General features: G+C 63.7%; 107 protein-coding genes and 1 other RNA gene (2 of these 108 running past the window's edge). 85 read left to right on the forward strand and 23 right to left on the reverse strand.

Annotated features, from left to right (window positions below; translation table 11 throughout):
* Positions 1 to 765 carry the 3' portion of a hypothetical protein gene (locus tag DWB85_RS00635; RefSeq protein WP_117952175.1) on the forward strand. The gene continues 120 nt to the left of window position 1, outside the view, so only the last 765 of its 885 coding nucleotides appear in the window; the start codon falls outside the window, past its left edge; it ends in the stop codon at positions 763 to 765.
* Here the strand turns inward: DWB85_RS00635 and DWB85_RS00640 are convergent.
* On the reverse strand, positions 756 to 1,070 hold the full coding sequence (locus tag DWB85_RS00640) for an MGMT family protein (protein ID WP_117952178.1): 315 nt from the start codon (positions 1,068 to 1,070) through the stop codon (positions 756 to 758). The genes DWB85_RS00635 and DWB85_RS00640 overlap by 10 nt on opposite strands.
* Before the next feature lie 29 nt (positions 1,071 to 1,099).
* Between DWB85_RS00640 and DWB85_RS00645 the strand changes: the two genes are divergently transcribed.
* From DWB85_RS00645 to rnhB, 20 genes are all read left to right on the forward strand, one after another.
* A complete protein-coding gene (locus DWB85_RS00645; RefSeq protein WP_162845953.1) occupies positions 1,100 to 2,146 on the forward strand; it encodes a DUF481 domain-containing protein in 1,047 nt (348 codons plus the stop codon).
* 55 nt (positions 2,147 to 2,201) lie between these two features.
* On the forward strand, positions 2,202 to 2,627 hold the full coding sequence (locus DWB85_RS00650; protein WP_117952186.1) for an FxsA family protein: 426 nt from the start codon (positions 2,202 to 2,204) through the stop codon (positions 2,625 to 2,627).
* 204 nt (positions 2,628 to 2,831) lie between these two features.
* On the forward strand, positions 2,832 to 3,122 hold the full coding sequence (locus tag DWB85_RS00655; protein WP_117952189.1) for a co-chaperone GroES: 291 nt from the start codon (positions 2,832 to 2,834) through the stop codon (positions 3,120 to 3,122).
* 48 nt (positions 3,123 to 3,170) lie between these two features.
* Positions 3,171 to 4,817: a chaperonin GroEL gene (gene groL / locus DWB85_RS00660; RefSeq protein ID WP_117952191.1), complete on the forward strand. Its 1,647-nt coding sequence runs from the start codon at positions 3,171 to 3,173 to the stop codon at positions 4,815 to 4,817.
* A gap of 263 nt (positions 4,818 to 5,080) precedes the next feature.
* Positions 5,081 to 6,130 carry a GSU2403 family nucleotidyltransferase fold protein gene (locus DWB85_RS00665; RefSeq protein WP_117952194.1) on the forward strand — a complete coding sequence of 350 codons (1,050 nt, stop codon included), beginning with the start codon at positions 5,081 to 5,083 and terminating at the stop codon, positions 6,128 to 6,130.
* 111 nt (positions 6,131 to 6,241) lie between these two features.
* Complete coding sequence (locus tag DWB85_RS00670; RefSeq protein ID WP_117952197.1) at positions 6,242 to 6,937, forward strand: crotonase/enoyl-CoA hydratase family protein; 696 nt, start codon at positions 6,242 to 6,244, stop codon at positions 6,935 to 6,937.
* A gap of 58 nt (positions 6,938 to 6,995) precedes the next feature.
* Positions 6,996 to 7,622, forward strand: coding sequence for a urate hydroxylase PuuD (locus tag DWB85_RS00675; protein ID WP_117952200.1), 627 nt, complete (start codon positions 6,996 to 6,998; stop codon positions 7,620 to 7,622).
* A gap of 147 nt (positions 7,623 to 7,769) precedes the next feature.
* Positions 7,770 to 8,495, forward strand: a complete 726-nt coding sequence (pyrH, locus tag DWB85_RS00680; RefSeq protein ID WP_117952203.1) for a UMP kinase — start codon at positions 7,770 to 7,772, stop codon at positions 8,493 to 8,495.
* A 28-nt stretch (positions 8,496 to 8,523) separates the two neighbouring features.
* Entirely contained in the window at positions 8,524 to 9,081 is a 558-nt protein-coding gene (gene frr / locus DWB85_RS00685) for a ribosome recycling factor (RefSeq protein ID WP_117952206.1), read from the forward strand.
* Between the two features lie 29 nt (positions 9,082 to 9,110).
* Positions 9,111 to 9,893, forward strand: coding sequence for a polyprenyl diphosphate synthase (gene uppS, locus DWB85_RS00690; protein WP_117952209.1), 783 nt, complete (start codon positions 9,111 to 9,113; stop codon positions 9,891 to 9,893).
* Complete coding sequence (locus DWB85_RS00695) at positions 9,886 to 10,722, forward strand: phosphatidate cytidylyltransferase (RefSeq protein WP_117952212.1); 837 nt, start codon at positions 9,886 to 9,888, stop codon at positions 10,720 to 10,722. Before uppS ends, DWB85_RS00695 begins: the two co-directional genes overlap by 8 nt.
* 1 nt (position 10,723) lies before the next feature.
* Positions 10,724 to 11,938 (forward strand): 1-deoxy-D-xylulose-5-phosphate reductoisomerase, encoded by a 1,215-nt coding sequence (ispC, locus tag DWB85_RS00700; protein WP_117952214.1) that lies wholly within the window; start codon positions 10,724 to 10,726, stop codon positions 11,936 to 11,938.
* Positions 11,938 to 13,293 (forward strand): RIP metalloprotease RseP, encoded by a 1,356-nt coding sequence (rseP, locus tag DWB85_RS00705; protein WP_117952216.1) that lies wholly within the window; start codon positions 11,938 to 11,940, stop codon positions 13,291 to 13,293. Before ispC ends, rseP begins: the two co-directional genes overlap by 1 nt.
* Positions 13,294 to 13,353: 60 nt before the next feature.
* Positions 13,354 to 15,939, forward strand: coding sequence for an outer membrane protein assembly factor BamA (gene bamA, locus DWB85_RS00710; protein WP_117952218.1), 2,586 nt, complete (start codon positions 13,354 to 13,356; stop codon positions 15,937 to 15,939).
* A 29-nt stretch (positions 15,940 to 15,968) separates the two neighbouring features.
* On the forward strand, positions 15,969 to 16,487 hold the full coding sequence (locus tag DWB85_RS00715; RefSeq protein ID WP_239017179.1) for an OmpH/Skp family outer membrane protein: 519 nt from the start codon (positions 15,969 to 15,971) through the stop codon (positions 16,485 to 16,487).
* Between the two features lie 7 nt (positions 16,488 to 16,494).
* Positions 16,495 to 17,508 (forward strand): UDP-3-O-(3-hydroxymyristoyl)glucosamine N-acyltransferase, encoded by a 1,014-nt coding sequence (lpxD, locus tag DWB85_RS00720; protein ID WP_338055612.1) that lies wholly within the window; start codon positions 16,495 to 16,497, stop codon positions 17,506 to 17,508.
* A 49-nt stretch (positions 17,509 to 17,557) separates the two neighbouring features.
* Positions 17,558 to 17,989 (forward strand): 3-hydroxyacyl-ACP dehydratase FabZ, encoded by a 432-nt coding sequence (fabZ, locus tag DWB85_RS00725; RefSeq protein ID WP_117952222.1) that lies wholly within the window; start codon positions 17,558 to 17,560, stop codon positions 17,987 to 17,989.
* Complete coding sequence (gene lpxA, locus DWB85_RS00730; RefSeq protein ID WP_117952224.1) at positions 17,986 to 18,756, forward strand: acyl-ACP--UDP-N-acetylglucosamine O-acyltransferase; 771 nt, start codon at positions 17,986 to 17,988, stop codon at positions 18,754 to 18,756. Before fabZ ends, lpxA begins: the two co-directional genes overlap by 4 nt.
* Before the next feature lie 23 nt (positions 18,757 to 18,779).
* Positions 18,780 to 19,910, forward strand: a complete 1,131-nt coding sequence (lpxB, locus tag DWB85_RS00735) for a lipid-A-disaccharide synthase (protein ID WP_476707468.1) — start codon at positions 18,780 to 18,782, stop codon at positions 19,908 to 19,910.
* The gene (gene rnhB / locus DWB85_RS00740; RefSeq protein WP_117952228.1) at positions 19,903 to 20,505 is read left to right on the forward strand and encodes a ribonuclease HII; all 603 of its coding nucleotides are present in this window, start codon (positions 19,903 to 19,905) and stop codon (positions 20,503 to 20,505) included. Before lpxB ends, rnhB begins: the two co-directional genes overlap by 8 nt.
* 9 nt (positions 20,506 to 20,514) lie before the next feature.
* On the opposite strand, the gene DWB85_RS00745 is transcribed toward rnhB, so the two are convergent.
* From DWB85_RS00745 to DWB85_RS00760, 4 genes are all read right to left on the reverse strand, one after another.
* Positions 20,515 to 21,090 (reverse strand): BON domain-containing protein, encoded by a 576-nt coding sequence (locus DWB85_RS00745; RefSeq protein WP_117952230.1) that lies wholly within the window; start codon positions 21,088 to 21,090, stop codon positions 20,515 to 20,517.
* 6 nt (positions 21,091 to 21,096) lie between these two features.
* Entirely contained in the window at positions 21,097 to 21,639 is a 543-nt protein-coding gene (locus DWB85_RS00750; RefSeq protein ID WP_162845954.1) for an SIS domain-containing protein, read from the reverse strand.
* 61 nt (positions 21,640 to 21,700) lie between these two features.
* Complete coding sequence (locus DWB85_RS00755; RefSeq protein ID WP_117952234.1) at positions 21,701 to 22,054, reverse strand: YraN family protein; 354 nt, start codon at positions 22,052 to 22,054, stop codon at positions 21,701 to 21,703.
* Positions 22,055 to 22,091: 37 nt separating this feature from the next.
* Complete coding sequence (locus DWB85_RS00760) at positions 22,092 to 23,888, reverse strand: penicillin-binding protein activator (protein WP_117952237.1); 1,797 nt, start codon at positions 23,886 to 23,888, stop codon at positions 22,092 to 22,094.
* Between the two features lie 89 nt (positions 23,889 to 23,977).
* Between DWB85_RS00760 and rsmI the strand changes: the two genes are divergently transcribed.
* The 24 genes from rsmI (at position 23,978) to mutT (ending at position 49,375) form a co-directional block, all read left to right on the forward strand.
* The gene (gene rsmI, locus DWB85_RS00765; protein ID WP_275399553.1) at positions 23,978 to 24,793 is read left to right on the forward strand and encodes a 16S rRNA (cytidine(1402)-2'-O)-methyltransferase; all 816 of its coding nucleotides are present in this window, start codon (positions 23,978 to 23,980) and stop codon (positions 24,791 to 24,793) included.
* Positions 24,794 to 24,824: 31 nt separating this feature from the next.
* Positions 24,825 to 25,176: RNase P RNA component class A (gene rnpB / locus DWB85_RS00770), an RNA gene on the forward strand.
* Between the two features lie 357 nt (positions 25,177 to 25,533).
* Positions 25,534 to 25,989 carry a division/cell wall cluster transcriptional repressor MraZ gene (gene mraZ / locus DWB85_RS00775; protein ID WP_117952241.1) on the forward strand — a complete coding sequence of 152 codons (456 nt, stop codon included), beginning with the start codon at positions 25,534 to 25,536 and terminating at the stop codon, positions 25,987 to 25,989.
* A 9-nt stretch (positions 25,990 to 25,998) separates the two neighbouring features.
* Positions 25,999 to 26,916 carry a 16S rRNA (cytosine(1402)-N(4))-methyltransferase RsmH gene (rsmH, locus tag DWB85_RS00780; RefSeq protein ID WP_205422632.1) on the forward strand — a complete coding sequence of 306 codons (918 nt, stop codon included), beginning with the start codon at positions 25,999 to 26,001 and terminating at the stop codon, positions 26,914 to 26,916.
* Complete coding sequence (ftsL, locus tag DWB85_RS00785; RefSeq protein WP_117952245.1) at positions 26,913 to 27,248, forward strand: cell division protein FtsL; 336 nt, start codon at positions 26,913 to 26,915, stop codon at positions 27,246 to 27,248. Before rsmH ends, ftsL begins: the two co-directional genes overlap by 4 nt.
* Complete coding sequence (locus tag DWB85_RS00790; RefSeq protein ID WP_117952247.1) at positions 27,245 to 28,987, forward strand: peptidoglycan D,D-transpeptidase FtsI family protein; 1,743 nt, start codon at positions 27,245 to 27,247, stop codon at positions 28,985 to 28,987. Before ftsL ends, DWB85_RS00790 begins: the two co-directional genes overlap by 4 nt.
* On the forward strand, positions 28,987 to 30,453 hold the full coding sequence (locus DWB85_RS00795; RefSeq protein WP_117952249.1) for a UDP-N-acetylmuramoyl-L-alanyl-D-glutamate--2,6-diaminopimelate ligase: 1,467 nt from the start codon (positions 28,987 to 28,989) through the stop codon (positions 30,451 to 30,453). Before DWB85_RS00790 ends, DWB85_RS00795 begins: the two co-directional genes overlap by 1 nt.
* On the forward strand, positions 30,450 to 31,823 hold the full coding sequence (locus DWB85_RS00800; RefSeq protein WP_205422633.1) for a UDP-N-acetylmuramoyl-tripeptide--D-alanyl-D-alanine ligase: 1,374 nt from the start codon (positions 30,450 to 30,452) through the stop codon (positions 31,821 to 31,823). The genes DWB85_RS00795 and DWB85_RS00800 overlap by 4 nt, the downstream gene beginning before the upstream one ends.
* Positions 31,823 to 32,905 (forward strand): phospho-N-acetylmuramoyl-pentapeptide-transferase, encoded by a 1,083-nt coding sequence (gene mraY / locus DWB85_RS00805; RefSeq protein WP_117952251.1) that lies wholly within the window; start codon positions 31,823 to 31,825, stop codon positions 32,903 to 32,905. Before DWB85_RS00800 ends, mraY begins: the two co-directional genes overlap by 1 nt.
* Positions 32,906 to 32,928: 23 nt before the next feature.
* On the forward strand, positions 32,929 to 34,272 hold the full coding sequence (gene murD / locus DWB85_RS00810) for a UDP-N-acetylmuramoyl-L-alanine--D-glutamate ligase (RefSeq protein WP_338055613.1): 1,344 nt from the start codon (positions 32,929 to 32,931) through the stop codon (positions 34,270 to 34,272).
* Positions 34,269 to 35,417: a putative lipid II flippase FtsW gene (gene ftsW / locus DWB85_RS00815; protein ID WP_162845955.1), complete on the forward strand. Its 1,149-nt coding sequence runs from the start codon at positions 34,269 to 34,271 to the stop codon at positions 35,415 to 35,417. The genes murD and ftsW overlap by 4 nt, the downstream gene beginning before the upstream one ends.
* Positions 35,407 to 36,513: an undecaprenyldiphospho-muramoylpentapeptide beta-N-acetylglucosaminyltransferase gene (gene murG / locus DWB85_RS00820; protein WP_239017181.1), complete on the forward strand. Its 1,107-nt coding sequence runs from the start codon at positions 35,407 to 35,409 to the stop codon at positions 36,511 to 36,513. The genes ftsW and murG overlap by 11 nt, the downstream gene beginning before the upstream one ends.
* A complete protein-coding gene (gene murC, locus DWB85_RS00825) occupies positions 36,503 to 37,939 on the forward strand; it encodes a UDP-N-acetylmuramate--L-alanine ligase (protein ID WP_117952256.1) in 1,437 nt (478 codons plus the stop codon). Before murG ends, murC begins: the two co-directional genes overlap by 11 nt.
* Positions 37,936 to 38,859: a D-alanine--D-alanine ligase gene (locus tag DWB85_RS00830; protein WP_117952258.1), complete on the forward strand. Its 924-nt coding sequence runs from the start codon at positions 37,936 to 37,938 to the stop codon at positions 38,857 to 38,859. The genes murC and DWB85_RS00830 overlap by 4 nt, the downstream gene beginning before the upstream one ends.
* Before the next feature lie 5 nt (positions 38,860 to 38,864).
* Complete coding sequence (locus DWB85_RS00835) at positions 38,865 to 39,776, forward strand: cell division protein FtsQ/DivIB (RefSeq protein WP_162845956.1); 912 nt, start codon at positions 38,865 to 38,867, stop codon at positions 39,774 to 39,776.
* A gap of 13 nt (positions 39,777 to 39,789) precedes the next feature.
* Positions 39,790 to 41,028 (forward strand): cell division protein FtsA, encoded by a 1,239-nt coding sequence (ftsA, locus tag DWB85_RS00840; protein WP_117952262.1) that lies wholly within the window; start codon positions 39,790 to 39,792, stop codon positions 41,026 to 41,028.
* Positions 41,029 to 41,080: 52 nt separating this feature from the next.
* Positions 41,081 to 42,250 (forward strand): cell division protein FtsZ, encoded by a 1,170-nt coding sequence (gene ftsZ, locus DWB85_RS00845; protein WP_117952264.1) that lies wholly within the window; start codon positions 41,081 to 41,083, stop codon positions 42,248 to 42,250.
* A 74-nt stretch (positions 42,251 to 42,324) separates the two neighbouring features.
* Positions 42,325 to 43,239 carry a UDP-3-O-acyl-N-acetylglucosamine deacetylase gene (lpxC, locus tag DWB85_RS00850; protein ID WP_117952266.1) on the forward strand — a complete coding sequence of 305 codons (915 nt, stop codon included), beginning with the start codon at positions 42,325 to 42,327 and terminating at the stop codon, positions 43,237 to 43,239.
* 112 nt (positions 43,240 to 43,351) lie between these two features.
* Positions 43,352 to 43,540 (forward strand): hypothetical protein, encoded by a 189-nt coding sequence (locus DWB85_RS00855; protein ID WP_117952268.1) that lies wholly within the window; start codon positions 43,352 to 43,354, stop codon positions 43,538 to 43,540.
* Positions 43,525 to 43,842, forward strand: coding sequence for a type II toxin-antitoxin system RelE/ParE family toxin (locus DWB85_RS00860; RefSeq protein WP_117952270.1), 318 nt, complete (start codon positions 43,525 to 43,527; stop codon positions 43,840 to 43,842). Before DWB85_RS00855 ends, DWB85_RS00860 begins: the two co-directional genes overlap by 16 nt.
* Before the next feature lie 157 nt (positions 43,843 to 43,999).
* On the forward strand, positions 44,000 to 44,929 hold the full coding sequence (locus tag DWB85_RS00865; protein WP_117952272.1) for a M23 family metallopeptidase: 930 nt from the start codon (positions 44,000 to 44,002) through the stop codon (positions 44,927 to 44,929).
* A gap of 86 nt (positions 44,930 to 45,015) precedes the next feature.
* On the forward strand, positions 45,016 to 47,736 hold the full coding sequence (gene secA / locus DWB85_RS00870; RefSeq protein ID WP_117952274.1) for a preprotein translocase subunit SecA: 2,721 nt from the start codon (positions 45,016 to 45,018) through the stop codon (positions 47,734 to 47,736).
* Between the two features lie 15 nt (positions 47,737 to 47,751).
* The gene (gene argJ / locus DWB85_RS00875) at positions 47,752 to 48,978 is read left to right on the forward strand and encodes a bifunctional glutamate N-acetyltransferase/amino-acid acetyltransferase ArgJ (protein ID WP_117952276.1); all 1,227 of its coding nucleotides are present in this window, start codon (positions 47,752 to 47,754) and stop codon (positions 48,976 to 48,978) included.
* A complete protein-coding gene (gene mutT / locus DWB85_RS00880; RefSeq protein WP_239017182.1) occupies positions 48,941 to 49,375 on the forward strand; it encodes an 8-oxo-dGTP diphosphatase MutT in 435 nt (144 codons plus the stop codon). Before argJ ends, mutT begins: the two co-directional genes overlap by 38 nt.
* Before the next feature lie 348 nt (positions 49,376 to 49,723).
* Here the strand turns inward: mutT and coaE are convergent, their stop codons facing one another.
* From coaE to pilB, 4 genes are read right to left on the reverse strand one after another with little or no spacing between them, the layout of a single operon-like run.
* On the reverse strand, positions 49,724 to 50,332 hold the full coding sequence (coaE, locus tag DWB85_RS00885; RefSeq protein ID WP_117952280.1) for a dephospho-CoA kinase: 609 nt from the start codon (positions 50,330 to 50,332) through the stop codon (positions 49,724 to 49,726).
* A gap of 1 nt (position 50,333) precedes the next feature.
* Positions 50,334 to 51,197: a prepilin peptidase gene (locus DWB85_RS00890; RefSeq protein WP_117952282.1), complete on the reverse strand. Its 864-nt coding sequence runs from the start codon at positions 51,195 to 51,197 to the stop codon at positions 50,334 to 50,336.
* Positions 51,198 to 51,205: 8 nt separating this feature from the next.
* A complete protein-coding gene (locus DWB85_RS00895) occupies positions 51,206 to 52,426 on the reverse strand; it encodes a type II secretion system F family protein (protein ID WP_117952284.1) in 1,221 nt (406 codons plus the stop codon).
* Positions 52,427 to 52,468: 42 nt separating this feature from the next.
* Positions 52,469 to 54,184, reverse strand: coding sequence for a type IV-A pilus assembly ATPase PilB (pilB, locus tag DWB85_RS00900; protein WP_117952286.1), 1,716 nt, complete (start codon positions 54,182 to 54,184; stop codon positions 52,469 to 52,471).
* A 535-nt stretch (positions 54,185 to 54,719) separates the two neighbouring features.
* Here pilB and DWB85_RS00905 point away from each other — a divergent pair.
* The 4 genes from DWB85_RS00905 (at position 54,720) to DWB85_RS00920 (ending at position 60,068) form a co-directional block, all read left to right on the forward strand.
* Entirely contained in the window at positions 54,720 to 55,208 is a 489-nt protein-coding gene (locus tag DWB85_RS00905; RefSeq protein ID WP_117952289.1) for a pilin, read from the forward strand.
* A 299-nt stretch (positions 55,209 to 55,507) separates the two neighbouring features.
* Positions 55,508 to 57,274, forward strand: a complete 1,767-nt coding sequence (locus DWB85_RS00910) for a hypothetical protein (RefSeq protein ID WP_117952291.1) — start codon at positions 55,508 to 55,510, stop codon at positions 57,272 to 57,274.
* Positions 57,267 to 59,189: a hypothetical protein gene (locus DWB85_RS00915; protein WP_117952293.1), complete on the forward strand. Its 1,923-nt coding sequence runs from the start codon at positions 57,267 to 57,269 to the stop codon at positions 59,187 to 59,189. The genes DWB85_RS00910 and DWB85_RS00915 overlap by 8 nt, the downstream gene beginning before the upstream one ends.
* Positions 59,190 to 59,192: 3 nt before the next feature.
* A complete protein-coding gene (locus DWB85_RS00920) occupies positions 59,193 to 60,068 on the forward strand; it encodes a glycosyltransferase family 2 protein (RefSeq protein ID WP_117952295.1) in 876 nt (291 codons plus the stop codon).
* A 30-nt stretch (positions 60,069 to 60,098) separates the two neighbouring features.
* On the opposite strand, the gene DWB85_RS00925 is transcribed toward DWB85_RS00920, so the two are convergent.
* From DWB85_RS00925 to DWB85_RS00935, 3 genes are all read right to left on the reverse strand, one after another.
* The gene (locus DWB85_RS00925; protein ID WP_162845957.1) at positions 60,099 to 62,087 is read right to left on the reverse strand and encodes an acyltransferase family protein; all 1,989 of its coding nucleotides are present in this window, start codon (positions 62,085 to 62,087) and stop codon (positions 60,099 to 60,101) included.
* Positions 62,088 to 62,432: 345 nt separating this feature from the next.
* Complete coding sequence (locus DWB85_RS00930) at positions 62,433 to 64,616, reverse strand: malate synthase G (RefSeq protein WP_117952299.1); 2,184 nt, start codon at positions 64,614 to 64,616, stop codon at positions 62,433 to 62,435.
* 121 nt (positions 64,617 to 64,737) lie between these two features.
* Positions 64,738 to 65,694 (reverse strand): LysR family transcriptional regulator, encoded by a 957-nt coding sequence (locus DWB85_RS00935; protein ID WP_117952301.1) that lies wholly within the window; start codon positions 65,692 to 65,694, stop codon positions 64,738 to 64,740.
* Between the two features lie 164 nt (positions 65,695 to 65,858).
* On the opposite strand from DWB85_RS00935, the gene DWB85_RS00940 reads away from it, so the two are divergent.
* Together DWB85_RS00940 and rraA are read left to right on the forward strand one after the other, a co-directional pair.
* Positions 65,859 to 67,628: an acyl-CoA dehydrogenase gene (locus tag DWB85_RS00940; RefSeq protein ID WP_117952303.1), complete on the forward strand. Its 1,770-nt coding sequence runs from the start codon at positions 65,859 to 65,861 to the stop codon at positions 67,626 to 67,628.
* A 1-nt stretch (position 67,629) separates the two neighbouring features.
* A complete protein-coding gene (gene rraA / locus DWB85_RS00945) occupies positions 67,630 to 68,109 on the forward strand; it encodes a ribonuclease E activity regulator RraA (RefSeq protein WP_117952305.1) in 480 nt (159 codons plus the stop codon).
* Positions 68,110 to 68,117: 8 nt separating this feature from the next.
* Here the strand turns inward: rraA and nadC are convergent, their stop codons facing one another.
* Positions 68,118 to 68,966, reverse strand: a complete 849-nt coding sequence (gene nadC / locus DWB85_RS00950) for a carboxylating nicotinate-nucleotide diphosphorylase (RefSeq protein ID WP_117952307.1) — start codon at positions 68,964 to 68,966, stop codon at positions 68,118 to 68,120.
* Positions 68,967 to 69,069: 103 nt separating this feature from the next.
* On the opposite strand from nadC, the gene ampD reads away from it, so the two are divergent.
* From ampD to DWB85_RS00970, 4 genes are all read left to right on the forward strand, one after another.
* Entirely contained in the window at positions 69,070 to 69,654 is a 585-nt protein-coding gene (ampD, locus tag DWB85_RS00955) for a 1,6-anhydro-N-acetylmuramyl-L-alanine amidase AmpD (protein ID WP_117952309.1), read from the forward strand.
* Positions 69,654 to 70,493 carry a regulatory signaling modulator protein AmpE gene (ampE, locus tag DWB85_RS00960; protein WP_117952311.1) on the forward strand — a complete coding sequence of 280 codons (840 nt, stop codon included), beginning with the start codon at positions 69,654 to 69,656 and terminating at the stop codon, positions 70,491 to 70,493. The genes ampD and ampE overlap by 1 nt, the downstream gene beginning before the upstream one ends.
* A gap of 78 nt (positions 70,494 to 70,571) precedes the next feature.
* Positions 70,572 to 72,140, forward strand: coding sequence for a sigma 54-interacting transcriptional regulator (locus DWB85_RS00965; protein ID WP_117952313.1), 1,569 nt, complete (start codon positions 70,572 to 70,574; stop codon positions 72,138 to 72,140).
* A 7-nt stretch (positions 72,141 to 72,147) separates the two neighbouring features.
* The gene (locus DWB85_RS00970) at positions 72,148 to 73,551 is read left to right on the forward strand and encodes a serine/threonine-protein kinase (RefSeq protein ID WP_162845958.1); all 1,404 of its coding nucleotides are present in this window, start codon (positions 72,148 to 72,150) and stop codon (positions 73,549 to 73,551) included.
* Here DWB85_RS00970 and DWB85_RS00975 read toward each other — a convergent pair.
* The 4 genes from DWB85_RS00975 to DWB85_RS00990 are packed head-to-tail and all read right to left on the reverse strand — an operon-like array spanning position 73,548 to position 76,248.
* Positions 73,548 to 74,210: a lysoplasmalogenase gene (locus tag DWB85_RS00975; protein ID WP_117952316.1), complete on the reverse strand. Its 663-nt coding sequence runs from the start codon at positions 74,208 to 74,210 to the stop codon at positions 73,548 to 73,550. The genes DWB85_RS00970 and DWB85_RS00975 overlap by 4 nt on opposite strands.
* Positions 74,200 to 75,093 (reverse strand): ketopantoate reductase family protein, encoded by an 894-nt coding sequence (locus tag DWB85_RS00980; protein ID WP_133300534.1) that lies wholly within the window; start codon positions 75,091 to 75,093, stop codon positions 74,200 to 74,202. The genes DWB85_RS00975 and DWB85_RS00980 overlap by 11 nt, the downstream gene beginning before the upstream one ends.
* Positions 75,090 to 76,010, reverse strand: coding sequence for a phosphotransferase (locus tag DWB85_RS00985; RefSeq protein WP_162845959.1), 921 nt, complete (start codon positions 76,008 to 76,010; stop codon positions 75,090 to 75,092). Before DWB85_RS00985 ends, DWB85_RS00980 begins: the two co-directional genes overlap by 4 nt.
* Entirely contained in the window at positions 75,994 to 76,248 is a 255-nt protein-coding gene (locus DWB85_RS00990) for a YkoF family thiamine/hydroxymethylpyrimidine-binding protein (RefSeq protein ID WP_117952448.1), read from the reverse strand. Before DWB85_RS00990 ends, DWB85_RS00985 begins: the two co-directional genes overlap by 17 nt.
* 143 nt (positions 76,249 to 76,391) lie before the next feature.
* Between DWB85_RS00990 and DWB85_RS00995 the strand changes: the two genes are divergently transcribed.
* The 19 genes from DWB85_RS00995 (at position 76,392) to DWB85_RS01085 (ending at position 94,212) form a co-directional block, all read left to right on the forward strand.
* The gene (locus tag DWB85_RS00995; RefSeq protein ID WP_117952319.1) at positions 76,392 to 77,534 is read left to right on the forward strand and encodes a GGDEF domain-containing protein; all 1,143 of its coding nucleotides are present in this window, start codon (positions 76,392 to 76,394) and stop codon (positions 77,532 to 77,534) included.
* 3 nt (positions 77,535 to 77,537) lie between these two features.
* Complete coding sequence (gene can / locus DWB85_RS01000) at positions 77,538 to 78,179, forward strand: carbonate dehydratase (RefSeq protein WP_117952320.1); 642 nt, start codon at positions 77,538 to 77,540, stop codon at positions 78,177 to 78,179.
* A gap of 27 nt (positions 78,180 to 78,206) precedes the next feature.
* Positions 78,207 to 78,911: a tRNA (guanosine(18)-2'-O)-methyltransferase TrmH gene (gene trmH, locus DWB85_RS01005; RefSeq protein WP_117952321.1), complete on the forward strand. Its 705-nt coding sequence runs from the start codon at positions 78,207 to 78,209 to the stop codon at positions 78,909 to 78,911.
* Positions 78,908 to 79,090, forward strand: coding sequence for a hypothetical protein (locus tag DWB85_RS01010; protein WP_117952322.1), 183 nt, complete (start codon positions 78,908 to 78,910; stop codon positions 79,088 to 79,090). The genes trmH and DWB85_RS01010 overlap by 4 nt, the downstream gene beginning before the upstream one ends.
* A gap of 134 nt (positions 79,091 to 79,224) precedes the next feature.
* Positions 79,225 to 80,259, forward strand: a complete 1,035-nt coding sequence (gspC, locus tag DWB85_RS01015) for a type II secretion system protein GspC (RefSeq protein ID WP_239017183.1) — start codon at positions 79,225 to 79,227, stop codon at positions 80,257 to 80,259.
* 75 nt (positions 80,260 to 80,334) lie between these two features.
* On the forward strand, positions 80,335 to 82,359 hold the full coding sequence (gspD, locus tag DWB85_RS01020; RefSeq protein WP_239017184.1) for a type II secretion system secretin GspD: 2,025 nt from the start codon (positions 80,335 to 80,337) through the stop codon (positions 82,357 to 82,359).
* Positions 82,359 to 83,876 (forward strand): type II secretion system ATPase GspE, encoded by a 1,518-nt coding sequence (gene gspE / locus DWB85_RS01025; RefSeq protein ID WP_117952324.1) that lies wholly within the window; start codon positions 82,359 to 82,361, stop codon positions 83,874 to 83,876. The genes gspD and gspE overlap by 1 nt, the downstream gene beginning before the upstream one ends.
* Positions 83,877 to 83,891: 15 nt before the next feature.
* Complete coding sequence (gene gspF / locus DWB85_RS01030) at positions 83,892 to 85,112, forward strand: type II secretion system inner membrane protein GspF (protein WP_117952325.1); 1,221 nt, start codon at positions 83,892 to 83,894, stop codon at positions 85,110 to 85,112.
* A gap of 4 nt (positions 85,113 to 85,116) precedes the next feature.
* Positions 85,117 to 85,554: a type II secretion system major pseudopilin GspG gene (gene gspG / locus DWB85_RS01035; protein ID WP_117952326.1), complete on the forward strand. Its 438-nt coding sequence runs from the start codon at positions 85,117 to 85,119 to the stop codon at positions 85,552 to 85,554.
* Positions 85,555 to 85,598: 44 nt separating this feature from the next.
* The gene (locus DWB85_RS01040) at positions 85,599 to 86,165 is read left to right on the forward strand and encodes a GspH/FimT family protein (protein WP_205422634.1); all 567 of its coding nucleotides are present in this window, start codon (positions 85,599 to 85,601) and stop codon (positions 86,163 to 86,165) included.
* Entirely contained in the window at positions 86,162 to 86,578 is a 417-nt protein-coding gene (gene gspI, locus DWB85_RS01045) for a type II secretion system minor pseudopilin GspI (RefSeq protein WP_239017185.1), read from the forward strand. The genes DWB85_RS01040 and gspI overlap by 4 nt, the downstream gene beginning before the upstream one ends.
* Positions 86,571 to 87,227 (forward strand): type II secretion system minor pseudopilin GspJ, encoded by a 657-nt coding sequence (gene gspJ / locus DWB85_RS01050; RefSeq protein ID WP_117952328.1) that lies wholly within the window; start codon positions 86,571 to 86,573, stop codon positions 87,225 to 87,227. Before gspI ends, gspJ begins: the two co-directional genes overlap by 8 nt.
* Positions 87,208 to 88,281 carry a type II secretion system minor pseudopilin GspK gene (gspK, locus tag DWB85_RS01055; protein ID WP_275399554.1) on the forward strand — a complete coding sequence of 358 codons (1,074 nt, stop codon included), beginning with the start codon at positions 87,208 to 87,210 and terminating at the stop codon, positions 88,279 to 88,281. Before gspJ ends, gspK begins: the two co-directional genes overlap by 20 nt.
* Positions 88,266 to 89,465: a type II secretion system protein GspL gene (gene gspL, locus DWB85_RS01060; protein ID WP_117952329.1), complete on the forward strand. Its 1,200-nt coding sequence runs from the start codon at positions 88,266 to 88,268 to the stop codon at positions 89,463 to 89,465. Before gspK ends, gspL begins: the two co-directional genes overlap by 16 nt.
* The gene (gene gspM, locus DWB85_RS01065; protein ID WP_117952330.1) at positions 89,462 to 89,935 is read left to right on the forward strand and encodes a type II secretion system protein GspM; all 474 of its coding nucleotides are present in this window, start codon (positions 89,462 to 89,464) and stop codon (positions 89,933 to 89,935) included. The genes gspL and gspM overlap by 4 nt, the downstream gene beginning before the upstream one ends.
* A gap of 14 nt (positions 89,936 to 89,949) precedes the next feature.
* Positions 89,950 to 90,678 carry a type II secretion system protein N gene (gene gspN / locus DWB85_RS01070; protein ID WP_162845961.1) on the forward strand — a complete coding sequence of 243 codons (729 nt, stop codon included), beginning with the start codon at positions 89,950 to 89,952 and terminating at the stop codon, positions 90,676 to 90,678.
* A 92-nt stretch (positions 90,679 to 90,770) separates the two neighbouring features.
* Positions 90,771 to 90,950, forward strand: a complete 180-nt coding sequence (locus DWB85_RS01075) for a rubredoxin (protein WP_117952332.1) — start codon at positions 90,771 to 90,773, stop codon at positions 90,948 to 90,950.
* A 90-nt stretch (positions 90,951 to 91,040) separates the two neighbouring features.
* On the forward strand, positions 91,041 to 92,825 hold the full coding sequence (locus DWB85_RS01080; protein ID WP_117952333.1) for an aminopeptidase P family protein: 1,785 nt from the start codon (positions 91,041 to 91,043) through the stop codon (positions 92,823 to 92,825).
* 37 nt (positions 92,826 to 92,862) lie between these two features.
* Complete coding sequence (locus DWB85_RS01085) at positions 92,863 to 94,212, forward strand: sodium-dependent transporter (protein ID WP_117952334.1); 1,350 nt, start codon at positions 92,863 to 92,865, stop codon at positions 94,210 to 94,212.
* 26 nt (positions 94,213 to 94,238) lie between these two features.
* Here the strand turns inward: DWB85_RS01085 and cls are convergent, their stop codons facing one another.
* Positions 94,239 to 95,678, reverse strand: coding sequence for a cardiolipin synthase (gene cls, locus DWB85_RS01090; protein WP_117952335.1), 1,440 nt, complete (start codon positions 95,676 to 95,678; stop codon positions 94,239 to 94,241).
* Positions 95,679 to 95,681: 3 nt separating this feature from the next.
* Positions 95,682 to 95,966, reverse strand: coding sequence for a hypothetical protein (locus tag DWB85_RS01095; RefSeq protein WP_117952336.1), 285 nt, complete (start codon positions 95,964 to 95,966; stop codon positions 95,682 to 95,684).
* A 125-nt stretch (positions 95,967 to 96,091) separates the two neighbouring features.
* Here DWB85_RS01095 and DWB85_RS01100 point away from each other — a divergent pair, with 125 nt between their 5' ends.
* From DWB85_RS01100 to DWB85_RS01145, 10 genes are all read left to right on the forward strand, one after another.
* Positions 96,092 to 98,653 (forward strand): AAA-type ATPase lid domain-containing protein, encoded by a 2,562-nt coding sequence (locus tag DWB85_RS01100; protein ID WP_117952337.1) that lies wholly within the window; start codon positions 96,092 to 96,094, stop codon positions 98,651 to 98,653.
* Positions 98,654 to 98,655: 2 nt separating this feature from the next.
* Entirely contained in the window at positions 98,656 to 99,225 is a 570-nt protein-coding gene (locus DWB85_RS01105; RefSeq protein ID WP_117952338.1) for a hypothetical protein, read from the forward strand.
* Between the two features lie 200 nt (positions 99,226 to 99,425).
* Positions 99,426 to 99,836: a response regulator gene (locus DWB85_RS01110; protein ID WP_117952339.1), complete on the forward strand. Its 411-nt coding sequence runs from the start codon at positions 99,426 to 99,428 to the stop codon at positions 99,834 to 99,836.
* Positions 99,837 to 99,840: 4 nt separating this feature from the next.
* Positions 99,841 to 100,413, forward strand: a complete 573-nt coding sequence (locus tag DWB85_RS01115; RefSeq protein WP_117952340.1) for a chemotaxis protein CheW — start codon at positions 99,841 to 99,843, stop codon at positions 100,411 to 100,413.
* On the forward strand, positions 100,400 to 102,493 hold the full coding sequence (locus DWB85_RS01120) for a methyl-accepting chemotaxis protein (RefSeq protein ID WP_117952341.1): 2,094 nt from the start codon (positions 100,400 to 100,402) through the stop codon (positions 102,491 to 102,493). The genes DWB85_RS01115 and DWB85_RS01120 overlap by 14 nt, the downstream gene beginning before the upstream one ends.
* Positions 102,494 to 102,553: 60 nt before the next feature.
* A complete protein-coding gene (locus DWB85_RS01125; RefSeq protein WP_117952342.1) occupies positions 102,554 to 104,965 on the forward strand; it encodes an Hpt domain-containing protein in 2,412 nt (803 codons plus the stop codon).
* Between the two features lie 34 nt (positions 104,966 to 104,999).
* Positions 105,000 to 109,070 carry a hybrid sensor histidine kinase/response regulator gene (locus DWB85_RS01130; protein WP_133300535.1) on the forward strand — a complete coding sequence of 1,357 codons (4,071 nt, stop codon included), beginning with the start codon at positions 105,000 to 105,002 and terminating at the stop codon, positions 109,068 to 109,070.
* A gap of 12 nt (positions 109,071 to 109,082) precedes the next feature.
* Positions 109,083 to 109,538: a hypothetical protein gene (locus DWB85_RS01135; protein WP_133300536.1), complete on the forward strand. Its 456-nt coding sequence runs from the start codon at positions 109,083 to 109,085 to the stop codon at positions 109,536 to 109,538.
* Positions 109,539 to 109,551: 13 nt separating this feature from the next.
* On the forward strand, positions 109,552 to 109,947 hold the full coding sequence (locus DWB85_RS01140) for a hypothetical protein (RefSeq protein ID WP_117952345.1): 396 nt from the start codon (positions 109,552 to 109,554) through the stop codon (positions 109,945 to 109,947).
* Positions 109,948 to 110,198: 251 nt separating this feature from the next.
* Positions 110,199 to 110,534: a hypothetical protein gene (locus DWB85_RS01145; RefSeq protein ID WP_117952346.1), complete on the forward strand. Its 336-nt coding sequence runs from the start codon at positions 110,199 to 110,201 to the stop codon at positions 110,532 to 110,534.
* A 13-nt stretch (positions 110,535 to 110,547) separates the two neighbouring features.
* Here the strand turns inward: DWB85_RS01145 and DWB85_RS01150 are convergent, their stop codons facing one another.
* The gene (locus DWB85_RS01150) at positions 110,548 to 111,075 is read right to left on the reverse strand and encodes a hypothetical protein (RefSeq protein ID WP_117952347.1); all 528 of its coding nucleotides are present in this window, start codon (positions 111,073 to 111,075) and stop codon (positions 110,548 to 110,550) included.
* A 173-nt stretch (positions 111,076 to 111,248) separates the two neighbouring features.
* Between DWB85_RS01150 and DWB85_RS01155 the strand changes: the two genes are divergently transcribed.
* Positions 111,249 to 113,588, forward strand: a complete 2,340-nt coding sequence (locus DWB85_RS01155; protein WP_133300537.1) for a putative bifunctional diguanylate cyclase/phosphodiesterase — start codon at positions 111,249 to 111,251, stop codon at positions 113,586 to 113,588.
* 18 nt (positions 113,589 to 113,606) lie between these two features.
* Here the strand turns inward: DWB85_RS01155 and DWB85_RS01160 are convergent, their stop codons facing one another.
* The 3 genes in view from DWB85_RS01160 to DWB85_RS01170 are tightly spaced (at most 47 nt apart) and all read right to left on the reverse strand, a layout consistent with a single transcriptional unit that may run on beyond the window.
* Positions 113,607 to 113,945: a nuclear transport factor 2 family protein gene (locus DWB85_RS01160; protein WP_117952349.1), complete on the reverse strand. Its 339-nt coding sequence runs from the start codon at positions 113,943 to 113,945 to the stop codon at positions 113,607 to 113,609.
* Positions 113,946 to 113,957: 12 nt separating this feature from the next.
* Positions 113,958 to 115,097 (reverse strand): acyl-CoA dehydrogenase family protein, encoded by a 1,140-nt coding sequence (locus DWB85_RS01165; protein WP_117952350.1) that lies wholly within the window; start codon positions 115,095 to 115,097, stop codon positions 113,958 to 113,960.
* A 47-nt stretch (positions 115,098 to 115,144) separates the two neighbouring features.
* A protein-coding gene (locus DWB85_RS01170) for an acyl-CoA dehydrogenase family protein (RefSeq protein WP_239017186.1) crosses the window boundary here: on the reverse strand, positions 115,145 to 115,343 show its end. 989 nt of this gene lie beyond the right edge of the window; only the last 199 of its 1,188 coding nucleotides appear in the window; its start codon lies off the right edge, out of view — the gene reads right to left on this strand; its stop codon occupies positions 115,145 to 115,147.

Genomic DNA, 115,343 nt, shown 5'->3' on the forward strand with positions numbered 1-115,343 from the left:
TTTGTCGAGCCCTATTTCGACCAGGTGCGGGTGGTGGCCTATGTGCGCGACCCGCTGCGGGCGCTGAAGAGCCAGTGGGAGCAGAACGTCAAGGAGATGCGTGAACCTCTATCCGCGCAGGCGCTGTTGCGCCAGACCAAGCGACGCCAGAATTATCGCTTCTTCCAGCGCTGGATTGACGCCTTTGGCCGCGACAACTTTGTGCTCAGGCGTTTTGATCCGGCGGGTTTTGCCGGCGGCAACCTGCTCAGCGATTTTTTCCAGGCGGCGCAGGTGGAACTGGCCGGCGAACTGGAACTGCCGGAGCAGGAGGCCAACCAGTCACTGGGCACCGAGGGTGTAGCCCTGCTGCTGGCGATGAACAGCCGCTACCCGCTATATCGCGAGGGCCAGCTCAACCCGGAGCGGGGACTTGCCGGCCGCCAGCACCTGTTTTACCGGCTGATGCGCGAGGCCAGGGTCACTCCGCTGGCCCTGGATGTGAAATTCGATGCCGGGGAAGCGGAGCGCTTCAATCGCAGAATTGATTACGTCAATTCGCTCCTGCCCGAGGGACAGGCCTTCGCCGGGGTGGAACCCAGCGAGGAGGGGACCGCGCTGCCCGATGCCAGCCAGGTGCCAGCGGATTACGCGGTGGAACTGGTCAACGGGCTCTGCCACCTGGTCGACGAGATGGCCGATCGCAGCGACCATCTGCTGCGCCGGGTGAAAGCGCTGGAACTGGCGCTGGAGAAGCGCGGCGACGGCGGCGAAGATCAGGACTGAAAGGCGCGAAACCGCCGCAGATCCACGGCGCCATTGGTCTTGAACAGCACGCCCTCTGCCTCCAGGCGTTCCCGTTGGGTATACTGCGAGGCGGAACCTGCCGGTAGCGAGATCCGGCCCTGGGCGTTGAGTACCCGGTGCCAGGGGATGCGGGTGTCGCCGGGCAGCATCTTCAGGGCGCGGCCGACGCGCCGGGCGCCCCGCGCCAGGCCGGCCTGGGCGGCCACGTCGCCGTAGGTGGCGACCTTGCCCGCGGGGATGAGGGCAACGACCTGCCAGATGCGCTGGTTGATGTCGGGTTCCATGGTCAAACTTCACTATGTACGGGAAATCAATGTACCAGACAGCGAGCCTGCCCCGATGGATTGTCGGGTGCTCCCTTTGTGTTTTCAGTCTGTTGCTGGCGCTCGCCGCCCCGGCCCGGGCCGATCGCCTGCATTTCAGTGACGGTGAATCTATCACCGGCGCCCTGGTGGGCATATCCGATGGCCAGGTGCAGTGGAGCTCGGCCATACTGGGCGACCTCGCCATCGGCCTGAACCACGTTGCCTTTATCGAATCCGGCTCCCGCTTCGACCTGAAGCGGACCAGCGGTGAGCTCAACAATTGCTGGATGTTCATCCAGCGGGAAAAACAGCATCTGCACTGCGACCAGGGGGTGGTGCCGCTGGCCGACTGGACCCTGGTGGTGGCCGCGGGTGAAACCATCACCCTGCCGCAGCCCCTGCTGGAGCAGAAAGGCTCGCTGATCCTGGCCCTGGAAGACGCCTCCGGTAACACCGATGTTACCAGGTACGACATCAACGCCCGGTCCGAGCTGCGTTTTCTCGAAACCCGTCACACCCTGGCGGCGCGTTACCAGGACGAAAGCACCAATGGCCAGAAGACCCGGCAGAGCTGGCTGGGTACCTACCAGTACGACCAGTTTTTTACCGAACAGTGGTTTGCCACCGGTAATGCCGCCTACGAGGAGAACGAGTTTCGCGACCTCGAGGACCGGACAACCGTGGGTCTGGGAATGGGTTACCAGTTCCTGGAAACCGCGTATTTCGACCTGCTGGGCAAGAGCACGCTCAACTACGTCAACGAAAACCTTACCAGCGGGGAAAATCGCGAGCGCCCGGCCTTCCTCTGGAACCTGGATTTCGCCTGGCGGGTGAATGACCAGGGCATGGAAGTGTTCCACCGGCACGCTGCGCTGCAATCCTTCCAGCAGGGCGACGACTGGGAGCTGGCCACCATTACCGGTCTGAAGTACCCGATTAATGGCGCATTCAGCTCCGTGTTCCAACTGGAGTACAACTACGATAACCTGCCGGCGGAATCAGAAATCGACAAGGTGGACCGCAAGTGGTCCATCGGGGTGAATTACGACTGGTAGCGGCCGCTTGGAATTCCAGCGCCCGCCCCCATATTCTCCCCTACGGAGCGTATTTATGAGATTGTTTTTACTGCTGCTGCCGTGGCTGGAGCTGTTCACCCTGATCCAGCTGGGCATAGAAACCAGCGCCCTGACCGCCATTTTTTACGTGCTTGCCACCGTGGTGCTGGGCCTGATGGTGTTGCGCAAGCAGGGCCGGCAGATGTTCGAACGCCTGCAGGGTGTGCAGCAGGGCAGGGTGCTGGGCACGTCGCTGCTGGTGGACGATATGGCCATGGGCCTGGCGGGGCTGTTGCTGATATTTCCCGGCATGATCTCCGATTTTGCCGCCCTGGTGGTGATGATTGGCCCGCTCCGGCGGCGTCTCGCCCGGGCCCTGGGTGCGCCCCAGCCGGAACCCTACGCCCCCCAGCGCGACTTCGAGAGCGAAATCACCATCGAGGGCCAGTACACCCGGGTCGACGAAGACAAAAAGCCCTAACTAACTGAATATACTGGAAAAAATATCCAGCTGTCGGTTTCGCCTGTGCGCCTGGCCGAGCCTCAACACCGCCTTCGGGAGGCTTTTTTAGCACTCTCGCAAAAAGAGTGCTAAAAAAGCCTTGAAAAGTATTTCCCCCGCCCCCATTGAGCTAGCAACCCCCGTGGGGCCTCTCATAAAACTGTCACTAGGAGATAAAGACACATGAGTATCCGTCCGTTGTACGACCGCGTGGTCGTTCGTCGCAATGCAGAGGAAGAAACTTCCGCTGGCGGTATCGTTCTGCCCGGTTCTGCCAAAGAAAAGCCCAACCAGGGTGAAATCGTCGCCGTCGGCGAGGGGAAGGTGCTGGATAACGGCGATATCCGCCCCCTGGCCGTCAAGGTTGGCGACACCGTGGTTTTCGGTCAGTACGCCGGCAGCAACACCATCGAAATCGATGGCGAAGAACTGATCATCATGGGTGAGAGCGAAATTTTCGCCGTCGTCGAGTAAGACGCACCCGTTTCCAGAGACAACGATTGAGTAACAAGGATCTAGAAAATGGCAGCTAAAGACGTATATTTTGGCGACAAAGCTCGCTCCCGCATGCTGGCCGGCGTAAATGTTCTCGCCGACGCCGTGAAGGCAACCCTGGGCCCCAAGGGCCGTAACGTAATTCTGGACAAGTCCTTCGGTGCGCCGACTGTGACCAAGGACGGTGTATCTGTCGCCAAGGAAATCGAGCTGGAGGACAAGTTCGAGAACATGGGCGCGCAGATGGTCAAGGAAGTGGCCTCCCAGGCATCTGACCAGGCCGGTGACGGCACCACTACCGCCACAGTACTGGCCCAGTCCATTCTCAACGAAGGCCTGAAGTCCGTTGCTGCCGGCATGAACCCCATGGACCTCAAGCGCGGTATCGACAAAGCCGTAGCGGCCGCCGTGGCCGAGATCGAGCGCAACGCCGTTCCCTGTGAAGACAGCAAGGCGATCGCCCAGGTTGGCTCCATCTCCGCTAACGCGGATGCCTCGATCGGCGACATCATCGCCGAAGCCATGGAGAAAGTCGGCAAGGAAGGCGTTATCACCGTGGAAGAGGGTTCCGGCCTCGAGAACGAGCTGGACGTGGTTGAAGGTATGCAGTTCGACCGCGGCTACCTGTCCCCCTACTTCATCAACAACCAGGACAGCATGAGCGTTGAGCAGGAAGACCCCTACATCCTGCTGGTGGACAAGAAAATCTCCAACATTCGCGAGCTGCTGCCCCTGCTGGAGCAGGTCGCCAAGGCTTCCCGGCCGCTGGTGATCGTCGCCGAGGACGTTGAAGGCGAAGCACTGGCCACCCTGGTGGTGAACAACATGCGCGGCATCGTCAAGGTCGCTGCCTGTAAAGCACCCGGCTTCGGCGACCGCCGCAAGGCAATGCTGCAGGACATCGCCATCCTGACCGGTGGTACTGTCATCTCCGAGGAAGTGGGCCTGGATCTCGAATCCGCCACCCTGGAGCACCTGGGTAGCGCCAAGCGCGTGACCATGGACAAGGACAACAGCACCATTATCGACGGTGCCGGCGATGCGGCCGCTATCCAGTCCCGGGTCGGCGAGATCCGCACCCAGATCGAGAACACCTCTTCCGATTACGATCGTGAGAAGCTGCAGGAGCGCGTGGCCAAGCTGGCCGGTGGTGTTGCGGTCATCAAGGTTGGCGCCGCCACCGAGATCGAGATGAAAGAGAAAAAGGCCCGCGTAGAAGATGCCCTGCACGCAACCCGCGCAGCGGTTGAAGAGGGCGTAGTTGCCGGTGGTGGCGTTGCCCTGGTGCGTGCTGTTACCGCTATCGCCGACCTCAAGGGCGACAACGAAGACCAGAATCACGGTATCGCGGCAGCGCTGCGCGCCATGGAAGGTCCCCTGCGCCAGATCGTCGCCAATGCCGGTGACGAAGCGTCCGTGGTACTGGACAAGGTCCGCCAGGGCGAGGGCAACTATGGCTACAACGCCGCCAGCGGCGAGTACGGCGATATGATCGAGATGGGTATCCTGGATCCCGCCAAGGTCACCCGTACTGCGCTGCAGGCCGCTGGCTCCGTTGCCGGTCTGATGATTACCACTGAGGTAATGGTCGCCGACGCGCCGGAAGACAGCGCCGGTGGCGCCCCGGCAATGCCCGACATGGGTGGCATGGGTGGCATGGGCGGCATGATGTAAGCCCGGCTGCTGCCAGCGTTTAAAAACCCGGCTTCGGCCCCAGGCATTAAATAGCTCTGGATCTGAAGTAGCTAAACCTGGCGAGACCTAAAAGGCCCCGTACTAGAAATAGTGCGGGGCCTTTTTATGTCATTAAATAGATACTTGGCACAGATCTCCAAGAGCAACTGAACACGAGTTCTTTATACTCAATCTAGATGCAGGCTGAGTATAAATCGTTTCTGTTGCTATACTCAGTCTATATTTAGATTGAGTATAAAGTAATGGGACGACAATATACTGATTTACCGGGCAGTGCGCTGGTGGCGTATTCTGATCTCCTGGATTTTTCCTTATCTAATGAAGTAACAGACAGGACAGGTTTTAGTTTTAGTTCAAAAAATCTCAAGTCTGGTCGTTACTGGTATTTGCAACATGTTCTGGGCGACCGCAGAAAGCAGTACTACCTTGGCGAAGAATCGGACGAATTGCTTGCAAGAATTGAACAGCAAAGGAGTCGCTGGCTCGAAGACAAAGCAGAGAAACAGCAGATGGAAAGACTGGTCGCCATGTGTATTGCTGCTGGGTGCTCAGAGATCAGTCACATGGCATTCAAAGTACTGAATGCAGCAGCACAGTCGGGCTTGTTCAGGGCAGGGGGTGTACTTGTGGGATCTTACGCCTTTATTGCTATTGGAAATATGCTGGGAGTTTCATGGAATAAAGACACTACTGTCACCCAGGACGTTGATCTTGCAGGAAGCGGTGAGTGCATGATTGCTATTCCTGAAGAAATGACGCCTTTGAAAGACACTATATTGTCCTCTGAGGAATCTCTTCTTGAAGTGCCGATGCTGGATCGAAAATCCCCATCGACCAGCTTCAAGGTGCGCGGGAAGGAGTTCAAGGTCGACCTGATTACACCTGCGAAGGGGAAGGGAGAAGGCTCCCTCTATGTCGGGCCTATAAAGTCCTACGCTGATCAGGTGAGGTTTCTGGATTATCTGCTGGAAGACACACAGAAGGCTGTATTGCTACATAAATCTGGTGTTGTCGTTAATGTGCCGAATCCTGCAAGGTATGGCGTACACAAGCTAGTGGTCTCGCAACGACGACCATTGGCAAAAGCAGCAAAGGCAAAGAAAGACATTCAACAGGCTGCCCAGGTTTTATCTGTTCTCTTGGAACATCGCCCAGGAGATTTGTGGCTCGCGATAGATTCAGCAAAAGAATATGCGAAAAAAAATAGAAGTGAAAAATTCCTGCAACAAATGCGAGCAGGGGTGAAGCAACTCCCGACAAACCTGAGGGATGCTTGCAATGAGCAACTGTAGGTATCTACTCCCCCATAAGCTATCACAGTGGCGAACAATACTGGCCATGCCGCCCAAGTTGCACTAACGTATGCTCCCGTTTACCGATCACTGCATAACAGGAGCCGCCCCGTGACCGACGTTGTTACATTCGCCGCAGAGGACAAGTACAGCCTCGTAACCCTGGACGATGGCAAGGCCAACGCCGTGTCCTTCACCCTGCTCGAGCAATTGAATGCCGCCCTCGACAAGGCCGAGGCCGCGGGCAAGCCGGTTATTATCGCCGGCCGCCCCGGCAAATTCTCCGCCGGCTTTGACCTCAAGGTGATGGGTGAGGGTGGTGAGCCGATGTTGAAGCTCGTCGCTGGCGGAGCCGAGCTGGCCCGTCGGCTGCTGCAGTTTCCCACCCCGGTGGTGCTGGCGGTCACCGGTCACGCCCTCGCCATGGGCGGCATCATGCTGATGTGCGCCGATTACCGCATCGGCACCGCGGGGGAGTTCAAGCTGGGCCTGAATGAGGTGGCGATCGGTATGGCGCTGCCCCATTTCGGGGTGGAGATCGCCCGCGCCCGGCTCGATCCGGCGCACTTCGAGCTGTCCGTCAACTGCGCCTACCTGTACGATGCCGATGGCGCGGTGGAGGCCGGTTACCTGGATGAGGCCATGGACTCCGGGCAGGTGATGGCCCGCGCGAGGGCCGTTGCCAGCCAGCTTGCGGGACTTGACATGAAGGCCCACAAGGTGACCAAGAGTCGGGTCCGGGCGCCGCTGATGGCGGCCCTGGATGAGGCCAGGGAAAAGGACTTCGCCGCCGGTGGCGGCGTATAATTGGCAGCGTGTATAATGCCCGGGCACAACACACAACAAAATCAGAAGGGGTAGGTGAATGAGTAGCTTGGTTCTGGAGTTCGTATTTCGGTGGGCGCACGTCCTGTTCGGTATTGTCTGGATAGGCATGCTGTATTACTTCAACTTCGTGCAGACGGAGTACTTCAAGGAAGCCGAGGCGGACGCCAAGGCTGATGCGGTCAAGAAGCTGGCGCCCCGGGCCCTGTGGTGGTTCCGCTGGGGCGCCATGTTCACCTTCCTCACCGGCCTGAGCCTGTTGCACCAGGTCGGCGCCACGGCCAATGTGCTGAGCATGCCGGCCCTCTGGATTGGCGCCCTGGCGGGAACCCTGATGTTCCTCAACGTCTGGCTGGTGATCTGGCCCAAACAGCAGGTTGTTATCGGCCTGAAACAGGGCGATGGCCCGGCGGCGGCTGCCAAGGCCGGCCTGGCGTCGCGCACCAATACCCTGCTTTCCGGTCCGATGCTGTTCGGGATGCTGGCCTCCAAGCACCTGCCGCTGGACGCCAGCGCCCTTGGCTTCGGTGCCTGCGTGGTGCTGATCCTGGCGCTGGAAGCCAATGCCCTGTTCGGCAAGACCGGGCCCATGACCAGCGTCAAAGGCGTTATTCATTGCAGTGTGGGCCTGACCGCGGTGGTCTGGGCGCTGCTGGCCCTGCTCTAAGGTTTCTCCGCAATATGACCCGCCCCGGTTCACGGGCGGGTTTTTTGTATCTGGACGGGGTGCCGGGCCGGCCCATTTCCCCAAATTCCCACTGGGGGTGCGGGTCTTTGTCCTGTAAGATACGGCCCCAGTTCAGGAGAGGTTTTTATGGCCCCGTCATCCGGTGACAAAAAATACAAGCGCATCCTGTTGAAGCTCAGCGGCGAGGCTCTGACCGGCAAGGAAAATTTTGGTATTGATCCCCGAGTGCTCGATCGCCTGGCCCTGGAAATTGGCCAGCTGGTGGGGATTGGCGTCCAGGTCGGCCTTGTCGTTGGCGGCGGTAATCTGTTCCGCGGCGCCGCGCTGCAGGCGGTGGGCCTGGACCGGGTGACCGGAGACCACATGGGTATGCTGGCCACAGTGATGAATGCCCTGGCCCTGCGGGATGCCCTGGAACGCTCCAATATTTCCACCCAGGTGATGTCTTCCATCCCCATGAGCGGCGTGGTGGACCACTACGACCGGCGCAAGGCCATTCGGGCCCTGAGTAATGGCGACGTGGTGATTTTTTCCGCGGGTACCGGTAACCCCTTCTTCACCACCGATTCGTCGGCCTGTCTCAGGGGCATCGAGGTGGAGGCGGACCTGGTGCTGAAGGCGACCAAGGTGGACGGGGTTTATTCCGCGGACCCGATGAAGGTGGCGGATGCCATCAGGTACGAGCGGCTCACCTACGATGAGGTGCTCGACAAGAAACTGGAGGTCATGGACCTCACCGCAATCTGCCTGTGCCGGGACCACAATATGCCGGTACGGGTGTTTGAAATGGAGAAACAGGGCGCGCTGCTGAACATTGTTCGCGGCGGTGACGACGGCACTCTGATCGAGTGAGCGACTGGCCCCCGGAGGAAACAAGAGAGTGATAGACGACATCAGCAAAGACGCGAAAGAGCGCATGGAAAAGAGCCTTGACGCCCTGGGCCACAACTTCAACAAGATTCGCACCGGGCGCGCCCATCCCAGCCTGCTGGACGGCCTGCGGGTGGAGTACTACGGGGCTGACACTCCGCTCAACCAGGTGGCCAATGTCAACGTGGAAGACGCCCGCACCCTGTCGCTGACAGTCTGGGACAAGACCATGATCCCGGCGGTCGAAAAGGCCATCATGAAGTCCGACCTGGGCCTGAATCCGGCCACCGCGGGGGAGGTCATCCGCATTCCCATGCCCATGCTCACCGAGGACACCCGCAAGGGCTATATCCGCCAGGCGCGCCAGGAAGCGGAGTCGGCACGGGTCTCGGTGCGCAACGCCCGTCGCGATGCCAATGCCATGCTCAAGGAACTGGAGAAAGACAAGGAAATCAGCGAGGACGATGAGCGTCGCGGCCAGGATGAAATCCAGAAGCTGACCGACAGCTACATCACCCGGATCGAAAAGATGTTGGCTGAGAAAGAAGCCGACCTGATGGAGATCTAGGATCCGGTAAGCCGGATTCAGTGCCCGCCATGCCCGCCAATTCTTCGCGCAGCGGTGACAGTGACGCAAGCACGGCGGTAACCCCGCGCCATGTTGCCATCATCATGGATGGCAACAACCGCTGGGCAAAACGCAATGGCTTGCCGGGACCCGCCGGGCACCGCGCCGGTGTGGAAGCGGTACGCAGCGTGCTGCGTGCCTGTCGCAACCACAGCGTACAGGTGCTCACGGTATTCGCCTTCAGCAGTGAGAACTGGGGTCGACCCCTGCCGGAAGTCCGGGCGCTGCTGGCACTGCTCTCGCGCTATTTGCGCAATGAAGTGCGCGAACTGGACAAGGACGGCATCCGCCTGCGCTTTATTGGCGAGCGCTCCCGCTTCAGCCCGCGCCTGCAGCGGCTGATGCAGCAGTCGGAACGACTTACCGCCAGTAATACCGAGGCCACCCTGGTCATCGCCGTTGATTACGGCGGCCAGTGGGATATCGCCCAGGCTGCCCGCAAGCTCGCGGAGCGGGTTGCCGCCGGCACCATGCAGGCCAGTGAGATCACCCCGGCGCTGCTTGGCCGGGAAGTGTCCGCCGCCGACCTGCCGGCCCCCGACCTCTGTATCCGCACCGGGGGTGACGCCCGGATCAGCAATTTCATGTTGTGGCAGTTTGCCTACAGCGAGCTCTACTTTACCAATACCCTGTGGCCGGATTTCGGTGAGCTGGAATTTGCCCGTGCACTGGCTGACTACAGCCGCCGTGAACGCCGCTTCGGGGTGCGGGAACCGGATGGCATTGTCGCCGGTGGAGAACTCGATGCTTAGGCAACGGGTAGCCACCGCGCTGATCATGGCGGGCCTGTTTATCGCCGGGGTTACCTTCCTGCCGCTGCCGGCGCTGGCCGCCGTGTTCGCCCTGCTGGTGCTGGCCGGCGGCTGGGAGTGGTCGCGACTGGCGGGTTGGGAGTCAATCGCGGGCCGGGGGCTGTTTGTTCTGGTGCTCGCCGCCGCACTGGCAGCGCTATACAGTCACGGTCAGCTGGGCCAGGCACCCACCCGGGAACAGGTGCAGCCGGTGCTTGGCCTCGCCTGCCTGTGGTGGTCTTTCGCCCTGCTGTGGGTAAAAAGTTATCCGGGCAGCGCCATCATATGGCGCCACAGCCTGATGCGCAGCCTGATGGGCCTGCTTATTCTCGGCCCCGCCTGGATGGCGGCGGTCTACCTGTTGAGCTTCCCGCGGGGCGGCCTGCTGGTGGTGATCATGGTGGCCATAGTGGCCGCCGCCGATATCGGTGCCTATTTTGCCGGCAAATCCTTTGGCAAACACAAGCTGGCGCCGCAGGTCAGCCCCGCCAAGACCTGGGAAGGATTCTGGGGCGGGGTGCTGGCGGTGGTCCTGTTGGGCGTGCTGCTGTGGTACCTGCGTCCGGCCCACAGTGCCCACATCAGCCTGCTGTCGGTGCTGGCGGTGGCGCTGACCACCAGTCTCGCATCCGTGGTCGGGGACCTGTCCGTCAGCATGGTCAAGCGCGAGAGCGGTACCAAGGACAGCGGCAGCCTGCTGCCCGGCCACGGCGGTGTTCTGGATCGGCTCGACAGCCTGTGCGGCGCCGCGCCGGTGTTCGCCCTGGGCCTGTTACTGGCAGGGTGGTGAGATGAACACTGCGCCTCGCCTGGTCAGTGTACTGGGGTCTACTGGTTCCATCGGGGTCAGTACGCTGGATGTCATCGCCCGTCACCCGGCGCGGTTTGCGGTGTATGCCCTCGCCGCCAATCGCTCGGTACAGGCCATGCTGGCCCAGTGCCTGGAATTCCAGCCCCGCTATGCGGTGATGATGGATGAAACCGCCGCCCAGCAGCTCAGAGAGCGCCTGCCGGTCGAGTGTGCCACCGAGGTGCTGCAGGGTGAAAGCGGGCTCACCCGGGTGGCCAGCGCGCCGGAGGTGGACAGCGTCATGGCGGCCATTGTCGGTGCCGCCGGCCTGCCATCCACCCTGGCCGCGGCCAGGGCCGGCAAGACCCTGTTGCTGGCCAACAAGGAATCACTGGTGATGGGCGGCCATCTGCTGATGCGGGCGGTGCGCGAGTCCGGGGCCCGGCTGCTGCCCATCGACTCCGAGCACAATGCCATATTCCAGTGCATGCCGGCGGACCATGAGGCCCGCCCGGGGCTCGCCGGGGTCAGCAAGGTCCTGCTCACTGCCTCCGGCGGCCCGTTCCGGACCTGGTCCTTTGAGCAGATGCGCGATGCCACGCCGGACCAGGCCTGCGCCCATCCCAACTGGTCCATGGGGCGGAAAATTTCCGTGGATTCGGCCAGCCTGATGAACAAGGGCCTGGAATTTATTGAGGCCTGCTGGATCTTCGATCTGGCGCCCGACCTGGTCGAGGTGGTGGTGCATCCCCAGAGCATTATTCACTCCATGGTGCAGTACCTGGACGGCTCGGTGCTGGCGCAAATGGGCAACCCCGACATGCGTACCCCCATCGCCTACGGGCTGGGCTGGCCGGAGCGTGTGGCCTCCGGGGTGGCCGCGCTGGACCTGGTCGCCGCGGCGCGCCTGGACTTTGAGGCGCCGGACGAGGCCCGTTTTCCCTGCCTGCGGCTGGCCCGTGAAGCGGTGGCAACCGGCGGCACCGCCATGGCGGTCTGTAATGCCGCCAATGAAGTGGCGGTGGACGCGTTTCTGGGGGAGACGCTGCGCTTTACCGATATTCCCCGGCTCATAGAGGCGGTGCTGGAGCGGGTGAGTATTGTTGAACCCGAGAGCCTGGCCGTGGTCGAAACTGCAGATAGCGAGGCGCGGGCGATCGCCCGTGAACTGCTGGGCGGCCTGGCCCTTAACCCCACAGCAACGAATCTGGCCTGATGGATATTGTATACACCATTCTCATTACCCTGGGCACGCTGGCGGTGCTGGTCGCCGTGCACGAGTACGGGCATTTCTGGGTGGCGCGTAAATGCGGCGTCAAGGTGCTGCGCTTCAGCATCGGCTTCGGCAAGTCGCTGGGCAGCTGGACGGATCGGCAGGGCACTGAGTACAGCGTGGCGGCCATTCCCCTGGGTGGCTACGTCAAGATGCTGGACGAGCGCGAGGGAGAGGTGCCCGAGGAGCTGCTCGATCAGGCCTTCAATCGCAAGCCGGTGCTGCAGCGCATCGCGGTGGTGGCCGCTGGCCCGCTGGCCAACCTGGCCCTGGCGGTGGTCGCCTACTGGTTTTTGTTCATGGCCGGTGAAAGCGGTTATGCGCCGGTCATCGGCGAGGTCGAGGCAGGCTCGGTGGCCGATGTCGCCGGCCTGGAGGCGGGCCAGGAAATTGTCGCCATCGACGACCAGGACACACCCACCTGGCAGGCCCTGAGCTTTGCCCTGCTGGACCGGATAGGCGACACCGGTACGATCAGATTTGGCGTTAAGTACCCCGGGTCGGACGTGGTCTACGAGTCGGAAGCGGGTATCGAACGCTGGCTGTCCGAGCAGGAGGAGCCGGACCTGTTTGGCGGCCTGGGGCTGGTCATGTACACGCCCGAGGTGCCGCCCCTGGTCGACACCATTGTCGCGGGCGGCCCCGCCGAGCGCGCGGGCCTGCAGCCGGGAGACCGTATTCTCAGCGCCGATGGCGTGGCCATGGAAAAGTGGATGGACTGGGTCAGGTACGTCCGGGCCCGCCCCGGTGAGGCTATCAGCCTGGAGTACGAGCGCGACGGCGCCCTGGTTAGCGGGCTTATCACCCCGGAGCGGGTAACGGATGACAGCGGCGAGGTTTTCGGCCGGGTCGGGATTAGCGTGGCCATTCCCGAGATGCCCGAGGACATGGTGCGCACCTTCAACCGGGGGCCGCTGGAAGCGGCGGGTGCGGCGGTGGTACGCACCTGGGACCTGATGTCCTTTACCGTCAATTCCATCAAGAAAATGATCATGGGCCTGATCTCGCCAAAAAACTTGAGCGGCCCTATCACCATTGCTAAAGTGGCGTCCGCCTCGGCCAAGTCAGGCCTGGAATCGTACATCGGCTTTCTGGCCCTGCTCAGTGTCAGCCTGGGGGTGTTGAATCTGCTGCCCATACCGGTACTGGATGGGGGCCACCTCCTGTTTTACACCATAGAGCTATTGGCGGGACGGCCCGTACCTGAGAAAATACAGGCCCTCGGCTACCAGGTGGGCCTGTTCCTGGTGCTGGGCATGATGATGCTGGCCCTATATAACGATTTTACGCGCCTGTAAGCGGCACGCTACGCGGCCCCAGCAATAGCCACCAGGCACAACCCGTTGATTGAGTGAACTTTGATTAGACGACTGAGCAAATACCTGTCACTGGTGCTGTTTTTGCTGGCGCCACTGGCATCGGCGGAGACATTCCAGATCTCCGATATCCGGGTGGAAGGCCTGCAACGTATATCAGCTGGCAGCGTATTCGCGGCGCTGCCGGTAGGTGTCGGCGATACGTTCGACGAGTACGCCGTGCGCGCCTCTGCCCGCAGCCTGTTCGCCACCGGCAACTTTGACGACATCCGCATCGGCCGCGACGGCAATGTGCTGGTCGTGGTGGTGGTCGAGCGTCCCAGTATCAGTGAGATCAATATCGAGGGTAACAAGGCGATCGAGACCGAGGCGCTGCTGGACGGCCTCAAGGGTGCCGGCCTGGCGGTCGGCCAGGTGTTCCAGCGCTCCACGCTGGAGGGCATGCAAATGGAACTGCAGCGCCAGTACGTGCAGCAGGGTCGCTACGACGCCGCCATCGAGACCGAGGTATTGCCGGAGCCCCGCAACCGGGTGTCGATCAATATCGACGTGGACGAAGGCACAGTGGCGACGATCAAGCACATCAACGTGGTCGGTAACGAGGTGTTCGACGACGACGAGTTGCAGGAAATATTTGAGCTGCGGACCACCGGCTGGTTTTCCTTCTTCACCAACGACGACAAGTACTCCAAGGAAAAACTCACCGGCGACCTGGAAAGCCTGACCTCCTACTATATGGACCGGGGCTACCTGCAGTTCCGGATCGACTCCACCCAGGTGTCGGTTTCACCCAACAAGGAAGAGGTCTACATCACCGCCAACGTCAGCGAGGGCGACCTGTTTACCGTGGGCTCGGTCGACCTGTCCGGCGACCTGGTGTTGCCGGAGGAGGACCTGCGCCGCTTCCTGCTGGTGGCCGAGGGCCAGACCTTCTCCCAGCAGCTGGTGACCTCCACCGAGGAATACATGACCCGCCGCCTGGGTAATGAGGGCTACAGTTTCGCCAAGGTGACCGGCATCCCCGAAGTCGAGGAAGACGGCAACGTGGTTGCCATGAAGTTTTTCGTCGACCCGGGTAAACGCACCTATGTGCGGCGGATCACCTTCAAGGGCAATATGAAAACGGCGGACGATGTGCTGCGCCGCGAAATGCGGCAGATGGAAAGCGCCCCCGCCTCGGCGTCCGCCATCGAGCAGTCCCGGGTGCGCCTGGAGCGCCTGGGCTACTTCAGCAAGGCCACGGTGGAAACACCCCAGGTCCCCGGCCATGATGATCTTATCGATGTCGAGTTCGAGGTGGAGGAGCAGTCTTCCGGCAGCATCGGCGCGAGCTTCGGCTACGCCCAGGACGCCGGGCTGATCCTGGGCCTGAACCTGCAGCAGGACAACTTCATGGGCACCGGCAAGCGGGTCGGCATCAACCTGAATTCCTCGCGCTACCAGGACCTCTACAACTTCAGCTACACCAATCCCTACTTTACCGAGGACGGGGTGAGCCGCGGGTTCAACGTGTTCTATCGTTCCACCGACCTGTCCGAGGTCAACGTGGCCAGCTACACCACCGACACCCTCGGCGGGGCGATCAACTTCGGCTACCCGATCAAGGAAACCCAGCGGCTGGGCTTCAGTTTTGGTCTTTCCGACACCGAGATTACCGCCGGGCGCTTTGCCGTACAGGAAATCAAGGCCAGCCCGCGACTGCTGGACGGGGTGGACTACTGGTTTGAAAGCACCCAGCAGAACGATGGTACGTTCTCGGATGTGGAGCAAATCATCCCCATCCAGGACCTGCCCTTCGAACAGCTGACCATTCCCGAGGAACCGGGCTTCCTCGATAAGAACGGCGATAATTTCCTCAACTGGACCATTACCTCCAGCTGGAGCCAGTCCACCCTGAACCGGGGCAGGATGGCCACCCGCGGGACCGCCAATTCCATTTCCCTGGAGGTCGCCATGCCGGGCTCCGATCTGGAGTTCTACAAGCTTAATTACCGCGGGGAAATCTATTTCCCGGTCACCAGGAACTGGACCCTGCGCCTGCGCGGCGAACTGGGCTATGGTGATGGTTATGGCGACACCACTGAATTGCCGTTTTATGAGCACTTCTTTGCCGGTGGCTTTGGCTCTGTCCGCGGTTTCGAAAGCAACACCCTGGGCCCGCGCTCAACCCCGGCGGAGTTGTACAGCACCCGTCAGCCGGTGACGGCTATCGACGAGGACGGTAACGCCATCGAGATCGGTGGCGAAAACGGCCGTCAGTTCGGTTATGTGTCCCGCGACGGCAAGCTGCTGGTGGAGACTCTCCGTGACGATCCCGATCCCTTCGGTGGCAACGTGTTGATCGAAGGCAGCGCCGAGCTGCTGTTTCCGCTGCCGTTTATCAAGGACCGCAGCAAGCTGCGCTCGGCGTTCTTCGTTGACGTGGGCAACGTGTTCAATACCAAATGTTCCGCCAGCCAGATCAATTGTTTCGATATCGACGCGGACGAACTGCGCTACTCAGTCGGTGTTGGGGTGACCTGGATTACCGGCTTTGGCCCGATGACTTTCAGCCTGGCCAAACCGCTTAATGCGGGCCCGGAAGACGAGGAAGAGGCCTTCCAGTTTACCCTGGGCCGCGGATTCTGATTTTTACCTGAAAAAACCTGGAGATAGATGTGATCAAGATTCTGAAAGCAAGCATTGTCGCACTGGCCTTTGCCCTGCCGGCAGCCGCCATGGCACAGGGCAAAATCGCTGTGGTTAACCTGCAGGAGGCCATCCTGCAGACAGACCTCGCCCAGAAACGGCTCAACGAGGTGCGCAACGAAGAGGACTACAAGGCTGACAAGGCCGAGTTCGACAAGCTCAAGAAGGAATTTGACGAGCTGGTGCAGAAGTTCCAGAAAGATGCGGCGGTGATGAGCCAGGAGCAGCAGGTCGCCGCGCGCCAGAAACTCGCCAGCAAGCAGTCTGACCTGGAGCACGTGACCGGCAAGCTGCAGCAGGCGGAGCAGGGCGCCGGCCAGATGTTGCTGCAGGAAATGTCGCCCCGGGTACAGGAAGTCCTGCGCGAGCTGATCGCCACCGAAGGCATTGGCCTGCTGCTGCAGCGCGCTTCCGTGATCCACGCGGACGCCGGCTACAGCATTACTGCCAAGGTCACCGACAAGCTGAACCAGCTGCCTGCGGAATGAGCCTGGCGTGATCACCCTCGGGGAGCTGGCGCAGCAATTCGACCTGCAGCTGGCAGGCGATCCCCGGCACCCCGTTGCCGGGCTGGCGACGCTTGCGGGAGCTGGGCCTGACCAGGTGAGCTTCCTGGCCAACCGGAAATATGCCGACCAGCTGGCGGCTACCCGGGCGGCGGCGGTAGTGATTCAACCCGAACTGGTCGATCAGTGCCCGGTAGCGACACTGGCAACGCCGGATCCCTACCTGGCCTTCGCCCGCCTCAGCGCGATCTTTGACCGCGCTCACACTGGAGCCGCCGGCATTCATCCCACTGCCACCGTCTCTGCCGAGGCGCGGATAGCGGAGAGCGCGACGGTGGCCGCCAATGCGGTGATCGAGGCCGGGGTCGAGATTGCCGAGGGGGCCAGTATCGGCGCCAATTGCTATGTTGGCGAGCACAGCCAGGTAGGCGCCAACTCGCGCCTGAACCCGGGAGTTGTGATCTATCACGATGTGCGCCTCGGCGAGGCCTGCATCATTCACAGCCAGGCGGTGCTGGGCGCGGACGGTTTTGGTTTTGCGCCGGCGGAGGACGGCTGGGTAAAGATTCACCAGCTCGGCGGCGTGCGCATCGGCGACCGGGTCGAGATTGGCGCCTGTACCACCATTGATCGCGGGGCATTGGAACACACCGTGATTGAAGACGGGGTTATCATCGACAACCAGGTACACATCGGCCACAACTGTCGCATCGGAAAAAATACCGCGATCGCCGGTTGCACCGGTATGGCCGGAAGCACGATTATAGGGGCCGATTGCACGCTTGCGGGCGGTGTCGGTCTGGTCGGTCATATCGAAATCTGTGACGGCGTGCACGTCACCGGCATGACCATGGTGACCCGCTCAATCAAGGAGCCGGGCGTCTATTCTTCCGGCGTGCCAATGGCAACAAACAGGGACTGGCGCAGGAACGCGGTCCGGTTCTCCCAGCTGGAGAGCATACACAAACGGCTTGTCGCCCTGGAAAAAGGTGGCGAAGCTTAGGGCCAACCCAGTTAGTGTGAACAGGCCCTGGTAAAAGGAACATCCGCCCATGATGGAAATCGACGAAATCCGCGAGCACCTGCCGCACCGATACCCCTTCCTGTTGGTAGACCGGGTGGTGGAGCTCAAGCTCGGAGAGTCCATCGTCGCCTACAAGAACCTGAGTATCAACGAACCGTTTTTTAACGGCCATTTCCCGGAGAAGCCCGTGTTTCCCGGCGTGCTGCTGGTTGAGGCGATGGCCCAGGCGGCCGGCATCCTCGGGTTCAAGACCATGGGCAAGACACCGGCTGACGGCTCGATCTACTACTTTGTCGGCGCCGATAACCTGCGCTTCAAGCGCCCCTGCGTTCCCGGCGACCGGGTGATGCTGAGGGCCTCAATCGTCTCCGACCGTCGTGGCATCTGGAAATTCGACGTCAGCTCCGACGTGGACGGGCAACTGGCGGCCTCCGCGACCATTCTCTGTGCCGACAGATGATCCACGAAACGGCCATTGTCGACCCGGGGGCGCGTCTGGCCGACGACGTTAGCGTCGGCCCCTGGAGCGTGATTGGTCCGCAGGTGGAGATTGGCCCGGGTACCGTTATCGAGCCTCACGTGATTGTTCGCGGGCCAACAACGATTGGTGCCGGCAATCACATTTACCAGTTCTCCAGCATCGGCGAGGCCACCCCCGACCTCAAGTACCGCAACGAGCCCACCCGCCTGCAGATCGGTGACAACAATATCATCCGCGAGAACGTGACCATACACCGGGGCACGGTGCAGGACCGGGCGGAAACCACGATAGGCAACGACAACCTGATCATGGCCTATGTGCACATCGGCCACGATTCGGTGCTGGGCAACAGCACCATCCTGGTCAACAACACGGCGCTGGCGGGCCATGTGCACGTGGGTGACTGGGCCATACTCAGCGGCTATACCCTGGTCCACCAGTTCTGCAAGATCGGCCCCCACAGTTTCAGTGGTATGGGCACCGCCATCGGCAAGGATGTTCCCGCCTACGTGACGGTCAGCGGCTCGCCGGCGGAAGCCAAGACCATCAACGTGGAGGGCCTGCGTCGCCGCGGTTTCTCCGCGGAAGCCATCAGCCAGCTGCGGCGGGCGTTCAAGATTCTCTACCGCCAGGGCCTGACCCTGGAACTGGCCCTGCAGCGGCTGGAGAGCATGCTGCGCGAGACCCCCGAAGTACAGGTGTTGATCGACTCTGTGCGCGCCTCCGAGCGGGGTATTGTGCGCTGACTGACACCCTGCGCATTGGGGTACTGGCCGGCGAGGCCTCCGGAGACATTCTCGGTTCGAGGGTGCTGGAGGCCCTGCACAAGCATTACGACGAGATTATCGTCGAGGGCATTGGCGGACCGCTGATGGAGGCCCAGGGCCTGCGCAGCATGTTCCCGATGGAGCGCCTGTCGGTCATGGGCTTTGTCGAGCCCCTGAAACGCCTGCCCGAACTGTTGCGCATACGGCGCAGCGTCTTCGAGCACTTCCGCGATAACCCGCCCGATCTCTTCCTCGGCATCGACTCGCCGGATTTCAACCTGCGGCTCGAGCGCAAATTGCGCGACTGCGGTATCCGGACCGCCCACCTGGTCAGCCCGTCGGTGTGGGCCTGGCGCCAGGGGCGCATCAGGAAAATCAGGAAGTCGGTGGATCTCATGCTCTGCCTGTTTCCGTTTGAGCTCCAGGTCTACCGTGACAACGGCGTGCCGGCGGCATTTGTCGGCCACCCGCTGGCCGACGAACTGCCGCCGCGGCTGGACCCGGTAGCTGCGCGGCAGGCCTTGCAATTGCCAGCCGAGGGCAAGCTGCTGGCGCTGCTGCCGGGAAGCCGCAGCGGTGAGGTGAGCCGCCTGGCGCCGGTGCTGCTGGGCGCGGCGCGCCTGCTTTGGCAGCAGAACCCCGGCCTGGCCTTTGTCCTGCCCGCGGCCAACCCGGATCGGGAGCAGGAATTGCGCGAGCTGCTGGCCAGCCAGGCCGATCTGCCGCTTACTCTTGTCGCCGGTCGCTCGCGGGAAGTCATGGCGGCCGCTGACGCGGTGTTGCTGGCCTCGGGTACCGCCACCCTGGAAGCCGCCCTGGTCAAGCGCCCGATGGTGGTCACCTACCGCATGGCGGCACTGTCCTGGTGGCTGGTTACCAGGCTGGTAAAGATCAGTTTTGCCGCGCTGCCCAACGTGCTGGCGGGGCGCTCCCTGGTACCGGAACTGCTGCAGGAGGCGGCCACGCCGGAAGCCGCTGCCGCCGCGGTCGCACCGCTGTTGTCAGGGGCCGCCTCCGGGGAGCAGTTGCAGGCCTTTGACCAGATTCACGAGCAGTTGCGGCAGGGCTACGGTGAGAAAAGCGCGCTGGCGCTGAAGGCGCTGGCCGGGGGCGAGAGCGCCGGCCATGGATGAGCTGTTCCAGGTCGACTACGAGGGGCCGGATATCGCCGGTGTCGACGAGGTTGGCCGCGGGCCCCTGGCGGGGGATGTGGTCGCCGCGGCGGTGATACTCGACCCGGCCCGGCCGATTGCCGGACTGCGCGACTCCAAGAAACTGAGTGAATCCCGCCGCGAGGCCCTGGCCGGCGAGATTCGCCAGCGGGCGGCGGCCTGGGCGGTGGCGCGGGCTTCGGTGGCGGAAATCGATGAGCTCAACATCCTCCAGGCCTCGTTGCTGGCGATGAAGCGGGCGGTGGCGGCGCTGTCACCGCAGCCGGGATACGTGCTGGTGGACGGCAACCGCCTGCCGCGCTGGTCGTATCCATCCGAGCCGGTGGTGAAAGGCGATGACCGGGTGCCGGCCATTGCCGCGGCCTCCATCCTGGCCAAGGTGCAGCGCGACCGCGAACTGGTCGCCCTGGAACGAGAGTATCCGGGCTACGGCTTCGCCGCCCACAAGGGCTATCCCACCGCCGCTCACCTGGAGGCCCTGCGGGCCCTGGGGGTGACGCCGGTACATCGGCGCAGCTTCGCCCCTGTGCGGGCTATGCTCGCGGTGGGCGGCTGACGCGCGCCCTCAGTCCAGCAGTTCGAACAGTTTTACCACCCGCTGCACCCCGGAGGTGCTGGCGGCCTCGGTGGCGATGCGTTCGGCCTCTGCACGGGTCGCCAGCCCCATCAGGTAGACGACCCCGTTTTCCGTAACCACCTTGACCCGCTGACCCTGGATGTCGGAACTGGCAAGCATGAAGGCCTTTACCTTGCTGGTAATCCAGGTGTCGGAGGTGCGGGTCATGGCCGAACTGGGGGCGGCAATTTCCAGCTCGTTGTAGATGCGGCGCACGCCGCGTACTTTCCTGACCACCTGGGTTGCCTGGTCCTTCATGGCCTGGGTCGGGACCTGTCCGGCAATCAGCACGTAACCGTTGTAGCTCACTATTACCAGGTGGGCATTGTCAAAGGCGTCGTTGGCGGCGCGCACGTTGACCATCGCCTTGGTTTCAATGTTTTCGTCCTCAATCCAGCTGCCGAGGGTGCGTTGGCCCTCGTCCTCCTCGATGGAGTCCACCTCCATGGTCGCCAGCAGGCTGCCGCAGCCGCCCAGGGTCAGCAGTCCCAGGCTGAAAAGTGTGAGAAACAGTGGTCGCATCATGTATTGCTATTCCTGGTGGTAATCGCCGAAAAGGCTGGTTTCTATCAACTGGCAGAGGCCCAGGGCGACCATGGTGTGTAACTCCACACACTGGCCGCGCTGCCGGGCCTCCACCGCAATGTGCACATCGCCGGCATTGAGTGCCGCCGCCAGGCTGCCGTTTAAGGCGTTGCCCATGGCGACTACCGGCATGCCCTTTTCCCGCGCCGCATGCAGCGCCCCGGCGCAGGCCGAGCGCTCCGGCCCGCTGTCGATCACCAGCAGCAGGTCGCTGTCGGCGGCCAGCGCCCGCACCTGGCGGGCCAGGGCGTGGCCTGCCGCATCTTCTTGCAGCGCAGCTCCCGGCCCCAGATTGAACGCGGGCAGGGCGGGGCGCTCCCGCGCGGGATTCTCCAGCAGCAGGCTGCAGAAGAGTTGCGCCAGGGCGGCGTCAAGGCCCAGCCCGCAGCAGAAGATCTTGCCGTCATTGAGCAGGACCTGGGTCATCATCTCACTGCCGCGGGCAATGGGCTCCGCCAGCTGGTCCACCGACATGGCGACAGCTTCCATGGTCTGTTGAAAGCGCCCGGCGATTATCTGGTAGTGATCCATAAGTCAGTGTGAACAGGCCCTAGTTGGTAAATGCCCCCGCTATCCAGTCAGGGCTGGCACGGGATTGTCGCGGTTCAAAGGCAATGACGTCAAATCGGCAGGGCAGCTGCGCCAGTTGCGGGTGCTGTTGCAGGAAGAACTGGGCCGTGCGCAGCAGCTTGCGCTGCTTGCGCCGGTCCACCGAGGCCGCCGCGCTGGTGAACCTGGGATTGCCCCGGGACCTGACCTCGACGAATACCAGGTACTGCCCGTGCCTGGCGATGAGGTCAATCTCACCACAGCGGCAGTGGTAATTGGACTGCAGGATCCTCAGCCCCCGGTCCTGCAGGAAGCGGGCCGCCTGGGCCTCGTAGTAGGCGCCGGCTCCAGCCATGGCTTGCTCCCGGTCTCACAGCGAGAGCAGATTTTACCTACAGGGGCCGCAGCCGGTCGCCATCAAAAATGGCCGCGGGCAGCTCTCTTTCCATCTGCCGCTGCGGGTTCATGCTGAGCAAGCCGGTCTCGCCGGCGATCAGGGCATCCGGCCCGGCCCGCAGCTGGCCCAGTCGCGACTGCAGCAGGTAGGCGTCCGCGCCCAGTGCGTTGAGCCGTGTGTAGTGATCGCTGTTGGCCTCGCTCAGCGCCTGGCGCAGTGGCTGCCTGGCAGCCAGCAACCAGGGCAGGTCGACGATAATGGTGTTGTCCAGATCCCTGTTGCGGGCATCGTAGTGGGCGCCGTAGACGCTGGAAGTGGCGTAGACGGGCAGCGCCCCGGCGTAGTGGAAAGCGAGCAGTGGCTTGATCGCACGGGCCTCGTCGGGGTTGCGGCTGAGCATGAAAATTGCGTCCAGGTCCGCCCGGCGGCGCGGGGTGAACTCGACATTGGTGGCCAGCATATCCCTGACCTGGCGCCTGCGCTGCTCACTGGCTTCAATGCCGAGGCCGCTCTTGACCCCGGCCGAGTAGTCATCCTGGCCGGTGTAGGTGATGCTGCGGGCAATACTGCCGCCCAGCTGGCGCCATTGCTGGGCCAGGCTGGTTTCCATTTTGTCACCCCAGCTGCCGGCGGGCCTGAGGATCAGGGCGCGACGGGCGCCGTTGCCAAATGCCAGTCTGGCCAGCTGCCGCGCCTCGTCTTCCGGCGCCAGGGCCAGCTGCACCAGCGCCGCGCCATCATAGGATGTCGCCGTATCGATCCGGTTCAGGGCGATAGTGGGTACGGTCCGCTGGCCCTGCGCGGCCAGTTCCGCCACGGCGTTTTTGCGCAAGGGGCCGATAACCAGTTGCGCCCCCTGTTGGACCGCCGCGTTGTAGGCCTCGCTGGCGCTGCCGTAAAGATCGGAATCGAGAACCTTTACCTTCTCCGGCGCCTCGCCGACGCTCCTGGCCGCAAAGTAGCTGGCCAGGTAACCATCGCGTATGGCCTTCCCCGCCGGTGCCAGCCGTCCGCTCAGCGGCAGTACCAGGGTTACCTGGGCCGGTGAGGGGGCCGGGTTAACCGAGTAGGCCAGCCCGCCGGGGAGAGGGTCGCCGGCGGGATGCCCGGGGTAGCTGGCCTGCCACTGGCCCAGCTCCGTCGCCAGCAGGGAGCGCTGTTTGCCGGCGACTCGCGCCAGGTCCAGCCAGCCCAGCCAGGTCTGCTCCGTTGCCCCCTCCCGCGCGGCATCGATCTCATCAGCGCTGCAGCGCGCCAGGTCGCGCCAGATACTGCGTTTCAGGGCCGCTTGATCCGCAGTTGGTGCCATGGCCATGATCCGCACCCCCAGCCGGGCGCTGTCCAGGTAGTCCCGGCGCAGGTCCAGCAGGTGGCGCTGGAAGTTGTGTACGCGGTAGGCGATCGCGGGGTTGAGCTCCGCCCCGTCCAGCGCTGCCAGTCGTGCCGCGGCCGCCCGGGAGTCGCCGCGCAGGTGCTCGATGCGGGCCGCCAGGTAGTCGCGGTAGGCGAGGTCGTCTGCGCTCAGTGGCTCCTGGTCCAGTTCCGCCAGGGCGCTGGCGGCACTCATCCAGTCCAGCTGTGCCAGCGCCTCGCCGGCGGCGGAGAACGTGGCGGCGTACACCGAGGGTGGCAGGGTCAGGTCGCTGGTCTCCGGTGTCCGCAACTCCTCCGGCTCGGCAATGGCCTGCTTGCCTGCCGTCTTGTCAGTGGGGCCCGAGGCACAGGCCTGAAGTATCAGGGCGCTCAGCAGCAGTGCCGCCAGCTTGAAAAAATGGGTTTGTCTGTCGCTCATGCTATGCTGTTTTGCTCGCCAGTTAGTCACCCGTCCCGCGGACGGACTGCATAGTATAAGGGGAAAACGTGGAGCCAGGGCTCTATATTGTGGCCACGCCAATTGGTAACCTCGGGGATATGAGCAGCCGGGCGATCGCGGTGCTGCGGGATGTGGACCTGATCGCCGCCGAAGATACCCGCCACAGCCAGCGTCTGCTGCAGCATTTCGCCATCGACAAGCGGCTGGTCCCCTATCACGATCACAGCGACGGGCGCAGCCAGCAACGCATCGGCGAGGTGCTGGCTGCCGGTGGCAGCGTGGCCCTGATATCCGATGCGGGCACGCCGTTGATTTCCGATCCGGGCTACCGGCTGGTGCGTGACATGCAGGACCGGGGCCACGCCGTGCGACCGGTGCCGGGGCCCAGCGCCGCCATCGCCGCCCTCAGCGTGTGCGGCCTGCCCACCGACAGCTTTCGCTTCGTGGGTTTTTTGCCGGCCCGGGCCGGGGCCCGGGAGAACGTCCTCAGGGCCCTCGCCGACGAGACAGCCACGCTGGTGTTTTATGAGGCGCCGCACCGCATAGCGGCCAGCCTCGCCGCCATGGCGCAGGTGTTCGGCGCCAGTCGCGAGGCGGTGCTGGCCCGGGAGATCACCAAAACCTTCGAAACCGTGCGCCGTGCGCCACTGGCCGAACTGGTGGAATTCGTCAGCGGTGACGGCAATCAACAGAAGGGCGAGATCGTGTTGATCGTTGCCGGGCAGGCGGGCGCCGTGGCAGCGCTGGATGCGCCCACGGCCCGGTTATTGCGCGCGCTGGCCCGGGAGTTACCGGCGAAAAAGGCGGCCGCGCTGGTGGCGGAGCACAGCGGTCTGCGGAAAAAGGAGCTTTACAACTACCTGCTCTCGGTAAAAGACGATTGAGGCCGGCCGCCGCTGCTGTTAGGCTTGCCGCCGAGCCGGTCAGGCGATCGCTCTCCGCTGCCCCCGGGCGGTGGAGGGAGGAAAGTCCGGGCTCCACAGGGCAGGGTGCCAGGTAACGCCTGGGGGGCGAGAGCCTACGGAAAGTGCAACAGAAAGGATACCGCCTGCCTCGGCAGGTAAGGGTGAAAAGGTGCGGTAAGAGCGCACCGCGCGGCTGGTAACAGGCGCGGCGATGGTAAACCCCACCCGGAGCAAGACCAAATAGGAATCCATTGACCGCGGCCCGCGGTGGATTCGGGTAGGTCGCTTCAGGCAGCCGGCGACGGCTGTCGCAGATGAATGGTCGTCCACGACAGAACCCGGCTTATCGACCGGCTCACCGAACAGGCCCCGCAGCGCCAGCGCGTTGCGGGGTTTTTTTTGTGGTTGGCGATCTGGCCTGCTCCGTCTTATTCGATTTCGGACTAAAAAGCGGCAATAAAAATAAAAAAACAGCCTGTAACTTAAAGTGATTCCTGAGGAGTCTGCTTTATGGGGCTGTTTTGTTGGATTTTTTGCCCCGCGGATTATCGTGAAGCTGCCTTGAAAAGTGCCGTAAAGGCCTGAATTTACAGTATTTTTTAGATGTGCCCGCGGTTGACGGGGGCAGTGTGGCGGGCCTATAGTGTCGAAAAGTGGATATAAGTGGGTAAATCTGTCTTTTTGTGGGTTTGAAGGGCAGGTGAGTGGGGAAATCTGGCGTGTTTCGTGGAGTACAGCACATTAATATGGACGCGAAGGGGCGGCTGGCGATACCAGCGCGCCAGCGCGAGCCATTGCTGTCCCAATGTGACGGTTGCATCGTCATTACCATCGATACCCAGTCCAAGTGCCTGGTAGTGTACCCGCTGCCCGAGTGGGAGCGGATAGAAAAAGACATCCAGGGTCTTCCCGCGCTCAACCCGGCGGTAAAGCGTTTCCAGCGCCTGGTGCTGGGCTACGCCACCGATATCGAACTGGACAGCAACGGCCGCCTGTTGCTGCCCCAATCCCAGCGTGAATATGCGCAACTGGATAAGAAGCTGGTCCTGGTAGGGCAGGGCAACAAGCTGGAAATCTGGTCAGAGGTCCTCTGGTTGGCAGAACAGGAGCAGGCGCTGGAGGACTCCGGTCCCGATGCAATACTGCCCGACGAACTCCTCTCCCTGAAGCTGTAGGTGACCAACATGCACCAGACAGTATTATTACGAGAGGCAGTCGAAGCTCTGGTAACGGCGCCCAGTGGCACCTACGTCGATGGCACCTTTGGCCGCGGCGGCCACAGTCGCCTGGTGCTGCAGCAGCTGGATGCCGATGGCCGCCTGCTGGGGGTAGACAAGGACCCGGTCGCCTGCGACTACGCGGCGCAGCTGTGCGCCGAGGACTCCCGCTTCAGTTTTTACCACGGCTCCTTCGCCGATCTGCCGGCCCGGCTCGAGGCTGAGGGTATCGATGCGCTGGATGGCATTCTGCTGGACCTGGGGGTCAGCAGCCCGCAGCTGGATGCAGCCGGGCGCGGCTTCAGTTTCATGCAGGACGGCCCGCTGGATATGCGCATGGATACCTCGCGCGGCGAGACCGCCGCCCAGTGGCTGGCCCATGCCCCGGTGGAAGATATTGCCGAGGTGTTGAAAGAGTACGGCGAGGAGCGCTTCGCCAAACGCATCGCGGCTGCGATCGTGGCGGCGCGGGAGGAGGCCCCGCTGACCACCACCGGGCAGCTGGCCCGTGTTGTCAGCGCGGCCAATCCGCGCTGGGAGAAGCACAAGCACCCGGCTACCCGGGCCTTCCAGGCCATCCGGATCAAGGTCAATCGCGAGCTCGACGACCTGGCCGAGCTGCTGGCCGCGGCGCTGGACATGCTCAAGGTCGGCGGGCGGCTGGTGGTGATCAGCTTTCATTCCCTCGAAGACCGCATGGTCAAGCGCTACATGCGCGATATGGCCCGCGGGGAGCAGTTGCCCGCCGGGGTGCCGGTCACCGACGCCGCCCTCAACCGGCGGATGAAGCTGGTCGGCAAGGCGGTCAAGGCCTCGGCAGCCGAGGTCGGGGATAACGTGCGGGCCCGCAGTGCGATCATGCGGGTGGCGGAGAAAATCGCATGAGCGCGCGCATGGCAGGCACCACCATGGTGACCGCAGCGGTCGCTGATCGCCGCACTGCGTCCGCCCGGCCGCTGCTGTGGCTGAATATCGGCACCCTGTTGCTGGTGCTGGCCTCAGCCTTTGCGATCATCCATTCAACCCACAGCAGCCGCGAGCTGTACACCCACCTGCAGGTACTGGAGTCGCGGCAGTGGCACCTGCAGGAAGATTACGGCCGGCTGCTGCTGGAGGAGAGTACCTGGGCCTCCCATCACCGGGTGGAAAAAGTCGCCCGGGAAGAACTGGGCATGGCGGAGCCTGACCTCGCCCGCTACCGGGTGGTGACGCGATGAAAACGGTGGGCAGAAAACAGCCGCAGAAAAAAGCGGCCCTGTGGCGGCTTTATCTGGTGGTCGGGCTGCTGTTGAGCATGCTCTCGCTGCTGGTGGGCAGGGTGTTGTCGCTGCAGATTCTCGATACCGAGCGCGGCTACGCATTCCTGCAGAACCAGGGCGAGGCGCGTTCCCTGCGCACCGCGGAGATACCCGCCTACCGGGGGGTGATTACCGATCGCCGCGGTGAACCGCTGGCGGTGAGCACCCCGGTTGTGTCCATCTGGGCTGACCCGCAGCGGCTGGCTGGTTCCGAGCGCCTGCCGGAACTGGCGGAGAGCCTGGGTATGCCCCTGGCGGAACTGGAGCAGCGGCTGGCCCGCTACGAGGGCAAGCGCTTCATGTACCTGCAGCGCCACCGGGTGCCGCACGAGGCCCGGGAGATACTTGCCCGGCGCTTTCCCGGGGTTTACGGCGAGCGGGAGTACAGGCGTTTCTATCCCGCGGGCGAGGTGGCCGCGCAGCTGGTGGGCTTTACCAATGTCGACGATGAAGGAATTGCCGGCATTGAACTGGCCTACGATGAGTGGTTGCAGGGCAGCCCGGGGAAGAAGCGGTACATCAAGGACCTGCGCGGCAACATGGTGCGCGATATCGGCGTGGTCCAGCCTGCCGCCCCGGGCAAGGACCTGCGGTTGAGTATCGACCTGCGCCTGCAGTACCTGCAGCACCGCGAGCTGCGCCGGGCGGTCACCGCGGCCCGGGCGGAATCCGGCAGCGTGGTGACCCTGGACGCCCGCACCGGAGAGGTGCTGGCCATGGTCAACTATCCGGTCTACAACCCCAACAGCCGCAGGAACATGGAAGCGGCCAATATGCGCAACCGGGCGATCACCGACACCTATGAACCCGGCTCCACCATGAAGACCATGACCCTGGTGGCGGCCCTGGAAAGCGGCCGCTACACCACCGACACCCTGATCGATACGGCGCCGGGCTGGATCCGGGTGGGCCCCAAGACTTACAAGGACCCGCGCAACTACGGTGAGGTCACCCTGTCACGGGCCATCGAAAAGTCCAGCCAGGTGGGGGTGACCAAACTGGCGGTGGAACTGGGTCATGAGCCCATCTGGGAAGTATTCCAGCGCTTTGGTATCGGCGCGCCGCTGGGCACCGGTTTCCCGGGCGAGAGCAGCGGCCTGCTGCCCAATCGCCCGCGCTGGTACTCAACGGAGAGAATCTCCCTGGCCTTCGGTTACGGTATCACCACCACGCCGCTGCAGCTGGCACGGGCCTATACTGCGTTTGCCACCGGCGGGCTGCAGCGCCCGGTGTCGCTGCTGGCGCTGGACGGCGATGTGCCGGAACCGCGCCGGGTGGTGTCCCAGGCCGTGGCCTCGCAGGTCCTCGGGGTGCTGCACGCGGTCACCGGTGAGCACGGCACCGCCCGCAAGGCGCGGGTGGAGGGCTTCAACGTGGCGGGTAAAACCGGCACCGTGCGCAAGGTGGGCCCCGGCGGTTACATCGAGGATTCCCACGTGGCCCTGTTTGCCGGGCTGGCACCGGTGGATGATCCGCGGGTGGTGACCGTGGTGGTTATCAACGATCCCAAAGGCGAGGACTATGGCGGCGGCGCGGTGGCGGCGCCGGTATTTTCCGCGGTGACCAGGGGCGCCCTGCGATTGCTGGGGGCCACCCCCTCCGAGTTTCCCGAAGAAGCAGTGGTGGCCAGCGGCCGCCTGCGGGAGGGTGCCGCCTGATGCCCGCGCTGCCACTGTCACAGCTACTGGATATGCCGGAGTGCCCCGGAGCACAGACCCCGATCAGCGGTATTGCCCTGGACAGCCGCCGGGTGGGCGCCGGCGACCTGTTCCTGGCCATACCCGGCGAGGTTCACGATGGTCGCCAGTTCATCGAGCAGGCGGTGGCCAGCGGTGCGGCCGCCATTGCCGCCGAGCCGCCGGTCGCCGGTTTTGTCGAAGCCCTGCCGGTGCCCGTGGTGGAAGTGCCGGACCTGCAGCAGGAGTCGGGCCATATCGCCTCCCGCTTCCACGGCCATCCCGCCAGCGGCCTGCATATGGTGGGGGTGACAGGTACCAATGGTAAAACCACTACCAGTCGCCTGGTGGCCCAGTTACTGCGCTTGCTGGGCCGGTCCTGCGGGGTGATCGGTACCCTCGGCGCCAGCCTCGACGAGGACGTCAGCCAGGGCGGCAATACCACGCCGGATGCGATATCCCTGCAGTGCCAGCTGGCCAGCTGGCGCGACCAGGGTGTATTCGCGGTCAGCATGGAAGTGTCTTCCCACGCGCTGGTCCAGGGCCGGGTCAACGGGGTCGAGTTCGAGACCGCGGTGTTTACCAATCTCTCCCACGATCACCTGGACTACCACGGCAGCATGGATGCCTACGGCCGGGCCAAGCTGGCGCTATTCGCCACCGAGGGCCTTAAGCACGCGCTGGTCAATCTCGACGACGAGTTCAGCGCCCGGATCCCGGCGGTGGTCGAGCCCGGGGTGAACGTATACAGCTATTCGATCAGCAACCCGGCGGCGGACATTTTCGTCGAGCAGGCGGACTTCAGCGCTGGCCGGGTCAACGGCCGCCTGCGCACACCCTGGGGCAGCGGTGAATTCAGCAGCCCCCTCCCGGGCGACTTCAACCTGGCCAACCTGGCGGCGGCGGTGGCTGCCGCGGTGCTTGCCGGTGAACCACTGGCGCAGGTGCTGGCGGCGGTTTTTCGGCTGCGGCCGGTACCGGGCCGGATGCAGTCCCTGGCCAACGAGGCCGGTTTGCAGGTCATTGTCGATTACGCCCACACCCCGGATGCGCTGGAGCAGGTGCTGGCGGCACTGAAGCCGCATGTGCCGGGACGCCTGGTTGCCGTGTTCGGCTGTGGCGGTGACCGCGACCGCGACAAGCGCCAGGTCATGGGGCGGGTCGCCTGCACCCTGGCGGACAAGGTGTGGGTGACCAGCGACAACCCGCGGGGCGAAGATCCGGTCGCCATCCTGGCGGATATCGAGACCGGCTGCAGCGGCGACTACACCCTGGAGGCGGACCGGGCGGCAGCGATCGCCGCTGCGATTGCCGGCGCCACCGCTGGCGACTGCATCGTCATCGCCGGCAAGGGGCATGAGGACTACCAGATCGTGGAGGGCGAGTACCTGCATTTCAGTGACGAGGAGCACGCGCTGGCGGCGCTGGCGGGGAGGGGTGGCCGATGATGCGTGCCATGTCCCTGGCTGAACTGCAGCAGCCCCTGGCAGGCCAGCTGCTGGCTGCTGATGCCAGCTTCAGCACGGTCTTTACCGACAGCCGCCAGGTTGTCGCTGGCGGCCTGTTCGTGGCCCTGGTGGGCGAACACTTCGATGGCAACGATTACATCGCCGAGGTCGGCGCCGCGGGGGCGGCAGCCGCCCTGGTCAGTCGTGCCGCGGATACCGGGCTGCCGCAGCTGCTGGTTGCCGACACGCAGCAGGCGCTGGGCCGGCTCGGCGCCTGCAACCGCGATCTCTACCAGGGGCCGCTGGTGGCGATTACCGGTTCCTGCGGCAAGACCACGGCCAAGAACCTGATCAACGGTGTGCTGTCCCGCCGGGGCAATACCCTGGCGACCGCGGGCAATTTCAACAATGAGATCGGGGTGCCCCTCACTCTGTTGCGGCTGGCGCCGGAGCACGAGTTCGCGGTGGTGGAAATGGGCGCGGGAAAGCCCGGGGACATCGCCTGGCTGTGTGAGCTGGGCCGGCCCAACGTGTCGGTGCTGCTCAACGCCCTGCCTGCTCACCTGGAGGGGCTCGGCAGCCTGGAGGGTGTGGCCCGGACCAAGGGTGAAATTTTCGATGCCCTGGGAGCCGGAGATACCGCCATCATCAATGCCGACCAGCAGTGGGCCGGCGACTGGCGGCAGCGCGCCGGGGCGGCCACGGTGCTGGACTTCTCCGTTGCCGGCCAGCCGGAGGCGGCCATTGCCGCAACCGGCTTTACAGCCCAGGGGGCTGCCGGGTCCCGGTTCAGCGCCCGCACTCCGGCGGGACCGATTGAGGTCCGGCTGCAGCTGCCGGGAGAGCACAACGTGGCCAACGCCCTGGCGGCGATCGCCGTCGGCCTGGCCTGCGGCCTGGAGCTCGCGGAAATCAGTGCCGGCCTGGCGTCGGTGGCGCCGGTGGCGGGACGCCTGTCCACTGTGCCCGCGCCCAGCGGCGCGCTGGTGATCGACGACTGTTACAACGCCAACCCCGGTTCCGCCCGGGCGGCCATCGATACCCTGGTCGCCAGCGAGGGGCGCAGCGCCCTGCTGATGGGGGCGATGCGGGAGCTGGGCGCAGACAGCGCAGAGCTCCACCGGGAACTGGGAGAGTATGCCAAGGCGGCCGGCGTAGAGCAGTTCTGGGGGGTGGGCGACGAGTTGCGGGAGGCGGTAAGTGCTTTCGGTGAAAAGGGCCGCTGGTTCGCCGACTGCGAACAGGCGGCACTGGCGGCGGCCGACGCCTTTGGCGCCGGCGATACGATACTGATCAAAGGTTCCCGGGGAGCCCGAATGGAGCGTGTATTGCAAGCGTTGGTCCCGAAGGGGCCGGGCGGGGAGAGCTGATGCTACTGTTACTGGCCCAGTACCTGACCCAGTTCGAGAGCTCCTTCGCGGTGTTCCAGTACCTGACCCTGCGCGGCATCCTGGCCACCGGTACCGCCCTGGCCATATCCCTGCTGGTTGGCCCGGCGATGATTCGCCGGCTGAGCTATCACCAGGTGGGGCAGGCGGTGCGCGACGATGGCCCCCAGAGCCACCTCAGCAAGGCGGGTACGCCGACCATGGGCGGGGCCCTGATCCTGGTGGGGATCGCCATTTCCACCCTGCTGTGGTCGGACCTCACTAATCCCTACGTGTGGATTGTGCTGCTGGTCACCGCGGTGTTCGGTGCCGTTGGCTGGGTGGACGACTACCGCAAGGTGGTGGAGAAAGATTCCCGCGGCCTGCCCGCGCGCTGGAAGTACTTCTGGCAATCGGTGGCCGGCCTGGCGGCGGCCTGTTATCTGTACTTCGCCTTCGATACGCCGGTCACCACCGAACTTTACCTGCCCTTTCTCAAGGACTTTTCCTGGAGCATGGGGCCGCTGTTCATCCTGCTGACCTACTTCGTCATTGTCGGCTCCAGCAATGCGGTCAACCTGACCGACGGCCTGGACGGCCTGGCGATCCTGCCCACGGTCATGGTCGGCGGCGCCCTGGGTATTTTCGCCTACCTGACCGGGCATGTGGATTTTGCCCGCTACCTGCAGATTCCCTATGTCGCCGGCAGCGGCGAGCTGGCGGTGTTCTGTGGCGCCATAGGCGGCGCCGGGCTGGGCTTTTTGTGGTTCAACACCTACCCGGCCCAGGTGTTCATGGGCGACGTGGGCGCCCTGGCGCTGGGCGCGGCGCTGGGCACGGTGGCGGTGATTACCCGCCATGAAATCGTGTTTTTCATCATGGGCGGGATTTTCGTGCTGGAGACCGTATCGGTGATTCTGCAGGTGGCCTCGTTCAAGCTGACCGGCAAGCGGATTTTCCGCATGGCGCCGATACATCACCACTACGAATTGAAAGGTTGGCCGGAACCGCGGGTGATTGTGCGGTTCTGGATTATCACAGTCATGCTGGTCCTGTTCGGGCTGGCAACATTGAAATTACGCTAGAGATGCAGGCAGTGGCACAGGATTTGATTGCAAGCAGTGAGCACCGGGTAGTCGTCGGCCTTGGCGTCACCGGTTTGTCCTGCGCGCGCCACCTGTACCGCCAGGGAGCCAGCTTCAGCGTGGTGGATACCCGCGAGCGGCCCCCGGGCCTGGAGGAGTTGCGCCGGGAAATGCCCGGGGTGGCGGTTTACGCCGGCGCCTGGCCGGAGGATTTGCTGGCATCGGCAGCGGAGCTGGTGGTCAGCCCCGGCATCGCCCTCGAGGAACCGCTGGTCGCCGATGCGGTGGCCGCGGGGGCACAGGTGATTGGCGATATCGACCTGTTCGTGCGCGAGGCGCAGGCCCCGGTCATCGGCATCACCGGCTCCAATGCCAAGTCCACCGTGACCGAACTGGTGGGGGCCATGGCGCGGCAGGCCGGGCTCAACGTCGGCGTTGGCGGCAACCTGGGGACACCGGCGCTGGACCTGCTGGCGGATGAGCGCCAGCTGTATGTGCTCGAGCTGTCCAGCTTCCAGCTGGAACGGGCCGGCAAGCTGGGGCTTGCGGTGGCCACCGTGCTCAACGTCAGCGCCGATCACCTTGACCGTCACGGCAGCATGCCCCGTTACCACCAGGCCAAGCACCGTATTTTCTTCGGCTGCGCCAGCGCGGTGTGCAACAGTGACGACCCGCTGACCACGCCCCTGCTGGAAGAGCGCATCCCGGTCATCCGCTGGCGCATGGGCGAACCGGAGCTCAAGGGCTTCGGTCTGCGCCAGGAGGCGGGACGGACCTACCTCAGCCGCGGTTTCGAGCTGCTGCTGGCAGTCGATGAGCTGCCCATCAGCGGCCGGCACAACCAGGCCAATGCCCTGGCGGCCCTGGCCCTGGGTCATGCGGCGGGACTGCCGACCGGGGCGATGCTGGCCGCGCTGCGGGCCTTTCGTGGCCTGCCCCACCGCTGCGAACTGGTGGCCGAAGTGGCCGGGGTGCGCTTCATCAATGACTCCAAGGGCACCAATATCGGCGCCACCGAGGCGGCGCTGGCGGGGCTCGGTGGTGAGCGGGACATCCTGCTGATCGCCGGCGGACAGGGCAAGGGCGCGGATTTCAGCGGGCTGCGGCAGGCGGTACAGCGCCACTGCCGGCAGCTGCTGGTGATGGGCGAGGACGCCCCGGCGCTGGCAGCGGCGCTGGGGGACGTGGTGCCGGTGACTGCGGCAGCAAGTATGGCCGAGGCTGTGTCGCTGGCGGCAGCCGACGCCCGCGCGGGGGATACCGTGCTGTTGTCTCCCGCCTGTGCCAGCTTCGACATGTTCAGCGGTTACCAGGCCCGGGGCGATGCCTTCCGGGCGGCGGTACTGGCCCTGGGAGGTGCGCAATGAGCCGTGCCGCCACTGCGCCGGTCACTGCCACCCTGCCGGACCCGACCCTGCTGGGCATCAGCCTGGCGTTGATCCTGGTGGGGCTGGTCGCCATCAGCTCGGCGTCCATCGAGTACGCCGAGATCAACTACAACAGCGCCAGCTTCCACGCGCTGCGCCACCTGATCTACATGGCCGCGGCGGCGGTGGCGGCGCTGGTGGTCTACCGTATTCCGCTGGATTTCTGGGAGGAAACCGGCTGGGCATGGCTGTTCGCCGCCCTGGGCCTGTTAATCCTGGTGCTCATTCCGGGCATCGGCCGCGAGGTGAACGGCAGCCAGCGCTGGTTACCGATCGGGCCTTTCACCCTGCAACCCTCGGAACTCGCCAAGCTGGCGATGATTATTTACCTGGCGGGCTACATGGTGCGCCGCGAACACGAGGTTCGCAACGAGTGGCAGGGATTCCTCAAGCCCATGGCGGTACTGTTCGCCGCCACCCTGTTGCTGATGGTGGAGCCGGACTTCGGGGCCACGGTGATCGTCGCCGGCAGTGCCTTCGGCATGCTGTTTCTCGCCGGCGTCAAGCTCGGCCATTTCCTGCTGGTGCTGGCCGGCGCCCTGGCGGCCCTGCTGGTGCTGGTGGTGAGCGAACCCTACCGGGTGCAGCGGCTGACCGCCTACACCGATCCCTGGGCCGATCCCTACAACACCGGCTTCCAGCTGACCCAGTCCTTGATCGCCTTTGGCCGCGGTGAGTGGCTGGGCGTCGGCCTGGGCAACAGCGTGCAGAAACTGTTCTACCTGCCCGAGGCGCACACCGACTTTGTGTTCTCCATCTGGGCGGAGGAGACCGGCTTTGTCGGCGCCCTGGCGGTGATCCTGCTCTATGCGGCGCTGATCGGCCGCATCCTGTGGACCGGCCGTGCCGCCCAGCTGGCGGCCTATCCCTTCGGCGCCTATCTCTGCTACGGCGTGGCGCTGGTATTTTCCGGTCAGGCCTTCGTCAACATGGGGGTGAGTTCGGGGCTGCTGCCCACCAAGGGGCTGACCCTGCCCTTCGTCAGTTACGGCGGCACCAGTCTTATTGTCAGCTGTGTGATGCTGGCGCTGGTGCTGCGCGTGGGCCAGCGGGTAGGTGGTCAGGGAGGGCGGCGTGAAAACTAAGTCCAAAGGCACAATCCTGGTCATGGCCGGGGGCACCGGTGGCCACGTTTACCCGGCACTGGCGGTGGCCGAGGAGCTGCGCCAGCGCGGCTATCAGGTGGAGTGGGTAGGCACCCGCCGCGGTCTGGAGCAGCGGGTGGTGCCGGCGGCCGGGTTCCCGATTCATTACCTCGCTGTGCGCGGCGTGCGGGGCAAGGGCCTGGCCGATCGCGTCAAGGGCATCCTGCTGCTGTCACTGGCCTCGCTGCAGGCCCTGTGGCTGGTGTTGCGGACCATGCCCCGCTGCGTGGTGGGCATGGGCGGCTATGTGGCCGGGCCGGCGGGCGTCGCCGCCTGGCTGCTGCGCCGGCCGCTGTTGATACACGAACAGAACGCGGTGGCCGGGACCACCAACCGGATGCTGGCGCCCCTGGCGCGCCGGGTGATTGCCGGTTTTCCCGGGGCCTTTCGCGGTGACGTGGACTACCAGGTGCTGGGTAACCCGGTGCGCGCCGACCTGCTCGCATCGGCGGCATTGCTGGCCTATGACTATGACGGCGAGCGGCCGCTGCGCCTGCTGGTGCTGGGGGGCAGCCTGGGCTCGAAGCCGATTAATGACGTCATCCCCGGTGTGGTCCGGCGCCTGCTGCGCGGGCGCCAGCAGGCGCCGATCGAGGTCTGGCACCAGGCGGGAGACCGCCATGCCGATGCCGTGGCGCAGCTCTACGGTGACCTGCTGACTGACACTGTCAGGGTGGTGCCCTTTATCGAGGACATGGCGGCGGCCTATGGCTGGGCAGACCTGGTGATCTGCCGCGCCGGCGCCCTCACGGTGTCCGAACTGGCGATTATGGGCCGGCCGGCCATCCTCATTCCCCTGCCGCATGCCATCGATGATCACCAGAGCGCCAACGCCCACTCGCTGGCGGACCCCGGCGGCGCGATCCTGTTGCGCCAGAGCGACATGAGCGAAGACGCCCTGCTGATCGCCCTGCGGGCTTACATGGAGTATCCCGGGCGCCTGCGCACCATGGCGCAAGCGGCGCGCGGGGTGGCAACGCCGGAGGCGGCGCGCCAGGTGGCGGACGAAGTGGAGGCACTGGTCGATGCAGCTTGACAGGAATGTCTACACGGTACCGGAGATGCGCCGGGTCCGGCGGATTCACATGATAGGCGTGGGCGGCACCGGTATGAGCGGGATTGCCGAGGTGCTGGTAAACCTCGGCTACCAGGTGACCGGCTCCGACCTGCGTGACAGCGCGGTGACCGCCCGCCTGCGGGACAAGGGCGTGGAAGTGTTTATCGGCCACCGTGAGGACAACGTCGGCGCCGCCGATGTCGTGGTCAGCTCCAGCGCGGTGGACGAAAGCAACCCGGAAGTGGCGGCTGCCCGGGAGGCCAGGATTCCGGTGGTGCCGCGGGCGGAGATGCTGGCGGAACTGATGCGCTACCGCCACGGCATTGCGGTGGCGGGCACCCACGGCAAAACCACCACCACCAGCCTGATCGCCAATATTTTTGGTGAGGCCGGTCTGGATCCGACCTTTGTCATCGGCGGGCTGGTCAACAGCGTGGGCAGTAATGCCCAGCTGGGCGCCAGCCGCTTCCTGGTGGCCGAGGCGGATGAGAGCGATGCCTCCTTCCTGCACCTGCAGCCGATGGTTACCGTGGTCACCAATATCGAGGCCGACCATATGGACACCTACGGCGGGGACTTTGCCGTCCTCCGCCGGACCTTTCTCGAGTTCCTGCACAACCTGCCGTTCTACGGCGTGGCGGTGCTGTGCGTGGACGACCCGGTGATCCGCGAGTTGCTGCCGGACGTCAGCCGCCAGGTCATTACCTACGGTTTCGCCGAGGACGCGGACTTCCGCATCAGCGACATGCAGCGCCGCGGCCTGACCACCGAATTCGTGGTGCAGCGCCCGGCCGGGGAGCCCCTGGCTGTCAGTCTCAACATGCCCGGCGAGCACAACGTGCTCAACGCCACCGCGGCGGTGGCCGTGGCCTGCGATGAGGGCCTGGAAGATGCCGCTATCCAGGCCGGGCTCGCCGGTTTTGCCGGGGTTGGCAGGCGCTTTACCTGCATGGGTGAGCTGGCTGTGCCCGCCGGTACCGCACTGCTGGTCGACGACTATGGCCACCACCCGACAGAGGTGGCGGCCACCCTGGACTCGGCGCGCCAGGCCTGGCCGGAGCGGCGGGTGGTCATGGTCTACCAGCCACACCGTTATTCGCGAACCCGCGATCTGTACGAGGATTTTGTCGCCGTGTTGTCCCGCTGTGATGTGCTGGTATTGCTGGATGTGTACGCCGCCGGTGAAGAACCCATACCCGGGGCGGACAGCCGCAGCCTGACCCGCAGTATTCGCCAGCGCGGCCAGCTGGAGCCGATTTTCGCCGAGCGTGTCGAGGACGTGCGGCAGATACTGGACTCGGTGGTCCAGGACGGCGACGTGGTGATTACCCAGGGCGCGGGCAATATTGCCGCGCTGGCGCGGGAGCTGGCGCAGGCCGCAGAGCAGGCCGGAGGTAAGGCATGAGCAGAGCTGAACTCAAGCAGTTGACCATTGCCGTGCTGCTCGGCGGCACCTCGGCGGAGCGCGAGGTCTCCCTGCAAAGTGGCAGGACGGTCTCGGATGCGCTGCAGTCCCTGGGTTACAGCGTGCGTGACGTGGACCCCGCCGAGGCCGACTGGATGGCCCGGCTCGAGGGGGTCGGTTTTGTCTTCAATGCCCTGCACGGCCCCGGCGGCGAGGACGGCACCATGCAGGGCGCGCTCGCGGCCCTGGGCATTCCCTACACCGGCTCGGGTGTGCTGGGATCGGCGCTGGCCATGGACAAGCGGCGCAGCAAGCAGTTGTGGCAGGGCATAGGCATTGCCACCGGTGGCTTCGAGCTGCTGGCCGCCGACACCGACTGGCAGGCGGTCATAGACCGCCTGGGCAAAGTGTTCGTCAAGCCGGCCTGTGAGGGCTCCTCGCTGGGAATGGCCCCCGCCCGGGATGCCGATGAGCTGCGCCAGGCCTACCACAACGCCCTGGGCTACAGCGGCGGGGTGCTGGCGGAAAAATTTATCGATGGCCCCGAGTACACCGTGGCCATACTCGGTGACCAGGCCCTGCCGTCCATCCGCATGGAAACCGACAACGAATTTTACGACTACGAGGCCAAGTACCTATCCGATGACACCAGCTACCACTGCCCCAGCGGCCTCGATGCGGCGGCGGAGCGCGAGGTCGGCGAGCTGGCCCTGGCGGCCTTCCGTTCACTGGGCTGTGAGGGCTGGGGGCGGGTGGACACCATGCGCGACAGCGATGGCCGCTTCTATGTACTGGAGGTCAACACCATACCGGGGATGACTTCCCACAGCCTGGTGCCCATGGCCGCGCGCGAGGCAGGCATGGACGTGCCGGCGCTGGTGGAGCGGATTCTGCAACTGGCCTGGGAGGCACAGGGCTGATGGGCGTGGCGATCAAACTGCCGCAGCTGCGCCTGCGCCACAGCGAGCGGCCGGCGCCGGCGAAACGCAAGCGCAAGCCAGCGGCGCCCGGCCATGAGGCGCCGGCAGCCAGCAGGCGCCAGCGTCATGGCGCCGCCAAGGGGGCGACCCGCAAGGTGGCCGCGGCGGCGGCTGAAAAGCAGCCGCGCAACTTCCGCTGGCTGAACCGGATACTGATCCTGCTCGGCGTGGGCGTGGTGTCAATTGCCGCCCTGCAGGCCTACATCACCCTGCAGAGTATCCCGGTGGAACGGATTACGGTGACCGGCGAACTGGAGCATACCCGGACCGCGGCGGTACAGGACATGGTCTACCCGGCCCTGGCCGGTGGCTTCCTCGGTGCCGACCTGGGCCGGGTGCAGCAGCAGCTGGAGGGCCTGCCCTGGATTCGCCAGGCCAGCGTGCGCCGGGTATGGCCCAACGCGCTGGAAATCCATGTAGTGGAACAGCTGCCCATCGCCCGCTGGGGCGAACAGGGCTTCCTCAATCACGAGGGCGAGGTGTTCCGCCCCAGCCAGCGCAAGGCCTGGCAAACACTGCCGGTGCTGTCCGGCCCGGAGGGGCAGGCGCCGGCGCTGATGCGCAATTACCAGCGGCTGGTGGACCTGCTCAAGCCCATGGGCCTGAGCCTTTCGGCCCTGGCCGTGGACGACCGGGCCCAGATGACAGCGACCCTCAGCGGCGGCCAGTTACTGAAAATCGGCGGGGTCGACTTCCTGGAGCGGATGAACCGCTTCAAGACCGTGTACCGGGCGGAGCTGGCGGCGCAGATGGAAAACATTGAAAGCATAGACCTGCGCTACGAGCGCGGGCTGGCGGTGGCCCTGCGGCCGACCGCCGCAGACACAGACGCAACGGGCGAGAATGATAAGGCGTAGGGGAGACACTGCCATGGGCAGCGCGCAGGACAAGAGAATGATCGTCGGTCTCGACATTGGCACCTCCAAGGTGGTGGCCATTGTCGGCGAGATCGGCATGGACGGGGAAATCGAGATTGTGGGGATCGGCTCCAATCCCTCCAAGGGGATGAAAAAGGGCGTGGTGGTCAATATCGAGTCCACCGTGCAGTCCATCCAGCGGGCGGTGGAGGAAGCGGAGCTGATGGCGGGCTGCCAGATCCACTCGGTGTACGTCGGTATTGCCGGCAGCCATATCCGCAGCCTCAACTCCCACGGCATTGTCGCGATCAAGGACAAGGAAGTGTTCAGCGCCGACCTGGAACGGGTGATCGACGCCGCCCAGGCGGTGGCCATTCCCGCCGACCAGAAGGTGCTGCACATCCTGCCCCAGGAGTACGTGATCGATAACCAGGAGGGCATCAAGGAGCCGCTGGGTATGTCCGGGGTGCGGCTGGAGGCCAAGGTGCACCTGGTGACCTGCGCGGTCAACGCCGCCCAGAATGTCGAAAAGTGCATCCGGCGCTGCGGCCTGGAGGTGGAGGAAATCATCCTGGAGCAGCTCGCCTCCAGCTACTCCATCCTCACCGAGGATGAGCGCGAGCTCGGGGTCTGCCTGGTGGACATCGGCGGCGGCACCACCGATATCGCCATTTTCACCGAGGGTTCCATCCGCCATACCGGGGTGATTCCCATTGCCGGCGACCAGGTGACCAACGATATCGCCATGGCCCTGCGCACCCCGACCCAGCACGCCGAGGAAATCAAGATCAAGTATGCCTGCGCCCTGACCCAGCTGGCGGGGCCCGATGAAACCATCAAGGTGCCCAGCGTTGGCGACCGGCCGCCGCGGGACCTGTCCCGGCAGTCGCTGGCGGAGGTGGTGGAGCCGCGCTACGACGAGCTGTTCACCCTGGTCCAGGCGGAGCTGCGCCGCTCCGGTTTCGAGGACATGGTGCCCGCGGGCATCGTGCTCACCGGCGGCACCTCGAAAATGGAAGGGGTGGTGGAGCTGGCGGAAGAGATATTCCACATGCCGGTGCGGGTGGGTTACCCGCAGACCGTGCAGGGACTGAACGACATCGTGCGCAACCCGATCTACGCCACCAGCGTGGGCCTGTTGCAGTACGGCGTGGACCACATGGACGAGGGCGGGGCAGGCCCCGCTCGCGCCAGTGGTTCCAGCGACAGCTGGATTGCCCGGGCCCGGGCCTGGCTGGCAAGTAATTTTTAAGCGGTAGACCGTCGCGCGCTAGCGCGGCTTTTCAATAAAGGGGAGAAAAACCATGTTTGAACTGATAGACAACGTACCATCCAATGCGGTGATCAAGGTGATCGGCATCGGCGGCGGCGGCGGTAACGCCGTCAAGCACATGATCGACAACTCGGTGGAGGGCGTGGATTTCATCTGCGCCAATACCGACGCCCAGGCCCTGTCGGACATTGAGTCCAAGACGGTGCTGCAACTGGGCGGCGATATCACCAAGGGCCTCGGCGCCGGCGCCAACCCGGAAATAGGCCGTGCCGCCGCCATGGAGGATCGCGAGCGCATCGCCGATTCCCTGCGCGGGGCGGATATGGTCTTCATTACCGCCGGCATGGGCGGCGGCACCGGTACCGGTGGCGCCCCGGTGGTGGCCGAGGTTGCCCGCGAGCTGGGTATCCTGACCGTTGCCGTGGTTACCCGCCCGTTCCCGTTCGAGGGCAAGAAACGGCTGAAAATTGCCCAGGAGGGGGTCTGTGAACTGCAGGAGCACGTGGACTCGCTGATCACTATTCCCAATGAAAAACTGCTGGAAGTGCTAGGTAAAAATACCAGTCTCCTCGATGCATTTAAGGAGGCAAATGATGTATTGTTGGGCGCAGTTCAGGGTATCGCCGATCTGATTATCCGCCCTGGCATGATCAACGTGGATTTCGCCGATGTGCGAACCGTGATGTCAGAAATGGGTATGGCGATGATGGGCACTGGCAGTTCCAAAGGTGAGAATCGCGCTCGCGAGGCCGCCGAAAGAGCCATAAACAGCCCCCTCCTGGACGACATAGATTTGCAGGGTGCGCGCGGAATACTGGTTAACATCACCGCCGGCCTCGATCTCGCTCTTGGTGAGTTCGCCGAAGTTGGCGACACGATCGAGGAATTTGCATCCGAAGAGGCGACAGTTGTAGTCGGTACGGTTATCGATCCAGAGATGACCGACGAGCTCAAGGTGACCGTGGTCGCCACCGGGCTGGGTGCGGAAGCGGCACGGACACCGCTGCAGGTGGTAGACACGGCACCCAAGCCGGCGGCAGCCGCAACGGAGACCGACGAGGCACCGGACTACCGGGACCTGGATCGTCCCGCGGTACAGCGCAGGCAGCGCGCCGCCGGAGGCCAGAATACGGCTGTCGCAGCAGACGCAGATGAGGAGTATTTCGATATTCCCGCTTTCCTGCGTCGACAGGCTGACTAGCGGGTCGCACCGGGAGAAGTCCCCGGTGTGGCCTGGCAGCCGTTAAACGGCAACAGGCTACGGTTGGGGTTACTATGATTCGACAGCGTACGTTGAGAAATGCGATCAAGGCGACAGGCGTCGGCTTGCACACGGGTGACAAGGTGTACCTGACGCTCGCGCCTGCGCCGGTGAATACCGGTATCGTTTTTCGTCGGACTGACCTGGACCCGGTGGTGGAAATCCCCGGCCGGGCCGACAACGTTGCTGACACGACCCTGTCCACCGGCCTGCTGGCCAATGGCGCCAGTGTGTCCACCGTGGAGCACCTGATGGCAGCCATGGCTGGCCTGGGTATTGATAACGCCTATGTGGATGTCAGTGCCCCGGAAGTGCCGATCATGGACGGCAGTGCGGGTCCGTTCGTGTTCCTGCTCCAGTCCGCGGGCATCGAGGAACAGAACGCGCCGAAGAAATTTATTCGCATCAAGCGCAAGGTCACGGTCGAGGACGGCGACAAGGTAGCCAGCTTCCTCCCCTTTGATGGCTTTAAAGTCTCCTTTACCATCGATTTTGACCACCCCGTGTTCCGCGATCGCTCTGCCCACGCCGAAGTGGACTTCTCCTCTACTTCCTTCGTCAAGGAAATCAGCCGGGCGCGTACGTTCGGCTTCATGCACGAGATCGAGTACCTCCGCTCCAAGGGCCTGGCCCGGGGCGGCAGCGTCGACAACGCCATCGTCGTTGACGAGTACCGTATCCTCAACCAGGACGGGCTGCGTTACGACGATGAGTTCGTGCGCCACAAGGTGCTGGACGCCATCGGCGACCTGTACCTGCTGGGCAACAGCCTGATTGGCGAATTCCGCGCCTACAAGTCAGGCCACGCCCTCAACAATGCCTCATTGCGGGCGCTGATCGCCCAGCCCGACGCCTGGGAGGTGGTGACCTTCGAGGACGAGGCCGCCGCGCCGATCTCCTACTCCCTGAGCCCGGTCGCCGTCGCCTAGGGGCGGTATCAGGCCCGGATAGACCCTGGCCCGGTAAAGCGCCCATGACGGCGACTGAGGGCGTGGTGTAAGCTTGGGTTGCCAGGCAGATCTGCTTGTAGGAGGCCCGATCATGCAAACCGCAAAACAAGACGTTGAGCACCTGCTCGATCAGTTGCCAGATGACAGTACACTGGAGGACATCCAGTACCACCTTTACGTGCTGGAGAAAATCAAGCGTGGTCAGCAATCCATAGCCGATGGTAAGCGGTATACCGCCCAGGAAGCCCGAGATCGCCTGGGCCGATGGATTACTCCGTAGTCTGGTCGGGCGACGCACTCGACGATATCGATGCCCTGGCAAAGTACATCGCGCGGGACTCACTCTTTTACGCGCAACAGGTCGTTACCGAAGTCATGGCGGCGGGGGATACGCTTGCCGGGCAACCGACCCGCGGGCGGGTGGTACCGGAGCTGAAAGAGCCGTCGATCCGTGAGCGCTTCATCTACAGTTACCGGCTAATCTACGAAATCCGCGACGCTGAGCGAGAAGTGCATATGCTGGCGGTGTTGCATGGCAAACGCCTGTTGAGCTCGGTGGCTCGCTTCCAGGAACAGGACTGATTGAGCGCTGATCAAAGATCTATCCATATGCTGCTGCGCCGGGGGAAATGAAAAGTAGGCGCCAGGGGGAAGCGTTTCACATCCCTGGCCCCGGTGCATGGTCAAGGCGAGGCTTTTGTGGCATAGTGCCCGGCCGAACTGCCTCGTGTCCGCGTAGATGAAAGTAATTCTCATTAGTCGCAAGCACGGGGGCTCTCGCTCCGTGGAACTGGGGCGCTGGTCCCGTGCCCTGTTATCCCTGTGTTGCCTGGGTTTGCCCCTGGGCATGGTAGCCGGTGGCTACATGCTGGGGCAGGAGAGCGAGGCCAATGCCATGCGCGGCATGGCCCTGGACAGCCTGCAGGACGAGCTCGAGCAACAGCAGGAAGAGCTGGCTGAACTGCAGAACCAGGCCGAGCGCAAGATGCAGGCCATGACCCTGGGCCTGGCCCAGCTGCAGGCGCGAATGACCCGTCTGGACGCCCTCGGCGAGCACCTGACCGCCATGGCGGACCTGGAAGAGGGCGAGTTCGACTTCAGCCGCCCCCCGGCCATCGGGGGTCCCATCGGCACCGAATTCAATGTCGAGTACGACACCGCGGACCTGAGCGCCGAACTGGGGCTGTTTGAGGCCCGGCTGTCGGATCGCGAGCAGCAGCTGGAAATTCTCGAGTCCCTGCTCGCCAAGCGCAAACTCGAGGAGCAGAGCTGGCTGTCCGGACGGCCGGTGGAAAAGGGCTGGATCTCCTCCTACTACGGCAAGCGCAACGATCCCTTTACCGGCAAGCCGGCGTTCCACCACGGTATCGATTTCGCCGGCAAGGAAGGCAGTAATGTCATCGCCGTCGCCGCCGGCGTGGTGACCTATACCGGCAGCCGCTCCGGCTACGGCGAGATGGTGGAGGTGTCCCACGGCGACGGTTTTGTCACCCGCTACTCCCACAACAAGGAATCCCTGGTGACCCCCGGGGACGTGGTGCGCAAGGGCCAGGCCATCGCCCTGATGGGCTCCACCGGGCGTTCGACCGGCGCCCATGTCCACTACGAAGTGTACAAGCACGGCCGCTCGGTCGATCCCTCCAGCTACGTGCGCCGCACCCGGCGCTGAACCACCCGCAGAGCGCATGAACATGCTCCCGCCCGCCGCGCACCGGCCGGTGGGTCGACCCGTATTCGAGACAAGTAGAAAAAGTGATGATTAGCAAATTCCTGAAAATGATTTTCGGTTCCCGCAACGACCGGGAACTGAAGCGCATGGGCAAGGTGGTCAAGAAGATCAACGCCCTGGCGGACGATATCAAGGCCCTGAGCGACGCGGAACTGGCCGCCAAAACTGCCGAATTCAAGCAGCAGCTGGCGGACGGCAAGTCGCTGGACGACATCCTGCCCGAGGCCTTCGCGGTGGTCCGCGAGGCCGGCGAGCGGGTGCTGGGCATGCGCCACTTCGATGTCCAGCTGATCGGCGGTATGGCCCTGCACGAGGGCAAGATCGCCGAGATGCGCACTGGCGAGGGCAAGACCCTGGTGGCCACGCTGCCGGCCTATCTCAACGCCCTGACCGGTAACGGCGTGCACCTGATCACCGTCAACGACTACCTGGCCGCCCGTGACGCCGGCTGGATGGGGCCGCTGTACGAGTTCCTGGGTATTTCGGTGGGGGTGATCCGCTCCGGCCAGTCCCCGGAGCAGAAGAACGCTGCCTACAGCGCCGACATCATCTACGGCACCAACAATGAATTCGGCTTCGACTACCTGCGGGACAACATGGCCTTCACCCTCGAAGACCGCATGCAGGGGCAGCTGGCCTTTGCCATCGTCGACGAGGTGGACTCGATCCTGATCGACGAGGCGCGCACCCCGCTGGTGATCTCCGGCGCCTCGGAAGACAGCTCGGAACTGTACAAGAAGATCAATCGCCTCATTCCTTCCCTGAAGCCCGATCTGGAGGGAGAGGAGGGCCATTACACGGTGGACGAGAAGCAGCGCCAGGTGGAATTGACCGAGGCCGGCCACGAGTTCATCGAGGAGATGATGATTCGCGAGAAGCTGCTGGACGCGGGCGACAGTCTGTACGCGGCCACCAACCTCAACCTGCTGCACCACGTGTATTCCGGCCTGCGCGCCCACGTGATGTTTCACAAGGATGTGGAGTACATCGTCCAGGATGGCCAGGTGGTGCTGATCGATGAACACACCGGCCGGACCATGCCCGGGCGCCGTCTGTCCGAGGGCTTGCACCAGGCCATCGAGGCCAAGGAGGGAGTGACCATCCAGAGCGAGAGCCAGACCCTGGCCTCCACCACCTTCCAGAACTACTTCCGCCTCTACGGCAAGCTCGCCGGCATGACCGGCACCGCCGACACCGAGGCCTTCGAATTCCGCCAGATCTACGGCCTGGAAGTGCTGCAGATTCCCACCAATGTCAAGCAGCAGCGCCAGGACCTGAACGACCTGGTGTACCTGAGTCGGGAAGAGAAATTCGACGCCATTGTCGCCGACGTGAAGGAATGTATGGGCAACGGCGCGCCGGTGCTGGTGGGGACCGCCTCGGTGGAGACCTCCGAGGAGCTGTCCGCCCGGTTCCGCCAGGCCAGTATCCAGCACAAGGTGCTGAACGCCAAATACCACGAACAGGAAGCGGAAATCATCGCCCAGGCGGGCCGCCCCGGCGTGGTGACCATTGCCACCAACATGGCGGGCCGCGGTACCGACATCGTGCTCGGTGGCAACCTGGACGCGGAGATTGCCGCCGCCGGTGATATCAGCGAGGGCCGCCGGGCGGAGCTGAAGGCCGCCTGGGAAGAACGTCACAAGCAGGTGCTGGAGGCCGGCGGCCTGCACATTCTCGGCACTGAGCGCCACGAGTCCCGGCGTATCGACAACCAGCTGCGGGGCCGGGCCGGGCGCCAGGGCGACCCGGGCGTGTCCCGCTTCTACCTGTCGCTGGAAGACAACCTGATGCGCATTTTCGCCTCCGACCGGGTCAAGAACTTCATGCAGGCCCTGGGCATGGAAAAAGGCGAGGCCATCGAGCACCGCATGGTGACCAACGCCATCGAGAAGGCCCAGCGCAAGGTGGAGGGACGCAACTTCGATATTCGCAAACAGCTGCTGGAATACGACGATGTGGCCAACGACCAGCGCCAGATCATCTACGAGCAGCGCAACGACCTGCTGGGTGAGGCCGATATTTCGGACACCATTACCCTGATCCGCGCCGACGTGGTGAACGAGGCCATCGACAGCCATATCCCGCCGATGAGTGTCGAGGAACAGTGGGACGTGCCCGGCCTGGAGAAGGCGCTGGAAGCCGAGTTTGCCATCAGCCTGCCGGTTCGGCAGTGGCTGGCAGAGGACAACAAGCTGCACGAGGAAGCCCTGCGCGAACGCATCGTGGGCGCGGTGCAGGCGGCCTACGACGCCAAGAGCGAAGCGGTCGGCCCGGACATGCGCAAGATCGAGAAGCAGATCATGCTGCAGGTGCTGGATACCCTGTGGAAGGAGCACCTGGCGACCATGGATCACCTGCGCCAGGGCATTCACCTCAGGGCCTATGCCCAGAAGAACCCCAAGCAGGAGTACAAGCGCGAGTCCTTCGCCCTGTTCGAGGAGCTGCTCAGCAACCTCAAGCAGGAAGTGATCCGCTTCCTCAGCCACGTGCAGATCCAGCGCCAGGACGAGGCGGCGCTGATCGAACAGCAGCGGCGGGAAGCGGCCGAGCGCGAGAAGCTGGCCTTCCAGCACGCGGAAGCCTCCGGCATGGCCAGTCCCGAGGCCGGGGCAGAGCAGCAGCCGCCGCAACAGCAGCCGCTGGTGCCGGAAACCTTCGTGCGCGACCAGCCCAAGGTCGGCCGCAACGATCCCTGCCCCTGTGGCAGCGGCAAGAAGTACAAGCAATGCCACGGCAAGCTGTGATCGGGGAGCAGGTACATGGCTGTAGGTGAGGATAAGCTGCCCGCGCTGTTGCCGGTGCCCGGTGTGCGACTGGCAACTGTTTCGGCCGGCATCAAGACCCCGGGGCGCAAGGACCTGGTGCTGATGGAACTGGCAGCGGGCAGCCGCTGTGCCGGGGTGTTCACCCGCAACGCCTTCTGCGCCGCCCCGGTTACCGTGGCCAGGGAGCACCTGGCACAATCCGCCGGCCAGCCGGCCTACCTGCTGACCAATACCGGCAACGCCAATGCCGGCACCGGCGAACAGGGCCTGGCCGATGCCAGGGCCTGCTGCGAGGCGGTAGCGGCCGCGGCGGGCGCCGATGCCAGCCAGGTGTTGCCGTTTTCCACCGGCGTGATCGGCGAGCCCCTGCCGGTGGCGCTGATCGGCGCCGCTGTCCCCCAGGCCGTTGCCGCTCTCGCCGCTGACGGCTGGGCCGAGGCCGCCGCGGGCATTATGACCACCGATACCCGGCCCAAGGGCGCCAGCGTGCAGTTCAGCTGCGAGGGCCGGGACTACGTGGTCACCGGCATTGCCAAGGGCGCCGGCATGATCCGTCCCAACATGGCCACCATGCTGGGCTACCTGGCGACGGACGCGGCGGTGGGCGCTGAGCTGCTGCAGGGCATGTTGCGCCGGGCGGTCGACATGTCCTTCAACCGCATTACCATCGACGGCGATACCTCCACCAACGACGCCTGTGTGCTGGTGGCCACCGGCGCCGCCGGCAACAGCGAGCCGGGCAGTGCCGACGAGCCCCTGTGCCGCGCCCTGGCGGATGCCGTGGAGGAGGTCTGCGTGACCCTGGCCCAGGGCCTGGTGCGCGACGGTGAGGGCGCCAGCAAGTTTGTCACCGTCGAGGTGAACGGCGGCGCCGCCGAGAGCGAGTGCCTGGACGTGGCCTTTACCATCGCCCACTCGCCGCTGGTGAAAACCGCGCTGTTCGCCTCCGACCCCAACTGGGGCCGGCTGCTGGCGGCCATTGGCCGCGCCGGGGTGGCGGACCTGGATGTGAACCGGGTTGGCGTTTACCTCAACGAGGTGCTGATCGCGGAACAGGGCTGCCGGGCCGCCTCCTATACCGAGGAGCAGGGCGTGGCCGCCATGGCGCCGGAGGAGATCGTCATCCGTATTGAACTCAATCGCGGCGACGCGACCGCCAGGGTCTGGACCTCGGATTTCTCCTATGACTACGTGCGCATCAACGCCGAGTACCGCACCTGAGATGCAGCGGGTGCACGTGGCGGTTGGGGTGATCCTCGACCCGCAGCAAAATATCCTGCTTACCCGGCGCCACGGGCATGTCCACCAGGGCGGCCTGTGGGAGTTCCCCGGCGGCAAGGTCGAGCCCGGCGAGAGCCTGGCGACCGCACTGGCGCGGGAGTTGCGGGAAGAGCTGGATATAGCGCCCGAGCGCAGCTCGCCGCTGCTGGCCATCCACCACGACTACGGCGACAAGTCGGTGCTGCTGGACGTGCACGTGGTGTGGCAGTTCAGCGGCGAACCCAGGGGCCTGGAAGGGCAGCCCCTGGCCTGGGTGCCGGTGGCGGAGCTGCAGGATTACGCCTTTCCGGCGGCGAATGAGCCGATTATTCCGGCGATCAGGGAGTTACTCGGCTGAGCTTGGCCAGCCTGGTTGTTCCAATTCAATCCTTGAGTCTTCCCGCTGCTATTCCGGCGCTATTTTTGTCATTCCGACGCTTTTTTGGTCATTCCGGCGCTTTTTTGGTCATTCCGGCGCTTTTTTGGTCATTCCAGCGCTTTTTTGGTCATTCCGGCGTACGCCGGAATCCACCTCTCCGCCATTGCTAGAGCCCTGGGCAGTGGATCCCGGCGTTCGCCGGGATGACAAAATGCCGGTGTTAAGAGTTCCCGGGATGACAAAATGCCGGTGTTAGGAGTTCCCGGGATGACAAAGTGGCACAGGGTTGACGAAGTGGAACCGGGATGGCGTTGGTAAGAGCCTGCTTTAGCCGCCCCCAAGCTCCGCCCGGGCCAGGAACTCCTTGTGCAGTTCTGCCACCACCCCATCCAACTCTTCCAGTGACCGGGAATTGTCGATCACGATATCGGCCTTGTCCAGCCGCGCCTGGCGCGGCATTTGCGCCGCCATGATGCGCCTGACCTGGGCCTCGTCATTGTTGTCGCGGGCGACGGTGCGCTGCAATTGCACCTCCTCGGGCACATCCACCACTACCACCAGGTCCGCCAGATCTCCCTGGCTGGTTTCCAGTAACAGCGGTGAGGCGAGAATCACGTAGGGCGAGTCGGCCGCCTGCAACTGGTCGCGTATTTCCTGGCCGATCAGCGGATGGGTCAGCTGCTCCAGCCAGAGCCGCTCGCTGTCGTCGGCAAACACCTTCTGCCTGAGGGCGGCCCGGTCCAGGCTGCCGTCGGCGAGGAGGATGTCAGCGCCGAAGTGGCCGGCGATGGCGGCCAGGGCCGGCCTGCCGGGTTCTACCACCACCCGCGCCGCCAGGTCGGCATCGACCACGGTGATGCCCCTGTCCTCGAAGCGCCGGGTGACCGCGGACTTGCCGCTGCCGATGCCGCCGGTAATGCCGATTACCAGGCCCATGTCAGTTGAAGCCCGTGGCGCTGAAGTAGGCGCTGGTCAGTGATTCGCCCCAGAGCAGGGCGATCCAGCCTGCCGCTGCCAGGTAGGGGCCGAAGGGAATGGGAATGTCCCGGCCGCGGTTTTTGGCGATCATCAGGGCGATGCCCACCACCGCGCCCACCAGCGACGACAGCAGGATGATCAGCGGCAGCGCCTGCCAGCCCAGCCAGGCCCCCAGGGCGGCGAGTAATTTGAAGTCGCCGTAGCCCATGCCCTCCTTGCCGGTGAGCAGCTTGAACAGCCAGTAAACACTCCACAGGACGAGGTAACCGGCCATGGCGCCGATAACGGCGTCCTGGAGGTCGGCGAAGGTGCCGAACAGGTTGAGCAGCAGGCCCAGCCACAGCAGGGGCAGGGTGATATCGTCCGGCAGCAGCTGGGTGTCAATATCGATCATGGTCAGGGCGATCAGGGCCCAGGTGAACACCACCGCCCCCAACAGGGCGGGCGAGGCCGGGAAAAACCAGGCCAGGGCCAGGGTCAGCAGGCCAGTGGCCAGTTCCACCAGCGGGTAGCGCAGGGAAATTCTGATGCCGCAGTTGGCGCAACGACCGCCCAGCAGCAGGTAGCTCAGTACCGGAATATTCTGCCAGGCCCGGATCGGCGCCTTGCAGCTGGGGCAGTGGGAATTGGGAAAGGCCAGGCCCAGGGGTTGTTCCTGCGTTTCCCGCTCCAGTTCCAGCAGCTCACAGCAGTCACGGCGCCAGCGCGATTCCATCATGATCGGCAGTCGATGGATGACCACGTTGAGGAAGCTGCCGATCACCAGGCCCAGCGACAGCAGGCACAGGTAGAGCAGCCAGCTGTGCTGGTTGAGTGCGTCCAATGTACGGCCTAGATAACCGATCCGAGCATGAAGATTGGCAGGTACATGGCGATCAGCAGGCCGCCGACCAGTACACCCAGTATGGACATGATCAAGGGTTCCAGCAGGGAGCTTAAGTTGTCTACAGCGTCATCCACCGCCTGCTCGTAGTGGTCGGCCACCTTGCCGAGCATGTCATCCAGGGCGCCGGATTCCTCGCCGATGGAGACCATCTGCATCAGCATGTTGGGAAACAGGCCAGTGGCCTTGATGGAGTTGTACAGGGTGGAGCCGGTGGTGACGTCGTCCTTGATCTGGCGAATGGCCTTGGCGTACACCGAGTTACCGGCGGCGCCGGCGGTGGATTCCAGGGCGTCAACCAGCGGCACACCGGCGGCGAAGGTGGTGGCCAGGGTACGCGAGAAGCGGGCGATAATGGCGTCGTGGACAATACCGCCGATGATGGGGAACTTCAGCGCCAGCTTGTCCAGCCACTCGGAAAAGCGCACCGAGCGGAACTTGAGCTCGCGCAGCCCAAAGGCGATGGCGACCATGGCCAGTAGCCCGATAAACCACCATTCCTGCACGAATTCCGAGATATTCAGCACCCACTGGGTGAAGGCCGGCAGGTCGGAGCCGAAGTTCTGGAAGGTGCTGGCGAACACCGGGATCACCTTGATCAGCAGAATCAGGGTGACAATGACCGCGACCACCATCACCGCGATGGGGTAGGTCATGGCCTTGCGGATCTTGGCCTTGAGGGCCTCGGTCTTTTCCTTGTACGTGGCGACCCGGTCCAGCATCACTTCCAGGGTACCGGATTCCTCACCCGAGGCGATCAGGCTGCAGAACAGCTCATCGAAGTGACGCGGGTGCTTGGCCAGTGACGGGGCCAGGCCGGCGCCCGAGGCCACGTCGTTCTTGATCTCGGTGACCAGGGTGCGCATACGCGGCTTTTCCAGGCCGTCGGCGACGATCTCAAAGCTCTGCACCAGCGGCACACCGGCCTTCATCATGGTGGCCAGCTGGCGGGTGAAGATGGCGATGTCGGCGGCCTTGATCGCCTTGCCCTGGCCGGAGCCGAACAGCGGTTTGGGCTTCTTCTTGACCGTTCTCGGCTTGATGCCCTGCCGCCGCAGCTGGGCCTTGGCCATTGCACTGCTGCTCGCTGATATCTCGCCCTTGGAGTTGCGCCCGTTCTTGTCGACGCCGCTCCAGGTAAATACATCGCTACCTGTTGCCGTTGCCATAGTGTCTATCGCCCCTGTTCCAGTCCTTTAGTTATATTGTGCTCAGTCCACCGTGATCCGGTTGGCTTCTTCCAGCGTGGTGACGCCCTGGGCCACCTTGCGCAGGGCCGACAGCCGCAGGGTGTTGAAACCCTCGGCGGTGGCGGCTTGCTGAATTTCAATGGAGTTGCCTTCTTCCATGATCAGGGTGGCGATTTTCGGTGTTATCCGCACCACCTCGTAAATACCGACCCGCCCCTTGTAGCCGTCGTTGCATGCCTCACAGCCCACCGCCCTCATGATCCGGGCGTCGGCCAGCTGCTCCTCGCTGAAGCCCTCGTGGATCAGGGTGTCGTGGGGAATATCGGTGGCGGGCACCGCGCATTCCTTGCACAGCCGCCGCGCCAGGCGCTGGGCGATGATCAGGTCGACCGAGGTGGCCAGGTTGAAGGACGGCACCCCCATGTTGAGCATCCGGGTAATGGTCTCGGCGGCGCTGTTGGTGTGCAGGGTGGAGAGCACCAGGTGGCCGGTCTGCGCCGCCTTGATGGCGATTTCCGCTGTTTCCAGGTCGCGGATCTCACCCACCATGATGATGTCCGGGTCCTGGCGCAGGAAGGAGCGCAGGGCCTCGGCAAAGTTTAGGCCGACCTTGGGGTTTACGTGCACCTGGTTGACCCCAGCCAGATTGATTTCCACCGGGTCTTCCGCGGTGGAGATATTGCGTTCCGGGGTGTTGAGGATATTCAGGCCGGTGTACAGCGATACCGTTTTACCGGAGCCGGTGGGGCCGGTCACCAGAATCATGCCCTGGGGCTGGTTCAGCGCCTTGAGGTACATCTCCTTCTGTTCCGGCTCGTATCCCAGGGCATCGATGCCCATCTGGGCGCTGCTGGGGTCGAGAATACGCAGCACGATCTTCTCGCCGAACAGGGTCGGCAGGGTGTTGACCCGAAAATCGATGGCCCGGTTGCGCGACAGCTTCATCTGGATGCGGCCGTCCTGAGGCACGCGGCGCTCGGAGATATCCATCTGCGACATCACCTTGAGGCGGGCCGCCAGCCGCGCCGACAGGTTGCGCGGCGGCCGCACCATCTCCCGCAGCACGCCGTCGGTGCGGAAGCGCACCCGGTAATCGTGCTCGTAGGGCTCGAAGTGAATATCCGAGGCGCCCTGCTTGATGGCGTCGATCAGCACCTTGTTGACGAAGCGCACGATGGGGGTCTCGTCCACCGCGTCATTGCCCTCGTCGGCGTCGCTCTCGCCGGAAGAAACATCAATCCCCTCGAGGTCTGCCGCCTCGATATCGTCGAGCCCGTCGCTGAGGGAATCCTGGGTGTCCACCCAGGTGTTGATCATCTTGGTGAGGGCGCGCTCTTCCAGCAGCACCGCATCGGTACTGATGCCGGTGTTGAACTTGAACTCGTCCAGGGCCGCCAGGTTGGTGGGGTCGGAGACGGCGATAAACAGCCGGTTTCCGCGGCGGAGCAGCGGCAGGGCGTGGTGCTTGAGCACCAGCTCAACCGGCACCAGGCCCTGGGGCATAACGTTGAGGTCGAAGCAGCTGGTGTCGAACTGGGGTACGCCAAATTCCTGGGAGGCCACCGCCGCCAGGCGCTGGCTGTCCACATTCTTCTTCTCCACCAGGAAGCTGACCAGGGGAACCTGCTCCATGGACGCCTCGCGCTGTGCCGCGGCCGCCTCCTCAGCGGAGATCAAACCCTCGGCAACCAGCCTGCCCGCCAGACCACTGAGCTGCCCTATACCCTTGTCATTCATTGCCGCCCATATTCCCCGGATGTATGAATCGTGCTTTTATAGTTTCACCTGTTGAGTATAAACACTGGCCCCGACGCCTCATAGCCCCTGTCAGCCTTTGATTGGCGAAATCTACAGGTTTTCCAGCCGGTGCCAAAGAGCAGGCATCGCCTTTACTACGTCATCCCCGCGCTCCCGTCATCCCCGCGCTCCCGTCATCCCCGCGCGCCCCAGGGCACTTTCTCTTGCGCTTGCAGCGCAATTCACCTTGCAGGCGGGGATCCAGTGACTTCGAGTGCCCATCACAAGCCCAAAAGTGACAAAATTCGTCAGCTAGTGACAGTCGCGGCAGAAACCCAGGGGCACCGCCGAGACCAGTCGACTCGCCTGAATGTGTTTGTAAGCTCCTGATATTAAAAAGATAAAAATATTTCCTCACCCATCACCCACAAACCTGGCCCAATCCCTGCATCCATACCCGGGCACACTGGCGACACCGCATTGCCCACCGGCAGGCAGGTCCCAAACGCAATCATTCTCAATGGAGTAGGGAAACATGAACATTCAGAAAACAGCTCAAAAGGGTTTTACCCTGATCGAACTGATGATCGTGATCGCGATCGTCGGTATTCTGGCAGCCATCGCACTGCCCGCCTACCAGGACTATATCGTCCGGTCCAAGATGTCTGAGCCGGCTGCGGCACTAGCTGAGGCGAAGACGTCGGTGGCGGAGTTTTATGCAACGAATAACTATATGCCAGAAGATGCATCCAGGGCAGGGATCATCACCAATCCTGATAAGCCTTTCGTGACTTCGTTAGGTTATTCGTCCACTGTGCAGGCGGGTCTACCTTTTATCACGGCAGTCATTACTGATGGTGTGATTCCCGGTGGAACGTTCCCTCAGGGGTTTTCGCTGTCAGGTGTTACCGGAGCGGGCAATACCTTGAAGTGGGTCTGTAAAGGCTCAATCGCAGGGGTATATTCTGGCGGAGCTGTTGGTACGATTGAATCCAAGTACCTCCCATCTAATTGCCGTAACTGATTCTGAGCAGTTGAGATTGGTAGCCCGGTTCAACCGGGCTTTTTTTATTTCCCGGAAATCTCTTTATGATCGGCAAGCGATTGACTGGAGGAGCTTCGATCCGTGAGGTAACCGCGTTTTTGCTGTTATTTGTTTTGGTCAGCGGATCGTATTTTCCGGGCTTTTCTGGGCCATTATTGTTTGATGATGGCCCTGCACTGACCTCTAATCCATACTTGAGAATTCAGGGTGCAGAGCTCGATGAATGGCGGACCGCCACATTCAGCTCCGGTTCCGGAATCACTCGCAGACCCATACCCATGGCCAGCTTCGTGGCCCAACGGGTCAGCTCCCAGTCAATAGACGCTTTTGACCTGAAACTGGGAAATCTCGTCGTTCACCTGCTGTGTGGCGTCCTGGTCTTTGTTCTCGCGGGGCAGGTGCTCAGGCGATTGGGTGGTTCAGCGGCCGGGAATAACTGGCAGTGGGTTGCCCTGCTGGCGGCAGCGCTGTGGCTGCTGGCGCCCCTGCATGTGTCCACGGTGCTTTACGCCGTACAGCGAATGGCCCAGTTCAGCACCCTGTTCGTGCTCGCCGGGCTGGTACTGTACATATCCCGCCGCGAAAGCTGGGCCAGGGAAACGGCAGGTGCAGGCCAGATTGTCGCGACCTCACTCTGGCTACTCCTCATCCTCACCCTGGCTGTGTTCAGCAAGGAAAACGGGATTCTCCTGCTCTGGCTGATAGCGGTCATCGAGGTCACCCTGTTCCGGGGGATGTGGGGCGGGCGTCATTCGAAGGTTATTCACAATCTCGGCATCCTCGCGCTGGCGGCTCCCGCCTTGCTCTGTATCCTCATTCTTTTGCTGGCGCCGGAGATGCTGCTTGCCGGCTACGCGGGCCGTGAATTTTCGCTGGAAGAGCGGCTGTTAACCCAGGCCAGGCTGTTGTGGCAGTACCTGTACTGGCTGCTGGTGCCCAATATCAATCAGATGGGCTTCCAGCACGACGATATCGTGCTCTCCACCGGCCTCCTGGCGCCGCTGACCACCCTGTTTTCCCTGCTTGCCTGGGCCGCGTTAATCGTTGCTGCCTGGCTGCTGCGGATAAAGGCCCCGCTGCTGCTCTTCGCGGTGTTGTTCTACCTGGTCGGCCACAGCATGGAGTCAAGCCTGTGGCCGCTGGAGATGGTCTACGAGCACCGCAATTACTTGCCCAGCGTGGGAATATTTATCGCGGTTGCATATTATCTTTCACGGGCGCTAGCGCACGCCGCGAAGTATGTTAATCCGGCGGTTCCGGTGTTCGCTGTGCTGGCCACCTGCGGCACCCTGCTGTTCCTGCGGGTGCATGCCTGGGCAGAGCCGGTGCGGATGAATGCGATCAATGTCAGCAATCACCCGGAATCACCCCGTTCCCACTTTTTTATGGCCGAGGCGCTGTTGAACCGTTATAGCGCCGAGCGGGAGGCGGGCATTGCAAAACCGGAAGAGCTAACACCTTACCTAGTGCTTGCGCGACACCACCTGGAACTGATGTACAAGCTCAACCCCCGGGACGTGGCGGCCCTGGTCATGCTCTACTACATGGATAGCTACCATACAACCAAGTTACCGGGCTCGCAGGACTGGTACGGGGAGTTGCTCGCACTGTTAACAACCCGGCGCCTGCAGGCGTCTGATATTTCCGCACTGGAAACCCTGCTCGACTGCATTATCCAGGAGTATTGCCCGGCTTCAGACGCCCAGGTGGAGGCCTTGTTCTCCACACTTGCAAGCCGTTATCCCGACAATAGCAATTTCACCCTGCAGCGTTATCGCTACCTTGAAGCGAGGGGCTATCTGTCGGAGCAGCGCAAGGCCCTGCTCGCAACTGCGGAGCAGATGCAATCGGGTAATAAGCGTATCTATCAGACACAAATAAACGCTTACCAGCAGGCCAGCGATACCTCCGACGTTTTGGAGGCGACGCGCAAGTGGCTGCTGCATGATCCCAAGCGCAGGGACCTGACCGAGATTCGTCGTCTGTTCCGGGGTCCCGTCCAGGGTGGTGATATGGCAGTGCAGGGCGCAACGCCGGATGCCTGAGTTCAAACGCGCGCGCGAGACCCCGGCCGTTATCCTGAGTGTGGCGGCAGCGCTGCTGCTGGGGGCCCTGGCTGCCTGGATCTACGCCCCCGGTATTCACGGCCCCTACTTGCTGGATGATTTTTCCAGCCTGGGCCACCTGGACAATCTTGTCGATACGCCCACCTGGTCGCTGGATTATGTGTTCGGCGATACCTCCGGCATGCTGGGGCGGACGGTGTCCATGGCGACTTTTGTCCTCGATACCCTGGTCAGCGGCGGAGCGGCAGAAGCGGCGAAGCAGGTGAATATCTACCTGCACCTGCTCACCGGCCTGCTGCTGTGGGGGTTTCTCGCCCTGTTGCTGTCGTTTGTCCCGGTGCGCTTTCCGGTCACCGCGGCGCTGGCGTTTACCGCAGTGTGGTTACTCGCTCCCCTGCAGGTGAGCACCGTGCTTTACCTGGTGCAGCGCATGGCCATGCTGGCGGCCCTGTTTTGCCTCGCCAGCCTGGTTTCCTACCTGCTGTGGCGGCGCAGCCAGCTGCATGGCCGGCCGCAAGTACTGTATTTACTGTTTGTGCCGGTGTTCGGCGCGCTGGCGGCACTGTCGAAAGAGAACGGCCTGCTGTTTATCCCCCTGGTATTGCTGCTCGAGGCCTTCTGGCTGCAGTTTGCCGACGGCCGCGGCGGCATCGACCGCCGGCTGCGTACCATCACCCTGGGGCTGATCGGGCTTGGCTGTGTGGCGATTAGCGTACTGCTGCTGTGGCAGTGGCAGTGGCTGCAAGCAGCGCACGGGTTACGGGAGTTTAGCCTGGAGGAGCGCCTGCTGACCCAGTTGCGCATCCTCTGGGACTATGTCGGCCAGTTCTACCTGCCGGATATTGCCCGGCTGGGCCTGTTCCACGATGACTACCCGGTCTCTACATCGCTGGCGGAACCGGGCACCACCGGGCCGGCGCTACTGGCCTGGGCGCTGGTACTTGTCGCCTGCCTGGCGGCTTGGTTGCATCCATGGGCCCGCCGGATTGCCTTCGGCGCCCTGTTCTTTATGGCGGGCCATAGCCTGGAATCCACGGTGTGGCCGCTGGAGCTGTACTTCGAGCACCGCAACTACCTGCCGTCAGTGGGCCTGGTGATCCTGCCCATGGCGATTTACCTGGCTGCCGTGGAAAAATGGCCGGAGACAGGCAGGCCGCTGCTGGCCTGGGTCTGGGTATTCGTGTTCTGGCTGGCGCTGCAGACCAGTTCCCAGGTGCAGATCTGGTCCAGCGCGCCCCTGCTGGCCATGCAGCAGGTCAATGGGCACCCGGAATCATCCCGGGCCAACAAAGAGTACGCCTCGCAGCTGGCCACGGCGGGTGCGCGGGAAGCGGCTTTGAAATATTCCAGGCTGGGCTATGAGTCCGCCCTCAAGCACCCTGCGGCCGCCGACGAACACTTCGGTGACTACAAGCTGCGGGATGTTGCCATTGCCTGTATCGCCCGGCAGCCCCTCAGGCCGGACGAGTACCAGCAGCTGGGGTCGGTAAACCCGTCCCGGCCATTGGGGCAGGTGTCTACGCTGAGTGTGGTCATCAAGCTACGCCAGGGCGACGCCTGCCCCGCTTTCGACTGGGACGGCTTCCTCGATCACCTGGCGGGGCTGTACCTGCACGAGTACGACACCAGCCTCGCCTCGGCGCAGATGTTCTCCGCCCTGGCCATGCTGGCCAACGCCCAGCAGCGCTGGCAGGACGCCTACCAGTACACCGCACGATTCCTGGACCTGGCCCCGGACAATATCCGCGGCATGCTGATGCAACTACACTTCACCACCGCCCTCAATCGCCGCGACGAGGCCGATGCCCTGATCGCGCGGTTGCAAAAACTGCAGGATGCCGGGAAACTGAAGCGCAGCGAACAGGATACCCTGGCGCTCTACCTGGAGAACTAGCGTTTGAATTTTTCCATTGTGCTTCCGGCAAAAGACGAGGAACAGGGCCTGGCGGCGACTCTGCCGCGGCTGCGTGCAAGCTATCCGCAGGCGGAGATCATCGTGGTCAACGACGGCTCCCGGGATCGTACCGCCGAGGTGTGCGACGAACACGGGGTGACGGTGGTCACCCATCCCTACCCCAAGGGCAATGGCGCGGCGATCAAGTCCGGCGCGCGGGCCGCCAGTGGTGACTACATCGTGTTTATGGACGGCGACGGCCAGCACGATCCCGCCGATATCGAGAAGCTGCTGTACAAGCTGGAGGAGGGCTACGACATGGTAGTCGGCGCCCGCGGTGGCCGGGAGGACCAGGCCAACCTCGCCCGCTGGAGCGCCAACAGTCTGTATAACCGGCTCGCCAGCTGGATGGTCAACCGCAAAATCGACGACCTGACCTCCGGCTTCCGGGCGGTCAACCGCAAGAAATTCCTCAGTTTCCTCTACCTGCTGCCCAACGGCTTCAGCTATCCCACCACCTCCACCATGGCCTTCTTCCGCGCGGGCTACTCGGTGGGTTTCGTGCCCATCAAGGTGGCGAAGCGGCTGGGTAACAGCCACATCAACCTGCTGCGGGACGGGGTCCGCTTCTTCCTGATTATCTTCAAGATCGGTACCCTGTACTCGCCGCTCAAGGTGTATTTCCCGGTGGCGGTGGTGGTGGGCGGTCTCGGTATTCTCAATTACGTTTTGAGCTTGCTGACATCGGGGCACATGCGCTTCAGTAATATGAGTATGCTGTTAATCCTGTTCGGATTGATCGTATTTCTCATCGGTTTGCTTGCTGAGCAGTTGACCAACCTCCAGTACAAAGAACTTGACCATGATGGACATGAATAGACCGAATGGTTCTGTCTTTATCTTCGTCGCTTAATTTTTAGTAAGGACTTTGCTAGCCAGGGGCACCAGTTCCCTCACGAAGGTATCTGTCAAGTGTTGGCTGTCTCGAAAGGTCACAGTGCCTTGGGGCGAGATGGCCGAACAGATGCCGCCCGGGCAAACTAATTCTGTAAAGGCCAGTAAGTGGGCAGAGGTAAAGTTGCTGGCAGCTGTCGCCAGGTAACCATGAATCCTGGCTACGTGTTCTAGTGGTTTCGATGAGCCACAATGCTGGGCTAGTCGCTGTACTGTTGCGGGCGTAGCGCTCTCTGATTCAAGTGCCCTCATCAGGCACCCAGGTCCGTTAAATGGAAGTGCGGGCGTACCGACTAATATATAAGTGTTTTGGGCCGCAATTGTTACCTTGTCAAGGATTCGCTTGGTCCCCTCAATCCACTGGACGCGGTTAAACTTTTCAGTGTTGCCACTGCCCAGAATCAAAACGTCTGGTTCGATGTTTCCAATCGCCTCGATAACGCTGTTTCGCCAATTTGTACAAACCGAATATGTTGAGCCTATTCGTTCATAGAAAAAGTCTTCGTCCACGATTGGGCATGCCGATTTGGTGTAAACCAGAATTCGCCATTCAGGGGGAGAATAGATTTCTGCGAAAAGCGTGAACCACTGGGCAAGTACACTGTCACCCAGCAAAACAATGGTTTTACCATAGTTGTCCGCCCGAAATTCGCAGGGGACCGCTTTCTCACTGCTGTACCAGGTATCACACCCATATCCATAAATAATTGGCATGTCCTTTTTCGCCTGCTGGATATCAGCCGCGATGGTGGACTCATTGACCAGGTCGCCTTCCGTCTGTACGAGATTAATTGTCAATGTACCCAAGAGTACAGCGGTCAGTGATCCGGTGAATACAGTTCTGGGTTTAAAGAAACTAAATCGACCGTGCCAGAAAGGTCGCTCAATCACAACGTACGATATTGATGCGGCAATCAAGGAAATCAAAATCAGGATAAAAGAGGCAGCCGTGTCCTGAAAAATATTGAGAAGACCTGCGATAGTGAAAATCGGCCAGTGCCAGAGGTACCACGAATAGGATCTATCACCGATCCAGACGACCAGGCTATTTCCCAGTACAGAACTGTGGCGATTTGTGTTGATGCTCGCCAAAATCAATGCCGTACCCAACGTGGGTAGTATTGCCCAGAAACCAGGGTAGCTGTTCCTGGCAGGGTCAATTAGCGTTGCGGCGACGAGAAGAGTTGCCAGCCCAGCCCAGCGCAGGAACGTATCAATTCCTATTGTTTTCTGAAATGAATACCCTCCGGGTATCGCAGCGGTAAAGAAAAATACAAGCGCACCCAATGCGAACTGCCAGATCCTGGCGGGCATCAGATAGTACGCCCACATGGGCTTGATTTCTGTCCACCAAATGGAGGTAGCCATGCTTATGGCTGCGATGCTCAGGAGGTAGACCAGGACTGTTGGTCTCGCACGATATTTATCAGCAGCGTCAGGTTTTATGGAAAGGCGGAATATTGCGAGCAGCAACAGAGGCCACAACAGGTAAAACTGTTCCTCCAGCCCCAGTGACCATGTGTGAAGAAACAGGTCTGAGGTCTCCAACTCGTTAAAATAGTCGATATCACGGAAAGCGAAGAACAGATTGCTGGTCCACGTTAGAGCGAATAGCGCTGATCTTGAACTGGTGGAACTCTCCTGACTGGAGAGCAATATCGACGCGGCCACACTGGTAAGCAGTATCATCGTCAGCATTGCCGGTAGCAGGCGTTTTAGCCGACGCGAGTAAAAGTTGTGTAGGCGTATCGTTCCAGTTGAGTGGTATTCTCGGTAAAGAATTCCGGTGATCAGGTATCCAGATAGGACGAAGAATACGTCGACACCGATGAATCCCCCTTGCATGCCGGGGATACCAGCATGCGCCAGTATCACCAGAATAACCGCAATGGCGCGTAAGCCCTGGATGTCCCGCAAGAAAAAGCTATCCGTGCTTCTGACCACGTCCAATCCCCTGAATTATGTCTGTTTGGTTAGCCGCATATGCAGTGTACGGCTTTCTTTTGTGAGCATAGTAGCGTACATCAAACCTTGGCTACACATGATCCTCAGTAGGGGATATTGGTTACCACATCAAATATATTAGAGCACACTTCCTCTAATAAGTGTCCGTCCGGAAGCGCCGGTTATGATCCCCACCAGTCATTCCCGCGCAAGCGGCGGCCGGCGCTCCGGGAAGCCAGTGTCTGCAAGGGGTCGCTGGATCCCCGCGTGCGCGGGGATGACGAGAATGTAAGTTTCCGGACGTACACTAATTATTTATCGAAACCGCTTGTGGGGATTTTTCGATCAGCTTTTGAGGTATTTCGCCTTCGCCTCCCGCCGCCGGGCATGCAGCACCGGCTCGGTATAGCCGCTGGGCTGGTCCGTCCCCAGGAACACCAGATCGCAGGCGGCCTGGAAGGCGACGCTGGCGTCGAAGTCGGGGGCCATGTTGCGGTAGGCCGGGTCGCCGGCGTTCTGCTCGTCCACTACCACGGCCATGCGCTCCAGGGTCTCGCGCACCTGGGCTTCGCTGCACACACCGTGGCGCAGCCAGTTGGCCAGGTGCTGGCTGGAAATGCGCAGGGTGGCGCGGTCTTCCATCAGGCCCACATGGTTGATATCGGGGACCTTGGAACAGCCCACACCCTGGTCGATCCAGCGCACCACGTAGCCGAGGATGCCCTGGGCGTTGTTGTCCAGTTCGCGCTGGATGTCCTCCGGTGACAGGCCAGCGGCGCCCTTGAGGGGAATGGCGAGGATGTCATCCAGGGATGCCGGTGTCCGCTGCTTCAATTCTTCCTGGCGCTCGGCCACATTCACATCGTGGTAGTGCATGGCGTGCAGGGTCGCGGCGGTGGGCGAGGGTACCCAGGCGGTGCTGGCGCCGGCCATGGGATGGCCGATCTTGGCGCTCATCATCTCCGCCATCAGGTCGGGCATGGCCCACATGCCCTTGCCGATCTGGGCCCTGCCCTGCAGGCCGCAGGCCAGGCCCTTGTCCACGTTCCAGTCCTCGTAGGCGTTGATCCAGGGCTCCTGCTTCATGGCGCCCTTGGGGGTCATGGCGCCCGCTTCCATGCTGGTGTGAATCTCGTCGCCGGTGCGGTCGAGGAAACCGGTGTTGATGAATACCAGCCGTTCCCGCGCCACCCGGATGCACTGCTTGAGGTTGACCGTGGTGCGGCGCTCCTCGTCCATAATGCCCACTTTCAGGGTGTTGCGGGCCAGGCCCAGGGCGTCCTCGACGCGGTCGAACAGCTTGCAGGTAAAGGCCACTTCGTCCGGGCCGTGCATCTTGGGTTTGACGATGTACACGCTGCCCCGGCGGGAGTTGCGCGCGGCGCCGGCGTCCTTGTTGAGGTCGTGCAGGGCGATCAGGGCGGTGAACATGGCGTCCATGATGCCCTCGGGAATCTCCTTGCCCGCGGCGTCGAGGATGGCCTCGTTGGTCATCAGGTGGCCGACGTTGCGCACGAACAATAAGCTGCGGCCGGGCAGGGTGAGGGTGGAGCCGTCGGCGGCGGTGAATTCCCGGTCCGGGTTCAGTGTGCGGGTGGTGGTTTTGCCGCCCTTGTCGAAGCTGTCCTTGAGGTCGCCGCGCATCAGGCCCAGCCAGTTGCGGTACACCACGACCTTGTCCTCGGCATCCACTGCGGCCACCGAGTCCTCGCAGTCCTGGATGGTGGTCAGCGCCGCTTCCAGCACCAGGTCCTTGACGCCGGCGGTATCGGTGGCGCCGATCGGGCTGGCGGGGTCGATCTGGATCTCGATGTGCAGGCCGTTGTGGCGCAGCAGGATGCTGTCGGGCTGGTCGGCGCTGCCGCTGAAGCCGGCGAACTGGCTACTGTCCGCCAGGCCGGTTCTGTCGCCGCCTGGCAGTGCTACCTGCAGCTGGCCGCCCGCCACGGTGTAGGCTGTGGCCTGGCTGTGGTCGCCGGCCGCCAGCGGGCAGTGTTTGTTGAGAAAGTCGCGGGCATAGGCGATTACCCGGTCACCGCGCACCGGGTTGTAGGCGCCGGCCCGTTCAGCGCCGCCGTCCTCGGCAATGACGTCGGTGCCGTACAGGGCGTCGTACAGGCTGCCCCAGCGGGCGTTGGCGGCGTTGAGGGCGTAGCGGGCGTTCATCACCGGCACCACCAGCTGCGGCCCGGCGAGGGTGGCCACTTCCGGGTCGACGTTGTCGGTGCTGATGGCGAAGTCCTCGCCCTCGGGCAGCAGGTAGCCGATGTCCTGTAAAAAGGCCTTGTAGGCGGCCCGGTCGTAATCCGCGCCGGGATTGGCCCGGTGCCAGTCGTCGATTTTCGCCTGCATGTCCTCGCGCACCGCCAGCAGGGCGCGGTTTTCTGGGGCCAGGTCGCTGACAATGGCTTCCAGCGCCTGCCAGAAGTGCGCCGGATCCACGCCGGTGCCCGGGGCGATGTCGTTTTCGAGCAGCTGGTGGAGTACGGTGGCAACCTGCAGGCCACCTTGCTGGATGCGATCAGTCATGGTGCGTTCCTTGTAAAACGGAGGCGGAGGGCGGGCCCTCGTGGTATCGATGCTGATTCTAGGAGTCGGGGTAAGATTTAGCTAATTTATCGTTTTTATCACCGTCATTCCGGCGGTGAATCTAGATCGTGGGCGCCTGGCCGTCCAGCTCCCGCGCGGTGTCGGCGATCAGCTTGCGCAGCCAGCGGTTGGCCGGATTGTGCTGCAGCAGCGGGCTCCAGGCCATTTTCAGCTCCAGCGGCGGGATCTCCAGCGGTGGGTCGCGCAGCACCACCCGGGGGTTGTCGCGCTTGAGCATGGCGGCCCGGGTGGGCAGGGTGACGATCAGGTCGTTCTGCTCGGCCAGGGTCATGGCGGCCTGGTAGTGGCGGGTGAACACCCGGATCTGGCGCTTCTTGCCCAGCTTGTTCAGGGCCACGTCCACCCAGCCCAGGCGCTGCACATCGTCCGGGTTCACGCCCACGCCCACGCCCATGCCGGTCTTGCTCACCCAGACGTGATCGCCGGCGAGGTAGGTGTCCAGGGTGAAGTTCTCCAGCATCGGGTTCTCGGTATTGAGAATGCAGGAAAAGGTATCGTCCCAGAGGTGGATCTGGTGGAAGGACTGGGGCATGGAGTCGAAGCGGTTGATCACCATGTCCACCTTGCCCCGCTCCACGTCCAGGAAGCTGACATCGGAGGGGGTCATGATGTCCAGGGTGATGCCGGGGGCCACGCTGCGCAGCTTGGCCAGCACGGCGGGAAACAGGGTGGACTCGGCATAGTCGCTGGCCATGATGCGAAACACCCGCCGGGCCTCGGCGGGCTCGAAATCGGTGCGCGGCTGTACCGCCCGGTCGATCGTGGTCAGCACCTCCCGCACCACCGGTTCCAGTTCCAGGGCGCGTTCGGTGGGGGTCATACCATCGCTGGTGCGCACCAGCAGCGGGTCATCGAACAGCTCCCGCAGCCGGCGCAGGCCGTTGCTCATGGCGGGCTGGCTTAGGTTCAGCTGGTTGGCGGCCTGGGTGACATTGCGCTCGCGCAGCAGGGCATCCAGGTAGACCAGCAGGTTGAGATCGACACGGTTGACGTTCACGGGGCCCCCATATTCACATAGTGAATGATGAAAATACTGATGATAGCTTTCGGGAATTATACGCCTGGGGATAAAATTGCCAACGTTTTTGGGACAGCCATTTCCCTGGCTCCCTGCCTATACTACCGTCCGCACAGCCGCAATCATCAACGCCAGGAGACACCATGGGTACTTATCGCGCACCAGTTGAAGACATGAACTTTCTGATCGACGAGGTGCTGGACGTCCAGTCGGTGCTGGGCTCTATCCCCGATTTTGCCGACTTTGGCATCGGCCCGGAGCTGACCACCGCCCTGGTGGACGAGGCCGCCAAGCTGGCGGGCGACGAACTCGCGCCCCTGCGCCGGGTGGGTGATGAGCAGCCCGCGGTCTGTGCCGATGGCGCGGTCACCGCCTCACCCGGCTACGACGCCGCCCTGCGCCAGCTGGGCGCCGGCGGCTGGGTGGGTATCTCCTCCGACCCCGACTACGGCGGCCAGGGCCTGCCGGAAATTTACAATACCGTCGGCCACGAGATGTGGAACGGCGCCAACATGGCCCTGGGGCTGGCTCCCATGCTCAGCAGCGGCGCCGCGCTGGCGATTCACGCCCACGGCACCGAGGAGCAGAAACAGACCTACCTGGAAAAAATGCATAGCGGCGAGTGGATGGGCACCATGAACCTGACCGAGTCCGGCGCCGGTTCCGACCTGGGGGTGATGAAGGCCAGGGCCGTGCCCGAGGGCGACCACTACCGTATCAGCGGGCAGAAAATCTTTATCACCTGGGGTGACCACCAGGCCACCGACAACATCATCCACCTGGTGCTGGCCAAGCTGCCCGACGCCCCCGCCGGCAGCCGCGGTATCTCCCTGTTTATCGTGCCCAAGTTCCTGGTCAACGCCGATGGCAGCCTGGGCGAGCGCAACGACGTGTACCCGGTCTCCTGCGAGCACAAGCTGGGTATCCACGGCAGCCCCACCTGCGTCATGGCCTTTGGCGACAATGAAGGCGCCATCGGCTACCTGCTGGGCGAGGAAAACCGCGGCCTGGCCTGCATGTTCACCATGATGAATGAAGCCCGGCACAAGGTGGGGGTGCAGGCCCTGGGCGCCGCCGAGGGTTCCCTGCAGAAAGCCACCGCCTACGCCCGCGAACGGGTGCAGGGCGGGGTGCCGATTATCGAGCACGCCGACGTCAAGCGCATGCTGCTGAACATGAAGTCCCTGTGCGAGGCCATGCGCGGCCTGGCCTATACGGAAGCGGTGACCATGGATCTGGCCCATCGCGGCTCCGAGGAGCAGCGCGCCGGCCAGCAGGCCCGGGTCGACCTGATGATCCCGGTGATCAAGGGCTGGCTCACCGAGGGCGCCCAGGAAGTGACCTCACTGGGGGTGCAGGTCCACGGCGGTATGGGTTACGTGGAAGAGACCGGCGCCGCCCAGTACCTGCGCGACGTGCGCATCACCCCCATTTACGAGGGCACCAACGGCATCCAGGCGGCGGACTTGGTGTCGCGCAAGCTGGGCCGCGATGGCGGCTCGACCATGGCGGCAACGCTCGAGGAAGTGCGCGCGACCGTCACCGGCCTGCGCGCCGCCGAGGACCAGCGCATGAGCGGTATTGCGCACGCCCTGGAGGCGGCCCTGGTGGAGCAGGAGCGTGCCACCGAGGTGATTCTGCAGGCCCTGGCCAGCGACGCCAACACCGCCCTGGGGGCCTCCTTCGAGTACATGATGCAGACCGGCTACCTGTTCGGCGGCTGGCACCTGGGGCGCTCGGCGCTGGTGGCCCTGCAGCGCCTGCGCGACGGCAGCGACAATCCCTTCTACGAGGCCAAGATCGGCACCGCCCTGTACTACGCCGAGCAGATCCTGCCGCGCTGCACCGCCCACGCAGGTGCCGTGGCCACCGCCGGCGGCAGCCTGCAGTCCTACCCGCTGGACCTGATCTGATATGGCGGCAATAAGTACACCGGACCTCACAGACGAGCATCCCCGGGCCCGGGCGATAGAGCTGCAGTTCACCAGTTACGGTGCGGTAAAACGCTTCGGCGGCCCGGCGGTCACTATCAAGTGCCACGAGGACAATTCCCTGGTCAAGGCCTGTGTCGGCGAGCCGGGTGAGGGCCGGGTGATCGTGGTCGACGGTGGCGGTTCCCTGCGCCGGGCGCTGCTGGGCGACATGCTGGCGGAACAAGCGGCGGCCAATGGCTGGGCCGGGCTGGTGATCAACGGCGCCATTCGCGACGTCGACGAGATTGGCGAGACCCCGCTGGGGGTGCAGGCGCTGGGCACCACGCCGCTGAAAACCGAGAAACTGGGTATGGGCCAGCGCGATGTGCCGGTGTCCATGGGCGGGGTGACCATCGCCCCCGGCGAGTATGTCTACGCCGACAATAACGGCGTGATCGTCAGCGACACAGCCCTGCTATAGCAGAGCTGTCATAGCAGGCGCATGGACAGGTCCAGCGCCTTGCAGTCCTTGGTCAGGGCACCGATGGAAATATAATCCACGCCGGTCTCGGCAATGGGCCGCAGGGTCAGCTCGGTGACATTGCCCGAGGCCTCGAGCTCGGCGCGGCCGGCGGTGGCCGTCACGGCGCTGCGCATGTCCTCCAGCGAGAAATTATCCAGCATCACGCGGTCGGCGCCCGCCGCCAGTGCCTGCTCCAGTTCATCCAGGTTTTCCACTTCAACTTCCACCGGCTTGCCGGGGGCGGTGTCGCGGGCGGTCTCCACCGCCGCCGCTATGCCGCCACAGGCGGCGATGTGGTTTTCCTTGATCAGGAAGGCATCCCAGAGCCCCACCCGGTGATTGTGGCAGCGGCCGCAGTGCACGGCGTACTTCTGGGCGATGCGCAGCCCGGGAATGGTTTTGCGGGTGTCCAGCAGCCTGACGCCGGTATCGGTCACCAGGGAGGCATAGTGATGGCACAGGGTGGCGGTGCCGGACAGCAGCTGCAGGAAGTTGAGGGCGCTGCGCTCGCCGGTGAGCAGGCCCCGGGCCGGGCCCTCGAAGGTGAACAGGATGTCATCGGCGACGATCGCGTCGCCGTCCTGCTTCAGCCACTGCAGGCTGATAGCGGGATCCACGGCGGCAAATACTGCATCCACCCAGCGGGAGCCGCAGAGGATGCCGGGCTCGCGGGTAATGACCCGGCCGCGGGCGACAGCGTCGGCGGGAATCAGTTGCGCGGTAATGTCACCCGCGCCGATGTCCTCCTCCAGCGCGGCGCGCACGTTGGCGTGGATCTGTTCGGCGGTGGGTATTACGGAATTACTGCTGGCCATTGCTGCTGTCGGTTGCCTCGGGGGCGCTGATTGTAGCAGGGCTGCCACCGGCTTCGACAGTCCCGCCATTGAGGGGGCCGGGAGAGTCACCTATTATGGGGGTATGGGGAAAGATAATAACAAGTACAGGGTAAAGGACGGCTGGTTGCTGGCAGCGCGCCGGGTGCCGAGCGAGAACTGTGAGCTGCGCCCCGCCGGCTGTGCCCCCGACCTGCTGGTCATCCACAATATCTCCCTGCCGCCGGGCCAGTTTGGCGGCGACTCCATCGAGCGTTTCTTCACCAATTGCCTGGACTGGGAGGCGCACCCGTTTTTTGCCGGGATCCGCGGCCTGCGGGTGTCCGCCCACCTGCTGATACGCCGCGAGGGCGAGCTGCTGCAGTTCGTCAGTTTCGATGAGCGGGCCTGGCACGCCGGGGTGTCTGCGTTCGACGGTCGCGACAACTGCAACGATTTCAGCATAGGCATAGAGCTGGAAGGCACCGACCAGTTGCCCTATACCGACGCCCAGTACCAGGCCCTGGCCGCGGTCACCGCCGCCCTGTTCGAGACTTATCCGCAGCTGCGGCCGGAGCGGATTGTCGGCCACTGTGACATCGCCCCCGGGCGCAAGACCGACCCCGGCCCCGCTTTCGACTGGCGGCGCTATCGGCAGGCGCTGCCGGCCAACGGCAAGGAGTATGCCTGATGACTTTTCTCGCCCTGATTATCGCCATCGTCCTCGAGCGCTTGACGCCGCTGGAGGACTGGCTGTTGCACGACGGCTGGTACCGGCGCTGGCAGGGCCAGTTGCGATCCCTGGGCCTGGACGGAGCCGCGCTGGTGCTGGTGGCGGTATTGTTGCCGGTGATTGTCGCCGCCCTGGTGCTGGCAGAGCTCAGACCCTTGTTGTTCGGGCTGGCCTGGATAGCGGCCGCGGTCGTCATCCTGCTTTACAGCCTCGGCCGCAGCAACCTGGGGGCGCAACAGGAGCGTTATCGCAGCCAGTGCCGCCGCGGTGATTTCGAGGCGGCCTGGCTGGCGGCCTCCACCGAGTACGACTGGTTTCGCACCGAGGCGCAGCTGGACGCCCGCAGCATGCACCAGCGGGCCCAGCAGGGCTTCCTGTACCAGGCTTACCAGCGCTGGTTCGCGGTGTTGTTTTACTTCCTGGTGCTGGGGCCGGTGGGGGCCCTGGCCTATCGCCTGATCCACCTCAGCTGCAATGGCGACGCGGAGCGGCAGCGGCTGCTGTTCTATGTCGACTGGGTGCCGGTGCGCCTGCTCGCCGCCGCTTTTACCCTCACCGGCAATTTCGTCGCCAGCGCCGACGAGCTCTGGGAGGTGCTGCGCGCCGCGCGCATGCCGTCCACGGACGTGCTTTACACCGTGGCCATTGCCGCCACCGGCGAGGACGGGGTGCCGCAGGAGGAGGGTGAACTGAGCGGTCAGCGGGCGGCGGCCCAGAATGAGACCTTTGCCGCACTGGTTCGCCGGGCGAGCGTCTGCTGGGTTGCCGTTATTGCCGCGCTGGTGGTGCTGCTGTAAGCCGCCGGGCAAAATTCCCCGCAGCTGCTAAGCTGAACAAAAAACAAGCGGAAAGCGGCCCCGGTCGCCACAGCTCACATGCCGCGAGTCAACAGCGAGAAAACCTTACCGACCCTGAGCGATGTCGCCGTCGCCGCGGACTGCGCGGAGCACTTGCGTTGCACCATCGTCTTCCACCCCTGTACCGGGCGCATCGGCCAGAGCGCAGTGCTGGACTGGGCCAGTGGCGAGTGCCTGCTGGGCCGCCACAGCCCGCTGTTTGACGACGGGACCGGGGCTGTCGCGGCGCCGCTGGACAATCCCTATATCAGCCGCCGGGCGCTGCGATTGCAGCCTGAAGGGGACGGCATTCGCCTGGTGCGGCCGCAACGCGCCAGTCGCTGCCGGGCCGCGGGACGGGAAGTGCAGGGCGATGTCGTGTTCGATGGTGCGGCGCTGGCGGCGGGGGTGCCCTTGCTGCTCTCCCACTCGGTGGTACTGATGCTGAGGCGGACCGCGCCGGCCCCGGAGGTGGCCGCGGACGCCAACGGCCTGCTGGGGACAAGCCCGGTCATGCAGCAGCTGCGGGCGCAAATCCAGCGGGCGGCGCACAGTGATCTCGACGTGCTCATTCTGGGCGAGACCGGTGCTGGCAAGGAACTGGTGGCGCGGGCCATCCACGCCGGCAGTCGCCGCGCCAGCGCTCCCCTGGTGAGCGTGAACATGGCGGCCATTCCGCCCTCGCTGGCGGCGGCCGACCTGTTCGGCAATACCCGCGGGGCCTTTACCGGCGCGGACCGGGCGCGCCCCGGTTACTTCCGCCAGGCCGAAGGCGGCACCCTGTTCCTCGACGAGGTCGGTGATACGCCGGAGGAAGTGCAGCCGCTGCTGCTGCGGGCGCTGCAGCAGCGCGAAATCCAGGTGCTGGGCGGTGCCACCCGCAACATTGATCTGCGGGTTATCTCCGCCACAGACGCGCAGCTGGAAGGGGAGGGCTGTAGCTTCAAGTCGGCGCTGCGTTATCGCCTGGGCGCCCTGGAAATAGCGGTGCCAGCCCTGCGCGAGCACCCGGAGGATATCGGCCTGCTGTTGCTCAGCGCCCTGCAGCGCGCCGCCGGGCGGGACGGGCGCGGGCGCTGGCTGGAGGCATCGATGACCGAGGAACGCGACCTGGCGCGCTGGGCACAGCTGTTTCACCGTTTTTGCGGCTATCACTGGCCCGGCAATGTCCGCCAGCTGGAGAACTACGCTGCCCAGGTGGTGCTCGCCAGTGGGGCGGAGCCGGTGCTGCCGGAGACCGTGTCGGCGAGCCTGTGTGCCACCGGGGGGGAGCGCGGTACAGACCGCGCTGGTGGTAATGCGCCGGCGCCGGAGGAGCGGCGCTGGCGTCGCCTGAACGAGGTCAGCGAAGCGGAATTCGAGGTAGCGATGCGCGAGGCCCGCTACGAGGTTGCGGCGGTGGCAGAAGCGCTGGGAGTCAGCAGGCAGGCGCTGTACCGGCGCATCAGTAACTCGGACAAGTACCGCAGTGCCACTGACGTGCCCATCGCGGAACTGCGCTCGACCCTGGATGCCTGTGGCGACGACGTGCGCGAGGCGGCAATGGCCCTGCAGGTATCCGAGTCCGGCTTGCGGCAACGCTTGCGGGCCCTGCGCGCCCGCGCCTGAAGCTGTCGTGCTGGAGAACCGGGTTGGCCCCTACCGCATCGTCCGCCTGATCAAGGGAGGCGGCCAGGGCAAGGTCTATCTCGGCTACGACAGCCGCCTGCGACGCCAGGTGGCGATCAAAATCCACAGTTTGCCGGCCAGCCGGGCGGGCCGGCGCCAGGCACTGGCGGAGGCGCGCCGGGCAGCGCGGATCAGCTGCCCCCAGGTGGTGCAGATCTACGACATCATCGAATCCGCCGGTCACCTGGCGATAGTAATGGAATACGTGCCGGGTTGTGACCTCGAGGAGCTGCTGCAGCATCGCGCCCTCAGCATCGCCAGTGTTTTGGCCGTTGCCCTGGATCTGGTCGCCGCGCTGGCCGCGGCACGCCAGCAGAAAGTGGTTCACGGCGACCTGAAGGCGGCCAATGTCCTCATCACCCGCCGGGGGCGGGCCAAACTCACCGACTTTGGTATTGCCCGGGATGCCGCGGTGAACGCCATGCCCCGCCGGGGCAGCGAGAGCGCCTTGAGCCCGGAGCACCTGAGCGGTACCGGGCTGGACCTGCGCTCTGACCTGTTTGCGCTCGGCTGCCTGCTGTACCGGATGCTGTATGGCGAGCACCCGTTTTGGCGCCAGGGCTCGCTGGATACCCAGCGACTGTTGTCCGCTGCCGCGCCTGCCCCGGCGGACTACACGGCCGCCCGTGAGCGCCTGCCGATGGAACTGGCCGCGCTGGTGGCGCAGTTGTTGCAGCGCGAGCCCGGCGACCGGCCGGCCAATACCCATCCGGTGCGCCGGCAGCTGCGCCTGCTGCGGCAGCAGTTGCCGGTGCTGGAGGGGGAGCGCCTGCGGCAGGAGGCGGAGCCGGTGTTTCGGCTCGAGTCTCCGGCAGACCTGCCGTTGGATATTCCCGCCGGCCTGCGCGCGGGCGGCCGCTCACGGCTAAAACGCAGCCTCGGCGGCCGCGCCCTGCGCCACCTGCGCAGCCTGCGTCCCTCGACCCGCTTTACCCTCGCGGCCAGCCTGGCGGCGGCGATTGGTTTTCCCATTGCGCTGGCGATGCAGGAGTACCCGACCAGGGTGCATTTTGAGGCGCCGGGCATGCAGCTCCGTGCCACTGGCCTGCCCCGGGAAATCAGTGATGTGTGGTTGATGGACGGGGTTTACCAGGCCGCCGAGCTCGCCATCGGACCGCTGCATGCCAGCGGCTCGGTGCGCCCGCGGGCCTACTACGCCATGCTCGCCGATATGCCCCCGGCGATGGTGCTCAACACCAGCCTGCGCTGTGATGAGATCGCCTGCCTGTTTGCGATCTCCCGCGGCGCTGGCGAGACCTTTGCCTACCGCCAGGCGGTATTTTCGCCGCAGCTGCCGGAACCGGTCTGGCGCGAGCTGATCACGAGCACCACCCGCGCGCTGCTGGATTAGGCCGCCGTTTGCCAGGCCACGCTGGCGGCAAGCAGTAGCTGGGCGCCGAAGTACAGCGGTGTTCCCCACAGCCCGTTGCGCCGCGACGCATTGACAAACTGGCGGCGGGCAACCGCCAGGTCGGAGAAGGCAAAGCCCCAGGCGCCGGCCAGGATCAGCAGGGCGCCGGGCTGGCCCCAGGTGCCGCCGGCAAACACCAGCATGGCGACGATCACCAGGATGTACAGCGGCACCGCGGCTTTCATCGGCCACTGCAGGTGGGGCCGCAGCCAGCGCAGGGTAAGCACCATCAGCACCAGCGCCGGTGCCGCAGACAGCGCCAGGCCGCCGGTATTGACGGGGAGCCGGGTAAAGGCCGCGGCATACAGCAGGTGACCGCAGAGAAAGGCGAGCAGCCCGGCGAGGAAGGCGCGCTCGGCCTCGAACATCAGCAGCACGTCGCCCAGGGCGCAGAGCAGCAGGCCCGCCAGCAGCCACTGGCCGTAGCTGGTCTGGGTGGCGCCCAGCAGTACTGCCAGCCAGATGAATGACAGGGCCGCCAGCGGCTTGAACACAAACCGGCCCGCCAGCACGCGGCGCCAGTCGCTGGCCACCAGGCCGCTGACGGCGAGTGCCGCCAGCAGCAGGGCGGGGGCGAGGTCAGTAGAATTAACGCTCATGCCTGTCCAGCTCCTGTAATAGCCTACGATTCAGTGGCGCTGCCACGCCCAGGCGCTCGGCGGTGTCCAGCAGGTAACCGGTGATAAAAGCGATCTCGGTGGCGCGCCCGGCGAGCACGTCCTGGAGCATGGAGGAGCGGTTGTTGGCGGTGTTGGCGATCACTGTCGCTACCTCCCGGTGGATACTTGCCGCGGTGCGGCTAAAGCCGGCGGCGCGGCTAACCGCGCTGATCTCGTCGCAGAGCTGAGTGACCTGCGCCCGCAGCCTGTCGTCGCGGGCCAGCTCTCCGTTGCGGCAGCGATTGACGGCGGTCAGGGGATTGATAGCGCAGTTGATCGCCAGCTTGTGCCACTGGGCGTCCCTGATCCGGGGTTCCCAGCGGGTGTCGAGGGTGCTCGCGGTCCAGTCATCCAGCCATGCCGGGGCAGGGAGTCCCGCGGGGCTGCCGATCAGGTTGCTGCCGCGGCCCGCGTGATGGACCTTAAGTGGCCCGGTGCGATAGGCGCCCTCGGTGCTGAGGCAGCAGTACAGCGGCTGTCCCGGCAGCTGTGTGTCGAACCACTCGAGATAGCCCAGGCCGTTGGCCGCGAGCACGACGGGGGTGGCCGGGTCCAGCCGGTGGGCAATACCGGCCACCGCATCGCTGATGTCATAAGCCTTGGTGCAGACCAGCAGGTGACCGATTGCTGCGCTGCCAGCAGGGCTGTCCAGGATAACCGGGCAGCTGCTGCTGCCCGCCCCGGTGGTCACCGTGATCGCGCCCTGCTGCTGCGGCCGGGATGCGCGCAGCAACAGGCTGACCCGGCAGCCCGCCTCGCCCAGCGCGGCGGCGAACAGGCAGCCCATGGAGCCGGCGCCGAGTACGTGCCAGTGACGGCTCAAGGGCGCGGTTCCCCTGGCGCTGCTGAGGTCTGGTGCCCGGCGTCTGCCTGCAGCAGTGCCTCCAGCGGCGGCAGGCGCTGGGCGCTGACGCGGTGGATATCTTCCGCTTCGGCCTGTACCAGGTGCCAGAGCAATTCCAGGTAGCGGTAGCCCAGGCGCTGCAGCGCCAGCTGCTGCCAGTCGTCAGCTGTTGGTTGGCGCTGCAGGTAGGCGGACAGGAAGAGCTCGAAGTCATCGCGGGAGAAGCCCTGGCCGTCACCGGCCACGGCCAGGTCGAACCAGGGGTTGCCCATAGCGCAATACTCCCAGTCCAGGGCGTGCAGCCGGCCGCCGCTGTAGAGCAGGTTGGCCGGCAACAGGTCGTTGTGGCACAGCACCGGGTTCCGGGTCTGGCACTGGGGCAGGATACGCTCGATCCGGGCGCGCAGCCGGGCAGGCGGTAAGGGCTTTGCGCATCGTTCCAGCAGGCTGCAGTAGCGGCGTACGCGCGCGTCGAGGTCGAAACGGTGGTGGCGCCGGGGCAGGCGATGTATCCGCCGGCACAGCGCGGCGAGGTCTGCGGGTGTCACCTGTTGTGCGGTGTCCGCGGGCAGATACTGGCAAACCAGCGCGCCCAGCTCGGGATTGAAATAACAGGGTCCGGGGGCGATGCCGGCAGCGGCGGCCGATGCCAGGGCGCGGTATTCCGCCTGGCGGCTCAAGCCGTGCTGGCGCGGGCTGATGCCGTCTATGCGCACCACAAAGTCCCGCCCCGCCGCAGTCACCAGGAAGTTATGGTTGCTCAGCCCGCCGGGCAGCGTGCCCTGCACATGGGGCGCGCCGGGCAGGGGCGGCGTGCAGCGCCACTGCGGCCACTGGGCCAGGGCCTGTTCGAGCCGGACCCGGGGCGCAGGGCCCGCGTCAGCCGCTGATTTCAAGTTCGCCCGGAATAAACTTGCAGACCAGCACCTGTTTACCAAAGCGTTGGTGGCTGGCCCTGAGACAGTTGTTCACCAGCGCCATCACTTCGTCCCAGTCGCCACAGACCTGGGTGCTCATCGCATTGCTGACCAGGCTGATGCCGGGCGTTGATGCCGCTGCTTCGATGAATGACTTGATCACGGGAATGTAATCTTCCCGCAGTGGATAGAGGCTCATTTCGACGGTGAGTTTCAAGGCTGGAATCTCCGGACCAGTGGCGGTTTTTGGCTGACTTGCGCTGGGCGCCAGCATTGCATAGGCATTATAGGAAGCATACACTTGGCAGCCAATAACAATCAGCCCGTCATCTCAAGTGCGGGTGTCCACGCGGATGTAGTATGGCGGAAGACAATAGCTATGGCGGGGTCCAGCGCGAAGAAATCGAGGGGGCGCCACCTGTCGCCTCGGGCGCGGAGCTGCGCGAGCGCCGCCTCGTTGAAACCATCCAGTTAAACCGTTACCTCTATCTCCAGGCACAGCAGCTCGAACATATGCTGCTGGACGCCGTCGATTTGCAAAGCCTGCTCGAAGTCCTGCTGGTGAGTATGCCCAGGCATTTTTCATTCCGGGTATCCGAACTGTGGCTGCACGATCCCGAGGACGTGCTGGCCGGGCTGATTGTTGGCGGTGAACGTTACGGCCCTTACCTGCAGTTGCAGCGTGATGCTTTCGACATGCAGGAGCTTTACGGCCTGGAACCGGACATCGAACTGATTGATGCCACCGACTCGCGGATGTTCGAAGTGCTGAAATCCGAGCACGGCATCGACTACGCACTGCTGCTGCCGCTGATGGACGCGGGACGGCTGATCGGCAGCCTGCACCTGGGCGTACAGGAAGACAGCCTGGTGCTGGGTGAGGCGGAGGCGGATATGCTGGCGCACCTGGCCAGCATTGTCTCCCGCTGTTTTACCCGCGCGGTCACCCACCAGCAGATTTCCCAGCTGACCATGCTCGATCCGCTGACCCAGATCAGCAACCTGCGCGGATTCGAGCGGGATATCGCCCGGGAAATCGCCCGGGCCCGGCGGGCGGACCAGCCCGTCACCGTACTGACCATGGAGATTGACGAGTACGATGAACTGCACCAGCACTACGGTGAGGTGCGCGGTCACTTCGTGCTGAAAAAAGTCGCCGAGCGTATATCATCCGACCTGCGCGCCACCGACATGATGGCCCGTCTCTCGCGCTCGCGCATGGCGGTGCTCATACCGGGCAGCGGTGAAAGCCTGGGCGAGGAAATTGCCGAGCGGATGCGCCGGGATGTGGAGGATTTTGCCATCGATGATGGCCGGGGTGCCGTGCTGCAGGTTACCATTAGCGTGGGTATGGTCACCTGGGAGCCGCAGCAGTACCCGGCGGTAGATATGAGCCAGTTGGCCAGACAAATGGAAACCGTCGGCCTGAAAGCGCTGGAGGATGCCCGCGCCAAGGGGGGTAATTGCACCGCGCTTTCAAGATTAACGACACTGCTTGTGTAAGGAATGGCTGTGCCGGATACGCTGGATAAACTGTTTGCAAATAACCGCTCCTGGGCGGACACCGTGAAAACCGACGACCCCGGCTTTTTCGAAAAGCTGGCGGGTCAGCAATCGCCCGAATACCTGTGGATAGGCTGCTCCGACAGCCGGGTCCCGGCCAACCAGGTGGTAGGCCTGATGCCGGGTGAGGTATTCGTCCACCGCAACGTCGCCAACATGGTGGTGCACTCCGATTTCAACTGCCTCTCTGTACTGCAATACGCCGTGGAGGTGTTGCGGGTCAAGCATGTGATGGTGGTCGGCCACTATGGCTGTGGTGGCGTGCAGGCTGCCTACGAGAATGGCGACAACGGGCTGGTGGACAACTGGTTGCGGCATGTGAAGGACGTCATCCATCGCCACGGGGAAGAACTGGACGCCATTAGCGATGAGGAGGCGCGGGTCGCGCGGCTGTGCGAACTGAACGTCCAGGCGCAGGTGGCCAATGTTTGCTCCACCACCATCGTCCAGAATGCCTGGTCACGGAACCAGCCCGTTTCTGTGCACGGCTGGATTTACGGCCTGCGCGACGGCCTGCTCAAAGACCTCGGCTGCACCGTCAACGGCGCCGACCAGATCGCCGCCGCCTACCGGGTCGAGGGCTGATCGGCGACGGGCCACCTTGCCAGGGACATGACACCCGAACGTATTGCCAGGCTGCGCGCCGTGCTCGACAAGCGTCAGCCGGACCTCACCGTAATCACTGATTTTGTGCACAAGCAGCGCAACCTGTCGGCGATCGTGCGCAACTGCGATGCCGTGGGTATCCAGACCGTCCATGCGGTGATCGGCGACGAGGACTACCGGGCCTTTCGCGGCACCGCCATGGGCTCTCACAGCTGGGTCGACGTGGAACGTCACCGCGAGCCGCTGGCGGTCCTCGCTAGCCTGAAGGCCGAGGGCTACCAGGTCCTGGCGGCCCACCTTGGCCAGCATACTGTTGATTACCGGGCGCTGGACTACACCCGGCCCACGGCGATTTTGTTGGGAGCCGAACGGCGCGGGGTAAGCGATGCTGCCCTGAGCCGGGTTGACCACTGTATCGCCATTCCCATGGTGGGTATGGTTGAGTCGTACAATGTCGCGGTGGCGGCGGGTATCATATTGGCCGAAGCCCAGCGCCAGCGCGCAGCCGCCGGTATGTACCAGTCACCGAGACTGGACGCGCCGACCTGGCAGCGACTGTTTTTTGAGTGGGGGCACCCGAAAGTGCGCGATTACTGCCGTGAACGCGGGCTGGCCTACCCGCCGCTTGACGCAGACGGGGAAATCGACAATCCCGCGGCCTGGTATGCCAGGGTCAGGGCCGGAACCGCGCCCATGGAGGAGGGAGCATGACTAATCTGTTGTTGCTGCTGCTGGCGATATTCGGTGGTATCGCCCTGTTGTCCGTGGTGCTGCAGCGCTTTGCCAGTCCCATGGAACCGGAGCGGGTGCAGCGCCTGAGCCGCTGGATATATCCGCTGGTGGGGCTGGCCCTGGTGCTGGCGACGGCGCGCTACTTTTTCCAGGGATAGTGTCACCAGTGATCACCAGTTGCACGATTCCAGCCGGCAACAATCGTCATTTGCCGCGGTTTTAACTTTTACCTTCGCCCCCTATAATCGGGGCATTCCGGCCGGCTTGCCGGCAACCGACATGCGAGTAGACCTTGCCAGCCCAATGGCTTAATCAATCCAGCGATCTTGGTTCGCGAATCGGCGCATCGCTGACCGCTGCCGTACATGCGCTGGCCGAACCGGTGCGGGCGAGGCGCCTGCGCCAGCTGGTTATGGCGCTGCTGGTTTTCTGGCTGCTGCTATCGGTGGCCAGCCTGTTCTGGACGATTTACCCGGCCCAACCGGCGACTGTGCCGGCGGATATCCAAATCGTGAATCCCGTTACCCGGGCCCCGAGCAGTGCCGGCCCGGCGTCGGTGGATATCGGGCGGCTGCAGGCGCTGCACCTGTTTGGCGAAGTCGGGGCCGATGAACCGGTGGTCGCGGCGGTCGAGGAACAGCCGCTTGCCGACACCAGCCGCGAGGGGATAGAGAAAGGCGCCCGGGAAACCAGCCTGCAGCTGGCGCTCCGCGGCGTGGTGGCCTCCAGCGAGGACGGCCTGGGCCATGCAATTATCGAGCACCGGAAAAAACAGGCGGTGTATGCGGTGGAGGACGAGCTGCCGGTTGGCAACAAGGTTGTGCTCGCCAAGGTCATGCCGCGGCAGGTGGTGCTGGACAATAACGGCACCTACGAGTTGCTGAACCTGTTCGAAGAGAATGAACTGGATGCCCAGGTAGCGGCCCCTGCTCCCGCCGCGCGCCTGCCGCTGCCGGTTAATCGCGAGGCCCCGGCGCTGGTGGACAAACGCAACGACGCGACGGCCACCCAACTGGCCCAGTCCTACCGCGAGCAGCTGTACCAGAACCCGCAGTCGCTGGCGGAGGTGGTGTCGGTGAATGCGGTGCGCAGGGACGGCCAGTTGCTCGGCTACCGGGTGTCCCCGGGCCGGGACCGGCAGCAGTTCACCCAGCTCGGCTTCGTGGCCGGTGACCTGGTGACCAGCATTAACGGTATCGACCTCAATGACCCGGCCAACACCATGCGCCTGTATCAGACCATGCGCACAGCCAGCGAGGCAGTATTCGATTTACAGCGGGGCGATGAACTGGTTTCGATCAGTGTCAGCCTGGGCGAGGGTGAGTAAACACAGATGACAGCCAATCCAACCAGAGGAAATTCCTGCGTGAAACAAGCCCTGTGGCCTATTCGAGCCGCTGTTATGGCGCTCCTGCTGACCCTGGCCGCGGGCCCGCTGGTCGCCCAGGACTTCACGGTCAACCTGAAGGAAACCGACATTCAGGAGTTGATCAAATTCGTTGCCGAGGTCACCGGTACCACCATCGTTGTCGACCCGGCGGTGAAAGGCAAGGTCAAGGTTGTTTCCAGCAAGCCGGTTTCCAGGGACGAGCTGTACGACCTGTTCCTGTCGATACTGGAAGTGCACGGTTACACGGCGGTGCGCTCCGGCGGCGTGGTGCGCATCATCCAGAACAAGGACGCTCGCTCATCGCCGGTGTCGGTGGCCGATGACGGCCCCCGCGGCAGTGACGAGTACGTCACCCAGGTTATCAGGCTGGACAATATATCCGCCGCCAAGTTAATCCCGGTACTGCGGCCGCTGGTGCCGCAGCAGGCGCACATGGCGGCCTATGCCCCCAGCAACGCCATTATCATCTCCGATGTCTCGGCCAACATCGACCGCATCCGCGACATCATTGAACGCATGGATCGCTCCGCCGTGCAGAAGACTGACATCGTGCGCCTGCGCTATGCGGTTGCCGACGACGTGGTGGCCATGCTCGACAAGCTCAACAAGTCCGAGGCCAAGCAGAGCGGCGGCGAGACCGAGGTGCTGCTGGTGGCCGACAACCGCACCAACAGCGTGCTGGTCAGCGGTGACGAAATGGAGCGGGCGCGAATGGGCCAGCTGATCAAGCACCTGGATACGCCGCTGGAGCAGAGCGGCAATGTGCGGGTAGTCTACCTCGAGTACGCCCAGGCCAAGGACATCGCCGAGGTCCTGACCAAGGTGATGCAGAATATCGAGCGGCTGGAAACCGGCGATGGCAAGGTCTCGCGCAGCAGCGGCAAGTCCTCCACCATCGAGGCCGACGAGGGTACCAACTCGCTCATTATCACCGCCGACGCCGATGAAATGGCGGCGATCGAGGCAGTCATACACCGTCTGGACATCCGCCGAGCCCAGGTGCTGGTGGAAGCGATCATCGTGGAGATGACCCTCAGCGAGGGCCAGGACCTTGGCCTGCAGTGGCTGTTCGCCAATACCGATAGCGGCTTTTATGGCAGCAATATCAATGCCCCCAGCCAGGCGGAACGACTGGCCGGCGCGCTCAACCCGGATAACGGTGATGATGAAGTCAGCAGCGACGATGAGGAATTCGATGTTGCCGCCCTCGCCGGTGCCCTGGCCAATACCCCGGGGCTGTCACTGGGCTGGGGCACGGTGGACGATGACCTCACCATGACGGTGATTCTCAATGCCCTCAAAACCCAGGGCAACGCCAATATCCTCTCCACCCCGAGCCTGCTGACCCTGGACAACCAGGAGGCCTATATCACCGTGGGCCAGAACGTGCCCTTCGTCACCGGTTCCTATACCAATACCGGAGCCAGCGATGGTGCCGCCAATCCCTTCCAGACCATCGAGCGGGAAAACGTCGGCATCACCCTGTCGGTGACGCCGCATATCAATGAGGGCGACTCGGTGGTGCTGGATATCGAGCAGGAAGTCTCCAACGTGATCATCGGCGCCTCGCAGATTTCCGAGGCGGCGGACATTATCACCAGTGAGCGCAAGATCCAGACCAAGGTGCTGGCCCGGGACAGCCGGGTGGTGGTGCTTGGCGGGCTGATCGAGGACAGTGTCCAGGACGGCCAGCAGAAGGTGCCCCTGCTCGGCGATATTCCCTTCCTCGGTCGCCTGTTCCGATCCGACAGCGTGGACGTGAGCAAGACCAACCTGCTGATCTTTATCCGTCCCACCATCATCCGTGATGACGATGAGCTGGATGGCGCCACCGCGGAGAAATACCGCTATATTCGCGATCAGCAGCTGTTGCGCCGCGAGCAGGGCCTGATGTTCCTCGATGACGGCAACCTGCCCCTGCTGCCCGAGTGGGAGCAGCAGATTCAGCAGCTCGAGGAAATCAGGGAAGAGCGGAGTGCCGCCGAGGCTGGCGCCGCCGCCGCCGACGCCGCCGCCGCCGGGGCCGGGAGCAACTGATGGCCGAGCCCGATATCGCAGCGGAACCCGTGCTTGTCGCCCAGCCCGCGGGGCAGCGTTCGCTGCCCTTCACCTTCGCCCAGCAGCAGGGCGTATTGCTGGTGGACGGCAGTGAAGGCCCCCACGTGCTGACCCAGGGACAGGTCGGCTGGCGGGTCCTGAGCGAGGTCAGGCGCATGCTCGGCGAGCCCTTTACCACCGAAAGCGTCGAGCCCGAGGAGTTCAAGCGCCGGCTGACGGTCGCCTACCAGCGCGACAATAACGAAGCGGTGCAAATGGCGGAGGACATCGGCGCCGATGTGGACCTCAGCCGGCTGGCGGAGGAGATTCCCGACACGGGCGACCTGATGGATGCCGAAGACGACGCGCCGATCATTCGCCTCATCAACGCCATTCTGTCCCAGGCGGTACGGGAACAGGCCTCGGATATCCATATCGAGACATTCGAGGACAGGCTCAGCGTGCGCTATCGCATCGACGGCGTCCTGGCGGAAGTACTGTCACCGAAGCGCGCACTGGCGCCGCTGCTGGTGTCGCGGCTGAAGGTCATGGCCCGGCTGGATATCGCCGAAAAGCGGGTGCCCCAGGACGGCCGTATCTCGGTGCGAATCGCCGGTCACGCGGTGGATATCCGTATGTCGACCATCCCCTCGGCCCACGGCGAGCGGGTAGTGCTGCGACTGCTGGATACGGCGGCGGGGCAGCTCAAGCTGGAACAACTCAATATGAACGAGCAGGTGGCCGAGGCCTACCGCCGCCACCTGCACAGCCCCCACGGCATCATCCTGGTTACCGGACCCACGGGCTCCGGCAAGACGACCACCCTCTATGCCGGGCTCAGCCACATCAACGAGAGCTCGCGCAATATCATGACCATCGAGGATCCGGTGGAATACATGCTCCCCGGCATTGGCCAGACCCAGGTCAATAGCAAGGTAAACATGACCTTTGCCCGCGGACTGCGGGCGATCCTGCGCCAGGACCCGGACGTGGTGATGGTGGGCGAGATACGGGACCTGGAAACCGGCGAGATTGCGGTACAGGCATCCCTGACCGGCCACCTGGTGCTGTCCACCCTGCATACCAATACCGCCATCGGCGCCATTACCCGGCTCAAGGACATGGGCATCGAGCCTTTCCTGGTGTCGTCCAGCCTGCTCGCGGTCATGTCCCAGCGCCTGGTGCGCCTGCTGTGCCGGGTCTGCCGCGATAGCCAGCCGGTGACCGATGCCGAGCGCCAACTGCTGCAGCTGGCGGACGAGGAGGTGGAGGAACTGTTTCACGCCAGGGGCTGCGACAAATGTAATTACACCGGCTACCGCGGCCGTACCGGCATATATGAAATGATCGAGGTCGATGAGCAACTGCGGAGCATGATTTACCAGGATGCCAGCGAGCAGGAAATGCTGGCACACGCCCGCAAGCGTTACCCGTCCATCCAGGCCGACGGGCGGCGGCGAGTCCTCACCGGGGAAACCAGCCTGGCCGAGGTCATGCGGGTGACCTCGGTGGACTGAGGTCGCTGTCTGCCTATGACCGCCTACCGCTACCGCGCGCTGAACGACAGGGGCAAACTGGTAAAGGGCTTCCTCGAGGGGGACTCCGAGCGCCAGGTGCGGGGCCAGTTACGTTCCCGCAACCTGCGGCCGGTAGAAGTCGAGGAAGCGAACCGGGCCGCTGCCAACAACATGTCCTGGCGGCCGCGGCTGTTCCAGCCGCGCATCTCCGCCGGGGATCTGGCCATGGTCACCCGGCAACTGGCGACGCTGGTGTTGTCCAACCTGCCCCTGGACGAGGCCCTGCAGGCGGCCGCCCAGCAGAGTCGCAGCGCCCGCATCAAGGGCATGCTGCTGCAGGTGCGATCGCGGGTCTCGGAGGGCTATACCCTCGCCTATTCAATGGCGGAGTTTCCCCAGGTATTCAATGAGATGTACCGGGCCATGGTGGCGGCCGGCGAACACGCCGGCCACCTCGGTCCGGTGCTGGAACAGTTGGCCAGCTACACCGAACAGCGCCAGTACACCAGCCAGAAGCTTAAAATGGCGATGATTTACCCCTTCATCCTGGTGGGTGTGGCGATCGCCGTGGTGGTGGCACTGATGGTATTCGTGGTGCCTGAGCTGGTGGGCATTTTCGCCCACTCCAGCCGGGAACTGCCGGTGCTGACGCAAATCCTGATTGCCTGCAGCGATTTCTTCCGCGAGTCCGGCCTGTGGCTGCTGCTGGGAATAGTGACGCTGGTGATTGCGGTGCGGCAGTTGCTGCGCAGCGAATCGCGGCGCCGGCAATGGCACCGCCTGCAGCTGAAAATCCCGGGCTGGTCGCGGCTGGTGGTGGCCATCGATACAGCGCGGTTCGCCTCGACCCTCAGCATATTGATGGCCAGCGGCGTGCCGCTGCTCGACGCCCTGCGCATAGCCGGACAGGTGTTGACCAATCTGGTGTTGCGGGAAGACAGCAAGGTGGTCGCGGAACTAGTGCAGGAGGGCAGCAGTCTCAGCAGGGCGTTGCAGCAAAGCGGTCGCATCCCGCCGATGATGGTGCACATGGTGGCCAGCGGCGAGGTCAGCGGCGACCTGGAAAGCATGCTGGCGCGCTCGGCGGACAACCAGGAGCGCGAGCTGGAAATGACCCTGGGAACGATGATGGCCCTGTTTGAGCCGCTGATGGTGGTGGTGATGGGCGGCATGGTGCTGTTGATCGTGCTGGCGATCCTGCTGCCGATATTCGATTTAAATACGATGGTGAAGTAATACTATGAACAGAGACAGAAACAGCGGCTTCTCGCTGGTGGAAATTCTGGTGGTGCTGGTCATTATGGGCCTGCTGATCAGTGTGGTGGCGCCCACGGTACTCAACCGTGCCGATGAGGCGCGGGTGCAGAAAGCGCAGGCCGATTTCAAGGCCATCGAGACCGCGCTGAAGATTTATCGCCTGGACAACTACGTCTACCCGACCACCGAGCAGGGGCTGCAAGCGCTGGTTGAGCCCAGCTCCCTGGACCCGGTACCGCGCAACTTCAAGAAGGGTGGTTACCTGCCGGAGCTGCCGCTGGATCCCTGGGGTCGGCCCTACCTGTACCTCAGTCCCGGTGAAAACGGCGAGGTGGACATCTACACCCTGGGTGCTGACGGTCTGTCCGGTGGCGAGGACCAGAATGCGGACATTGGCAACTGGAAGTCAACGGACGATTGAGGCAGCGCTGAACAGTGGCAAGCGCGCTCAACGGCAGCCCTGGCGTGAGCGGTCACCGTCAGCGCGGCTTCAGCCTGCTGGAGCTGCTGGTGACCCTGTTCGTGGTGGTGCTGGTTACCTCCCTGGTGACGCTGAATATCGGTTCCGGGGATCGCGACGTACTGTTGCGCGCGGCGGTGGAGGAGCTGGCAGACAGCGCCAGCTATGCCCTCGATGAGGCCCAGTTCACCGGCATGAATTACGGCCTGATGCTGCACATGGAGGACGATGGTGGCCAGTGGCGCTACCGCTACGACTGGTGGGAGCAGACCCCCGTGGGCTGGCGTGCGCCTGCCAGCGGCAAGGATGTATTCGCTCCCGGCGAGCTGCCCGCGGGTATCGAGTTACAGCTGGAGCTGGATGGTCTCATCCAGGAGCAGGAATTGCTGGTGAGCAACAGCGCCGCGCCGCAGCCGCAAATCATCCTCTACGCCAGCGGCGAAACCGTGCCCGGTGCCATCGAATTACGCGATCGCGACAGCGGTGAAATATTGTGGCGGATCGAGTGGAGCCTGCTGGGGGACTTCCAGCTGCTGCACCGCGGGCAAGCGCTGGATGAGGCAGCGTTTTGACGCGACTGGCCAGCAGTCGCGGTTTCACTCTGGTGGAGGTGATGGTGGCGCTGGCCATTGTCGCCCTGGCGCTACCGGCGCTGATGTTTGCCCTGCAGCAGCAGCTTGATGCCACCGGCTACCTGCGGGACAAGTCTATCGCTCACGCGGTGGCGGCGAATAAATTGGCGGAAGTGCGCATACTGGCCCTCGCCAGCGCCACCCTTCCGGAGGACCGCGAAAGCGGCGTGGTCACCATGGCCGGGCGCGAGTGGTACTGGTGGCTGCGCAGTGAACTCACCGAGGTGCCGCTGTTTTATCGCCTGGAAATTGCCGTCGCCCTGGGCGAGGATGATGAGCAGTCCCCGCTTTACAGTCTGGTGGCGTTCCTGCCCGCGGATCTGGAGGCGGAACTGGAGGTGCCCCTTGAGTAGGCGCATGACGGCGCGCGGCTTCACCCTGGTGGAAGTGCTGATCGCCCTGGCTATTTCCGCCTTCGTCTCGGTGATTGCCTACAGCAGCTTCTCCCGGGTAGTCGATGGGGTAGAGCGGACCCAGGCCACCGCCGAGCGCGTCTACGCGATCAACCGGGCGTGGTTGATCATATCCCGCGACCTGGAACAATTCGTGGCGCGCCCGGTACGCGATGAATTTGGCGAGCTGGAGCCGGCCCTGCACGGCGGGATGGCGGCCCGCTTTCTGCTGAGTTTTACCCGCTCCGGCTGGCACAACCCGCTGGCGCATGCGCGCTCGGAACTGCAGCGGGTCAACTACCGACTGGAGGCAGACACCCTGTGGCGCGACAGCTATCCCGTGCTGGACCGCTCCGGCGATACCCCGGCGCAGGAGGTGGCACTGTTGACGGGGGTGGAGGAAATGCGCGTGTTGTTCCTGGACAGCACCGACAATGCCAGGACAGTGGGCCAGAGCACGGAGCTGGACACCCGCAGCTGGCCGGAGAACTGGGTTGCCGACACCAGCCAGCCCGGTCAGGTACCCGACCCGCCACTGGCGGTGGAGCTGCGCTTGCAGTTGACGGACTGGGGCGAGATGAGGCGCATTTATGCACTGCCGCCGCTCTAGCCGGCCTGCGCGGCAAGGGGGTGCTGCCCTGGTTCTTGCCATGCTGATCTTCGCGCTGTGCGCGGCGCTTATTGTGGCGATGAAAAGCGACTTCGAGCGGCTGTACCAGCGTGGGGGCAATATTTTCGTCACCGAGCAGTCCCGGGCTTACCTGCGGGGAGCGGAGGGCCTGGCGACCCTGGCGCTGCTGGCGGACTGGGACGTGGACCAGCAGCAGGGCGAGGCAGCAAAGGACACTCTGGAGGACATCTGGGCGCGGGAGGAAGTGCCCTATCCCCTGGACGAGGGCGGCTGGCTGTCCGGCCGGCTCGAGGACCTGCAGGGCCGCTTCAACCTCAACCACCTGGCGGATAAGGCAGAAGAGGGTGAGGGCAAGCCGCCATATACTGCTGCCCAGGCCCAGTTTGTGCGCCTGTTGCTGGCGGTGACCGATGAGCGACTGGGGGAGTCCGAGGCCATGGCCATCGCCCGCTCGATCGGCGACTGGCTCGACGCCGACAGCCAGCCGCGTTTCGATGGCGCCGAGGATGATTACTACGCGGGCCTGACGCCCGCCTATCGCGCCTCCAACCAGCCCATGCTCAGCGTGACCGAACTGCGGGCGGTCAAGGGGATGAGCCCCGAGCTGTACCAGGCCCTGGAGCCCTGGGTTACCGTCTGGCCGCTGCAGCCCGGCCCGCTGAACATCCACACCGCGCCGGCCATGGTACTGCGCTCGCTGGGTCCCGACGACAGCCTGCGCCCCCTCGGCGAGGCGGATGCCCTGTCCCTGGTCGCCCAGCGCTGTGACAGCGGATTTGCCGACATCGGGGAGTTCCTCAACCACCCCGCACTGGCCGACAGCAAAGACCGGATGACTGCGTCCCAGGCCCTGCTGGACGAACAAACAGGGTATTTCCTGCTGCGCGCCCGGGTGGAAGTTGCCGGCAGGAACCAGCGCTTGTACAGTGTGCTGGAGCGTAAAAACCGCCGGGTGAGCGTCCTCAGCAGGGCCACCGATGGCAGAATGTTCCTGCCGGAAACCGGGAGAGTAGAGACTTGCGAGACCTTGTAGTAATCCGGCTCATTGCCGGCCGGCTGGCCTGGTACCCCCCGGGGGCCAGCGAGGGTGCCCAGTGGCTGGACCAGGAGGAGGCCCAGGCTCGGCTGCGCGCGGTGATCAGCCAGCGCAAGCTCACCCCGGTTTTTGCCGTGCCCGGCGAAGCGCTGCGCCTGCTGCCACTGCAGATTGCGGCGGAAGAGCGCCGCCACCTGGCCCTGTCACTGCCTTTCATGCTGGAGGAAGAGCTCAGCGAGGATGTCGGTGAACTGCATTTCGCCAGTGTGGCACGGGGCAAACTGGACTACGCCGTTGCTGTCTGCTCACGGGATAAAATGGCTGGCTACCAGCATCTGCTGGAGCCCTTTCCCGGTATTAACCAGTGGTTGCCGGAGCCGCTGTTACTGCCCTGGCAGGCGGGCGAGTGGTGTCTTGTGCTGGAAGCGGAACGGGCCATAGTCCGCCTCGGAGAATGCGAGGGATTCGCCATCGAGCGGCAGATGCTGCCAACCATGCTGGACGCGGCCCGGGTCGAGTCAGGCTCACCGGCTGCTATCGTCATCTACGGCCAGGACCAGGCGGCGGACACTGCCCTGGTAGCGGAGGAACTGCAGTCCCTGGTGCAGTGGCGCCAGGGCGACCTGTACGCGGCCATGCTGGTCGCCGAGATGCCTGCCCAGCCGCTGAACCTGCGCCAGGGGGAGTGGGCGGTGCGCCTGCCCCTGGAGCGCTGGTGGCAACAGTGGCGGGTCGCCGCGATGTTGTTCGGCGCGGCGGTAGCGCTGCACATGCTCGCCACCTGGAGCGATTACCGGCAACTCGAGCAGGAGAACCTCGCCCTGCGCGGTGCGGTGCAGGAGAGCTATCGCCAGGCCTTCCCCCGGGGGGCAGTAGTGGATGCGGAAAAACAGCTGCAGCGCCAGCTCGACAGTATGACGGGCTCGCCCCAGGGAAGCGGTTTTGTCGGCCTGGTCGCCCGGGTGGGTAATGTCGTGGCCGCCGCCGACGGCAGTATCGTCAGCATCAATTACAACAGCAAGGCCGCCGAAGTCCGGTTAAATCTGCTGGCGGCAGACTACGATGCCGTTGAACGCATCCGTTCCGGATTTGTCAGGGACGGCCTGCAGGCGACACTGGAGAACAGCAGCGCCCAGGGCGACCAGGTACGCGCACGCATGCGGGTGGGAGGCAGCTCATGAAACAGTGGTACGCCGCATTGACCCAGCGAGAACAGTTGAGCCTGCTGGTGATGGGCCTTGCACTTGCCCTGTACCTCGTCTTCGTCCTGCTGCTGGCCCCGCTGGCGGATGCCCGCGACCGCATGGCGCAGCAGAACCGGGGCGTCGCGGAAACCCTGCAGCGGGTGGATAGCCTCGTTTCACAAATTCTCCACCTGCGTAAGAGCGGCAGCGACAGCGGTGCCCGCCGCAATCTGACCAGTCTTATCAATCGCTCCACCGGCGAGTTCGGACTGCAGGTTAACCGGCTGCAACCCAACAGCCGCGGTGAGGTCCAGGTGCGGCTGGAGAATGCGTCCTTCGATGAGCTCATCGCCTGGCTGCACCAGATGGAGTACAGCGAGGGCCTGTTGGTCAGCGAGGCCTCTATTACCCGGGCAGGCAGCGTCGGCAGGGTCAACGTGACGGTGAGGTTGGCCCAGGCAGGATGAAAGTATCCAGAGTTTTGACTGGTCTGGCGGGCGGCCTGGTCCTGGCATTGCTGCTTGTGGCCACTGCGCCGGCGCGGATACTGCCGGGCATCCTGCCCGGGCAGATCAAGTTACAGGGCCTGAGCGGCACGCTCTGGCAGGGCCATGCCAGCCGCACACTGGTTGCCATCAATGGCGGCTGGTTGCAGCTGGGCGCCAGCGAATGGCGGCTCAGCCCGCTGTCACTGCTGCTGTTGTCACCGGGCCTGGAACTGCAGAGCCAGTGGGGCCGGCAGACACTGCGAGCCGACCTGACGCTGCGCTCCGCGACGGATGTGGACCTGGAGAAGGTGGACCTGTTGCTCGATGCCGGGCTGTTGCGCCAGTTCCTGCCGGTCGCCCTGGCGGGCGATATCGCGGCCCAGTTCGAGCACTTGAAGATTCGCCAGCGAGCCCTGCAATTCGCCGAGGGGCGCGTGGTCTGGCAGGGGGCCGGCTGGCTGTCGCCCGAGGGTCGCCGCCCGCTGGGCAGTTACGCGGTAGATGTCCGCACCAGCGACGAGGGGGTTATCAGCGGCAAGATTATCACCCTGGCGGGCGAGCTGCAGGCGCAGGGCGACCTGCGGCTGCAGCAGTCGCAGTACGAAATCGACCTGAGCCTGCAGGGGAAAGCGCTGGATGATCCGCAGCTGCGGCAGGCCTTGCAGCTGGTGGCCGCGCCTGCTGGCGATGGCTTCAGGGTTGAACTGGAGGGCGGGCTCTAGACGCTGGTTCAGCAGAGTAGACGGTGGCTTATCGCCAATGTTCATGGCCCCGCCTTATAATTTACGAGCTAACCGACACGGTGACTGGAACCATGGCTGAAACTGAGTTCAGGAAGTACGAGTGCGTAATCTGCGGCTTTATCTACGATGAAGCCGAAGGACTGCCGGACGACGGCATCCCGCCGGGTACGCGCTGGGAGGACCTGCCCGAGGACTGGGAGTGTCCGGACTGCGGTATTTCCAAGGAGGATTTTGACCTCTACGAGGAATAGGCTGCGCCGGGGCGGACCCGGCTGCCGCCGCGCTGCAAGCGGGGCTTGTTTTCGGGTACACTGGCGCCCAAATCACCCCGGAACACACACATGACTGTTATAGCTGAGCGCCTGGCCGGCGTACGCAGGCTGATGGCGGAAGCGGGCTACGATGCCCTGATCGTCCCGCGCGCCGACGAATACCTTGGGGAGTATATCCCCGCCCACAACGAGCGCCTGTACTGGGTATCCGGGTTCACCGGTTCCGCCGGCGCCGTGGTCGTGCTGCCTGAGCGAGCGGCAATTTTTGTCGATGGGCGCTACACCGTACAGGTGCGCAACGAGGTCGACAAGGAACTGTTTGAGTACCATCACCTGATCGAAGAGCCTCATGCCGGCTGGCTGGTAAAGCAGCTCGACAGCGGTGCGCGGGTGGCCTGTGATCCGCGCATGCACAGCCTCAGCTGGTTCCAGGCCACGCGCAGGACCCTTGAGAAGGGTGGCCTGGAACTGGTGGCCACCACTGATAACCTGATTGATCGCAGCTGGCATGATCGCCCGGAACCCGCGATAAGCCCGGCGTTGCTGCTGGGCGAAGAATTCACCGGCAGTTCCTCTGCCGCAAAACGCCAGCGCATTGCCGCCGACCTGGCGCAGCAGGGCGCCGATGCCGCCCTGGTATTTGCCGCCGACTCGGTCAGCTGGCTGCTCAACGTGCGCGGCACCGATATTCCCTGTCTGCCCATTCTGCAGAGCTTTGCCCTGCTGGAAAGCAGCGGCGAGGTCACCGTTTTCGTCGAGCCGGGACGGGTGCCCGAGGGCTTTGCCGCTCACGTGGGCGAGGGCGTGCGCACGCTTCCCGAAACCGCGGCGGAAGAGTTCCTGAGCGGCTATGGTGGCAAGAAGGTAGTTGCCGATCCCGACAGCGCCAATGCCTGGACCCAGCTCACTCTTGCAGCCGGGGGGGCGGAACTGGTGGCTGCGCCAGATCCGGTGTTGTTGCCGAAGGCCGCCAAGAACGCGGTGGAAGTGGCAGGCGCGCGCAGCGCCCATCGCCGCGACGCCATCGCCGCAGTGCGATTCCTGGCCTGGCTGGACGCCGAGGTGGCCGCCGGCCGCCTGCACGACGAGGCGGCGCTGGCGGACAGGCTGGGGGCGTTCCGCGACGAGGGCGAGCAATACCACGGGCCCTCCTTCGATACCATTTCCGCCGCCGGCCCCAATGCCGCGATGTGTCACTACAACCACCTCAACGTGCCCCGACCCGGCGCCGTCAGCCTGGGCAGCGTGTACCTGGTGGACAGTGGCGGTCAGTACAGTGACGGCACCACAGATATCACCCGCACGGTCGCCATTGGCGAGCCCCCGGCGGAGATCCGGCGCATGTTCACGCTGGTGCTCAAGGGGCATATCGCGCTGGACCAGGCGCGTTTTCCCGCCGGTACCACCGGCAGCCAGCTCGATGTGCTGGCCCGCCAGTTCCTCTGGCAGGAGGGCTTTGACTATGACCACGGCACCGGTCACGGGGTAGGCGCCTTCCTCAGCGTACACGAGGCTCCCCAGCGTATCGCCAAGGCACACAACCCTTTTGCCCTGCTGCCGGGGATGATTGTCAGCAACGAGCCGGGCTATTACCGGGATGAGGGGTTTGGTATCCGCTGCGAGAACCTGGTGGTGGTGCGGGAGGCCGAGACCGCCGGGGAAACACCGATGTACGAATTTGAGGCCCTGACCCTGGTGCCTTTCGACCGGCGGCTCCTCGACCTGGAACTACTGACAGCCGTCGAGCGCGCGTGGATTGATGACTACCACGCACTGGTGGCGCGGGAGATCGGGCCCCTGCTGGCGAGCGCGGAGGACCGTGGCTGGCTGGAACAGGCCACCCGCCCGCTGTAGACTGCAGGCACAAGCATAACAACAAGGGGTTAACAGCATGGCCGGATCAGCCTCAGAACACTGGTCTTCCCGGTTCGCGTTCATTATGGCTTCGGTGGGCTTCGCCGTGGGCCTGGGCAACATCTGGCGTTTTCCCTATGTGACCGGGGAAAACGGCGGTGCCGCCTTCGTCATTATCTACCTGGCCTGCGCTTTCGGTATCGGCGTGCCCATCCTGATGGCGGAGATTCTCATTGGCCGTCGGGGCAAGGGCAGCCCCCCCAGCGCCATGGCGGCGGTTGCCCGGGAGAGTAAGCGCAGCACTCACTGGAAGGTGGTTGGCGCCATGGGCCTGCTCGCCGCCTATACCATCGAGATCGTCTATGCCGGTGTGGTGGGCTGGGTTCTGTGGTACCTGTACAAGGCGGTTACCACCGGGTTTGTCGGCGTTGACGCCCAGGTGGCGGAGGCGACTTTCAGCGGCGTACTGGCGGACAACCTCGGCATGCTGTTCTGGACTCTGGTGGGCCTGGCGATTACCGGGCTTATCATCTATTCCGGCGTCAAGGGCGGTATCGAGCGCGCGGTGCGGGTGATGATGCCGGCGATGTTCCTGCTGCTGGTGGGGCTGGCGACCTACAACTACTTTGCCGGCGGATTCGGCAAGGCGCTGGAGTGGCTGTTTACCCCGGATTTCAGCAAGATAGGGCCAACCACGCTGCTGGCTGCCATCGGCCAGGCCTTCTTTTCCATTAGCGTGGCCATGGGGGGGATGATGACCTACGGTTCCTACCTGCCACGATCCATTTCCATCACCCAGTCGGTGATGATTATTGTCGTCGCCGATACCCTGGTGGCAGTGCTGGCGGGGCTGGTGATCTTCCCCGCCGTATTCAATTACGGCCTGGATCCGGCGGCCGGCGCCGGGCTGATTTTCCAGACCCTGCCGGTGGCCTTCGCCCAGATGCCGGGCGGCTACGGCTTCAGCATCCTGTTTTTCGTCATGCTGTCTGTTGCCGGCATTACCTCGATGGTGGGCCTGGTGGAGTCGGTCAACTCCTGGGCCGAAGAGCGCTTCTCCATACCGCGCCACAAGAGCGCGCTCATCGTGGTGGGCTCCGTGGCCGCGCTCAGCGTGATCAGCCTGATGTCGTATAACGTCATGGGCGACCTGTCCATGGGGGGACGCAACTTCAATGACATCATGGATTACTTCTCCAACCAGATCCTGTTGCCCCTGGGCGGCCTGCTGATCGCGGTATTTGCCGGGTGGGTGATGCGCCGGGATTACAGCCGGGATGAGCTGGCGATACAGAACGGTTTCGGCCATAGCCTGTGGTACCTGTCGATACGCTTTATCGTGCCGCCGGCGCTGCTGGTTATTTTCGTTATGGGCGTCAGCGGCTAGCGGGCCGGACCCATGCCCGGCTGCCGCTACAGCACCGGGGCAAACAGGCGGGCGATGGCCATGGCGACGATAAACCAGGCGGGCCTGGTGGCGAATTCATCCAGGCCAACCTGGCGGCTGCGGCCCATGTCCCGCTCCAGCATTGCCTCCACTTCGCGGGCGAATACCTGGTCGTGGGCCAGCACCGTGATTTCGAAGTTGAGCCGGAAAGACCGGTTATCGAAGTTGGCAGTACCAATACCTGCCAGCTGGTCGTCCATCAGCAGCACTTTCTGGTGCATGAACCCGCCCTGGTAGCGGTAGAATTTGATACCTGACGCCAATAGCTCACGGGTGAAGGACCAGTTGGCCATGGCAACCATGGGGCCGTCCGGTTCATCGGGAATAATCACCCGCACGTCCACGCCGCGCAGGGCCGCCAGCTGCAGGGCCGCCACGATGCCCCGGTCAGGGACGAAATAGGGGCTGGCGATCCACACCCGGTGCTCGGCGCCGACGATGGACTGGTGGTACATCAGTCCGGCTTCCTCGTACTCACTGGCCGGATCCGAGGGAAACACCAGTACCGTGCTGTCGCCGCGGGCAGCGCGGGAAAAATTCCAGGGAATTTTCAGCTGCTGGCGGGTGGCCCACAGCCAGTCCGTGGCAAAGGCCAGTTCCGCCCCCAGCACCGCCGGGCCCTCAAAGCGCACGTGGGTATCGCGCCAGTGGCCCACCTTGCGGTCCAGGCCCAGGTACTCGTTGCCGACGTTGTGACCGCCGATCCACGCCACGCTGCCGTCGACCACCACGACCTTGCGGTGGTTGCGAAAATTCAGCTGAAAGCGGTTGCGCCGGCCCTGGGTAGTATTGAAGGGGGCTGCTTCCACGCCCGCCAGCAACAGTTGCCGGCGCAGCCGCGAGCGGTGAAAGCTGCGGCTGCCGATCTCGTCGTAGAGCAGGGCCACCGTCACGCCCGCGCGAGCCTTGTCGGCGAGGATGCGGCACAACTGGCGGCTCAGGTCGTCGTCGCGGATGATGTAGAACTGAAACAGGATGTAGGTCTCGGCGCTCTCCAGCCCGGCGCGGATATCGTCGAAAGTAGCCGTGCCATCAATAAGCAGGCGCAATTTGTTGCCGCGGGTGGCCGGCATCCGCGCCAGGTTAAACAGGCTGGTATACACCGGCTGGCCGGCAATCCTGGGGACCACGTGATCCTCGATCCTGTCACTGGTCGCTGACAGCAGGCGCCGTGAGTGGGTCTCCATCTCGTCGCGCTGCTCGAGGTAGCCATCGAAGCGGTTGCGACTGAAGATCAGGTAAAAGGGCATGGTCAGCATGGGAAAGGTGAGCAGCGAGAGGGCCCAGGCGATGGCCCCCTGCGGTGTCCGGCCCTTGAGTATGGCTTCCACCGCGCAGGCGATCGCACCCAGGTATAGCAGTACCAGGCCGGCGGCGATCAGCTCTCCCAGTAATGGAATCTCCATGCTTTATGCCAGCGGTACGCGGTGCAGTTGCCGGATGCTGGCCGCATCCAGGCCCTCGTGAGGGCAGGCGCCAAAGTCTCCGTGGTGCAGGTCAATGGTGTCGCCGGCGAGCTGCAGCCAGGGCGCTTTTGCGCCCCGCAGGGCCGCCAGTGGGTCGGCGGCCTCCCCGCTTTCTTCCGCCGGCAGTTCGTCGGGAACGGTCACCGGCGCCGAGGGAATAAACTGGATCAGGGCAAAGGCAGTGGCCAGGACAGCGAAAGCCAGCCACCACAGGAATTGTTTGTTCAAGGTACGCTCCGCCAGCTGCAGTTGATGGGCACGCGATCGAGCATAGCACTGCGCGCCAGCGGGCGCATCGCGGCTGGTATGTCATTTGCTACTGCGGCGCTGGCATATCCCCTATACTGAGGCCAGTGACTGCACTGGACCAACACTATAAGGAGATCGGCACCTGCCTGGTCATTGTCGACCGGGGCAGCCAGCTTGTGCTGGCCAGTTTCGGCAAGCTGCCCTTTGTGGTGGGCGACGGGCTGGTAGGGCGCGACTGGCGCGATGCACTGGCGATCCCGGCGGACAGCACCGCCGTCGTCAGCCAGGCGATCATCGCCGGTATCGCCGCCGCCCTGCCACCGCTGATTGTCGGCGCCGGGGCCGACGGTGACTTGCTGATGGCCGGGCTGCTGGCGCCGCAGCGCTGGCAGGGCGCTGATGCGGTACTGATGTTCCTCCGCCCGCTGCACACCCCCTGGGGTATGCAGGTGGAGGAGCAAGTCCAGCCCGAGGATATTGTTGCCGTGCTGGGGGTGGACCGGCTGGAATTCAGTCCGGCCTGGGGGGTTCCGGAAACCGAAGGCCTGATGATGGAATTGCGGGTTGGCCTGCAGCAAATCCTGCGTGATGAGGACTGGCTGGGGCTGCCGGAGGGCAGCACTATAGCGGTCGTTCTCCGGGGCCTGGACCTGGAGGCGGCGCTGGATGTCAGTCGCGCCCTGTCCTCCCACCTGCACCAGTTTCTCGCCGGCTGCAGCGGCGGGGCCCAGTACGCCCGGGCCTGTATCGGCCTGTCCCAGCGGCTGGAAGGTCAGCCTGCGCTCAGCGCCCTGGTGGCCGCCAACGGGGCCCTGCTCCAGGCCCAGGCCGGCAGTGAGGAGCGCATTCGCTATTCCAGCCCCTGGGACCCGCTTGCCCAGGCGGCCCGGGCACTGAGCGCGACCGGTATTTTTCGCGATGCTGCGATCGACCCGCGCCAGCGGCAGTTGTTGGCCGACCTGGTGGCCCTGCCGCCTCCGACCCGGCGCCTGGATGACTATGCCGCCAGGGTGCTGGCCCTGGTCCTGGCGCAGCCGGGACTGGCGGCCGCCGCCCTGCTGCAATTCCTCCATGATGGCCAGGCCGATTGCCTGGCGGCCGCCACCGCCACCGAGGGCGATGTCGAGCCGGTTGCGCCGTCGCAGTTGCCAAAGGCGATGCAGGCGCTGCTGCGCCAGCTGGATATACCCACGCTCTCGGCCGGTGAGCCGACGCTGCCGGAGAACATCGAATTGTGCCTGCTGCGCAGCGGCGGGCATCTGGTGGGGGCCTTGCTCGTATTGCAGTGCGGGCAGGCGGCCTTTCTCCCTGGTGCCGGCGCGCTGCAGCATCTGGCGACCCTGTTGTACCAGGGCCGCCAGAGCAAGCAGTCGGTGGCGAAACCGGCCGCTGCCCTGGTACCGGCGCCGAGGGAAATGGAAAAAGGCATCCAGGGCTATGTTCTGGACAACATGGAAGGTGCGATCGACCAGGCAATGTTCCTGGCCCGGGTCAACATGCCGGTGGCCGTGGAAGGTGAGCGGGGCACCGGCAAGTACTATGTTGCCCAGGTCGTGCATAACGCCAGCGGCGGTGACCCCGACGGCCTGGTGCGGCTGGATTGTCGCTCTTTTCGCACCCGCAGCGAAGCCTGGGCCACAATCAGCCGGGAGCTGCGGCAGGGGGATGGCCGGACTCTGGCGTTCAAGTCGCCCCAACTGCTGCACATGGAGACCCAGGGCAAGCTCGCGCGCCAGTTGGCCACCCGCACCACCAGCGATGACGGCGGCAGCCAGTACCTGGCGCGCAACCGCTATGTCGGCTTGTTCCCGGCGTCACTGGCGACGCTGGTGGAGCGCCGGGAGCTGGATCCGCGGCTGGCCAGCGTGTTCGGCGGTTACCCGATCCGGGTGCCGCCCCTGCGGGAGCGGCCGCGGGCGGTGCTGCGCTGGGCCCACAAAATCCTGGAACAGGAGAGCACCCAGCAGGACCGGCGAATATCGGGTTTTACGCCGGACGCCGAGCAGGCCCTGCTGCGGCACAGCTGGCCGGGTAACATCAGCGAGATGCGGGAAATGATCAGGGCCGCGGTCGAGCGCACCGACAAGGAGTGGGTGACGCCGGTGGACCTGGGACTCTTTGTTGGCATTTCCGCTGACGGCCTGGCGACGCCGGTGCCGGAGCAGCGGCCTTTCCTGAGCGCCCGCGCCGAGGTCGAGGTCGAGGCGGTGGGATACAGTCCCTCCGTCCAGGAAGAGCTGCGCCTGGCACTGGGCCAGGCGCTGGCGGCATCGCTGGAGACCGGGGTGTTGCGCCCCCTGGGAGCCTGGCTGGATGACGAGCTGATCGAGGCCGCCCTCGACCGCTGTGGCGGCGATGGCAGGGGTGCCGCGGAATACCTGCAGACCCGCAACCGCAATATCGGGCGCTGGCTGCCGCGGGTTAAAGCCAGCGGGGCTGAACGCGAGGCCAGCCTGCTGTGGCAGGAGAGCCGCCGGCTGGTGCGTGAGTGGGTGATGGAATCGGTGCCACCGGAGCAGCCGCCGCAACAGGTGGCCCAGGATATGCTGCTGGCGCTGGTGCTGCAGCAGTGCAGCGACACCAGTGTCGCCGACAGGGCTACAATCATGGGGGTGTCGACCCCAACGTACCAGAAACGCGTCAAGCAATTGCTGGAGGACGTTTAAGCGTGGCAGACGATCGCAAGAGCCTGGAACAATGCGCCCGGGAGTATGAGCAACTGGCCGGCGACAAGCTGCCGCCCAGCCTCGGCTTTTCGGCCCGACTGAACATGCTGTGGGACCTGGCCGGTGTCGCCCCATCACAGTTTGAGGGCAGGGTCCTGGGAGTGATGGGCATTAACAGCCGCTGGCGGGAGTCGGATATACGCAAGTGGTTGCAGAAAGATGTGCTGCCGCCGCGTGAGGATTTGCGCAATATGGTGCGCTTCCTGGTGGCCCAGCTGGACGATGAACAGGACATCGAGCGCTGGGAGGCATTCCTGATCTACGGCTCGCCGGTGGTTTCCTCGCCGGTCAATCACAGCATGTACCGGGAAGACCAGACCCGCCGGGAGATTGCCTCGCTGATTTTCGCCCAGCTCACCGATGAGTACGGCATCCCGCCGTCCTCCTACGACGCGGACAAGGCCTTCCAGCGCTGCCTTAGCCTGATGCACAAGTTCAACATCTACGAACTGCAGGACTTCCAGCCCGGCCATCTGGAGCCTTTTCGCAACTACATGTTCCCCAGCGAGTAGCCTGCAAACGGCAAAAATGCCGGTGATTTGACCCTCCTTATCCCGCTGGCACCGTTTTGTGCGCCAGATCACATGTCCCCCGCCATTTTCTGGAGAAAACTCCAGTTTTTGGTTGCTGGTCGATTTCGCCCACTGAAATACTGTGGAGGCTAGAACCCCATGTGATCCGACTCACATTACTGACGCGAAGTGAGGGCAGAATGAACGAACAAACCGAAGAAATGGACATCAGCGGCGTAAAGATCGCCATTGTCGATGATGCCAAGACCATCCGCATGATGATGTCCCATACCCTGAAGGGTATGGGCTGCGAGGTTGAGTGTGCCGAGGATGGCTACAAGGCGCTGGGCATGCTGCGCCGCTTCAAGCCGGATCTCATTTTCCTCGATATCACCATGCCGGAGCTGGATGGCTACCAGACCTGCACCCTGATCCGCAACGCCGAGGATACGCGCAACACGCCGGTGGTCATGCTGTCTTCCTCCGATGGCATTTTTGACATCGCCAAGGGCCAGGCCCGTGGGGCCACCGCCCACGTCACCAAGATTCCGCCCGAGAGCGTGCTGCGGCAGCTGATTTTCAACCACACCAAGCAGCGCGTCGCTGCCTGAGCGCATGAGTACCCCGGCTATCCAGGCGCTCGATGCTCTCGCCCAGCGCTTCCGGGAGGAGGCGGTAGAGGCACCGGTGCGGAATCTGGAACGGATGGAGTGGGTGGGCACCTGCCTCGGAATCGCCGGGGTGCCGCTGCTGATCGGCGAAGGCGAGCTGGAAGAAATCATCGAAACACCGAATGTGATGAGCATCCCCGGTACCAAGCCATGGGTGCTGGGTGTGGGTTCGCACATGGGCGGACTGATCCCCATCATCAGCGGCGATGTGTTTTTCCGCCAGCGTCCCTATGTGGGCCGGGTGCGAGACTATTGCATGGTGCTTCGCCGCCCCGGTTTTTACTTTGGTATCACCCTCAGCGGGCTGGAGCGGGATATGAAGTTCCCGCTGGAAAACCGCGACATGGAAACCGAGGTCGACCCCGATTTTGCCGGCTACACACTGGGTGGCTTCGGCGACGGCAAGCGCTTTCTGGCGGTGCTCGATATCGACAAACTGATTACTGACGGCGACCTCTCCAATGCCGCTGCCAATGACCCTTCTTCAAGTGAGGAACAAGCCAATGAACAAGACTGACAAGATCGGCGCCGGCAAGTTGCGCGCCCTGCTGATGGGGCTGGGCATCGTCGCCTGCCTCGGCGGCGTAGCCTACAGCTTTCTCACTATCCAGCAGGAGTCTGGCCAGGAGACGCAATACGGACAGGCAGCCGATGAACTGGCCAGTCTGGCGCGTCAGGTAACGATCAGCGCCCGGGCGACAGCTCTCGGCAAGCAGCAGGCCTTTACTGACCTCGGCCAGCAGGTGCAGCGTTTCGAGGCACAGCTCGCGCTCATCGATGCCCCCGAACTGGTGGATGAAGTCAGCATGGTGGACCTCAACTGGCAGCCGATCAAGCGGGCATCGCAAACCCTGCTGGAGGCGGCGCCCCGTATTGTATTCGTACAGGGAGTGGCATCCGAGCTGGAAACCAATATCGAGCCCATGCAGCGCGAACTGTCGACCGTGGTCAGCGTCCTGCAGCGCCAGAGTGTCTCTACCGAAACCCTGCTGGCGGCGCAGAAAGCACCCTGGCTGCTGGAACGTATGGCGCGTAACGTTGACCGTACCCTGGTCGGCAACGCGGACAGCCAGGTAGCCGCCGACGAGTTTACCAGCGACGCCGCCGACTTCTTCCGAATTATCGAGGGCCTGACCCGGGGTGATGAACTGATCGGTATCGACAAGGTAAGCAATACGGCGGCTATCGAGGCTCTCAGCAACGCTTTCCGCTTGTTCTCCGGGGTTTCCACCTCGATCGACCGGATCGCCGGCGCCTCCGGTGAGTTGCGCCAGGCCGCCGCCGCCCGTCGCGCGATCAGCGAAAACAGCGTGGCCCTGATTGACTCGATTGCCGCACTGCAACCGGCTATCGCCAGCCTGGCCGTTGGACGGCTGTACAATGAGGGCAGCCTGCTGGTGCTGTTCGTGGCCCCCGGACTGCTGGCAGTCGTGTTGCTGGTGACCATGATGCTGGGCCAGCGTCGCCGTGATTCCTACACTGCCCGCGGTGTGGCCGAGATCAACGGCGTGCTCAAACAGATTTCCAAGGGCGACCTGACCGTGACCGTGGCCGAAGAGAACTCGGTAACCAGCGATATTGCCCAGGGCCTGAATGCAGCCACCAGGCACCAGTGCCAGCTGATTCGCGACATTCGCACTCCCTTCGAGAGTTCGGTAGAGGCGATTAATGCGATTGGCGAAAGCGCCCGGGCCCAGGTGGAGAAAGGCCGGGAGATGACGCAATCGGTGGTGGAGACCACGGAAACCGCGACAGAGATGGTGCGCACCAGCGAGGAGATCAAGTCATCGACCGCCCAGGCGGCGGAAACCTCTGACAGCAACTGCGAGAAGGTTGCCCTCGGATATGAGCTGACCAAGGATATGTCCAAGGCTTCGGTCGACGTGCGCGAGTCGGTCCAGGAAACCTCCAAGTCTGCCAAGCGCCAGAGCGAGCTGATTCAGTCGGTAACCGCCGCTGCTGAGTACATCCAGGCACTCAACACCAAGATCTCGGTTGTGGCGATCAACACCCGCATCGAGGCCGAGAAAGCCGGCGAATACGGTCGTCCCTTCCTCGGTATTGCCGAGTCTATCGCCGATCTGCTGCGCGAAGCGGAGGAAGAGGGCCGCAAGATTATTTCCGAGGTGAGGATGCTGCAGAACATGTCCGCGGACAATCTGGCCAGTATGGAGAATACGGTGGGCACGGTGGTGACTATCCTCGAGTATATCGATCGTCTCGACAATTCCCTCGAGGAAATCAACGCCGGCTCGGATGCAATCAGCAAAATCATCCGCAACGTGGATGACGCCGCCGGCAAGTCGGCGGTCAGCGCCCTGCACATGAGCAGCTCAATGGCGGAAATCGCCGAGCGTAACCTGGAGATTACCGAGTTGAACGCGGTAACCCAGAAGGGCGTGAACTCGCTGCAGCGCTCCATGCACAGTGCCGTCACAGGCCTTGCCCAGTTCCGGATCGACGGTGACGGCGCCTACAGCGCGCCGGTGGTGAGCGAGGTGGACGAACTGGAAAGCATCAGCGGTGCAACCAGGATTTACCGCGAAGAGGAAATGAGTGCGCTGGAAGGCACCGAGCAGAAAACAGCTTCACTATAAGGACAGCAAGCGGCGGATCCATGCCCCGCCCTCGCGCACACAAGAACCGGAGGTTTAGTAGTGGCCAGTAAAACTGACATCGTAGCCCTGAAGTGGGTTGTCGGCCTGATGAATAAGCAGGCTGAGAATGCCGAGGCTTCCCTGGTCGAATACAGTAATGATACTACCCAGAAGCGGCCGCTGCTGCAGTGTATGTGGGCGGTGCACCAGATTACCTCTACCCTGCGGGCGCTGGGTATGCGCAAGGGTGAGATGCTGACCCTGGAGATGGAACGCAGCCTCAACTACCTGTACAAGGACAAGGTGGTCGGAGAGCGGCGCAAGCTGACCATGGGCGGCCTGATGCAGGCCCTCAAGGTGCTCCCCGCCTACCTGGCGCATGCCCAGAACGCGCGCGCCGATACCGGCCAGGGCCTGGAACAGCACGTCAACGACCTGCGCCGCTGGATCGGCGAGCGTCCCCGTCCCAAGGCGTTCTTCTTCCATATGGATATCCCGGAAGGCCGCGGCATTACCGAGGGCGGTACCCTCGCCGATCATGAAGAGATCCGGGAGCGGGCCAATGTCATGCTGGCGCTCTACCTGGAGATGGCCAAGATGGCCCTGCGGCGCAAGAATGTGGGCGAGAGCATGAAGACCGTGGCCCGCATCTCCCGGCGCATGCAAACCATGTTCAGCGGCAGCGAACCGGAGCGCTTCTGGTTCACCATGGTGGGAATCTGTGAGGGCATGGCCGGCGGGCTGATCGTTCCCGACGAATGTATTGCCCAGATCTTCAAGTCCGGCGCCTTCATGATCAAGTATGCGCGGGAAAACGGTGCCCAGGTCGATGCCGCGGTAGATTACGACAACCTGCAGCAACAGATGCTGTTCTACATCGCCAGCTGCAAGGCGCGGCCTGTCCATATCAGTCGCATTCGCGAGGTGTTTTCCATCGACGACAACACCCTCGAAGAGGCCAATCGCGGGCTGATTCACATGGATGCGCTGGTTACCGCGCTCAGCTCGGCACTGGACCAGCTCAACGGCGTGATCGATTACCTCAACGCCAGGGACCTGACCGCGATAGCCAATGCGGGTAACGAGGAGCTGGACCCCGGCGCGCTGGCTGGCATAGAGGCCACCCAGTTCCGCCTGGAGGCGGCCGGGCAGATGACCCATGCTGAATCCCTGCGCACCGTGCAACGGCGGCTGGAGAGCCTGTTTAACGGCGCCTACAACAATTCTCCCGCCCAGCTCAACCAGGTAATCAACGAGATCATCCGCGGCATCGTCGATGTGAAACTGGATATAGAGCACAAGCTGGAACACGGCTTGTGCAGCTCCTTTTCCAGCCGCGAGTTTGAGCTGCGGGAAAGCGTGGTAACCGCCACCTTCAATCACATGGGCCTGGTGGAAAACTACATGCACCAGATCCTGCGCCGCAAGGAGCTGGCCAGCGCCCTGGCGCGCAAGCCGAACGACGCCGAGAGTACCCTGCGCCTGACTGTGGCCCTGAACCGTCACCTGAACAAGACCGACCAGGGCCATGAGCCGCTGCGCCAGGCGGTGCGCGATGCCGACGCTGGTGACCCGGACCTGGACCTGCTGTTCGACCTGGCGAGAGAGTTCCTCAACGAACAGGAGACCATCCCCGACCGCAAGGCGATCGACATGTCGCTGGAACTGCTTGCGGAAATTTCCGGCGCCCTCGGTTTCGCCGGCATGGAGCGCGAGGCGCGGATAATCGATCACTGTCACCAGTGGCTGGGTGCGGCCAGCAAGGGCGGCGCGGTGCGTGAGGACGACGCCTTCCGCTGCTTTGCCGAGGCCTTTGCCCAGCTGGAGCTGCACCTGCAGCGCTCCATCGTCGACCCGCTGGACGACACCTCCCACATGCTGGCGATTGCCGAGCAGCGCGCTGCCGAGCTGGACGGCTACGCCAGCGGCCTTTCTACGGGCGCCGACGTGGCAACCACCAGCTGGACAGAGCCCCGCAACTATGTCGAGGACGCCGAGGTTCCCGCCGAATTCCGCGAAGTCTTCATCGAGGAATCCGAGGAGATTGTCCAGGAGATCACCCGGCTGACACCACTGTGGATGGCCGACCAGGCAAACCTGGACATCCTGCGTGATATCCGCCGCCACTTCCACACCTTCAAGGGCAATGGGCGGGCGGTTGGCGCGAATATTCTCGGCGAGCTGGGCTGGGCGGTACAGGATTTGCTGGACCGGGTCCTGGACGGTGACATGCCAGTATCGGATCCGCTGCGCGCGCTGCTCAACGACGTGGTTGCCTGCCTGCCTGACCTGGTGATGTCCTACCGGGAAGGCAATGCCTGGGACCCCGCCCATGTCCGCGAGCTGACCGACCGAGCATTCCGCATGGCCGAGGTTGGGGCGGAGGACCTCGCCCAGGGCCTGGTACAGGTCGAAGATAATGTACACGGTGGTGCCCCTGACGCACCAGTCTCCGAAACGCTGGGGCAATAGGCCCGGCAAAAAAAAGACACAATGGAGAACTATCGTGCAATCTGACAAAGAACATGCAGCAACATCGGACGATGCCATGCTGGATACCGTTGAGAGCTCCAAGGAAAGCACGCTCGAATGGTTGATGGAACTGGATCGTGACGAACCGGAAGAAAACCTGTTCGTGGTCGAAGGTAAACGCTCGGCAGATTTCTCGCTGAGCGCCTATGAAGCAGAAGTGGCGGCGCGGCCGATGGTCCGCGGGCGGGCCGGCGCAGATGACCTTGATACTTACATCGGTGAAGAGATCGTACTCTCGGAACCCGGCGGCAATGATATTTACAGCACCAGCGCCAGCGCCGAGACAGACACGGCGCAGGCGAAAGAAGAGGAAGCCTTCGAGGGCCTGATGGCCATTGAATTCTCCCGCGCCTCCAATGAAGAGGCAGAAGGTCTTGCCACCAATGTCGTTGACGGCAGCGATATTCTCGGCCTGCAGGACGACGATGACATCGGTGACTCCTATCTGGTGGTCAAGCGGGTCAAGAAGGCCGCTACAGCGGATCCGCAGCCTGAAATCGCTGCGGCGGCGGAGCCGGCGCCGCTCGTCGAGGCGGAGCCGGTGCCAGAGCCGTCGCTGGCCGAGGTCAATGCGGCGGATTTTGGCGAAGAGATTACCCTGGAGGCTCTGCCGTTGGAGCCGGATGTCGAGGATGCCATCGATCTCAGCGTCGAGACGGTGGTTACCGAAAGTCTGCCCGAGCCCACGGGCGACGCGCCGGCTGACCTGGCGGGCACTGAGCCTGCCGCGGCGGAAGTAGAGCCCACGGATGTCGACGATTACGTCAACAGCGTGCCGCTGCCGGACGATGACCAGGCCTTTGACGACTTCCTGGTCGCGGGCAATAACCTGGCGGTTGGCGAGGACGATTTCGACGGGCTCAGCCTGGAGGCCAGTAACGACCAGTTCCGCGCCGACGCCAGCGTCGACAGCGATCTCGACCTGCACGAGGACTTCGCCGCCATGGCGGGCTTTGGCGATGACCTGATGGCCGTCATCACCCCGCGTCTGGCCGATTTTATGGACGAGGTCAACGCCGCGATTACAGCCCGGCTGTCGGCTCTGGGCAGACCGTCAGGGTCGGTAATTGCCGATGTGTCGATTGCGACCGATGAACAAACTGCGTCGCTGGCGGTGAAGCAGGGCTATGAGCCCGTCTCCAGCATTTGCACCGAGGTGCCGGAAGCATTGACGGGACTTGAACGTCGGCAGGTGGAGGCAGTCCTGTTGCGACTGGTCGAAGTGGCCAGCGGCGCCAACTGCAACCGCCTGTTCCAGGATGAGCCCGCCCCGGCGGCGGCAGCGGACGAGTCGGTACTGACGGTGGTGGAGAGCAGTATCCCTGGCGACGACATATTCGCCGATGAGTTTGACACCGAACAGCTGCCGCCAGCGGACTGGGCGCCCGATGATGGTGAAATTGACGCCTTGTTCGATGATCTCGACGGCGAGGAACTGGACCTGGTTGCGGACAATATGGCGGCCGCATCCGGCGAGGACATCGACCAGTTGTTCAGCGATCTCGGTATGGCCAGCGAGAACAGCGGGGAGATCTGCGGCGTCGAACTGGAGGAGTTTGCCGGGACCGAGGGCGAGTCTGGCAGCGAGCCAGTGGCCGCGGAGCCGGCGGTTGCCGCAGCTGCCACCGCCACCGATGAGGATATGTCCTGGTGCATACCGGCGGGCATTCACTTCAGCCACAGCAGCCCTGGCGGTGGTGAGATTTTCGCCGAGTTCCTGGACGCCTTTATCGAGGAAGGCTCATCCGAACTGGAGAAGCTCGAGGACGCCATCAGCGGTTGGGAGGCGGACATCGGCTCCGATGCCAGTTACACCCAGGTGGCGCGTATCCTGCACACCATCAAGGGAATTGCCAAGGGCGTCGGCCTGCATTACTACGGCACCCTGATCCACAACTTCGAAACCCTGCTCGACGCCTTGTCGCGGCCTGCCGCCGAGGGCGCCGCTGATTATTTCCGCATCGTCAACGCCTGGCTGGACGCGGCGGTCCGCGGTATGGATTTTGTCCAGGACCAGCGCCGGGATATTGTCAGTGAGTTCCCCCACCGCAGGGTGAGCCCCGCGGCCGTCGCGGAGCCGGTCGTCGCAGCGCCGGCGCCAGAGGAGCCGGCCGAGGAGCAGCCAGTTACTGCTGCCGAGGTCGTCGACCCGGCCCCGCGACCCGCTGGCGACAGCAGGCGCAAGCAGGAAGACAAGAAACTCGCCGACGAGGGCGCCCGGGCGCTGGCGGCACAACAGTCAGTGCGCATTACTTCGGAGAAGCTGGACCTGCTGCTCAACCTGACCAACCAGGCCCAGCAGCTGGGTGTGCGCACCGCCCAGAGCACCAACCGCAACAAGCGGGCCTCGGCGGAACTGCAGGGCCGGCTGTCATCGGTGCGGGCGCAGATCGCCGATATTGCCGACCGCGCCCTGTTCAACGTCAACGCCAGGACCAGCAATCACTCGGCGGAACTGGATGCGCTGGAAATGGACCAGTACAGCGAGCTGCAGGAGGCCGCCAATATTCTGCGCGAGGGTGTGGAGGACCTGGCGGACCTGATCGAGGTGGCCAGCCGCCACAACGCCCAGGCGGAGGCGCTGTTGAAGCAGCAGGCCACCGTAATCGGCTCTATTGGCTCGTCTATTCGCGCCGCCCGGGTGGTGCCCGTGTCGCGGCTGATGCCCGGCCTGCGCCGTCTGGTGCGCACGGTCAGTAACGATCTTGGCAAAGACGTCGCCTTCCGGGTCGCCAACGAGGTGGGCACCCTGGACCGGGATGACTATGCCCGCTGCCAGACTATCCTCGAGCACATGGTGCGCAACGCGCTGGACCACGGTATTGAATCCGTCGCGGAACGCAAAGCCAGCGGCAAGCCCTCGGTAGGGCAGATAACCCTGGATGTGCGCATGTCCGGTTCCGATTCGATCATCGTGCTGTCCGACGATGGTCGCGGTATCGACCCGGAAGCAATGCGCGAATCTGCAGTGCGCAAGGGCCTCGACGTCGACGCCTATGCGCTCAGTGACGATGAAGCTCTCAACCTGATATTCCACAAGGGCTTTTCCACCGCCGCCCAATTGAGCCAGATCTCCGGGCGCGGGGTGGGTATGGATATCGTCCGCAGCGAGCTGCAGGAGATGGGTGGCGATATCCGCATTGAGTCGCAGGTGGGCAAGGGGACGTCTTTCCATGTGCGCATACCCACCAACGTCACGGTCAACGGCGCTCTGCTGGTATCCGCCGGGGAGAACTCCTACGCCATCCCGCTGGGCGGCCTGGTTTACGTCGACGAGGTGCCGGTCGAGCAGTTCTTTGCCGCGGTCGAGCGCGGTGAGCGCCTGCAGCTGTCGGGCATGGACTGTGAACCGGCCTACCTGGGCACCCTGTGCAACAGCGGCAGCCTGCCCGATCGCTCGAGCTGGCGCAGCACGCTGCCGGTGATTGTGGCGGGATCGGAAGCCCGCTACATGGCCATCGCCATCGACGACGTGGAAGAGGCGCTGGAACTGGTAATTCGCTCACTCGGGGTCCAGTTCGCTTCTGTGCCGGGCGTGGCCGGGGCCGCGACCACGGCGGATGGTGAGGCGGTGGTTGCCCTTGACCTCAATGTCCTTGTCAGCTGTTACGGCGAAGGCCAGGCTATTGCGGTGCCGGATGACCAGCCCGATGAAGACAAATTTGTCGCACTGGTGGTTGATGACTCCAGGACTCAGCGGATGGTGGCCACCAGCCAGCTGGAGACCGTGGGCATAGAAACAGCGACGGCGGAGAACGGGGCGGTGGCCATCGACTGGCTCAATACCACCGAACAGCTGCCCGATGTCATCCTGCTGGATGTAGAAATGCCGGTGAAAGACGGCATCCAGACTCTGCGGGAAATTCGCAATTCAGCCCGCTTCAACCACATACCCGTGATAATGATTACCTCCCGGACCGGTGTGAAGCACCGTACCCTTGCGGAGGAGGCCGGCTGCAACGGTTACATGGGCAAGCCCTTCAATTTCCGCATGCTGATCGGGCAGATCAATGAACTGACCGGTCAGCGGCTGGAACTGGGCTAGGAGGGGGCAAGGGTGAGCGATCAAGTGGAGCGTATGTGCGTACTTCTGCCCTGCGGGCCCGGCCGGCAGTGGGCAGTGCCGCAGAACTGCCTGGCGGAGATTCTCACGCTGCCGGCCGATGCAGACCTGGCGCCGGTGGAGGTGAACTGGCGCGGCGTGGATATCCCGGTGATGGATCCGGGCGCTGACAGCGGCACGCCCTGGCGCGAGAGCGGCAATAGCAGCGGCCTGGTCGCCGTTATCCTGGGCGTGCGGGGTAATGGCCCCGACTACTGGGGGGTGGCCCTGCGCGGCACCGGCCTGTCGGTGCGGAATATCGATGCCGCTGACTGTGTCGACCTTCCCGCCGTTGAAGAGTACTACCTGGCGGCTTTTGAAGTGGGTGGACAGGTCTGCCAGGTGCCCGACCTGCCTGCCCTGCAGGGACTGTTCTCGCAGCCCGATACCAGCGCCCGGGTGGCGACCTAACGGAGAAGATGCATTGAGACTGGACACACTGGTAGAGCGGATAGAGAGCGCATTCGGCGATAATCCGCCATTCACCTCAGCGGGCCTCGCTGACAGCGACCGGGATGTGCTGTTGCGGGTGTTCGGCGATGAGGGCTACCAGGTTTACCTGCAGGATCAGGTCAACCGGCAGATTATTCGCGACTATCTCACCAATGCAGTCATGCTGGGTTTTATTCCCGAGGATGAGTTGCCCGGTTTTGACCCCATGATCGCCAGTAAGGATGCCCGGGCGTCCCTGTCGCTGCACATGCTGATGAGTTCCGTTGAGCAGGCGCCGGACCTGCTCTCCCGGGGGGTGCCCGGGAAGCTGGAACAGCTTAAACCGGGTAAGGATTCCCCTCCCGATATTCGTCTTATCCGCGGCTGACATCAAAAATTTGGCAATTGATTGCGGTTTATTGCCAAAAACCCAGGCCAAAACATAAAAATCTGGCCAATAAATACCAATATTGTGTAATTAGCTAAAATTTTGGCCAAATTCACGTTGCTGCAACTCCCGCCACCCCTTATAACTTGTCCAACACGCGGACAGGAACTGCGTGCAGTGGGCAAAAGGGGCCTTGCGCCAGGGGGCGCCCGCTTTCGAGGGATTGGATAACAAAATTCAGGGAGTCAGCCATGTTGACGATCACACCTACAGCGGTACTGGAACAACAGCCCGACAGTGAACTGGAAGTGTTTGCCGTCATTGACGGTAAGAAGGTCTACCTGCCGGAAGACGCCAATTACATCATGCAGGACCGGCGCGGTCTGTGGTACTACAGCACCCGCAAGCCGCGTCCCAAGGAAGGCGACTGGACACCTAACAAGACCAGCATCTCCTGCAAGAGTGAGGGTGGCTATGTGCGGGCACTGAAGACGGAGACGGTCCAGCCCTGGCTGGAGACCTGCCAGCGCACCGTGCGCATGGTAACCGGGTCATCTGCCGCGGAACGGCGTCCGGCCGACGCCTGATCGGGGGCCCGTCCTATATGGCGACGGTGTGCTCTATGTGGGGTTCTGCCGTCGCCAGCCAGGCGTCCAGTTGTTCCGCCTCTGACGCCAGGATCGCCACCATCGCGGTTTCCAGTGACCGATAGGCCAGTTGCCAGGTTTCGATGTGCATCAACATGCTGCAGCGCTGTCTGAGGGGCATGCTCTGGGGCAAGGCCAGCGGGTCCAGCTGCCGGTTGCGAAAGCCGGCGCTGAGGACCGCGGCAATGACTTCATTTTCGCGGTTGTCCCGCAATTCGCCTTCAAAGCGCCGCAGGTGCATCAGCAGCCGGTCCCGGGCCGGAAATCCCGGATCGGTGATGCAGTTGTGTACCCACAGGGGCAGCTGGCTGGCCAGCAGGGTCTTCAGTTCCCTCTGATCCATGTGCTGGAACTCGACTGCGGCAGCGGGCGGCAAAGCGCGACGCATGCTCAGGTCGCTGCGGCTGCGAAACCCCAGTGCAGTAAACGCCTCGATTCGCGCCCCCACCAGCGCTACATGGGTCATCTGGAATTCCGACATGTGCCTGTCCGGTCCCGGTTTTGTCTATCCGGGAATTCAATCACAGCGGTCGTTGTGCGCTCCACTGAAAATAGGCAAAAAGTGGAGATAAACAGGCTTGGGCTTTTGTTTGGCTTGTCACATACTGTAGCGGAACCCCCTGACAACGATGACCGGAGTGAAGCAACACCACCGTGACTATCGCCGGAAGAATCAATGCATTGGTAATTGGCATACTGCTGAGCATGACCCTGCTGGTCAGCGGTTTCGCCAGTGTTCGCGAGTACCGCCTGGAGCGGGACCGACTGCTGACCCAGTTGCAGGAAGAGGCGACCCATCGCCCGGACGTGGCCTTTCACTTTTATTTCAACAACCGGGAGGCCCTGGAAACCAGCCTGTACCGGTTGCTTGAACCGGCTGCAGTCGCCTACGGTATCGTCCGCGACAATGGCGGCGAGGCGGTACTGCAGCTGCCGCCGGGCGCCGCCGTGGCGCCGAAACTGGCGGCATTGCGCGGTGGTTTAGCCGACGCTGACAGGGGGCTGGCCAGTCTCGATGGCCAGGGCCGGGCGGTGGGGGATGGTTTGCTCAGCGCCCTGCTGGGCGGCGATCGCCATTTCCAGTTGACGCTGCCGATCATCTCCCCGGTAAATCCACTGGCCGCCAGGGTCAGCCAGCAGGAGTTCCTCGCGGCCGCCGCCCAGCCGCGGGAGGACAAGGTGCGCCACGTCATGGGTTACCTGCAGCTGGCGGTGAACCAGCGCGATCTGCTGCTGGCAGTGCTCCCGGGGATTTCGCTGGTGGTGTTCGCCTGTATCGCTTTTGCCCTGCTTTGCCTCGTATTCAGCCTGTCCCTGACGCGGCGCATTACCGCGCCGATCTCCCGGCTGGCGCGGCTGGCAGACGGCATCGCATCCGGGCAGATGCAGGAACCGCTGAAGGTCAGTGGCGGCGGTGAGGTTGAGGAGATTGCCAACATTCTCAACGGGGTGGTTACCGGGATCAGCAATTACAAGCGGGAAATGGACGTGGACCACCAGTTGCTGAGCATGAAGGTGGAGGAGCGAACCTCCCAGCTCAGTCGCCGTAACGCCGAACTCAACAAGGCAGTGGAGCAGGTGACCCGCACCAAGAACCGCTTGCGGCAGATGGCTTACTACGATTCCCTGACCTCGCTGCCCAACCGCCGCTTGTTCACCGAGCAGCTTTCATTGCTGCTGCGACTGTCCCAGCGTAACAGCCAGACCCTGGCCCTGTTATTTCTTGACCTCGATAATTTCAAACGCATCAACGATTCCCTGGGCCATAGCGCCGGCGACCTGTTGCTGCGCGAGGTGGGCCAGCGACTGAGCAGCTGCGTCCGCGACAGCGATGTGGTCGCCCACTATGTGGACTCGTCGGCAAAGATCGATGTGTCGCGCCTTGGCGGCGATGAATTCACCGTGGTGTTGAACCAGCTGGACAAGCCGGAGTCGGCTGCTATCGTGGCCGAGCGCCTGATCAGCTCACTTGCCAGGCCCATGCTGATCAACGGTCACGAGCTGGTGGTCACTCCGAGCATCGGTATTGCCCTGGCACCGGATCACGCCACCGATGTCGAGGGGCTGTTGCGCTGCGCCGATACCGCGATGTACCAGGCCAAGTCCACCGGGAAAAGCACCCATCTCCTTTACGATGCCAGCATGGAAGACGAGGGTCTGGACCGGCTGGCCCTGGAAAACGACCTGCGCAAGGCGATGGACAACAATGAGCTGGTGTTGTTCTACCAGCCGCAGGTGGATACCAACAGCGGCAAGGTGGTAGGGGTCGAGGCTCTGCTGCGTTGGCAGCACCCGGAACACGGGCTGGTGCCGCCATTCCGCTTTATCCCGCTGGCGGAGGAAATGGGCCTGATCGGAGAGATGGGCGACTGGGTTATTCGCGAGGCCCTGCGCCAGGTGAGGTCGTTCGAGGACCGGGGTATTCACCTGCCGAAGGTGGCGGTCAACGTGTCTGCCCTGCAGTTCACGCCCAGCTTTACCCGCCGCGTGCGCGCCATGCTTGACCAAGCCCGGGTCGATCCCAGCGTGCTGGAACTGGAATTGACTGAGGGCGTGGTCATGGGTGATACCTCCGCATCGATCAAGGCCCTGGCGGAATTGCGCGAGCTGGGAGTCAGCCTGTCAATCGATGACTTCGGTACCGGTTATTCCTCGCTGAGCTACCTCAGCCGCTTCCCGCTGGACGAATTGAAAATAGACCGCAGCTTTGTGATCGGTGCCGGTAACAGTGTCGAGGATGCCAGCCTGGTACGAGCGATTATCGCCATGGCAAGGGGGCTGGGGCTGAAGCTGGTGGCGGAGGGGGTGGAAACCGATCAGCAGTACGCTTTTATGACCGGGGAGGGCGCCTCGGTGATTCAGGGCTATATGTTCAGCAAGCCGGTTCCCGCCACGGAACTGGAGCCACTGCTGGCCCCCTGGCATTTCCATGAGCAGATCAAGCAGCTGGAATCCCGGCTGCAGCGCGACCAGCCCGCTGCCGGCGCGTCCTGAGCCGGGGGCCGGGCTGGCTCAGCCCCAGTAGGCTTTCATTTTCACTACCTTGCCGGCGTCGTTGAATTCGAACACATCGATCGGGGCGATGGTCAGGTCGCCGATGATGACCTTGAAGGGGAATGCGACCGTATTGCCGGCGCAGCGCACGTCACCGGTGAGAGTCAGCCTGGCCCCGGTCGCGAAGGCGCCCTCATAGAAGCTGATGATGGCGTCGATACCCACGTACGGCTCGCTGCCCACCGGATCCTCGACCACGGCGTCCGCGGCGTACATGTCCCGGATCAGGCTGATGTCCTTGTTGTCGAAGGCTTCCACGTACTTGTTTACGACCGCAATTTTGTCCGCGTTTTCCATGCTGCGTCCCTGTCAGTAGCCACAGAGTGTGGCATAGCGATTCTTGTGAAACCCGGTGTCACCGAAGACCTGCATGACAACCCGGGCGCGTTTGAGAAAGAAACCGATGTCCAGTTCATCGGTAACACCAATGCCGCCATGCATTTGCACCGCTTCATTGGTAACCAGCTGTGCCAGCTGGTTGAGCATCGCCTTGGCCAGGCTGGCCAGCAGGGGTAGTTGCTCCGGTGCCTCGTCGACCGCGGACAGGGCCTGCAGCACGACCGAGCGGCACAGCTCGAGCCGCGACTGTATATGCGCCGCGCGATGCTGCAGGGCCTGGAAACTGCCGATCCTGACCCCAAACTGCTCACGCTCCTTGAGGTATTCGACGGTGCGGTCAAAGACTTCCAGCGATAAGCCCATCAGCTCGGCTGCGAGGGCCACGCGCCCGCGGTCGAGCACCGGTTCCAGTACCTGCCAGCCCTTGTCCAGTTCCCCCAGCAGGGCGGAGCCGTCCACTTTCACCTGGTCGAAGCGGATGTTGGCGGCGTTGCGGCTGTCGGCCATCAGCGTGCGCTGTACGCTGACGCCCGCGGCGTCGCGATCCACCAGCAGCAGGCTGAGGCCCTCGCTGTCATCCTCTGCGCCGCTGCTGCGGGCGACCACCAGCAGCTTGTCGGCGCTGTGTCCGTCGAGGACAAAGGTTTTTGCGCCGGAGATAACAAAGCCGTCGCCTTCGGCGCTGACTGTGGTCGCTATCTGGCAGGGGCGATGATGGTGGCTCTCCTCCAGCGCCAGCGCCAGGGTCAGCTCGCCGACGGCAATTGCCGGCAGCAGGGCATTTTTCTGGGCTTCGTTGCCGGCCAGCAGAATGGCCGAGGCGCCCACCACCGCAGACGCGAACAGCGGCGAGGCGGTGAGGGTGCGCCCGGATTCCTCCATCACCACGCCCAGTCCGCTAAAACCGAATTCCAGGCCACCGTAGGCCTCGGGCAAAATAATGCTGGCCCAGCCCAGCTCGGTCATTTGTTTCCACAGTTCAGGGTCGTATCCCAGCGCATCGCGGGTGTCCCGCAGCGTGCGCAGGGACGCTACCGGGGCGTTGTTCGTCAGGAACTCCCGGGCGCTGTCCTGCAGCAAGCGTTGTTCTTCGTTGAGTACCAGTGCCATTGTTCTCTCCTGGGGCCCGGGGCCCGTTCACACTAACTGAGCTGGCCCTAGGACCGGGGCAGTTGCAGTACGTTTTTGGCGATGACGTTCAGCTGTATTTCCGAGCTGCCGCCGGCAATGGTCAGCGCCTTGGACATGGCCCAGGTGCGCAGAGTATCCAGTTCCGAGGCGGAGAAGCCCTCGCCCTCCCAGCCCAGGCCCTGGCTGCCCATGATTGCCAGCAGCAGTTCGCTCTTGGTTTTTTCC

This window comes from Seongchinamella sediminis, from assembly GCF_003457605.1.
Taxonomy (GTDB): domain Bacteria; phylum Pseudomonadota; class Gammaproteobacteria; order Pseudomonadales; family Halieaceae; genus Halioglobus; species Halioglobus sediminis.

Coding starts and splice junctions, on each gene's coding strand:
- gspD (WP_239017184.1), top strand. CDS start 80,335: ATGGCGCTCCTGCTGACCCTGGCCGCGGGCCCGCTGGTCGCCCAGGAC.
- rsmH (WP_205422632.1), top strand. CDS start 25,999: ATGCACCAGACAGTATTATTACGAGAGGCAGTCGAAGCTCTGGTAACG.
- DWB85_RS00650 (WP_117952186.1), top strand. CDS start 2,202: ATGAGATTGTTTTTACTGCTGCTGCCGTGGCTGGAGCTGTTCACCCTG.
- mraY (WP_117952251.1), top strand. CDS start 31,823: ATGCTACTGTTACTGGCCCAGTACCTGACCCAGTTCGAGAGCTCCTTC.
- ftsL (WP_117952245.1), top strand. CDS start 26,913: ATGAGCGCGCGCATGGCAGGCACCACCATGGTGACCGCAGCGGTCGCT.
- mutT (WP_239017182.1), top strand. CDS start 48,941: ATGACTACGTGCGCATCAACGCCGAGTACCGCACCTGAGATGCAGCGG.
- rnhB (WP_117952228.1), top strand. CDS start 19,903: ATGGATGAGCTGTTCCAGGTCGACTACGAGGGGCCGGATATCGCCGGT.
- DWB85_RS00860 (WP_117952270.1), top strand. CDS start 43,525: ATGGATTACTCCGTAGTCTGGTCGGGCGACGCACTCGACGATATCGAT.
- DWB85_RS00975 (WP_117952316.1), bottom strand. CDS start 74,210: ATGAGCGTTAATTCTACTGACCTCGCCCCCGCCCTGCTGCTGGCGGCA.
- DWB85_RS00645 (WP_162845953.1), top strand. CDS start 1,100: ATGTACCAGACAGCGAGCCTGCCCCGATGGATTGTCGGGTGCTCCCTT.
- DWB85_RS01075 (WP_117952332.1), top strand. CDS start 90,771: ATGGCTGAAACTGAGTTCAGGAAGTACGAGTGCGTAATCTGCGGCTTT.
- DWB85_RS00965 (WP_117952313.1), top strand. CDS start 70,572: ATGCCGCGAGTCAACAGCGAGAAAACCTTACCGACCCTGAGCGATGTC.
- secA (WP_117952274.1), top strand. CDS start 45,016: ATGATTAGCAAATTCCTGAAAATGATTTTCGGTTCCCGCAACGACCGG.
- DWB85_RS00855 (WP_117952268.1), top strand. CDS start 43,352: ATGCAAACCGCAAAACAAGACGTTGAGCACCTGCTCGATCAGTTGCCA.
- pilB (WP_117952286.1), bottom strand. CDS start 54,184: ATGAATGACAAGGGTATAGGGCAGCTCAGTGGTCTGGCGGGCAGGCTG.
- groL (WP_117952191.1), top strand. CDS start 3,171: ATGGCAGCTAAAGACGTATATTTTGGCGACAAAGCTCGCTCCCGCATG.
- DWB85_RS00665 (WP_117952194.1), top strand. CDS start 5,081: ATGGGACGACAATATACTGATTTACCGGGCAGTGCGCTGGTGGCGTAT.
- uppS (WP_117952209.1), top strand. CDS start 9,111: ATGCCCGCCAATTCTTCGCGCAGCGGTGACAGTGACGCAAGCACGGCG.
- DWB85_RS00995 (WP_117952319.1), top strand. CDS start 76,392: ATGGCGGAAGACAATAGCTATGGCGGGGTCCAGCGCGAAGAAATCGAG.
- DWB85_RS01165 (WP_117952350.1), bottom strand. CDS start 115,097: ATGGCACTGGTACTCAACGAAGAACAACGCTTGCTGCAGGACAGCGCC.
- DWB85_RS00830 (WP_117952258.1), top strand. CDS start 37,936: ATGAGCAGAGCTGAACTCAAGCAGTTGACCATTGCCGTGCTGCTCGGC.
- murC (WP_117952256.1), top strand. CDS start 36,503: ATGCAGCTTGACAGGAATGTCTACACGGTACCGGAGATGCGCCGGGTC.
- DWB85_RS00800 (WP_205422633.1), top strand. CDS start 30,450: ATGATGCGTGCCATGTCCCTGGCTGAACTGCAGCAGCCCCTGGCAGGC.
- gspF (WP_117952325.1), top strand. CDS start 83,892: ATGACCGCCTACCGCTACCGCGCGCTGAACGACAGGGGCAAACTGGTA.
- ftsW (WP_162845955.1), top strand. CDS start 34,269: ATGAGCCGTGCCGCCACTGCGCCGGTCACTGCCACCCTGCCGGACCCG.
- gspE (WP_117952324.1), top strand. CDS start 82,359: ATGGCCGAGCCCGATATCGCAGCGGAACCCGTGCTTGTCGCCCAGCCC.
- DWB85_RS01160 (WP_117952349.1), bottom strand. CDS start 113,945: ATGGAAAACGCGGACAAAATTGCGGTCGTAAACAAGTACGTGGAAGCC.
- lpxC (WP_117952266.1), top strand. CDS start 42,325: ATGATTCGACAGCGTACGTTGAGAAATGCGATCAAGGCGACAGGCGTC.
- DWB85_RS00865 (WP_117952272.1), top strand. CDS start 44,000: ATGAAAGTAATTCTCATTAGTCGCAAGCACGGGGGCTCTCGCTCCGTG.
- DWB85_RS00755 (WP_117952234.1), bottom strand. CDS start 22,054: ATGGCTGGAGCCGGCGCCTACTACGAGGCCCAGGCGGCCCGCTTCCTG.
- DWB85_RS00795 (WP_117952249.1), top strand. CDS start 28,987: ATGCCCGCGCTGCCACTGTCACAGCTACTGGATATGCCGGAGTGCCCC.
- ispC (WP_117952214.1), top strand. CDS start 10,724: ATGAACACTGCGCCTCGCCTGGTCAGTGTACTGGGGTCTACTGGTTCC.
- cls (WP_117952335.1), bottom strand. CDS start 95,678: ATGGAGATTCCATTACTGGGAGAGCTGATCGCCGCCGGCCTGGTACTG.
- DWB85_RS00905 (WP_117952289.1), top strand. CDS start 54,720: ATGAACATTCAGAAAACAGCTCAAAAGGGTTTTACCCTGATCGAACTG.
- ampE (WP_117952311.1), top strand. CDS start 69,654: ATGACTTTTCTCGCCCTGATTATCGCCATCGTCCTCGAGCGCTTGACG.
- pyrH (WP_117952203.1), top strand. CDS start 7,770: ATGGCCCCGTCATCCGGTGACAAAAAATACAAGCGCATCCTGTTGAAG.
- trmH (WP_117952321.1), top strand. CDS start 78,207: ATGACACCCGAACGTATTGCCAGGCTGCGCGCCGTGCTCGACAAGCGT.
- DWB85_RS01120 (WP_117952341.1), top strand. CDS start 100,400: ATGAACAAGACTGACAAGATCGGCGCCGGCAAGTTGCGCGCCCTGCTG.
- DWB85_RS00915 (WP_117952293.1), top strand. CDS start 57,267: ATGCCTGAGTTCAAACGCGCGCGCGAGACCCCGGCCGTTATCCTGAGT.
- DWB85_RS00790 (WP_117952247.1), top strand. CDS start 27,245: ATGAAAACGGTGGGCAGAAAACAGCCGCAGAAAAAAGCGGCCCTGTGG.
- DWB85_RS01110 (WP_117952339.1), top strand. CDS start 99,426: ATGAACGAACAAACCGAAGAAATGGACATCAGCGGCGTAAAGATCGCC.
- rseP (WP_117952216.1), top strand. CDS start 11,938: ATGGATATTGTATACACCATTCTCATTACCCTGGGCACGCTGGCGGTG.
- lpxA (WP_117952224.1), top strand. CDS start 17,986: ATGATCCACGAAACGGCCATTGTCGACCCGGGGGCGCGTCTGGCCGAC.
- gspK (WP_275399554.1), top strand. CDS start 87,208: ATGCACTGCCGCCGCTCTAGCCGGCCTGCGCGGCAAGGGGGTGCTGCC.
- gspM (WP_117952330.1), top strand. CDS start 89,462: ATGAAACAGTGGTACGCCGCATTGACCCAGCGAGAACAGTTGAGCCTG.
- argJ (WP_117952276.1), top strand. CDS start 47,752: ATGGCTGTAGGTGAGGATAAGCTGCCCGCGCTGTTGCCGGTGCCCGGT.
- rraA (WP_117952305.1), top strand. CDS start 67,630: ATGGCGGCAATAAGTACACCGGACCTCACAGACGAGCATCCCCGGGCC.
- DWB85_RS00940 (WP_117952303.1), top strand. CDS start 65,859: ATGGGTACTTATCGCGCACCAGTTGAAGACATGAACTTTCTGATCGAC.
- can (WP_117952320.1), top strand. CDS start 77,538: ATGGCTGTGCCGGATACGCTGGATAAACTGTTTGCAAATAACCGCTCC.
- coaE (WP_117952280.1), bottom strand. CDS start 50,332: ATGGGCCTGGTAATCGGCATTACCGGCGGCATCGGCAGCGGCAAGTCC.
- DWB85_RS01085 (WP_117952334.1), top strand. CDS start 92,863: ATGGCCGGATCAGCCTCAGAACACTGGTCTTCCCGGTTCGCGTTCATT.
- DWB85_RS01010 (WP_117952322.1), top strand. CDS start 78,908: ATGACTAATCTGTTGTTGCTGCTGCTGGCGATATTCGGTGGTATCGCC.
- DWB85_RS01115 (WP_117952340.1), top strand. CDS start 99,841: ATGAGTACCCCGGCTATCCAGGCGCTCGATGCTCTCGCCCAGCGCTTC.
- ftsA (WP_117952262.1), top strand. CDS start 39,790: ATGGGCAGCGCGCAGGACAAGAGAATGATCGTCGGTCTCGACATTGGC.
- nadC (WP_117952307.1), bottom strand. CDS start 68,966: ATGGCCAGCAGTAATTCCGTAATACCCACCGCCGAACAGATCCACGCC.
- DWB85_RS00640 (WP_117952178.1), bottom strand. CDS start 1,070: ATGGAACCCGACATCAACCAGCGCATCTGGCAGGTCGTTGCCCTCATC.
- DWB85_RS01080 (WP_117952333.1), top strand. CDS start 91,041: ATGACTGTTATAGCTGAGCGCCTGGCCGGCGTACGCAGGCTGATGGCG.
- DWB85_RS00695 (WP_117952212.1), top strand. CDS start 9,886: ATGCTTAGGCAACGGGTAGCCACCGCGCTGATCATGGCGGGCCTGTTT.
- ftsZ (WP_117952264.1), top strand. CDS start 41,081: ATGTTTGAACTGATAGACAACGTACCATCCAATGCGGTGATCAAGGTG.
- DWB85_RS00655 (WP_117952189.1), top strand. CDS start 2,832: ATGAGTATCCGTCCGTTGTACGACCGCGTGGTCGTTCGTCGCAATGCA.
- gspG (WP_117952326.1), top strand. CDS start 85,117: ATGAACAGAGACAGAAACAGCGGCTTCTCGCTGGTGGAAATTCTGGTG.
- DWB85_RS00745 (WP_117952230.1), bottom strand. CDS start 21,090: ATGATGCGACCACTGTTTCTCACACTTTTCAGCCTGGGACTGCTGACC.
- ampD (WP_117952309.1), top strand. CDS start 69,070: ATGGGGAAAGATAATAACAAGTACAGGGTAAAGGACGGCTGGTTGCTG.
- fabZ (WP_117952222.1), top strand. CDS start 17,558: ATGATGGAAATCGACGAAATCCGCGAGCACCTGCCGCACCGATACCCC.
- DWB85_RS00750 (WP_162845954.1), bottom strand. CDS start 21,639: ATGGAAGCTGTCGCCATGTCGGTGGACCAGCTGGCGGAGCCCATTGCC.
- DWB85_RS00910 (WP_117952291.1), top strand. CDS start 55,508: ATGGCCAGCTTCGTGGCCCAACGGGTCAGCTCCCAGTCAATAGACGCT.
- DWB85_RS00895 (WP_117952284.1), bottom strand. CDS start 52,426: ATGGCAACGGCAACAGGTAGCGATGTATTTACCTGGAGCGGCGTCGAC.
- DWB85_RS01145 (WP_117952346.1), top strand. CDS start 110,199: ATGTTGACGATCACACCTACAGCGGTACTGGAACAACAGCCCGACAGT.
- DWB85_RS00760 (WP_117952237.1), bottom strand. CDS start 23,888: ATGAGCGACAGACAAACCCATTTTTTCAAGCTGGCGGCACTGCTGCTG.
- DWB85_RS00930 (WP_117952299.1), bottom strand. CDS start 64,616: ATGACTGATCGCATCCAGCAAGGTGGCCTGCAGGTTGCCACCGTACTC.
- DWB85_RS01150 (WP_117952347.1), bottom strand. CDS start 111,075: ATGTCGGAATTCCAGATGACCCATGTAGCGCTGGTGGGGGCGCGAATC.
- DWB85_RS00675 (WP_117952200.1), top strand. CDS start 6,996: ATGAGTAGCTTGGTTCTGGAGTTCGTATTTCGGTGGGCGCACGTCCTG.